General features: G+C 69.8%; 95 protein-coding genes and 6 tRNA genes (2 of these 101 only partly in view). 35 read left to right on the top strand and 66 right to left on the bottom strand.

The window, feature by feature from the left end:
• The 20 genes from rpoC to rpmE form a co-directional block, all read right to left on the bottom strand.
• Positions 1-578 carry the 5' portion of a DNA-directed RNA polymerase subunit beta' gene (gene rpoC, locus ACZ5KV_RS13430; protein WP_464239810.1) on the bottom strand. Its footprint begins 3,586 nt before the window's first position, so the window shows 578 of its 4,164 coding nt (coding positions 1-578); the start codon lies at positions 576-578; its stop codon lies beyond the left edge, outside the window.
• An 87-nt stretch (positions 579-665) separates the two neighbouring features.
• Positions 666-4,775 (bottom strand): DNA-directed RNA polymerase subunit beta, encoded by a 4,110-nt coding sequence (gene rpoB / locus ACZ5KV_RS13425; protein ID WP_464239809.1) that lies wholly within the window; start codon positions 4,773-4,775, stop codon positions 666-668.
• Positions 4,776-5,132: 357 nt separating this feature from the next.
• Entirely contained in the window at positions 5,133-5,522 is a 390-nt protein-coding gene (rplL, locus tag ACZ5KV_RS13420) for a 50S ribosomal protein L7/L12 (protein ID WP_464239808.1), read from the bottom strand.
• 70 nt (positions 5,523-5,592) lie between these two features.
• Positions 5,593-6,114: a 50S ribosomal protein L10 gene (rplJ, locus tag ACZ5KV_RS13415; RefSeq protein WP_464239807.1), complete on the bottom strand. Its 522-nt coding sequence runs from the start codon at positions 6,112-6,114 to the stop codon at positions 5,593-5,595.
• Positions 6,115-6,309: 195 nt separating this feature from the next.
• The gene (gene rplA, locus ACZ5KV_RS13410; RefSeq protein WP_464239806.1) at positions 6,310-7,017 is read right to left on the bottom strand and encodes a 50S ribosomal protein L1; all 708 of its coding nucleotides are present in this window, start codon (positions 7,015-7,017) and stop codon (positions 6,310-6,312) included.
• A gap of 12 nt (positions 7,018-7,029) precedes the next feature.
• On the bottom strand, positions 7,030-7,455 hold the full coding sequence (gene rplK / locus ACZ5KV_RS13405) for a 50S ribosomal protein L11 (RefSeq protein ID WP_464239805.1): 426 nt from the start codon (positions 7,453-7,455) through the stop codon (positions 7,030-7,032).
• A 57-nt stretch (positions 7,456-7,512) separates the two neighbouring features.
• The gene (gene nusG / locus ACZ5KV_RS13400) at positions 7,513-8,067 is read right to left on the bottom strand and encodes a transcription termination/antitermination protein NusG (RefSeq protein ID WP_464239804.1); all 555 of its coding nucleotides are present in this window, start codon (positions 8,065-8,067) and stop codon (positions 7,513-7,515) included.
• A gap of 27 nt (positions 8,068-8,094) precedes the next feature.
• Positions 8,095-8,388 (bottom strand): preprotein translocase subunit SecE, encoded by a 294-nt coding sequence (gene secE / locus ACZ5KV_RS13395; RefSeq protein WP_464239803.1) that lies wholly within the window; start codon positions 8,386-8,388, stop codon positions 8,095-8,097.
• A 27-nt stretch (positions 8,389-8,415) separates the two neighbouring features.
• A tRNA-Trp gene (locus ACZ5KV_RS13390) sits at positions 8,416-8,492 on the bottom strand.
• Between the two features lie 118 nt (positions 8,493-8,610).
• Complete coding sequence (gene rpmG, locus ACZ5KV_RS13385; protein ID WP_291498722.1) at positions 8,611-8,760, bottom strand: 50S ribosomal protein L33; 150 nt, start codon at positions 8,758-8,760, stop codon at positions 8,611-8,613.
• A 3-nt stretch (positions 8,761-8,763) separates the two neighbouring features.
• Positions 8,764-9,957: an elongation factor Tu gene (gene tuf / locus ACZ5KV_RS13380; protein WP_464239802.1), complete on the bottom strand. Its 1,194-nt coding sequence runs from the start codon at positions 9,955-9,957 to the stop codon at positions 8,764-8,766.
• Positions 9,958-10,008: 51 nt separating this feature from the next.
• Positions 10,009-10,084 (bottom strand) — tRNA-Thr (locus ACZ5KV_RS13375).
• A gap of 40 nt (positions 10,085-10,124) precedes the next feature.
• Positions 10,125-10,201 (bottom strand) — tRNA-Gly (locus ACZ5KV_RS13370).
• A 61-nt stretch (positions 10,202-10,262) separates the two neighbouring features.
• Positions 10,263-10,348 (bottom strand) — tRNA-Tyr (locus ACZ5KV_RS13365).
• Positions 10,349-10,364: 16 nt separating this feature from the next.
• A tRNA-Thr gene (locus ACZ5KV_RS13360) sits at positions 10,365-10,440 on the bottom strand.
• A 273-nt stretch (positions 10,441-10,713) separates the two neighbouring features.
• Entirely contained in the window at positions 10,714-11,637 is a 924-nt protein-coding gene (gene lpxC, locus ACZ5KV_RS13355) for a UDP-3-O-acyl-N-acetylglucosamine deacetylase (RefSeq protein ID WP_464239801.1), read from the bottom strand.
• A gap of 611 nt (positions 11,638-12,248) precedes the next feature.
• Complete coding sequence (gene prmC, locus ACZ5KV_RS13350) at positions 12,249-13,115, bottom strand: peptide chain release factor N(5)-glutamine methyltransferase (protein WP_464239800.1); 867 nt, start codon at positions 13,113-13,115, stop codon at positions 12,249-12,251.
• Between the two features lie 32 nt (positions 13,116-13,147).
• A complete protein-coding gene (gene prfA, locus ACZ5KV_RS13345; protein ID WP_464239799.1) occupies positions 13,148-14,218 on the bottom strand; it encodes a peptide chain release factor 1 in 1,071 nt (356 codons plus the stop codon).
• Between the two features lie 21 nt (positions 14,219-14,239).
• Entirely contained in the window at positions 14,240-15,220 is a 981-nt protein-coding gene (locus ACZ5KV_RS13340; RefSeq protein WP_464239798.1) for a DUF1385 domain-containing protein, read from the bottom strand.
• Positions 15,221-15,326: 106 nt separating this feature from the next.
• Positions 15,327-15,542, bottom strand: a complete 216-nt coding sequence (rpmE, locus tag ACZ5KV_RS13335) for a 50S ribosomal protein L31 (RefSeq protein ID WP_464239797.1) — start codon at positions 15,540-15,542, stop codon at positions 15,327-15,329.
• 201 nt (positions 15,543-15,743) lie between these two features.
• Between rpmE and gpmA the strand changes: the two genes are divergently transcribed.
• From gpmA to mutY, 4 genes are all read left to right on the top strand, one after another.
• On the top strand, positions 15,744-16,508 hold the full coding sequence (gene gpmA, locus ACZ5KV_RS13330; protein ID WP_464239796.1) for a 2,3-diphosphoglycerate-dependent phosphoglycerate mutase: 765 nt from the start codon (positions 15,744-15,746) through the stop codon (positions 16,506-16,508).
• Between the two features lie 93 nt (positions 16,509-16,601).
• Complete coding sequence (locus ACZ5KV_RS13325) at positions 16,602-20,627, top strand: class I adenylate cyclase (protein ID WP_464239795.1); 4,026 nt, start codon at positions 16,602-16,604, stop codon at positions 20,625-20,627.
• Positions 20,628-20,734: 107 nt separating this feature from the next.
• Complete coding sequence (locus ACZ5KV_RS13320) at positions 20,735-21,838, top strand: 6-phosphofructokinase (protein WP_464239794.1); 1,104 nt, start codon at positions 20,735-20,737, stop codon at positions 21,836-21,838.
• 195 nt (positions 21,839-22,033) lie between these two features.
• Positions 22,034-23,200: an A/G-specific adenine glycosylase gene (gene mutY / locus ACZ5KV_RS13315; protein WP_464239793.1), complete on the top strand. Its 1,167-nt coding sequence runs from the start codon at positions 22,034-22,036 to the stop codon at positions 23,198-23,200.
• A gap of 84 nt (positions 23,201-23,284) precedes the next feature.
• On the opposite strand, the gene ACZ5KV_RS13310 is transcribed toward mutY, so the two are convergent.
• From ACZ5KV_RS13310 to ACZ5KV_RS13290, 5 genes are all read right to left on the bottom strand, one after another.
• Positions 23,285-25,123 carry a bacteriohemerythrin gene (locus ACZ5KV_RS13310; RefSeq protein ID WP_464241842.1) on the bottom strand — a complete coding sequence of 613 codons (1,839 nt, stop codon included), beginning with the start codon at positions 25,121-25,123 and terminating at the stop codon, positions 23,285-23,287.
• A gap of 126 nt (positions 25,124-25,249) precedes the next feature.
• On the bottom strand, positions 25,250-25,960 hold the full coding sequence (locus tag ACZ5KV_RS13305; RefSeq protein WP_464239792.1) for an AsmA family protein: 711 nt from the start codon (positions 25,958-25,960) through the stop codon (positions 25,250-25,252).
• A 95-nt stretch (positions 25,961-26,055) separates the two neighbouring features.
• On the bottom strand, positions 26,056-26,499 hold the full coding sequence (locus tag ACZ5KV_RS13300) for a DMT family transporter (RefSeq protein ID WP_464239791.1): 444 nt from the start codon (positions 26,497-26,499) through the stop codon (positions 26,056-26,058).
• Positions 26,500-26,567: 68 nt separating this feature from the next.
• Entirely contained in the window at positions 26,568-27,479 is a 912-nt protein-coding gene (locus ACZ5KV_RS13295) for a dihydroorotate dehydrogenase (protein ID WP_464239790.1), read from the bottom strand.
• Between the two features lie 12 nt (positions 27,480-27,491).
• Positions 27,492-28,292 carry an iron-sulfur cluster-binding protein gene (locus ACZ5KV_RS13290; protein WP_464239789.1) on the bottom strand — a complete coding sequence of 267 codons (801 nt, stop codon included), beginning with the start codon at positions 28,290-28,292 and terminating at the stop codon, positions 27,492-27,494.
• A 72-nt stretch (positions 28,293-28,364) separates the two neighbouring features.
• Between ACZ5KV_RS13290 and ACZ5KV_RS13285 the strand changes: the two genes are divergently transcribed.
• Positions 28,365-30,470 carry a peptidase U32 family protein gene (locus ACZ5KV_RS13285; protein ID WP_464239788.1) on the top strand — a complete coding sequence of 702 codons (2,106 nt, stop codon included), beginning with the start codon at positions 28,365-28,367 and terminating at the stop codon, positions 30,468-30,470.
• 98 nt (positions 30,471-30,568) lie between these two features.
• On the opposite strand, the gene ACZ5KV_RS13280 is transcribed toward ACZ5KV_RS13285, so the two are convergent.
• From ACZ5KV_RS13280 to ACZ5KV_RS13235, 10 genes are all read right to left on the bottom strand, one after another.
• Positions 30,569-30,937 carry a cupin domain-containing protein gene (locus ACZ5KV_RS13280; RefSeq protein ID WP_464239787.1) on the bottom strand — a complete coding sequence of 123 codons (369 nt, stop codon included), beginning with the start codon at positions 30,935-30,937 and terminating at the stop codon, positions 30,569-30,571.
• A 257-nt stretch (positions 30,938-31,194) separates the two neighbouring features.
• A complete protein-coding gene (locus tag ACZ5KV_RS13275; RefSeq protein ID WP_464239786.1) occupies positions 31,195-32,091 on the bottom strand; it encodes a flagellin N-terminal helical domain-containing protein in 897 nt (298 codons plus the stop codon).
• Between the two features lie 481 nt (positions 32,092-32,572).
• Entirely contained in the window at positions 32,573-34,990 is a 2,418-nt protein-coding gene (locus ACZ5KV_RS13270; RefSeq protein WP_464239785.1) for a penicillin-binding protein 1A, read from the bottom strand.
• Positions 34,987-35,583, bottom strand: a complete 597-nt coding sequence (locus tag ACZ5KV_RS13265) for a zinc/iron-chelating domain-containing protein (RefSeq protein WP_464239784.1) — start codon at positions 35,581-35,583, stop codon at positions 34,987-34,989. Before ACZ5KV_RS13265 ends, ACZ5KV_RS13270 begins: the two co-directional genes overlap by 4 nt.
• Entirely contained in the window at positions 35,553-37,181 is a 1,629-nt protein-coding gene (locus ACZ5KV_RS13260) for an ArnT family glycosyltransferase (protein WP_464239783.1), read from the bottom strand. The genes ACZ5KV_RS13265 and ACZ5KV_RS13260 overlap by 31 nt, the downstream gene beginning before the upstream one ends.
• A 3-nt stretch (positions 37,182-37,184) precedes the next feature.
• The gene (locus ACZ5KV_RS13255) at positions 37,185-38,141 is read right to left on the bottom strand and encodes a KpsF/GutQ family sugar-phosphate isomerase (protein WP_464241841.1); all 957 of its coding nucleotides are present in this window, start codon (positions 38,139-38,141) and stop codon (positions 37,185-37,187) included.
• Between the two features lie 48 nt (positions 38,142-38,189).
• Entirely contained in the window at positions 38,190-39,599 is a 1,410-nt protein-coding gene (gene purF / locus ACZ5KV_RS13250; protein WP_464239782.1) for an amidophosphoribosyltransferase, read from the bottom strand.
• Between the two features lie 44 nt (positions 39,600-39,643).
• Positions 39,644-42,877 carry a carbamoyl-phosphate synthase large subunit gene (carB, locus tag ACZ5KV_RS13245; protein ID WP_464239781.1) on the bottom strand — a complete coding sequence of 1,078 codons (3,234 nt, stop codon included), beginning with the start codon at positions 42,875-42,877 and terminating at the stop codon, positions 39,644-39,646.
• A gap of 409 nt (positions 42,878-43,286) precedes the next feature.
• Positions 43,287-45,269 carry a methionine--tRNA ligase gene (gene metG / locus ACZ5KV_RS13240; protein WP_464239780.1) on the bottom strand — a complete coding sequence of 661 codons (1,983 nt, stop codon included), beginning with the start codon at positions 45,267-45,269 and terminating at the stop codon, positions 43,287-43,289.
• Positions 45,270-45,302: 33 nt separating this feature from the next.
• Positions 45,303-46,544 (bottom strand): PSP1 domain-containing protein, encoded by a 1,242-nt coding sequence (locus tag ACZ5KV_RS13235; protein WP_464239779.1) that lies wholly within the window; start codon positions 46,542-46,544, stop codon positions 45,303-45,305.
• Between the two features lie 183 nt (positions 46,545-46,727).
• Here ACZ5KV_RS13235 and ACZ5KV_RS13230 point away from each other — a divergent pair, with 183 nt between their 5' ends.
• Positions 46,728-47,435: an N-acyl homoserine lactonase family protein gene (locus tag ACZ5KV_RS13230; protein WP_464239778.1), complete on the top strand. Its 708-nt coding sequence runs from the start codon at positions 46,728-46,730 to the stop codon at positions 47,433-47,435.
• A 114-nt stretch (positions 47,436-47,549) separates the two neighbouring features.
• Here ACZ5KV_RS13230 and ACZ5KV_RS13225 read toward each other — a convergent pair whose 3' ends face one another.
• The 9 genes from ACZ5KV_RS13225 to lysS are packed head-to-tail and all read right to left on the bottom strand — an operon-like array spanning position 47,550 to position 57,526.
• Positions 47,550-48,401 (bottom strand): LpxI family protein, encoded by an 852-nt coding sequence (locus ACZ5KV_RS13225; protein WP_464239777.1) that lies wholly within the window; start codon positions 48,399-48,401, stop codon positions 47,550-47,552.
• A 27-nt stretch (positions 48,402-48,428) separates the two neighbouring features.
• Positions 48,429-49,244, bottom strand: a complete 816-nt coding sequence (lpxA, locus tag ACZ5KV_RS13220) for an acyl-ACP--UDP-N-acetylglucosamine O-acyltransferase (RefSeq protein WP_464239776.1) — start codon at positions 49,242-49,244, stop codon at positions 48,429-48,431.
• A gap of 1 nt (position 49,245) precedes the next feature.
• On the bottom strand, positions 49,246-49,710 hold the full coding sequence (gene fabZ / locus ACZ5KV_RS13215) for a 3-hydroxyacyl-ACP dehydratase FabZ (RefSeq protein WP_464239775.1): 465 nt from the start codon (positions 49,708-49,710) through the stop codon (positions 49,246-49,248).
• The gene (gene lpxD, locus ACZ5KV_RS13210; RefSeq protein ID WP_464239774.1) at positions 49,703-50,749 is read right to left on the bottom strand and encodes a UDP-3-O-(3-hydroxymyristoyl)glucosamine N-acyltransferase; all 1,047 of its coding nucleotides are present in this window, start codon (positions 50,747-50,749) and stop codon (positions 49,703-49,705) included. Before lpxD ends, fabZ begins: the two co-directional genes overlap by 8 nt.
• A 6-nt stretch (positions 50,750-50,755) precedes the next feature.
• Positions 50,756-51,277 carry an OmpH/Skp family outer membrane protein gene (locus ACZ5KV_RS13205; protein ID WP_464239773.1) on the bottom strand — a complete coding sequence of 174 codons (522 nt, stop codon included), beginning with the start codon at positions 51,275-51,277 and terminating at the stop codon, positions 50,756-50,758.
• A gap of 56 nt (positions 51,278-51,333) precedes the next feature.
• Positions 51,334-54,018, bottom strand: a complete 2,685-nt coding sequence (gene bamA, locus ACZ5KV_RS13200) for an outer membrane protein assembly factor BamA (RefSeq protein WP_464239772.1) — start codon at positions 54,016-54,018, stop codon at positions 51,334-51,336.
• Positions 54,002-54,697: an ABC transporter ATP-binding protein gene (locus ACZ5KV_RS13195; RefSeq protein ID WP_464239771.1), complete on the bottom strand. Its 696-nt coding sequence runs from the start codon at positions 54,695-54,697 to the stop codon at positions 54,002-54,004. Before ACZ5KV_RS13195 ends, bamA begins: the two co-directional genes overlap by 17 nt.
• On the bottom strand, positions 54,690-55,931 hold the full coding sequence (locus tag ACZ5KV_RS13190; protein ID WP_464239770.1) for a lipoprotein-releasing ABC transporter permease subunit: 1,242 nt from the start codon (positions 55,929-55,931) through the stop codon (positions 54,690-54,692). Before ACZ5KV_RS13190 ends, ACZ5KV_RS13195 begins: the two co-directional genes overlap by 8 nt.
• The gene (gene lysS / locus ACZ5KV_RS13185) at positions 55,928-57,526 is read right to left on the bottom strand and encodes a lysine--tRNA ligase (RefSeq protein WP_464239769.1); all 1,599 of its coding nucleotides are present in this window, start codon (positions 57,524-57,526) and stop codon (positions 55,928-55,930) included. Before lysS ends, ACZ5KV_RS13190 begins: the two co-directional genes overlap by 4 nt.
• A 206-nt stretch (positions 57,527-57,732) precedes the next feature.
• Between lysS and ACZ5KV_RS13180 the strand changes: the two genes are divergently transcribed.
• Positions 57,733-57,808 (top strand) — tRNA-Asn (locus ACZ5KV_RS13180).
• A gap of 182 nt (positions 57,809-57,990) precedes the next feature.
• Here the strand turns inward: ACZ5KV_RS13180 and ACZ5KV_RS13175 are convergent.
• Together ACZ5KV_RS13175 and ACZ5KV_RS13170 are read right to left on the bottom strand one after the other, a co-directional pair.
• Positions 57,991-58,779, bottom strand: a complete 789-nt coding sequence (locus ACZ5KV_RS13175; protein ID WP_464239768.1) for a TSUP family transporter — start codon at positions 58,777-58,779, stop codon at positions 57,991-57,993.
• A complete protein-coding gene (locus ACZ5KV_RS13170; RefSeq protein ID WP_464239767.1) occupies positions 58,776-59,306 on the bottom strand; it encodes a PadR family transcriptional regulator in 531 nt (176 codons plus the stop codon). The genes ACZ5KV_RS13175 and ACZ5KV_RS13170 overlap by 4 nt, the downstream gene beginning before the upstream one ends.
• Positions 59,307-59,735: 429 nt before the next feature.
• On the opposite strand from ACZ5KV_RS13170, the gene ACZ5KV_RS13165 reads away from it, so the two are divergent.
• The 8 genes from ACZ5KV_RS13165 to ACZ5KV_RS13130 all read left to right on the top strand — a co-directional run bounded on the left by ACZ5KV_RS13165 (position 59,736) and on the right by ACZ5KV_RS13130 (position 66,041).
• A complete protein-coding gene (locus tag ACZ5KV_RS13165) occupies positions 59,736-60,095 on the top strand; it encodes a helix-turn-helix domain-containing protein (protein ID WP_464239766.1) in 360 nt (119 codons plus the stop codon).
• A gap of 22 nt (positions 60,096-60,117) precedes the next feature.
• Positions 60,118-60,870 carry a sulfite exporter TauE/SafE family protein gene (locus tag ACZ5KV_RS13160; RefSeq protein ID WP_464239765.1) on the top strand — a complete coding sequence of 251 codons (753 nt, stop codon included), beginning with the start codon at positions 60,118-60,120 and terminating at the stop codon, positions 60,868-60,870.
• Between the two features lie 39 nt (positions 60,871-60,909).
• A complete protein-coding gene (locus ACZ5KV_RS13155; protein WP_464239764.1) occupies positions 60,910-61,899 on the top strand; it encodes an ABC transporter ATP-binding protein in 990 nt (329 codons plus the stop codon).
• A complete protein-coding gene (locus tag ACZ5KV_RS13150; RefSeq protein ID WP_464239763.1) occupies positions 61,896-62,636 on the top strand; it encodes an ABC transporter permease in 741 nt (246 codons plus the stop codon). The genes ACZ5KV_RS13155 and ACZ5KV_RS13150 overlap by 4 nt, the downstream gene beginning before the upstream one ends.
• Before the next feature lie 116 nt (positions 62,637-62,752).
• Positions 62,753-63,706, top strand: a complete 954-nt coding sequence (locus tag ACZ5KV_RS13145) for an L-lactate dehydrogenase (protein WP_464239762.1) — start codon at positions 62,753-62,755, stop codon at positions 63,704-63,706.
• 111 nt (positions 63,707-63,817) lie between these two features.
• Positions 63,818-64,414 (top strand): HD domain-containing protein, encoded by a 597-nt coding sequence (locus ACZ5KV_RS13140; protein ID WP_464239761.1) that lies wholly within the window; start codon positions 63,818-63,820, stop codon positions 64,412-64,414.
• 17 nt (positions 64,415-64,431) lie between these two features.
• Positions 64,432-65,226 carry a substrate-binding periplasmic protein gene (locus ACZ5KV_RS13135; protein ID WP_464239760.1) on the top strand — a complete coding sequence of 265 codons (795 nt, stop codon included), beginning with the start codon at positions 64,432-64,434 and terminating at the stop codon, positions 65,224-65,226.
• A gap of 80 nt (positions 65,227-65,306) precedes the next feature.
• Positions 65,307-66,041 (top strand): MBL fold metallo-hydrolase, encoded by a 735-nt coding sequence (locus tag ACZ5KV_RS13130; protein WP_464239759.1) that lies wholly within the window; start codon positions 65,307-65,309, stop codon positions 66,039-66,041.
• Between the two features lie 95 nt (positions 66,042-66,136).
• Here the strand turns inward: ACZ5KV_RS13130 and ACZ5KV_RS13125 are convergent, their stop codons facing one another.
• Positions 66,137-67,957 carry a methyl-accepting chemotaxis protein gene (locus ACZ5KV_RS13125; RefSeq protein WP_464239758.1) on the bottom strand — a complete coding sequence of 607 codons (1,821 nt, stop codon included), beginning with the start codon at positions 67,955-67,957 and terminating at the stop codon, positions 66,137-66,139.
• A 228-nt stretch (positions 67,958-68,185) separates the two neighbouring features.
• Positions 68,186-69,502: an L-cysteine desulfidase family protein gene (locus tag ACZ5KV_RS13120; protein ID WP_464239757.1), complete on the bottom strand. Its 1,317-nt coding sequence runs from the start codon at positions 69,500-69,502 to the stop codon at positions 68,186-68,188.
• Positions 69,503-69,631: 129 nt separating this feature from the next.
• Between ACZ5KV_RS13120 and ACZ5KV_RS13115 the strand changes: the two genes are divergently transcribed.
• From ACZ5KV_RS13115 to ACZ5KV_RS13085, 7 genes are all read left to right on the top strand, one after another.
• On the top strand, positions 69,632-70,951 hold the full coding sequence (locus ACZ5KV_RS13115) for an EAL and HDOD domain-containing protein (RefSeq protein WP_464239756.1): 1,320 nt from the start codon (positions 69,632-69,634) through the stop codon (positions 70,949-70,951).
• Positions 70,952-71,101: 150 nt separating this feature from the next.
• Positions 71,102-72,262, top strand: a complete 1,161-nt coding sequence (locus ACZ5KV_RS13110; protein WP_464239755.1) for a Re/Si-specific NAD(P)(+) transhydrogenase subunit alpha — start codon at positions 71,102-71,104, stop codon at positions 72,260-72,262.
• A 34-nt stretch (positions 72,263-72,296) separates the two neighbouring features.
• Positions 72,297-72,578 carry an NAD(P) transhydrogenase subunit alpha part 2 gene (locus ACZ5KV_RS13105; RefSeq protein ID WP_464239754.1) on the top strand — a complete coding sequence of 94 codons (282 nt, stop codon included), beginning with the start codon at positions 72,297-72,299 and terminating at the stop codon, positions 72,576-72,578.
• A gap of 4 nt (positions 72,579-72,582) precedes the next feature.
• Complete coding sequence (locus ACZ5KV_RS13100) at positions 72,583-73,992, top strand: NAD(P)(+) transhydrogenase (Re/Si-specific) subunit beta (RefSeq protein ID WP_464239753.1); 1,410 nt, start codon at positions 72,583-72,585, stop codon at positions 73,990-73,992.
• A 676-nt stretch (positions 73,993-74,668) separates the two neighbouring features.
• Positions 74,669-75,865 (top strand): quaternary amine ABC transporter ATP-binding protein, encoded by a 1,197-nt coding sequence (locus ACZ5KV_RS13095; RefSeq protein WP_464239752.1) that lies wholly within the window; start codon positions 74,669-74,671, stop codon positions 75,863-75,865.
• The gene (locus tag ACZ5KV_RS13090; protein ID WP_464239751.1) at positions 75,862-76,716 is read left to right on the top strand and encodes an ABC transporter permease; all 855 of its coding nucleotides are present in this window, start codon (positions 75,862-75,864) and stop codon (positions 76,714-76,716) included. The genes ACZ5KV_RS13095 and ACZ5KV_RS13090 overlap by 4 nt, the downstream gene beginning before the upstream one ends.
• A 95-nt stretch (positions 76,717-76,811) precedes the next feature.
• Entirely contained in the window at positions 76,812-77,669 is an 858-nt protein-coding gene (locus ACZ5KV_RS13085) for a glycine betaine ABC transporter substrate-binding protein (protein ID WP_464239750.1), read from the top strand.
• A gap of 151 nt (positions 77,670-77,820) precedes the next feature.
• On the opposite strand, the gene ACZ5KV_RS13080 is transcribed toward ACZ5KV_RS13085, so the two are convergent.
• Positions 77,821-78,222, bottom strand: a complete 402-nt coding sequence (locus ACZ5KV_RS13080) for a hypothetical protein (RefSeq protein WP_464239749.1) — start codon at positions 78,220-78,222, stop codon at positions 77,821-77,823.
• Positions 78,223-78,272: 50 nt separating this feature from the next.
• On the opposite strand from ACZ5KV_RS13080, the gene ACZ5KV_RS13075 reads away from it, so the two are divergent.
• Positions 78,273-78,422, top strand: coding sequence for a hypothetical protein (locus ACZ5KV_RS13075; protein WP_464239748.1), 150 nt, complete (start codon positions 78,273-78,275; stop codon positions 78,420-78,422).
• A 2-nt stretch (positions 78,423-78,424) separates the two neighbouring features.
• Positions 78,425-78,568, top strand: coding sequence for a hypothetical protein (locus ACZ5KV_RS13070; protein WP_464239747.1), 144 nt, complete (start codon positions 78,425-78,427; stop codon positions 78,566-78,568).
• Between the two features lie 56 nt (positions 78,569-78,624).
• On the opposite strand, the gene ACZ5KV_RS13065 is transcribed toward ACZ5KV_RS13070, so the two are convergent.
• The 6 genes from ACZ5KV_RS13065 to ACZ5KV_RS13040 all read right to left on the bottom strand — a co-directional run bounded on the left by ACZ5KV_RS13065 (position 78,625) and on the right by ACZ5KV_RS13040 (position 87,009).
• A complete protein-coding gene (locus ACZ5KV_RS13065; RefSeq protein ID WP_464239746.1) occupies positions 78,625-79,092 on the bottom strand; it encodes a hypothetical protein in 468 nt (155 codons plus the stop codon).
• 64 nt (positions 79,093-79,156) lie between these two features.
• The gene (locus ACZ5KV_RS13060; protein WP_464239745.1) at positions 79,157-80,968 is read right to left on the bottom strand and encodes a DAK2 domain-containing protein; all 1,812 of its coding nucleotides are present in this window, start codon (positions 80,966-80,968) and stop codon (positions 79,157-79,159) included.
• A 90-nt stretch (positions 80,969-81,058) separates the two neighbouring features.
• Complete coding sequence (locus ACZ5KV_RS13055) at positions 81,059-82,582, bottom strand: class II fumarate hydratase (protein WP_464239744.1); 1,524 nt, start codon at positions 82,580-82,582, stop codon at positions 81,059-81,061.
• Positions 82,583-82,670: 88 nt separating this feature from the next.
• Positions 82,671-84,911 carry a diguanylate cyclase domain-containing protein gene (locus tag ACZ5KV_RS13050; protein ID WP_464239743.1) on the bottom strand — a complete coding sequence of 747 codons (2,241 nt, stop codon included), beginning with the start codon at positions 84,909-84,911 and terminating at the stop codon, positions 82,671-82,673.
• Between the two features lie 169 nt (positions 84,912-85,080).
• Entirely contained in the window at positions 85,081-86,235 is a 1,155-nt protein-coding gene (locus ACZ5KV_RS13045) for a DNA polymerase IV (RefSeq protein WP_464241840.1), read from the bottom strand.
• 213 nt (positions 86,236-86,448) lie between these two features.
• Positions 86,449-87,009, bottom strand: a complete 561-nt coding sequence (locus ACZ5KV_RS13040) for an OmpH family outer membrane protein (RefSeq protein WP_464239742.1) — start codon at positions 87,007-87,009, stop codon at positions 86,449-86,451.
• A 176-nt stretch (positions 87,010-87,185) separates the two neighbouring features.
• On the opposite strand from ACZ5KV_RS13040, the gene lhgO reads away from it, so the two are divergent.
• Positions 87,186-88,391 carry an L-2-hydroxyglutarate oxidase gene (gene lhgO / locus ACZ5KV_RS13035; protein WP_464239741.1) on the top strand — a complete coding sequence of 402 codons (1,206 nt, stop codon included), beginning with the start codon at positions 87,186-87,188 and terminating at the stop codon, positions 88,389-88,391.
• A gap of 15 nt (positions 88,392-88,406) precedes the next feature.
• Here the strand turns inward: lhgO and ACZ5KV_RS13030 are convergent, their stop codons facing one another.
• The gene (locus tag ACZ5KV_RS13030; protein WP_464239740.1) at positions 88,407-89,396 is read right to left on the bottom strand and encodes a TAXI family TRAP transporter solute-binding subunit; all 990 of its coding nucleotides are present in this window, start codon (positions 89,394-89,396) and stop codon (positions 88,407-88,409) included.
• A gap of 267 nt (positions 89,397-89,663) precedes the next feature.
• Between ACZ5KV_RS13030 and ACZ5KV_RS13025 the strand changes: the two genes are divergently transcribed.
• Both ACZ5KV_RS13025 and ACZ5KV_RS13020 read left to right on the top strand, forming a co-directional pair.
• Positions 89,664-89,993, top strand: coding sequence for an STAS domain-containing protein (locus tag ACZ5KV_RS13025; protein ID WP_464239739.1), 330 nt, complete (start codon positions 89,664-89,666; stop codon positions 89,991-89,993).
• 9 nt (positions 89,994-90,002) lie between these two features.
• Entirely contained in the window at positions 90,003-90,422 is a 420-nt protein-coding gene (locus ACZ5KV_RS13020) for an ATP-binding protein (RefSeq protein ID WP_464239738.1), read from the top strand.
• Between the two features lie 383 nt (positions 90,423-90,805).
• Here ACZ5KV_RS13020 and ACZ5KV_RS13015 read toward each other — a convergent pair whose 3' ends face one another.
• From ACZ5KV_RS13015 to ACZ5KV_RS12995, 5 genes are all read right to left on the bottom strand, one after another.
• Complete coding sequence (locus ACZ5KV_RS13015; protein ID WP_464239737.1) at positions 90,806-91,138, bottom strand: TraR/DksA family transcriptional regulator; 333 nt, start codon at positions 91,136-91,138, stop codon at positions 90,806-90,808.
• Between the two features lie 154 nt (positions 91,139-91,292).
• Positions 91,293-93,137 carry a methyl-accepting chemotaxis protein gene (locus ACZ5KV_RS13010; RefSeq protein WP_464239736.1) on the bottom strand — a complete coding sequence of 615 codons (1,845 nt, stop codon included), beginning with the start codon at positions 93,135-93,137 and terminating at the stop codon, positions 91,293-91,295.
• A 142-nt stretch (positions 93,138-93,279) separates the two neighbouring features.
• The gene (gene glnD, locus ACZ5KV_RS13005) at positions 93,280-95,955 is read right to left on the bottom strand and encodes a [protein-PII] uridylyltransferase (RefSeq protein WP_464239735.1); all 2,676 of its coding nucleotides are present in this window, start codon (positions 95,953-95,955) and stop codon (positions 93,280-93,282) included.
• Positions 95,956-96,110: 155 nt separating this feature from the next.
• Complete coding sequence (locus ACZ5KV_RS13000; protein ID WP_464239734.1) at positions 96,111-96,449, bottom strand: P-II family nitrogen regulator; 339 nt, start codon at positions 96,447-96,449, stop codon at positions 96,111-96,113.
• Positions 96,450-96,518: 69 nt separating this feature from the next.
• Entirely contained in the window at positions 96,519-97,727 is a 1,209-nt protein-coding gene (locus ACZ5KV_RS12995) for an ammonium transporter (RefSeq protein ID WP_464239733.1), read from the bottom strand.
• Positions 97,728-98,037: 310 nt separating this feature from the next.
• Here ACZ5KV_RS12995 and gpt point away from each other — a divergent pair, with 310 nt between their 5' ends.
• The 8 genes from gpt to ACZ5KV_RS12955 all read left to right on the top strand — a co-directional run bounded on the left by gpt (position 98,038) and on the right by ACZ5KV_RS12955 (position 106,028).
• Complete coding sequence (gene gpt, locus ACZ5KV_RS12990; RefSeq protein WP_464239732.1) at positions 98,038-98,541, top strand: xanthine phosphoribosyltransferase; 504 nt, start codon at positions 98,038-98,040, stop codon at positions 98,539-98,541.
• A 111-nt stretch (positions 98,542-98,652) separates the two neighbouring features.
• Positions 98,653-99,816, top strand: a complete 1,164-nt coding sequence (locus tag ACZ5KV_RS12985) for a BMP family ABC transporter substrate-binding protein (protein WP_464239731.1) — start codon at positions 98,653-98,655, stop codon at positions 99,814-99,816.
• Positions 99,817-99,820: 4 nt separating this feature from the next.
• Positions 99,821-100,900 carry an ABC transporter permease gene (locus tag ACZ5KV_RS12980; protein ID WP_464239730.1) on the top strand — a complete coding sequence of 360 codons (1,080 nt, stop codon included), beginning with the start codon at positions 99,821-99,823 and terminating at the stop codon, positions 100,898-100,900.
• A gap of 1 nt (position 100,901) precedes the next feature.
• Positions 100,902-101,831 (top strand): ABC transporter permease, encoded by a 930-nt coding sequence (locus ACZ5KV_RS12975; protein WP_464239729.1) that lies wholly within the window; start codon positions 100,902-100,904, stop codon positions 101,829-101,831.
• Positions 101,832-101,835: 4 nt separating this feature from the next.
• Positions 101,836-103,365, top strand: a complete 1,530-nt coding sequence (locus ACZ5KV_RS12970) for an ABC transporter ATP-binding protein (RefSeq protein ID WP_464239728.1) — start codon at positions 101,836-101,838, stop codon at positions 103,363-103,365.
• A 195-nt stretch (positions 103,366-103,560) separates the two neighbouring features.
• A complete protein-coding gene (locus ACZ5KV_RS12965) occupies positions 103,561-104,301 on the top strand; it encodes a basic amino acid ABC transporter substrate-binding protein (protein WP_464239727.1) in 741 nt (246 codons plus the stop codon).
• A 73-nt stretch (positions 104,302-104,374) separates the two neighbouring features.
• A complete protein-coding gene (locus tag ACZ5KV_RS12960) occupies positions 104,375-105,265 on the top strand; it encodes an amino acid ABC transporter permease (protein WP_464239726.1) in 891 nt (296 codons plus the stop codon).
• A complete protein-coding gene (locus tag ACZ5KV_RS12955) occupies positions 105,249-106,028 on the top strand; it encodes an amino acid ABC transporter ATP-binding protein (RefSeq protein WP_464239725.1) in 780 nt (259 codons plus the stop codon). Before ACZ5KV_RS12960 ends, ACZ5KV_RS12955 begins: the two co-directional genes overlap by 17 nt.
• 116 nt (positions 106,029-106,144) lie before the next feature.
• Here ACZ5KV_RS12955 and ACZ5KV_RS12950 read toward each other — a convergent pair whose 3' ends face one another.
• The 5 genes in view from ACZ5KV_RS12950 to ACZ5KV_RS12930 are tightly spaced (at most 23 nt apart) and all read right to left on the bottom strand, a layout consistent with a single transcriptional unit that may run on beyond the window.
• Entirely contained in the window at positions 106,145-107,389 is a 1,245-nt protein-coding gene (locus tag ACZ5KV_RS12950) for a glycosyltransferase (RefSeq protein ID WP_464239724.1), read from the bottom strand.
• A 1-nt stretch (position 107,390) separates the two neighbouring features.
• Positions 107,391-108,710 (bottom strand): HlyD family type I secretion periplasmic adaptor subunit, encoded by a 1,320-nt coding sequence (locus ACZ5KV_RS12945; protein WP_464239723.1) that lies wholly within the window; start codon positions 108,708-108,710, stop codon positions 107,391-107,393.
• Positions 108,697-110,406 carry an ATP-binding cassette domain-containing protein gene (locus ACZ5KV_RS12940; RefSeq protein ID WP_464239722.1) on the bottom strand — a complete coding sequence of 570 codons (1,710 nt, stop codon included), beginning with the start codon at positions 110,404-110,406 and terminating at the stop codon, positions 108,697-108,699. Before ACZ5KV_RS12940 ends, ACZ5KV_RS12945 begins: the two co-directional genes overlap by 14 nt.
• A complete protein-coding gene (locus tag ACZ5KV_RS12935) occupies positions 110,403-112,280 on the bottom strand; it encodes an ATP-binding cassette domain-containing protein (protein ID WP_464239721.1) in 1,878 nt (625 codons plus the stop codon). The genes ACZ5KV_RS12940 and ACZ5KV_RS12935 overlap by 4 nt, the downstream gene beginning before the upstream one ends.
• A 23-nt stretch (positions 112,281-112,303) precedes the next feature.
• Positions 112,304-113,159 carry the 3' portion of a TolC family protein gene (locus ACZ5KV_RS12930; RefSeq protein ID WP_464239720.1) on the bottom strand. It continues 395 nt past the right edge of the window, so 856 of the gene's 1,251 nt are visible here — the last part of the coding sequence; its start codon lies off the right edge, out of view — the gene reads right to left on this strand; its stop codon occupies positions 112,304-112,306.

Here is a 113,159-nt window from a genome sequence, read left to right as displayed (position 1 = left end):
CCGCGAATGGCTTCGGCGCCCATGCCCACCTTCACGGCGTCCTCGCCGTAGTGGTCCATGACCTGATAGTACTGCTCCTCGGAGATGATCTGGTACTTGGTCAGGCTCGTGGCGCCGGGATCGAGCACGATGAAGGAGTCGAAGTACAGGACCTTCTCCAGATCGGCCATGGTCATGTCGAGCAGGGTGCCGATCTTGGAGGGCAGGGTCTTGAGGAACCAGATGTGCGCCACGGGCGCGGCCAGTTCGATGTGGCCCATGCGCTCGCGGCGGACCTTGGAGGCGATGACCTCCACGCCGCATTTTTCGCAGACGATGCCCCGGTGCTTCATGCGCTTGTACTTGCCGCAGTTGCACTCGTAGTCCTTCACGGGGCCGAAGATCTTGGCGCAGAACAGGCCGTCGCGCTCGGGCTTGAAGGTCCGGTAGTTGATGGTCTCCGGCTTCTTGACCTCGCCGAAGGACCACTCCCGGATCTTCTCGGGCGAGGCCAGGGAAATCTGGATGGAATTGAGCATCCGGCTGCCCTGTACGGCGGCCGCGCTCCCTCTCATGGCGAACAGATCATCCAAGGACATTGATCCACCTCGCGAACTTGCTGGTTTCAAATATGGCCATCGCCGGGCGGCTTCGCGAGAGAAGCCGCCCGGCGGGTCGTGACGTTGCTACTGCCGCACCCCGGCGGGTTTCTTCTTCTCGTCGTGGTGCAGGTGCACATCCAGCCCCAGGGCCATCAGTTCCTTGACCAGGACGTTGAAGGACTCGGGCAGTCCGGCTTCGAGGAAGTTCTCGCCCTTGACGATCTTCTCGTACATCTTCACGCGGCCGCCCACGTCGTCGGACTTGACGGTCAGGAACTCCTGGAGCAGGTAGGCGGCGCCGTAGGCCTCCAGGGCCCAGACCTCCATTTCGCCCAGGCGCTGGCCGCCGAACTGGGCCTTGCCGCCCAGGGGCTGCTGCGTGACCAGGGAGTAAGGGCCCGTGGACCGCGCGTGGATCTTCTCGTCGACCAGGTGGTGCAGCTTGAGCATGTACATGGTGCCCACGGTGACGCGGTTCTTGAAGGGCTCGCCGGTGCGGCCGTCGAAGAGCACGGACTTGCCGTCCTCGGGCAGGCCGGCCTTGCCGAGCAGGCCCCAGATTTCCTCTTCCGAGGCGCCGTCGAAGACCGGGGTGCGGGTGACGATGCCGCCGCGCAGGCGCTTGACGGTCTCCACCAGCTCCTCGTCGTCCATGGCGTCCACCAGGGCCGCGACCTCGGCGGAGTCGAAGACTTCCTTGACCTGACGGCGCAGCTCGGCCAGATGCGCGCCCGAGTCGTACAACTCGGCCAACTGGTAGCCCAGCTCGGCGGCGGCCCAGCCCAGGTGCGTTTCCATGATCTGGCCGATGTTCATACGCGAGGGCACGCCCAGGGGGTTGAGCACGATGTCCACGGGCCGCCCGTCGCCGAAGAACGGCATGTCTTCCAGGGGCAGGATGTTGGACACGACGCCCTTGTTGCCGTGGCGTCCGGCCATTTTGTCGCCCACGGCCAGCTTGCGCTTCACCGCGAGGTAGACCTTGACCATCTTGATGACGCCGGGGGGCAGGTCGTCGCCCTCGGTGACCTTGCCGCGCTTGGTCTCGTAGATTTCCTTCACGAACTTGAGCTGGCGGGCGTAGTCGTCCAGCGCCTCGCCGACGGCGTCGTTGACTTCCTTGGCCTTGAACAGCCCGGCCAGCTTCTTGACCGGCACCTCGGCGTAGACTTCCTCGGCGATGACCTGTCCGGCCTCGGCCAGCACCTCGCCCTTCTTTTTGCCGGGCAGGCTCGAGGCGATCTGCTTGCCGCGCACGACCTCCCACAGGCGGCCGCGGGTGGCGTCCTCCAGGGCGGCGGCGTGCTGGGCCTCCTTGCGGTCCAGGCGGGCCAGCTCCCAGTCCTCGATCTCCTTGGTGCGGTCGTCCTTCTCGCCCGAGCGGCGGTTGAAGACCTTCACGTCGATGACCGTGCCCTCGATTCCCGGCGGCACCTTGAGGGAGGTGTTCTTCACGTCGCGGGCCTTGTCGCCGAAGATGGCGCGCAGGAGCTTCTCCTCGGGGGTGAGCTGCGTCTCGCCCTTGGGCGTGATCTTGCCCACCAGGATGTCGTCGGGCTTCACGTTGGCGCCGATGCGGATGATGCCCGAGTCGTCCAGGTTGCGCAGCATCTCCTCGCCGACGTTGGGAATGTCGCGGGTGACTTCCTCGGGGCCGAGCTTGGTGTCGCGGGCGACGAGTTCGAATTCCTCGATGTGCACCGAGGTGAACACGTCTTCCTTGACCACGCGCTCGGAGATGAGGATGGAGTCCTCGAAGTTGTAGCCGCACCAGGGCATGAAGGCCACGGTGAGGTTCTTGCCCAGGGCCAGTTCGCCGTCCTGGATGCCGGGGCCGTCGGCCAGCACGTCGCCCTTCTTCACGCGCTGCCCGGGGACGACGCGGGGCTGCTGGCCGAAGCAGCTATTCTGGTTGGACTTGTGGAACTTGAGCAGGTCGTAGCTCTTGACCCCGCCCGAAGGCAGGCCCAGGCCCTGGCCGTCGTCGTACTGCACCACCACGCGCTCGGCGTCGGAGAAGTGGATCACGCCGTCGCCCTGGGCCAGCAGGCAGGCGCCGGAGTCGCGGGCCACGGTCAGCTCCATGCCGGTGCCCACGATGGGCATCTCGCTGCGCAGAAGCGGCACGGCCTGGCGCTGCATGTTCGAGCCCATGAGGGCGCGGTTGGCGTCGTCGTGCTCCAGGAAGGGGATCAACGCGGCGGAGATGGACACGATCTGGCTGGGCGAGATGTCCATGAGGGTGATTTCCTCGTTGGGCATCAGGGTCGGATCGCCGGACACGCGGGCGTTGACCAGCGGGTTGACGAAGCGGTTCTCCTCGTCCAGCAGCGCGTTGGCCTGGGCGATGACCTCCCCGGCCTCCATGGAGGCGTCGAGGTACTTGATCTCGTCGGTGACCTGCCCGCCGCGCACGATGCGGTACGGCGTCTCGATGAAGCCGAAGTCGTTGACGCGCGAGTGCGTGGTCAGGGAGACGATCAGGCCGATGTTCGGGCCTTCGGGCGTCTCAATGGGGCAGATACGCCCGTAGTGCGACACGTGCACGTCGCGGACCTCGAAACCCGCGCGCTCGCGGGTCAGGCCGCCGGGGCCCAGGGCCGACAGGCGGCGCTTGTGGGTCACTTCCGACAGCGAGTTGGTCTGGTCCATGAACTGCGAGAGCTGCGAGGTGCCGAAGAACTCCTTGAGCACGGCGGCCACGGGCTTGGGGTTCACCAGATCGTGGGGCATGAGGGTCGCCACTTCCTGGAGGCTCATGCGCTCCTTGATGGCCCGCTCCATGCGCACCAGACCGATGCGGTACTGATTCTCCACCAACTCGCCCACGGGACGCACGCGGCGGTTGCCCAGGTGGTCGATGTCGTCCGCCGGGCCGCGGGTGTCCTTGAGCTTCACGAGGTGGCGGATGGCCCGCAGGATGTCCTCGTTGGTCAGGGTCTTGTGGTCCAGGGGCAGGTCGAGGCCCAGGCGCGAGTTGAGCTTGTAGCGGCCCACGCTGGACAGGTCATAATAATCCGCGTTGCGGAACAGGTTCTCGAAGAAGGTGGCCGCGATCTCGGGAGTCGGCGGTGAACTGGGCCGCAGGCGGCGGTAGATTTCGATCTGCGCGGCGGTGGTGTCGGCGATCTTGTCCAGCATCAGCGTGTCGCGCATGGAGGACGACCGGTCCGCGCCGCGGGTGTAGAGCACGGGGATGCGGGTGATCCCGGCGGCCTCCAGGCGCTCGGCCAGCTCGGAGGACAGCGCCTCGGCAGCCGAGGCCAGCACCTCGCCGGTCTTGGGGTCGGCCAGATCCTGCGCCAGGAACAGCGTCTCCATCTGCCCGGGGTCGACTTCGTAGCACTCCACCTTGTTCTTGAGGAACAGCTTCCACACGCGCTTGTTGATGGGCTTGCCCGCGCCAACCAACAGCTCGCCGCCCGGGGCCGTCACGTCGGCGTAGGCGGTTTCCTTGCTGAAAAGCTCCTCGGTCACCTCGCGCAGCAGGCGACCCTTGTCCAGGCGGTAGTATTCCGTCTCGTAGAAGTAGGCCAGGATCTCGGCACTGGTCATGCCCATGGCCTTGAACAGGATCGTGGCGGGCATCTTGCGGCGGCGGTCGATGCGCACGTGCAGGATGTCCTTGTGGTCGAAGTCGAAGTCGAGCCACGAGCCGCGCATGGGGATGACGCGGCAGCTATAGAGCACGCGGCCGCTGGAGTGGGTCTTGCCCGAGTCGTGCTCGAAGATGATGCCCGGCGAGCGCTGGAGCTGGTTGACGATGACGCGCTCGGTGCCGTTGATGATGAAGGTGCCCTTGTCGGTCATCAGCGGCAGGGTGCCGAAATAGATGTCCTGCTCCTTGATGTCGCGGATGGTCCGGCTCTGGGTGTCCTCATCCACGTCATAGACCACCAGGCGCACGGTGATGCGCACCGGGGCCTCGAAGGTCAGGCCCTTGGAGATGCACTCCGCCTCGTCGTACTTGGGGGTGCCGATGTCGTAGCTGACATACTCCAGGCTGGCGGTCTTGTTGAAATCCTCGATGGGGAACACCGAGCGGAACACACCCTCCAGCCCCTCGTCGCGGCGTCCGGCCGGGGGCAGGTCAAGCTGCAGAAAGCGGTGGTAGGAATCCACCTGGAGGTTGAGCAGGTTGGGGACGGGATGCTTCGAGGCGATCTTGCCGAATTTCTTCGTAAGCTGGACCATCTTTCCCTCTCAGACGGAGATATTTCAACCAAGGCCCTGGAGCTGGCACGCAGTCGCCCAGGAGCGGAACTAGCGGCGAATCAACCGGTTATACGGAAAAAAGGAAAGCGCCCAAGCCCTGAGCGCCAAGCGGAGGACGCACCTGTGCCACCACAGTGCAGCCAAGAAACATGACCTTGCTGTCGTTTCATATCTTGATAGTGGAGGCCCGATGCACACGACACGAAGAGGGCAGAGATACCCCAGGGCAAGACAAAGGGCAAGAAAAAAATTTCACGGCGTGCCGATTTTAAAAAGTGACGGAGCGCAGCGCCCTGGCGAGGCGCTGCGCTCCGGGATTCCCCCAGGGGGAAACGACTACTTGACTTCGACTTCGGCGCCGGCTTCTTCGAGCTGCTTCTTGGCCTCGGCGGCCTCGTCCTTGGACACGCCTTCCTTGATGGAAGCCGGGGCGCCGTCGACCTTCTCCTTGGCCTCCTTGAGGCCCAGGCCGGTCAGGGCGCGCACGGCCTTGATGACGGCGATCTTGTTGCCGCCGGCGTTCTTCAGGATCACGTCGAACTCGGTCTTCTCTTCCTCGGCGGCAGCCTCGGCGCCACCGGCGGCGGGCATGACGGCCATGGCCATGGCCGGGGCGGCGGCGGACACGCCGAACTTCTCCTCCAGCTCGGAGATGAACTGGGAAAGCTCCAGAACGGTCATGTTGGCGATGAATTCGACAACCTGCTCTTTGGTAACGTCAGCCATTGTCTTGTCTCCTTAAAGTGCTTCGGCTCGTGATGGCTCGAAAAAATGTTGCTGGGACGGGACCGGGAACCTACGCGGCTTCCTTCTGTTCCTTGATGGCGGTAAGCGCATACAGGAACTTCCGCTGCAGGTTCGCAAACAGACACACGAAGTTCGTGGGCACGGCGTTCATGGTGCCGAGCAGCCGCGCAAGCAGTTCAGGCTTGCCGGGCAGCTTGGCCAGTTCCTTCACGCCCTCGGCGTCGAGGAACTTGCCCTCCAGGCTGGCGAAGCGGAACTCGAATTTCTTGTTCTTCTTCGCAAACTCGGAGATGGTTTTCGCCGCGGCCACCGGGTCTTCGTAGCCAAAAGCAACAGCGCAGTTCGCCTTGAGATGGTCCTTCAGCACCTCGTGCGGGCCGCCCTCCATGGCAATGCGGGCCAGGGTGTTCTTCACAACCTGGTACTTGACGCCCGCCTTGCGCAGTTCGACGCGCAACTCAGTCAGCTCTTCGACTTTGAGGCCCTGAAAGTCCGTCACGATGGCGATGCTGGCGCCGTCCGCCCTGGCTTTCAGATCGCTGATGATGTCAGCTTTCTGTGCCCTGTTCACCGCATTCTCCTTGGACTAAGGGTTCAAACCGAAGCCGAGCCAAAGCATGGTCTCGACGGGAAATTAAGGGGCAAGGCCCCACCCGTGTTCTCCGACTCGTCTTCTCCACACATCGACCCGGCACCCGTGGCGTCGGGCCATATCGTCACCGCCCGCCCCCACGAGGGGACGGGCGGTTGCGATCGTCGCTCTCCGCTAGCCCTCGAGGAACTTGCGGATGCTCAGGGGATCGACCTTGACGCCGGGGCCCATGGTGGTGGCCACGGTCAGGGTCTTCATGTAGGTGCCCTTGGCCGAGGCGGGCTTCAGGCGGTTGACCTGCTCGATGAGGGCCTTCAGGTTGTCCAGCAGCTTGGCCGGACCGAAGGACACCTTGCCCACCGGGGCGTGCAGCACACCGGCCTTGTCCACCTTGAACTCGACCTTGCCGGCCTTGAGCTCGGACACGGCCTTGCCGATCTCGAAGGTCACGGTGCCGGTCTTGGCGTTGGGCATGAGCCCGCGCGGGCCGAGCACGCGGCCGATCTGGCCGACCTTGCCCATCATGTCCGGGGTGGCGACGGCCTTGTCGAAGTCCAGCCAGCCGCCCTTGACCTTGTCGATCAGCTCGTCGCCGCCCACGAAGTCGGCTCCGGCCTCGCGGGCCTCGGCTTCCTTGTCGCCCTGGCAGAAGGCGGCGATGCGCACCGTCTTGCCCAGGCCGTGGGGCAGCGACACCGCGCCGCGCACCATCTGGTCGGAGTACTTGGGATCGACGCCGAGGTTGATGGCGACATCGACGGTCTCGTCGAACTTGGCGAAGGACGACTCCACGGCCAGCTTCATGCCGTCGGGAAGCTCATACTTGACGGCGGCGTCGATGGCCTTGGTGGCGTTCCTGAATTTCTTTCCGTGTTTGGGCATAGTACTGGTCCTCTACTCGATAACGTCGATACCCATGCTGCGGGCGGTGCCGGCGATGGAACGCGCGGCGGCGTCAATGTCCTTGGCCGTCAGGTCGGGCATTTTCAGCTCGGCGATTTCGCGGACCTGGCTCATGGTCACCTTGCCGACCTTGTTGCGGTTCGGCTCGCCGGAGCCCTTGTCCAGCTTGGCGGCCTTGAGCAGCAGCACCGGCGCCGGGGGGGTCTTGGTGATGAAGGTGAAGGAGCGGTCCGCGAAGGCGGTGATCTCCACGGGGATGATCATGCCCTTCTGCTCCTGGGTCCGGGCGTTGAACGCCTTGCAGAACTCCATGATGTTCAGACCGTGCTGACCCAGAGCGGGACCGACCGGCGGAGACGGGTTGGCCGCCCCTGCGGGAATCTGGAGCTTGATTTTCGCCAAAACTTTCTTGGCCATTGTTACACCCTCGAATCGTTTATCAGCTTAAGAAATCCCGGTTCCAGGACCGCCCGGCTAGCCCTTGCTGACCTGGACGAAATCCAGCTCAACAGGGGTCTGCCGCCCGAAGATGGACACCGAGACGCGCAGTTTGCCCTTGTCGTAGTTGACATCCTCGACAACGCCGTTGAAACCGGAGAACGGCCCGTCGATGACGCGCACCTCGTCGCCGCGCTCGAACTTGAACTTCGGCCGGGGCTGCTCCTGGCGCTGTTCCATCATGCGCAGGATCTTCTCGGCCTCGCTGTCGCGCATGGGCGCCGGGCGGGACTTGCCGCCCACGAACCCCGTGACCCGCGAGATGGACTGCACCAGGTGCCAGGATTCGTCCGTCAGAACCATCTTGAGCATCACGTAGCCCGGATAGAACTTCCGGGTCGAAGTCTTCTTCTCCCCCTTGACCAGCTCGATGACGCGCTCGGTGGGCATGACCACCTCTTCGATCTGGCCCTTGTCCTGACCGGTGCGCATCATTTCGCGGATGGTCTGCTCCACGCGCTGCTCGAAGCCCGAGTAGGTATGCACGATATACCAGCGCGCCTTGGGGGTGGATTGGATCTCTTCAGTCATGCGACGCTCGCTTGCGGCCGGGCCGCGCTAGGAAAGAATGGCCCCGATGGCCTTGGCCAGGCCGAAATCCACAAGGCCCAGGAACAGGGACATGAAGACGACCATCACCAGCACCGCGATGCCGGTGGCGACGGTCTCCTTGCGCGTGGGGAAGGTGACCTTCTTCATCTCGGCCACGGACTGGTCGAAGAACTCGCGCAGTTGCTGGATCTTCCCCGGTTCCGCCTGGGGGGCCTTGCCAGCCTTGGACCCCTTGACGGGCTTGGCGCTCTTGGCGGCGTCCTGGGCGGGCTCGGCGTTCTGTGTTTTCTGGTTCGCCATGGGTTTCCTTCCGAAAGGGAAAAAAAGTGGCAGGGCAGGAGGGATTCGAACCCCCAACATCCGGTTTTGGAGACCGGCGCTCTAGCCGTTAGAGCTACTGCCCTGCATCGTATGGAGCCTCGGGTTGGAATGCGGGGCCGAGGCGTACCCGGCCCCGCACACTATCCCTCTTGAAGTCTCCTGTCTACGAGCACGTTATGTACGTCCCCGCAGACCGGCCCCTTACTTGGACTCCTTGTGCACGGTATGCTCTTTGTCGAACGGGCAGTACTTCTTCAGTTCAATACGGCCCGTGGTATTCTTCTTGTTCTTCATCGTCGAGTAGTTGCGGCGCTTGCACTTGGTGCAGGCCAACTGGACCTTGACTCGCATGATTTACTCCACGATCTCGGAGACGACGCCCGCGCCCACGGTGCGGCCACCCTCACGGATGGCGAAGCGCAGGCCGAGCTCCATGGCGATGGGAGCGATCAGCTCGACGTTGAACGTCGCGTTGTCGCCGGGCATGACCATCTCGACGCCCTCTTCCAGGGTCACCACGCCGGTCACGTCGGTGGTGCGGAAGTAGAACTGCGGACGGTACCCGCTGAAGAACGGGGTGTGACGGCCGCCCTCGTCCTTGGAGAGCACGTACACCTCGGCCTTGAACTTCGTGTGCGGGGTGATCGACCCGGGGGCCGCAAGCACCTGCCCGCGCTCCACCTCGTCGCGCTTCACGCCGCGAAGCAGGGCGCCGATGTTGTCGCCAGCCTGGCCCTGGTCCAGCAGCTTGCGGAACATTTCCACACCCGTGCAGGTCGTCTTCACCGTCGGGTGGATGCCGATGATCGCCACTTCGTCGCCGACCTTGATGATGCCGCGCTCCACGCGACCAGTCACCACGGTGCCGCGCCCGGAGATGGAGAACACGTCCTCGATGGGCATCAGGAACGGCCTGTCGATGTCGCGCTGCGGCTCGGGAATGTAGGAATCGCAGGCGTCCAGCAGCTCCAGGATCGGCTTGACCGCGGGGTCGTCCACCGTGTCGGCCTCAAGCGCCTTCAGCGCAGAGCCCAGGACCACCGGAATCTCGTCGCCCGGGAAGTCGTACTTGGACAAAAGCTCGCGGACCTCGAGCTCCACCAGCTCCAGCAGCTCCGCGTCGTCCACCATGTCGCACTTGTTCAGGAACACGACCATGGACGGCACGCCCACCTGACGGGCGAGCAGGATGTGCTCGCGGGTCTGCGGCATCGGGCCGTCGGTGGCCGCCACGACCAGGATGGCGCCGTCCATCTGGGCCGCGCCGGTGATCATGTTCTTGATATAGTCGGCGTGACCGGGGCAGTCCACGTGCGCGTAGTGACGCTTGTCCGTCTCGTACTCCACGTGCGCCGTGGCGATGGTGATGCCGCGCTCCTTCTCCTCGGGGGCCTTGTCGATCTCGTCGAAGGCCACGAAGGCGCCGCCGCCACGCATGGCGGCGATCTTGGTGATCGCGGCGGTCAGGGTGGTCTTGCCGTGGTCGATGTGACCAATGGTGCCAACGTTGACGTGAGGCTTCTTGCGCTCGAATTTCGCCTTACCCATTTCGGTCTACCCCCGTACGGTTACGGTTCGAAATAGTTACATGTTGAAATATGGAGCCCACGAGCAGAATTGAACTGCTGACCTCGTCCTTACCAAGGACGCGCTCTACCTACTGAGCTACGTGGGCCGACTCAAAAAAACTGGAGGGGGATCTGGACGGCGGGAAATGGAGCGGGAAACGGGACTCGAACCCGCAACCCTCAGCTTGGAAGGCTGATGCTCTAGCCAATTGAGCTATTCCCGCGATGGATGCAGTCCAGCGGCGGACCCGTGGTCCGCCTCCTACAGTCTCTATTCGCGTCTCGTGGTGGTGGGGGGAGGATTTGAACCTCCGAAGGCGTTCGCCGACAGATTTACAGTCTGTTCCCTTTGGCCACTCGGGAACCCCACCAACGTTCATGTCAAATTGGAGCTGGCGATGGGACTCGAACCCGCAACCGGCTGATTACAAATCAGCTGCTCTGCCATTTGAGCTACGCCAGCCAGCTCGCTTGCGACGGCGTCGAGCGCCGCCGGGATTCGGGTAACTATACGCCCCGGACTGAAACGTCAAGCAAAAATTCCGCGGGCGTGCGTCCCTGTCCGCCCCCGGGCGGGCCCCGCCCGGGAACGAGGGGCAGGCTTACGTCATTTCCGCGCGAGGGGCAAGGACATTTCGCACCCCGCCGCCATTCGGGCGTAAAAAAGCGAGCCGCCCGCCCTCCCCTGCGGGAAAGCGGGCGGCATGGCGCGCGCGGCCAGACCCGGACCGGGCGCTCAGGCCGGGGCCACGGCCACGGCGGCGGCGTGGGCCGGGACGGCCTCGCGCACGGCGTGGGCCCCTTCGGCCAGGGTCACGGTCCGCAGGCAGGTGGCCGCATTGTCCATGAGCAGGCGCAGGAACTCGTTGTTGAAGGCATGGCCAGAGCAGCGCACCTCGAAGTGCCCCCACAGGGGCAGCGGGGCCACGGCCATGTCGCCGATGAAGTCCAGCACCTTGTGGCGCACGAATTCGTCCTTGTAGCGCAGCCCCTCCTGGTTGACCACGCCGTATTCGTCCAGGACCACGGCGTTCTCCAGGGAACCGCCCAGGGCCAGGCCGCCGCGGTGCAGGGCCTCCACCTCGGAGAGGAAGCCGAAGGTCCGGGCCTTGGCCACGCGGCGGGCGAAATTCTCGGGGGTCAGGTCCAGGCGCAGGGTCTGGCGCCCGATGAGCGGGTGGTCGAAATCGATGAGGTAGTCCACGCGGAAACCGTCGAAGGGCTCCACGCGGATGCGCTTGTCGCCGTCCTTGTGCTCGAAGGCGCGGGTCACGGCCAGCACGCGGCGCAGGCGGTTCTGTTCCTGGAGGCCGGCCGAGCGCAGCAGGTAGACGAAGGACCCCGCGCTGCCGTCCATGATCGGCACCTCGTCGCCCTCGGTTTCGACCACGATGTTGTCGATGCCCAGGCCCCGGATGGCGGCCAGCAGGTGCTCCACGGTGCGCACGCTGCCGTCGCCGTTGCCCAGGGTGGTCGCCAGCCCGGTGCCCACGACATGGTCGGGGTCGGGCACCAGGCGCTTGACGCCCTGGGAGGCGCGCAGGTGGAAGACGATACCGGTGTCGGGTCCGGCGGGATGCAGCTCGAGGCCGACCCGGCCGCCCCCGTGCAGGCCGATGCCGGAGCAGCGGACGGATTTGGCGATGGTGGTCTGGTTCATGCCCCGCCCACAGCAAGATTCATGCCGAGAGGCATAAGCACGTAACCATTTGAAAATACTTGTTGTTAAAAAATCTCTAGAGCCCTGTTTTGTTTTCTGCACACAACAACCGTTGTTTTCGGCACACGCCCCGGGCCGGGCAACGGGCCTGCGGGCCGGGGCAAAACGCGGATCGCCCCCGGCCCCACCCTGCCCCGCCCGCCGGCCCACAGCGGGGGCGAAAGGCGTCCCGCCGTGGCGGACCGGATGTTCCGGGCCCCGAGCCGGATGCGCGGGGTGCGCCTCGGGCATCGCGCTGAGCCCCCCGCCCCCCGCCACGGACAGCGGCGCGCGGCCCGGGGAAACCCGGCGGGACACACCGACGACGCGGAAACAACGACTTCGGGAAAGGCCTCGCGCACGCCTCGGCAAGGCCGGGCGCCCCCGGAGGAAGCCGGACAAGGCCGGGCGAAGAGGGGAGGCATCGCCGAAGCCGCCGCATGCGCCCCGCACGGGCGGTGCCGCAGGGCAGACGCGGGCCCGGGGCGGCCCGGACCGGTGCCCCAGGAACCGCCGCCCCCCGGCGCATCCGGCCCGGGCACTGGCGGTCCGCCCGTGCGCACCCCGGCGGTTCAGGCCCGGCGGGCGGCGACCACGCGGTCCAGTCCGGCCAGATCGGGCAGCACGCGCACGTCCGCGAAAACGCCGCAGCCGTCCACGATGGCGCGCACCGCCGCGCCCTGCTCGCAGCCGATCTCGGCCAGCAGAATCCCGCCCGGCCGCAGGGCCTCGGCGGCCCGCGGCGCCAGGGCGCGGTAGCACTCCAGGCCGTCCGCCGCGCCCCCGGCGGCGGGGACGGCGGGCACCAGGGCCGAGCGCGGCTCGAAATCGCGCACTTCGGCGGGGGTGTGCAGATAGTCGGCCTGGCTGACGTAGGGCGGGTTGGCCAGCACGAGGTCCAGGGCGCCCGGGGCGGCGAAGGGCCGCCCGAAGTCGGCGCGCAACAGGAGCAGCCGCCCGGCCACGCCGTGCCTTCGGGCGTTGCCCCCGGCCACGGCCAGGGCGGCGGCGCTGGCGTCCAGGGCCAACCCGCGCGCCGCCGGAAAACGACGGGCCAGGGTCACGGCCAGACAGCCGCTGCCCGTGCCCAGGTCGGCGAAGACCAGGGCCGCGTCGCGCGAAAAGAGGGCTTCGGCCTGTTCCAGCAGGTGTTCGGTTTCCGGGCGCGGCACGAGCACGGCGGGGCCGACCTCGAAGTCCAGCCCGTAGAACTCGCGGCAGCCGGTGATGTAGGCCACGGGCTCACCCCCGGCCCGGCGGCGCATCAGGGCCCGCGCGCGGGCGGCTTCGGCGGGGGTCAGGGCCCGGGCGCGCGACAGCAGCAGGTCGTGGCGCTCCAGGCCCAGGGCGTGGGCCGCCAGCACCTGGGCCGACAGGCGCGGACTGTCCACGCCCGCCGCCGCAAGCAGCGCCTCGGCCTCATGCAGGAGCGCGCCCACGGTGGCCCCTGCCGCGGCGGGCCCGCCCGGGCTCATGCGTCGGCCTGGTGCTTCAGGGCCTCGGCCTGGAAGTGAGTTATCAGCGCCTCCACCAACTCCTGCATGTCGCCCTGGAGGATTTCCTCCAGGCGGTACAGGGTCAGGTTGATGCGGTGGTCGGAAACGCGGCCCTGGGGGAAGTTGTAGGTCCGGATGCGTCCGGAGCGGTCGCCGCTGCCGACCTGGGCCCGGCGCGCGTCGGACATTTCCTTGTCGGCCTTGTCCTGCTCGATCTGGAACAGGCGCGAGCGCAGCACCTTGAGGGCCTTGGCCTTGTTCTTGTGCTGGGATTTCTCGTCCTGGCAGATGACCACCAGCCCCGTGGGCAGGTGGGTCACGCGGATGGCCGAGTCGGTGGTGTTCACGCTCTGGCCGCCGGGGCCCGACGAACGGAACACGTCGATGCGCAGCTCCTCGGGGCGCAGCTCCACCTCGACCTCCTCGGCCTCGGGCAGGATGGCCACGGTAACGGCGGAGGTGTGGATGCGGCCCTGGGATTCCGTGGCCGGGACGCGCTGCACGCGATGGATGCCCGACTCGTACTTGAGCTGGCTGTAGACCTTGTCGCCGGAGATGTTGGCGATGATTTCCTTGAAACCGCCGGTGCCCGTGTCGCTGGAGCTCAGAACCTCCAGGCGCCAGCCCTTGGTTTCGGCGAAGCGCGAATACATGCGGAAGAGGTCCGCCGCGAAGAGCGCGGCCTCTTCGCCGCCGGTGCCCGCGCGGATTTCGAGGATGATGTTCTTGTCGTCCAGCGGGTCCTTGGGCAGCAGCAGGATGCGCAGGCGCTCTTCCAGCCTGGGCAGGTTCTCGCGGATTTCGTCGGCTTCGGCCCGGGCCATCTGGCGGATTTCCGGGTCCGGGTCGTCGAACATCTCGCGGTTCTCGGCCAGGTTGCGGTCCAGGGTCCGGTATTCGCGGAAGGCGCGCACGATCTCGCCCAGGTCCGAGTGGGACTTGGTGAGCTTGCGGTAGCGCTCCTGGTCGTCGAACACCGAGGGGTCGGCAAGCTGCGCTTCCAACTCCTCGTATTTCTTTTCGATGCTTTCCAGCTTGGCGAACATGGGCGGCCCTCCCGGGCGGACTTATTTGTCCACCGCGCCCTTGAGGGCGGCGATGGCGACCTCAAGCTGCTCGTCGTCGGGCTCGAAGGTGGTCAGGCGCTGCAACATGAGCCCGGGCCAGCACAGGGCCCGGCACGCGGCCGTCTCGGCCCGGCGCGCGGTGAACTTGATCAGCTCGAAGGACACCGCCGCCACGGGCACGAGCATCAGGAACTTGGCCCCGATGACGTAGGCCTGCTTGAGCACGGCGCCCTGGGGCGCATACAGCGCCAGCAGCCCCGGAATGAGCACCGCGTGCAGCACGATGGACAGGGACAGGACGAAAAGCAGGAACGCCGTGCCGCAGCGCGGATGCAGGCGGCTGTAGTCCCGGGCGGTTTCGGGGGTCAGCTCGCAGCCGCTCTCGTAGGCCCAGATGACCTTGTGCTCCGCGCCGTGATACTGAAAGACGCGGCGGATGTCGGGCAAAAGCGAAATGGAACTGATGTAGGCCAGAAAAATCCCGAGCTTGAAGAAGCCGTCCCAGACGTGAAAGCTCAGGCTCTCCGTGCCGCCGCCCAGGCCGAGATAGGCCGCGCCCAGGGAGAACAGGTGCGGCACCACGACGAACAGCCCCAGGGCCAGGGCGATGGAAACGCTCACCGTGAGCGCCAGGGCCCACGGCTTGATCTCCTCCTCGCCCTCGTCCAGGCTGACCTGGGCCGACCAGTTCAGCGACTTGATGCCGTTGACCAGCGTTTCCAACAACACAGGGAAACCGCGCAGGAACGGGCGCTGCAACACCGGCGCCGAGGTCAGGGAAAACCAGGGGCGCGTCTCCAGGTGGATGGAGCCGTCGGGCTTGCGCACGGCGATGGCCAGCCGCTCGCGGTTGCGGATCATGACCCCTTCCATGACCGCCTGCCCGCCCACGGCGGGGGCGGCGGCCAGGGGCAAAGTCACGGCCCGCAGCACGGCGCGGCGCACGGCGCCGGGCGCGCTCTGGTTCAATGGCTGTTCCATGGCTGTTTTCCTGCCCGGGAGGGCGCGGGGCGGCCACGAAAAAACGCCCCCGCAGGACACGGGTCCGCAGGGGCGGAAATCGTGCGGGAAGGCCCCGCCGAGCGGGCTACTCGCCCTTTTCGAACTTGGCGTACTTCTTGCGGAACCGGTCGATGCGGCCGGCGGTGTCCACGAAGCGCTGCTTGCCCGTGAAGTAGGGGTGGCAGTTGGAGCAGATTTCGACCTCGACCAGGTCGCCCTTGGTGGACTTGGCCTGGATCTCGAAACCGCACGCGCAGCGGATGGTGGACTCGAACGTCTTGGGATGGATATCGCTTTTCATGGTCGTGCCTCCACAAAGTATCGGAAAAGGCGGGTTACATACCCCGGTCGCGGGGGCTTGGCAAGCATTTTCGCCCGGCCCCGCCCGGAGCGGCCCGGAGCGGCTTCCCTTGCCCGGGCAACTCGTGTACATAATGATTCATTCCCTCTCTGGCAAGGGGCAGGCACCCTGCCCCGGGCCGAATGAACCCGGAGGCCCCCCATGTACACCCTCGTCCTGCTGCGCCACGGCCAAAGCCGCTGGAACCTGGAAAACCGCTTCACCGGCTGGACCGACGTGGACCTGAGCCCCCAGGGCCGGGAGGAGGCCCGGGCCGCCGCGCGCCTGCTGCTGGCCGAGGGGTTGGATTTCGATCTCTGCCACGCCTCCTTCCTGCGCCGGGCCATCGACACCCTGTGGACCGTGCTGCGCGAGATGGACCGCATGTGGCTGCCAACGCAGCTTTCCTGGCGGCTGAACGAACGCCACTACGGCGCCCTGCAGGGCCTGGACAAGGCCGAAACCGCCGCGCGCTACGGCAAGGAACAGGTCTTCGCCTGGCGGCGCAGCTACGACGTGCCCCCGCCGCCCCTGGAGCCCGGCGATCCGCGCGACCCCGGGCGCGACCGGCGCTATGCGGACCTCGCCCCGGCGGAACTGCCGCGCGGCGAAAGCCTGAAGGACACGGTGGCCCGCGTGCTGCCCTATTGGGAGCGGGTCATGGCGCCGCAGGTGCGCCGGGGCGGGCGGCTGCTGGTGGCGGCCCACGGCAACAGCCTGCGCGCCCTGGTCAAGCACCTGGACGGCATGGGCGAAGAGGAGGTCGCGGCGCTGAACATCCCCACGGGCATTCCCCTGGTCTACGAACTGGACGCGAACCTGGCCTCCCTGGGGCGGCGCTACCTGGGCGACCCCGAGGCCGCCGAACGCGCGGCCCGGGCCGTGGCCGACCAGGCGGGCGGGGCCCCGGGCGCCGGGCGGGGCTGACGGCTTCCCTTTGGACTTCGGCGGGGTTTTCTGTATGCTGCCCGCGACGCGGATCGCCGCCCCGGCCCCTTCACCCCAACCACGCGCGCACGCATGACGCCCCGCCCCCCCTCCAGCACGCAAGCCCCCGGCGAGGCCGCAGCCCTGCTGCGCCGCCTGGACGACCTGACCCGGCGCGGCCCCCGCGAACGCCGCGAGCGCCGCGAACGCGAGGACACGACGCGGCTCGTCGACGCCCTGGCCGCCCTGCCCGGCCCGGAAGGCGAAGCCGCGCGCACCCGGGCGGCCCTGCTCCTGGCCGGTGCGTGCCATGCCGGAGCCGAGGCCGAAACCGCCGACTTCCACGCCGCCCTGCTGCCGCGCCTGGGGCCGACGGCCGCGCCCGCCCTGGTGGCGGTGCTGCTGCGCGCCCAGGCCGACGACCCGCGCCGCAAGCCCGACCTCGCCGAAGCCGCCGGGCCGCTGCTGCCCCACGTCCTGACCCTGCTGCTGGGCGGGGAGCACCCCCTGCTCCTCCCCCTGCGCGATCCGGCCCTGGCCGCCCTGCCCCGGCTGGCCGAACTGTCCGCCGGGCAGGCCGGAGCCTTCCTGGACGCCGTGGACGCCCAGGGCCTGGACGTGCCCTGGGCCGTGGCCGAAGCCCTGCGCACCGGGCCCTGGGGCGAGGCGGTGCGCGCCGCCCTGGCCGAGGCCGTAGAGCGCATCGGCCACGGCCAGCGCCCGGCCCGCGAGCTGGCGGGCGTCATCGCGCGCCACGCCGTGCTGGGCCTGCCCGCCTTCGCCGCCGAGTTGCTGCCCGTGCTGGAAACGCGCCACGCCCCGACCCTGCTGGCGGCCCTGCCCGCCGCGTTGCGCTGCCGCCCGGGGCGCGACGCCCGCCTGGCCGTGGCCGCCGCGCGCACGGCCCCGCATCCCGACCGGCGGGTCAAGGCCTGGGCCCTGGCCGTGCTGGCGACCTGCGCGCCCAAGGGCCAGGGCAAGGCCCTGGCCGGGCTGGCCGCCAAGGACCCGGCGGCGGCCACGGCTGCCCCCGCCCTCGCCCTTCTGCTGCCGCGCGGCGAATACCTGGCCTGGGCCAAGGCCCGGGGCGGCGCGCGACAGGCCGCACCCGCCGCTTTCGCCGCCCTGGCGGCCCTGGCGCCGCAGGCCCTGCGCGCCCTGCTGCCCGCCCTGGCCCGGGGAGCCCACGGCGCGGGCGCCGCCCGCCTGGGCGCCCGCCTGCCCGCCGTCCAGGAACCTCCGGACTGCGACGCCGATGCCGAGGCCGCCGCATGGCGCCCCACGCCCCCGGCCGCCCGCTCCGGGAACGGCTCCGGTGCCGGACAGCCCCCCAGGGCCGGGCGCGACAGGAATTCCCTGCTCGCCCGCCTGGGGGCCGACCAGGGCCTGAGCGTGCGCTTCGACGGCCAGGACGGCGACCCGGGCGACCTGCGCGGCGCAAAGGGCTCGCCGGTTTACAGCCGACGAACCCTGCGCGGCGCCGACTTTTCCGGCGCCTTCCTGGACGGCGCCCGCTTCGAGGACTGCACGCTGGACGGCGCGGCCTTCGCGGGCGCCCTGCTGCGCGGGGTGCGCTTCACGCGCTGCACCCTCACGGACTGCGACCTCTCGGGCTGCCGGATGCACGGCTGCACCCTGGAGGACCTGCGCCTGGAGCGTTGCGACCTGCGCGACGCGCTGCTGTGCGACTGCACCCTGGCCGTGGCCGACTGCGACCGCTGCGCCATGCGCGGGCTGCGCCTGCATCGCGCGGCCCTGGCCAGCGTGCGCTGCGCGGCCTGCGACATGGCGGACCTCGCGGCCCACGGCGGCGCCCTGGCGGGGGTCGAACTGGTGCTGACCCGGGCCCCGGGCGCGCGCCTGGACGGCGTGCGCCTGACGGGCCTGACCCTGGCGGGCACGGCCCTGGGCGGAGCCCGGGCCACGGCCCCCACGGCCTGCGCGGCAACGCCGGGGCTGCCGACCGACCACCCGGGCCTGCTGCGCCTGGAGGACGAACATCTGCTCGCCGGGGCCGTGGCCCTGGCCGCCCAGGGCCCGCCCCCGGCGCCGGAGCTGGACCCCGAGGAAACCGCCGCCGCCGCCACCCTGGTGGACGCGTGGCTCCAGGCGCGGGACCAGCGCGCCGCCCTCGCGGCATTCCTGACCGACAACCGGCGCCGCGAGAGCTGGTGCCGCCACAAGCTCGGGCCGCAACGCGCGCGCTTCTACCGCCTGGCGCCGCTGCTGCTCCAGGCCGGAGCCCTGCCCGCGCCCGAGACGCCCGAGGCACGCGAAGCGCCCGACGCGGACGGGCCCCCCGGGGCCCCCGCGTCTCCGGGCGGGCCCGGAGCCGCCGCCACGCCCTCGCCCGCCAAGGCCCCCGACACCTCCCGCGCCGCCCCGGCCTTCCGGCTGGCGGGCTACACGCCGGACTACACCACCCTGGCCGAGGCCCGGGAGCTGTTCCCCGGGCTGGACGCCCCGGGCGCAACGGCGCAGGACGCCCCGGCCCCCGTGTCCATCGAGGGCCTGTACACCATCGGCAGCACGGGCACCGCCGCCCAGACGCCGACCTCGGACCTGGACTACTGGGTCTGCCACGACGCCCGGGGCCTGACCCCGGCCCTGGCCGAGGCCCTGGCCGCGCGCCTGGAACGCATCGAGGTCTGGGCCGCGCGGACTTTCGGCCTGGAAGTCCATTTCTTCGCCATGGACCTGGAGCGCGTGCGCCGCAACAATTTCGGCTTCAGCGACCAGGAGAGTTCCGGTTCGGCCCAGGCCATGCTGCTCAAGGAGGAGTTCTACCGCACGGCGGTGCGCGTGGCGGGCAAGGCGCCGCTGTGGTGGCTTACGCCGCCGGGAGCCGACGACAAGGCCTACGAGGCCGCCCGGCGCCTGGCCGCGCGCGGGCCCCTGGCCGCCGGGCTGGCCGACCTGGGCAACTTGGCGGACATTCCGCCCGGCGAATTCTTCGGGGCATCCCTGTGGCAGGTCGTCAAGGCGCTGACCAGTCCGTTCAAATCCATCATGAAATTCGGGTTATTGGAAAAATATATCGCCCCGGATGCCACAGGCCGGGGCACGCTGCTGTGCGACCGGGTCAAGGCCGCCCTGCTGGCCGGGCGCACGGCCCTGGCCGACGCCGACCCCTACGTGCTGCTGCTGCGCGAGGTCAGCGACCATTACGCCCGGGCCCGGGAGAAGGACGCCCTGACCCTGGTGCGCCTGTCGTTCCTGCTCAAGAGCAAGGTGGCCGAGGTCTGCGCGCCGGGCGCCACGCTCCTGCGCGCCGAAGACGCCCAGCTCCGCGCCATGTTTCAGGACGAGCAGGCCCGCCTGGGCACGGGCGGGGCCTGGTCCTTCCGGCGCCTGGAGCACGTGGGCGGGCTGGTCAACGCCTTCATCGTGCGCACCTACACCCGCGTGCGCGAGCTGCGCCCCCGGGGCGACGACGTGTCCATCACCCCCGAGGATTTGACCAAACTCGGCCGGCGCATCTCGGCCAGCTTCTCGCGGCGCAGGCACAAGGTCGAGCACGTGCCCTTCCTGGCCATCGGCGGCAACACCTTCCGCATCCTGCACTTCCAGGCCCGCCAGCGCACGGCGGGCCGCCCGGCGGGCTGGGAGGTCCAGGGCGCCCAGGAAGTGGCGGGGCGCGACCGGCTCCAACTGGCCGACCTGCGCAAGGGCGAGGATCTGGCGGGCATCCTGGTCTGGCTGGCCTGCAACCGCCTCTTCGTGCCCGACATGGAGGTCCGCGCCGACTACTCCATCTCGCCGGTGACCGCGCGCGACCTGCACGCCCTGCTCCGGGAACTGACGGAATTCTTCCCGCCCGAGGCGACTTTCAACACCGACATCGGCGAAATGCTGCGCCCCGAACGCATCGTGCGCGCCTTTTTCATCCTGAACCTGGTCCAGCCCCGGGAGCAGGCCGCCCTGCGCGAGGTCAGCCTCGTCTACAGCACCAACTGGGGCGAACTGTTCTGCCGCACGGTGCCCGTGGAGCGGGCCGACCTGCTGCTGGCCGACCCGGGGCGCTTCCTGCTGGCCCACGCGGACCAGGGCGGCCCGGCGCCCACGGTCATCGGCAGCTTCGCGCCCGACCGCGCGAGCTGCCCGCGCCTGCGGCCCTGACGGCGGCGCCCCCGGCCCGGGCCGGGTTTTCCCGGCGTTGCGCCCGGGTGCCGTCCCGGGTATGCGAAACCATGCCCCGATCCCCCCACCCCAGCCCAGGAGGCACCATGACCCTCAAACGAGTCGGCATCCTTACCGGCGGCGGCGACTGCTCCGGCCTGAACGCCGTCATCCGCGCCGTGACCCGGGCGGCCGTCATCCAGCACGGCGCCCAGGTCGTGGGCATCCAGAACGGCTTCGACGGCCTGGTCACCGGGCGGACCATGACCCTGGACACCGCCGTGACCCGCGACATCCTGACCCTGGGCGGCACCATCCTGGGCACGACCAACAAGGGCAATCCCTTCGCCTACCGCGAGCTGAACGAGGACGGGACCATCCGCGTGAGCGACCTGTCCGACAAGGCCGTGCAGACCGTGCGCGAGCTGGGGCTGGACTGCCTGTTCGTGGTCGGCGGCGAGGGCACCCTGGAGATCGGCTACAAGCTCCAGCAAAAGGGCGTGCCCATGATCGGCATCCCCAAGACCATCGACAACGACCTGGAAGGCACGGACTACACCTTCGGCTTCCAGACCGCCGTGCAGGTCGCCTGCGACGCCCTGGACCGCCTGCACACCACCGGGCGCAGCCACCACCGGGTGATGCTCCTCGAAGTCATGGGCCGCACCGCGGGCTGGATCGCCCTGGAGGCGGGCATCGCCGGGGGCGCGCACATCATCCTCATCCCCGAGATTCCCTACGACATCCGCCACGTGGTGCGCAAAATCACCCTGCGCGCCCAGGGCGGCAGCCCGTTCACCATCGTCATGGTCGCCGAGGGCGCCGTGGCCGTGGGCGGCAGCGCCATCACCCAGGAGGCCGCCACCACGCGCCTGCAGGGCGTGCCGCAACTGGGCGGCGTGGGCAACTATCTGGCCGGGCTCATCAAGCAGGAAATCGACCTGGAGGTGCGCACCACGGTACTCGGGCACATCCAGCGCGGCGGCTCGCCCTGCGCCTTCGACCGCGTGCTGGGCACGCGCCTGGGCGCGGCGGCGGTCAAGGCGGCGGCCGAGGGCAAATTCGGGCACATGGTCGCCCTGCGCACGCCCGACATCGTGCTCGTGCCCATCGCCGAGCTGGCCGGAGTGGTCCGCACGGTGCCGCCCACCTCGCAGCTCATCGAGGCCGCCGAGGCCATCGGCATCAACATGGGCCGCGCGCGCATGTAGCCGTACCGCGCGGGGCGGCCAGGCACGACGGGCCGGGCGGATGCGGCAGACAATCGGGGCGGGGCCTGCGGGCGCCGCCCCTTGGCTGTCCCCGCCGGGCTCCCGCCCGCCCCCCGCCGCCCCCTTGCCTTCCGGGCCGCGCCGTGTTCTTCTGCCCCGGTCCGCCCACGGCCCACCACAACCCGACCCCACGCCATGCCACGCACCACAGCCTCCGCCCCGGTCCTCTCCGCTTCCGCCGCCACGACCACGGAACCCACGGCCCCCTCCGCCGCCGCCCTGGCCGCCCTGCTGCCCTGGTTCGCCGCCAACAAACGGCCCCTGCCCTGGCGGCGCGACTACCAACCCTACCACGTCTGGATTTCCGAGATCATGCTCCAGCAGACGCAGATGGACCGCGCCGTGGACTATTTCCTGCGCTGGACCGGGCGCCTGCCCGACGTGGCCGCCGTGGCCGCCGCCCGCGAGGACGAGGTGCTCAAGCTCTGGGAGGGCCTGGGCTACTACAGCCGCGCGCGCAACCTGCACGCCGCCGCCCGGGCCATGATGGAGCGCCACGACGGGCGGGTGCCCGAGGCCATGGAGGCCCTGCTGGCCCTGCCCGGGGTCGGCCGCTACACCGCCGCCGCCGTGCGCTCCATCGCCTACGGGCGGGACGAACCCCTGGTGGACGCGAACGTGGCCCGGGTCTTCTGCCGCCTGTTCGATCTCGACGCGCCCGCGGGCGAGGCCGCAACCCAGCGCGAACTGTGGCGCCTGGCCGGGGCGCTGCTGCCGCCGGGCCGCGCCCGGGAGCACAACCAGGCGCTCATGGAGCTGGGCGCCCTGGTCTGCACGCCGCGCGGGCCGCGCTGCGCGGCCTGCCCCCTGGCTCCGGCCTGCGAGGCCCGCAGGCTGGACATCGCGCCCCACCGCCCCGTGCCCGGCAAAAAGAAGGACATCGTACCCCTGGCCCTGGCCACGGGCGTGCTGGTGCACCAAGGCCGGGTGTTCGTCCAGAAACGTGCCCCCGGCGACGTATGGGGCGGATTATGGGAATTCCCGGGAGGAGGCGTGGAGCCCGGAGAGACGCCCGCCCAGGCCGTGATCCGCGAATACATGGAGGAGACGGGCTTCACCGTGCGTGTGACTGCGCCGCTGACGGTCATCCGCCACGGCTACACGCGCTTCCGCGTGACCCTGAACTGCTTCGCCCTGGCCATGGACGGCGCGCCGCCCGAGCCCGTGCTCACCGAAGCCGTGGACTGGCGCTGGGCCGCCCCGCGGGAGCTGACGGCCCTGGCCTTTCCCGCCGGGCACCGCAAGCTGCTGGACTGGCTGGCCGCCCGGCCGCCCCTGCCGGGGCTTGAGCCCTGGGCCTGAGGCCGCCCGGCCCGCGCAAAACCGAGGCGCCGCCCCCGTTTGCGGGAGCGGCGCCTTGCGTTTCGCGGGTCGTGGCGGCGCGGCCTAATGCACGCCGCGCTCGTTCATGTGCTTGGTGTAGCCCCGGTCCGTGCCCTGGATGTGCTCCACCAGCCAGTCCTTGAGGAATTGCATGATTTCCATGGTCAGGGCGGCCTTGCCGGATTTGAACTCCTTTTCGAAGTCCACCACCTGCTTCACGAACTCGCGGTGGCGGGCCTTGTGGGCCAGATAGCCCGGGAACTCGTGAGCCGTCATCAGCTTCTCCTCGTGGGCGAAGTGGAAGGCCGCGTAGTCCTTGAGGCCGCGGATCATGTCGCCCAGGGCGTCCTTGCCCCGGCCCGAGCGCATGGCCTCGTTCAGTTCGTTGATCATGGACACCAACACCTTGTGCTGCTCGTCGATCTCCGCGATGCCCACGGACATGGCCGCATCGCTCCACTGGATGGGAAAGCCGCCCCGGGTGGCGGCGGCGGGCTTGGCGGCGGGCTTGGGCCTGGGGGCGGGTTTGGCGGAGGGTTTGGCGGCGGGCCGGGCCCCGGCCCTGGGCGCGGGGTGCGCGGCCGCGGCCTTGGCCGCCGGACGCGAGGCGCCGGAACGCCGGATGGCGCCCGGAGCACCGGTCATGCCCTGCACGGTGGATTCCAGGTTGTCCAGCAGTTGCAGCAATTCGTGCAGCACGGCGCCGGACTCGTCCATGCCCCCGGCGGTGTCCTCGGCGATGCGCGACACCTCGTCCACGGCGGCGGCGATCTCCTCGCTGGCGGCGGACTGCTCCTCGCTGGCCGTGGCGATGGCCTCCACGCTGCCCGAGGTCTCCACGGCCATGGCCCGGATGCGCTCCAGGGCCTCGCGGGCCTCGCCGCTGCGGGCGTTGGCGTCGCCGACCCCCGTGATCATCTGCTCCGAAACGTCCACGCCCCGGGCCACGCCGCTCTGGATGGAGCCGATCTGGGCCTCCACCTCCTTGGTGGCCAGCATGGTCTTTTCGGCCAGCTTGCGCACCTCGTCGGCGACCACGGCGAAGCCGCGCCCGGCGTCGCCCGCGCGGGCGGCCTCGATGGCCGCGTTCAGCGCCAGCAGGTTGGTCTGGTCGGCAATGTCGTTGATGGTGCTGATGACCCCGCCGATGCTGCGGGCCTGCTCGCCCAGTTGCTGCATGGTCATCTGCAGGGCCGAGGTATGGTCGGTGACCGTGGCGATGGACGTGCGCACGCCTTCCATGACCCCGGCGCCGTCTTCGGACAGGCGCATGGTCTGGGCGGCCTTGTCCGAGGTGTCGCCCGCATTGCGGGCCACGTCCATGACCGTGGCGGTCATCTGGCCCATGGCCGTGGCCGTGTCGCGCATGCGGTCCTTCTGGGTTCCGGCCCCGGCCGTGGCCGAGGCGACGATGCCCTCCAGGCGCTCCATGGCCTGGGCCATGGTCGCGGCGAGGTCCACCGCCCGGTGGGCGGCCTCGGTAATGCCCGCGTTGCGCGCGGCGAGATCCTTTTCGCGGGCCTGGGCCTCGCGGTGGGCGGCCTCGGCCTCGCGGGCGTTGCCCAGGGCCTCGTTGTGGGCCCGCTCGGTCTCGGCGCAGCGGGCGTGGATGGCCGTGCGCAACTCCTTGAGGGCAACCTCCAGGGCCGACACCTCGTCGGCGGGAACCTGGGAGGGCAGGATGCCCTTGCCGTCCACCTCGCGGGTCAGCCGGACGGCGTCCTGCGCCAGGGCTTCCACCCGCGCGGCGGCGCGGCGCACGCCGAGCCCGGCCAGCACGGGAGAAACGGCCGCCGCCAGCAGCCCCAGGGCCACGGCGGACAACGCCAGGGCCCCGGCGTGCTCCGAAACGCCCCCGAACAGCAGGACGAGAGCCACCAGGAGCACGGCGGCCAGGCTCACAATCAAATGCAACAACGCCTTGGTTTTCACTGGAAAAGGCATCGGGTTCCCCGGTTTTGCGCGCAACATGTGCGGTCGCGGTTGGAAGATGGGCGAGAAAGGCAACTCCGGCAGAGCAAAACGGACCTAAGGCCCGGGAGCCGGGGACGGGGCCCCCGGCGTACTCGGAAAAGTCAGGGCGATCACGGCCTGATCGGCCGCCCGGGCCAGGGCGCCCAGGACGGTGGCCACGGCTTCGGCGGGCACCACCCCGCCCTCGCTCCGGCCGTGGCCGATGCCTTCCAGGCGCAGGTCGGGCAGGGGCAGCGGCGCGGCGCCCGGCCCCAGGGCCAGGGTCGCGCCACGCACGACCAGCACGTCGATGCGCAGGAACTGCCCGCCGCCGGGCTCGCCGCCCTCAAGGGCACGAACCGCGCGGGCCGCCTGCTCGGTCCGGGCGCTTTCCAGCGCGTTGGACAGCAAAACGTCGAGATTGGAGGCGCCGCTTGCGCGGCGCTCGTAGGTCAGGGCCGGGGCGTCGATTTCCAGGCTGCGCACCGCCACCACCGGCCCGGAGAACGACTCCGGGGCCAGGTCCAGACGCACGGTGCCCAGGTCCGCGGCCAGGGGGCCGACGAAGCCTTCGGGGTTGCCCACGTGCAGCCCGCGCAGCTCGCCGCTGTGGGCGAACAGGGACACGTCGGCCTCGTCCAGGGCCACGGGCGCGCCGAGCAGGCCCGAGCCGCAGATTTCCACGGAGCAGCGGATGCCCGGGTTCACGCGCACCACGGCCCAGGCGGCAACCCCGCCCAGGCCCAGGGCCACGGCCAGGGCGCAGGTCAGAAACAGGCTCTTCATCCATTCTCCGCAAACAGCAAGGCCCGGACGCGCTGCGCGCCCGGACAAAGGCATTCAATCCTATTCGCGCGGACAAGGCAAGAGCCGCCGCGAGGCTAGCCCCGGCGGATGAGCACCACCCCGGCCACCAAAAGCGCCGTGCCCAGCAGGCGCTCCCAGCTCAGGGGGCGCACCGGGTAGCCCAAGAGGCCCCAGTTGTCCAGGGCCAGGGAGGCCATGAGCTGCCCGGCGACCACCAGGGCGAACATGGCCGTGGCGCCCAGGCGCCAGGAGAGCAGCACCGTCATCGTCACGAAAAAGGCACCGAAAAGACCGCCGGTCCACTGCCACCAGGGCACGCGCACGGGCAGCCCGGGCCAGGGCGCGCGCGTGGCCAGCAGGTAGGCGCCCAGGGCCAGGGTGCCCACGATGAAGGACACCAGCGAGGCGGTCACGGCGTTGCCCGCCCAGGACTCGCGCAAGTGGGAATTGATGCCCGCCTGCACCGGGGCCGTGGCCCCGGCCAGAAGCGCCAGCACGATGTAGAGCAGATTGTCCATGACCGGATGTCTCCTGAAACGGCCGCGCGGCGGCCCGGGAAGGGGGAAAAGGAGGGATTGCGGACGGATCAGGCCTTCAGGCTGCCGCGGTAGGCGCCCCAGGACTCCACGCCCAGGGCGGCGCACAGGGCGGGCAGTTCCTCCACCAGCCGGAAGGCGAGGTCCGGACGGATGAAATTGGCCGTGCCCACCTGCACCGCCGTGGCGCCCACGAGGATGAATTCCAGCACGTCCTCGGCGCTGACGATGCCGCCGATGCCGATGACCGGAATGTTCACCGCGCGGCAGACCTGCCACACGCAGCGCAGGGCCACGGGCTTGATGGCCGGGCCGGAGAGCCCGCCGATGACGTTGGCCAGACGCGGCCTGCGGGTGCGCGCGTCCACGGCCATGCCCGAGAGGGTGTTGATGAGCGAGAGGGCGTCGGCCCCGGCGCCTTCGACGGCGCGGGCCATGGCCGCGATGTCCGTGACGTTGGGCGTCAGCTTGACGATGACCGGCTTGGCTCCGGCGCGGCGCTTGACGGCCTCGGTGACCTGCGCGGCCTGGCGCGGGTCCTGCCCGAAGAGGATGCCGCCCTCGCTGACGTTGGGGCAGGAAATGTTCACCTCCAGGGCGGCCACGCCCTCCTGCCCGGCCAGATAGGCCGCCAGATCGCCGAACTCTCCGGCCGAGCAGGCGTAGAGGTTGGCGATGACCGGGGTTTCGGCCCAGGGCAGGGAGGGCAGGCGCTTTTCCACGAACTCGCGGGCGCCGATGTTTTGCAGGCCGATGGCGTTGAGCATGCCCGCCGGGGTTTCGGCAATGCGCGGCATGGCGTTGCCCCGGCGCGGCTCCAGCGACAGGCCCTTGACCACCATGGCCCCCAGGCGCGCGAGGTCGCCGAAGCGCATGTACTCCACCCCGTAGCCGAAGGTGCCCGAGGCGGTCATGATCGGGTTGTCCAGGGTCAGCCCGGCGAAGGAAACGGTCATGTCCATGGTTGGCGGCTCCTAGAGGGTGATTTCGTCGGACCAGAACACCGGGCCGCGCGCGCACACCGACAAGGGGCCGTGCTCCTTGTGCTCGGTGACGCAGCCCAGGCAGGCGCCGATGCCGCAGGCCATGCGGTTTTCCAGGGACAGTTGGGCCCGGCCCCCGGCCTCGCCCGCCAGCCGCCCCACCGTGCGCAGGAACGGCAGCGGCCCGCAGGCCAGGATCAGCCCGTCCGGGCAGTATTGCGGGATGACCTCGCCCAGCAGGGCGATGAAGCTTTGCAAATCCTCGGGGCAGGTTTCGCGGTGGGCCTCGCAGGCGGCCCGGGCGGCCATCTCGGCGAAGGGGTAGCTGTCCAGCGGCGGGCGGTGGCCGAAGATGAGCCGCAGGTCCGCGCTGGTGGAATGGCGCTTGACGTATTCCAGGAACGGGGCGATGCCTATGCCCCCGGCGAGCAGCAGGGTCGCGGCGCCCGGGCGCGCGGCGAACGCGTTGCCCAGGGGGCCCCACAGGGCCACCCTGTCGCCGGGCTCGAGGGCGGCCAGCTTGGCCGTGCCCCGGCCCACCACCTGGAAGCACACGCACACGCCGTGCTCCTCGTCGGCCCGGGCGATGGAGAACGGGCGGCCCATGAGCGGGTCCAGCCCGAAGCTCTCGGGGCGGATCATGACGAACTGCCCCGGGCGCCAGCGGGCCCAGGCGGCATTGTCCGCGCCCGGAAAATCCAGGGCCAGTTCGAAGAAATCACCCTGCGCCCCGCCCGCGCCCAGGCGGGTCAGGCGCCGTACCGTCACGTCCTGGCAAGCGTTTGCAAACATCGGCCATATTCCTTATTGGTCGAGTAGTATGCCCTGATGCCCATTCGGGCACGATACAGACTTGGAGAAACCATGACAAGCAACGAGCCGGAAATCCTGGCTCCCGCAGGGGACCGCGCGGCCTTTCTGGCTGCCCTGGCCGCCGGGGCCGACGCCATCTACCTCGGCCTGAAGCACTTCTCGGCGCGCATGCAGGCGGGCAACTTCGGCGTCGGCGAACTGGCCGACCTCACGGCCCTGGCCCGCGAGCGCGACTGCCGTGTGTACGTGGCCTTCAACAGCCTGGTCAAGCCCGGCGACGTGCCCGCCGCCGGGCGGCTCATCGCGCGGCTGGCCGAAACCGTGCAGCCCCACGCCCTCATCGTGCAGGATCTCGCCCTGCCCGCCCTGGCGCGTCAGGCCGGATTCCAGGGCGAGCTGCACCTGTCCACCCTGGCCAACGTGAGCCATCCCCTGCCCCTGGCGACCCTGGGCGAGCGCCTGGGCGTGTCGCGGGTGGTCCTGCCGCGCGAGCTGAACGTGGACGAGATCCGCGCCTGCGCCGAGGCCTGCCCCCCGGGGCTGGACCTGGAGGTCTTCGTCCACGGCGCCCTGTGCTACAACGTCTCCGGCCGCTGCTACTGGTCGAGCTACATGGGCGGCAAGAGCGGGCTGCGCGGGCGCTGCGTGCAGCCCTGCCGCCGCGAATACGAGCAGAAAACGCGCAAGGAACGCTTCTTCTCCTGCAACGACCTGGGCCTGGACGTGCTGGTCAAGCCGCTGCTGGGCATGCCCCGGGTCCGCGCCTGGAAAATCGAGGGCCGCAAAAAGGGCCCCCACTACGTCTACTACACCGTGGCGGCCTACCGCCTGCTGCGCGGGGCCATCGACGACCCCGCCGCGCGCAAGACCGCCCAGGAACTGCTGGAGCAGGCCCTGGGCAGGCCGCGCACGCACTACGGCTTCCTGCCCCAGCGCCTGCACCACCCGGTGGAGCCCGGGGGCCAGACCGGCTCGGGCCTGCCCGTGGCCACCCTGGACCAGGCCCGGGCCCGCAGGCCGCACATCGTGCCGCGCCTGGGCCTGCTGCCCGGCGACCTGCTGCGCGTGGGCTACGAGGACGAACCCTGGCACCAGACCATCAAGATCAACCGCGCCGTGCCCAAGGGCGGGCGGCTGGACTTCGCGCCCCAGGGCCCGGCCCCGCGCCCGGGCACGACGATCTTCCTGGTGGACCGCCGCGAGCCCGAACTGACCCGGCGCATCGCCGCCCTGGAACAGGAACTGGCCCAGCGCGCCGCCGCGCCGCAGGCCCCGGGCGCCCAGGGCGCGGCCAAGGCGCCGGACTTCGCCCCGGCCATGCCCCGGCCCTTTGCCCGCTCGGGCGGGCCCAAGGCCGTGGTGGTGCAAAACGTCAACCGCCACCCCCCCAAGGCCCTGGCCCGGGGCCTGTCGTCGGCGGTGTGGCTCTCGCCCAAGGCGCAACTGGCCGGGGCCGGGCGCAACTGGTGGTGGCTGCCGCCGGTGATCTGGCCCGACGAGGAGCGCATGTGGGCCGACATTGTGGCCCAGGCCCTGCGCGCCGGGGCCACGCGCTTCGTGCTCGGCGCACCGTGGCAGGCCAGCCTGTTCCCGGGGCTGGACGCGGACGCGAGCCCCGCCCAGGCCGCCCAGGCGCGCCAGCGCGAGGGCGGGGCGCACCTGCGCCGCCCCCTGCGCGGCAAGGGCGCCAAGGGCCCCCGCCCTCCGCGCCGCCGCGAGCTGGAGCTGTGGGCCGGGCCTTTCTGCAACGTGGCCAACGCCCTGGCCGTGCAGGCCCTGGCGGACATGGGCCTGGCCGGGGCCTTCGCCAGCCCCGAGCTGGCCCGCGAGGACGCCCTGGAACTGCCGCTGAAAAGCCCCCTGCCCCTGGGTTTCCTGACCTACGGCATGTGGCCCCTGGGCGTGACGCGCATCCCCGTGGGCGCGGTGAAGCCCGAAAAGCCGCTGAAAAGCCCCAAGGGGGAAATCTGCTGGACGCGGCGCTACGGGCCCAACAACTGGATCTACCCCAACTGGGGCATCGACCTGCGCACCCGCGAGGGCGAACTGGCGGCCGCGGGCTACGTGATGTTCGCGCACCTGTTCGAGTCCGTCCCGCGCGAGGTGCCCAAGGCCACGCGCTCCTCGACCTTCAACTGGGACCTCAAGCTGCTCTAGCCCATTCCGGCACGCGGCGACGAAACGGCCCCGGCCCCGGCTCTGGACGATTCCAGGGCCGGAGCCGGGGCCGCTTGCGTTCCGCCGCGGGCCGGGCCTCAGCCCGGCAGCAGCTCGGTGTCGTCGTGGGCGTAGGCCGGGGCGCAGCAGCACAGCACGCGCAAGGGCCCGGGCCCCATGTTCGCGATGCGGTGGGCCGTGCCGGGCGGGATGCACACCGTGTCGCCGGGGGCCACGGCAAAGGTTTCCGTGCCCAGGGTCATCGCCCCCGCGCCTTCCAGCACGTGGTACAACTCCTCGGACACGGGGTGGCGGTGCAGGGCCGTGACCCCGCCGGGCTCCACCGTGGCCTCGGCCAGGCTCTGGGCGGCGTTGCCGTGTACGGCGGGGTGCATCAGCTCGCGGATGACGGAGCCGTCCTTGGTCACGTAGGGCGGAACGAGAGTGTAGCGGGTTTTCAGCGTCATGGCCGGACCATGCCCCAAAGGCCGGGGCTTGTGAAGCGGCATCACGGGGGCCCGGACGAGGGGCGGACGGCGCCCCTCCCGGCCTCCGCCACGCCCGCCGGGGGCAAGGGAAAAGCGGGGCCTTGCGGCCCCGCTCTCGTGGGCAAGGTCGGCCCGGGATGGGCCGGGGGACGGAATGCGCCGGGGCACCCACGTTCCGCCGGAAGGCGGAGCGTGCGCCCGGGGCGGGGCCGGTCAGCCGGCCCCGGACGCCTCGCCTACCCCCCCAGCAGGGACATGGCCAGTCGCGGCAGGCTGTTGGCCTGGGCCAGCATGGCCACGGCCGACTGGGACTTGATCTGGTTGCGCACGAACTCGGTCATCTCCGTGGCCACGTCCACGTCGGAAATCCGCGACTCCGAGGACTGCAGGTTCTCGGCCTGGATTTGCAGGTTCGAGATGGTGTTCTGCAGGCGGTTCTGGGTGGCGCCCAGGGAGGCGCGGATGTTGTCCTTGGAGATGATGGCCTCGTTCAGGGCCTCCAGGGCGTTCTGCGCGGCGGACTGGGTGGAGATGGTGTAGCCCGCGCCCACGCCCGAGCTGTTGCCCACGCCCAGGGCCGAGGCCGTGGAGTTGTTGATGCTGACGTAGTAGTAGTCCTCGGCGCTGTCGTTGCTCGATCCGAAGTGGACCTTCAGCGGGCCCGTGGACACCAGGCCCGAGCCGTCGTGGGTCGAGTCGGAGCCCGAGAGGTTGCCGTTCAGCAGATAGATGCCGTTGAAGTCCGTGGAGTTGGCGATTCGGGTGATTTCCGAGGCCATGGCCTGATACTCGGACTCGATGATCATGCGCTGGTCGGAGTTGTAGGTACCCGTGGCCGCCTGCTCGGCCAGCTCCTTCATGCGGATCAGCTTCTCGTCGATGACGCCCAGGGCGCCGTCGGCGGTCTGGATCAGCGAGATGGCGTCGTTGGCGTTGCGCACGCCCTGGTTCAGGGACGCGATGTCCGCGCGCATGAGCTCGCGGATGGCCAGGCCCGCCGCGTCGTCGGCGGCGTTGCCCACGCGCAGGCCCGAAGACAGGCGCCGCACCGAGGTGCCGAGGTCGCTGAACGCCGAGGCCAGGTTGCGGGCCGCGTTGCCCGCCATGAGGTTGTGGTTGATAATCAGAGACATAGCCTTTCCTCCTTGAATGTTCAGGGCTTCCTTGCCAGGGGCCGCCGGCGTCAAAGTCCCCACTTCGCGCGGCCTTTCGCCCCTACCCACTTGCATGCCTTATCGGCCTTTATCCACAAGACTTTAGGTTTTTTTTCGCCGGGCGTTGATTTTCCGGACCTGCTGGCGGCAAAGCCCCGGCTGACAGGGCAAAAAGAGCACCACCCCGCGCGCCAGGCCCGGGGCGAATCTCCCGGGCAGGCCGCGTCGGCATCCATGCCGCCGCACGGCGAAGCAACGCGGAAAGCGAAGGACAGGCGCGGGGGGCGGCCCCCCCCAGGACAGGGCCGCCCGGCGCCCGGCATGGGGCGGGGCGCGGAGCGGCCCGTTTCGCACCGCCCCGCGCACACCGCCCCGCGCGGTGGGCGCAAAAAAGGCGCCGCGCAAAGCGCGGCGCCTGGATTGCCTGCGGCCGAAGCCGGACGGGCCCGCCAGCGGGCGGCTACTGCTTGAGCAGGTCCTCGCCGCGGGTGGTGGCTGACGGGCCGGGGGCGCCGGAGTCGTCGCCCTGGGCCGTCTCCGTGGGCTGGGTGCCGTCCTTGAAGGGCAGGAAGAAGGTCTTGTCGGCATACGGCGAGGCCAGCAGGCCCGAAGCCGGATCGATGCGCGCCATGACCACGCCCTGGGGCAGGGGGAAGTCGCGCTCGGGGTAGCCCGCCTCCACGGCCATGCGGTAGTCGACCCAGATGGGCGAGGCCGCGCGGGCGCCCGTTTCGTACTTGCCCATGGGCGTGAGCTGGTCGAAGCCGACCCAGACCACCGTCAGCAGGTTCGGCGTGAAGCCCACGAACCAGGCGTCCTGCTCGTCGTTGGAGGTGCCCGTCTTGCCGGCCACGGGGCGGCCCAGCTTGCGCGCGCGCCAGCCCGTGCCGTCGTTGACGACCTCCTTCATCAGCGCGGTGATGATATAGGCCGTCTGCGGCGAGACGGCCTCGTGGACCCTGGGTTCGGAGCGGAACAGCTCCTCGCCCCAGGCGCTTTCCACGCGCAGAATGAAACGCGGTTCGATCCACGAGCCCCCGCGCGCGAAGGCCGTGTAGGCCCGGGCGAGGTTCAGCGGGCTCACCGGAGCCGAGCCCAGGCTGACCGAAAGATCCTCGGGGAACTCGGCCTCCAGGCCCAGGGCCTTGGCGCGCTCGATGATCTTGCGGATGCCGATGCGCTGGGCCACGCGGATGGTCACCAGGTTGCGCGACTTGCACAGCGCCGTGCGCAGCAGCGTGGGGCCGTAGAACACGCCCTCGAAGTTTTCGGGCTTCCAGACGCGGTCGGTGACGGTATCGGTGTAGACGATGGGCGCGTCGAGCAGCACGGTGGAGGGCGTCATGCCGCTGTCCAGGGCGGCGGAATAGACGATGGGCTTGAAGGCCGACCCCGGCTGGCGCCGGGCCTGGGTCGCGCGGTTGAACTGGCTGGCCTCGAAGGAATAGCCGCCCACCAGGGCGCGGACCTCGCCCGTCTCCGGCTCAAGGGACACCAGGGCGCCCTGAACCTCGGGCTGGCGCTCCAGGGCCAGGGGCCACACGGCGCCCTCCACGGCCACGGGCGCGGCGGCCGAAGCCTCCCGCTCCGCCGCCCCGGCGGCATCCAGGGCCTTGGCCACGGCGGCGGGCACGGCTTTCACCGAGGCCCAGATCACATCGCCGGGCCGCACCACGCCGGTGCAGTCGGCCACGGCGGGCACCTCCTCGGTGGCCCGGGAGGGATCGGGCGGGCGGGCCCAGGACATGTCCTTCAAGGCGATGACCCCATGCAGGGCGCCGAAGCGCACCCGGGCCTCGTCGTGCGTGACCGAAACCACCAGGGCCTCCACCCAGGCCCCGGGGGCCAGAGCCGCCGGGTCGTAGGGCGTGCGGGCCAGGATTTCCTCCCAGTCCTTTTCGGGCACGTTCTGGTTGGGCCCGGTCCAGCCCCGGCGGCGGGCCGAGTCGCGCAGGCCCTGGCGCAGGGCGGCCTCGGCGGCGCGCTGGTGGTCCAGGTCCACCGCCGTGTAGACGTGCATGCCCGAGTTGTAGACCTGATCCTCGCCGTAGGTCTCGATGAGGCTGCGGCGGACTTCCTCCAGATAGTAGGCGCCCTGGGTCCAGGACGGGTCCGCCATGCTGGAGAAGACCAGTTCCTCGGCCAGGGCCGCCTCGTATTGTTCAGGGGTGGCCCAGCCCAGGTCACGCATCCGGCCCAGAATCCAGACCTGGCGCTCGCGGGCGCGCTCGTCGTTGCGGTAGGGGTTGAAGCGCGAGGGCGCCTTGGGCAGGCCCGCCAGCATGGCCGCCTGGGCCAGGGTCAGATCCTTGGCGTGGACGCCGAAATACGTCCGCGCTGCGGCCTCGATGCCGTAGGCCCGGGCACCGAAGAAGATATGGTTCAGGTAGATGGTCAGGATCTCGTCCTTGGTCAGGTAGCGTTCCAGGCGGTAGGCCAGGATGGCCTCGCGGATCTTGCGCTTGTAGCTCTGCTCGGGCGTCAGCAGCAGGGACTTGATGACCTGCTGGGTGATGGTGCTGCCGCCCTGGACCACATGCCCGGCCTGGAGGTTGCGTATGTGGGCGCGCAGGATGGCCGCGAGGTCCACGCCCTCGTGCTCGAAGAAGGCGCTGTCCTCGGCGGCCAGGAACACGCGCGAAACGTGCGGCGGCAGCTCGGCCAGCGGCACCAGGAAGCGCTTCTCCTTGTAGAAATAGCCCAGCACGCGCCCGTCGCGGGCATGCACGGTGGTCACCAGCGGCGGGTTGTAGTCGGTGATGCGCTTGAAGTCGGGCAGGTCCAGGGACGCCCAATAGTACAGGCCGCCCGCGAGAGCCGCGGCGAGCACGGCGCCTGCTCCCAAAAGGGCGGCAACGATTATGGCGAATTTCTTCATGTTTTTTTCCTGGGCGGTGCGGGCGGCGCGGGCAGGCCCCGCTCGGGGGGCAGGCCCCAGGCCAGCCGCAACCGGCCGTGGAGTTCCTTGACGTTTTTTTCGGTCGTCTGCAACAGGGCCAGCATCCGGCGCAGGGAGCGCCCCTCGCGCCAGGCAAGGCAGCGCTCGGCGGCAAAGGCCATCACCGTCCGGCCCACGGGCCACAGCGGAAACAGGCGGCAATAATGGGGCCGGGCCTCGCGCGGCAGCACGCAGCCCTGGGGCCCGAGCAGGCGGCAGCGCCCGGCCGCGTCCACGGCCAACCGCAGGTGAAAGCCGCCCTCGGGGAACAGTTCGGCCACCAGTTCCTCCTCGCCGGGGAACAGGGCCTTCATGTTCTCCACGAAGGCCGGGCTGTTGGCCTCGCGCGCAAAGGCTCCCGCCGCGCCGGAGAGCACGCCGAGAATCCTGTCACGTTCGGCCGGGGCCAGGGGGAAGCAGCCCTGCTCCGCCCCGGGCTCCAGGCAGCAGCAGGTCGGCCCGCCCTGGGCGCAGCGCTGGCAAATGTCCGGATCGGCCACGGTCAATACCCCGACGAGGCCGGGCGGGGCCATGTCCCCTTGAACCCGTAACACAGGGCAATGGTGAACTGGCGCGCCGGTCGGCCCCGGTGCATCGACTGATAGTGGATTTGGACGGTTTTTTCAAAAAGTTCCTCGACCCCCGGCTCCACGCCGCCCTTGTACTTCTGGCGCACGTAGATGGCGTCCCAGCCGGTCTTGCCCTCCGGCCCGGGCCACAGGTCGTACTGGTTCAGCCTGCGGCCGACGTTGACGCAATAGGCCCGCTCGCGCCCGGGGACGACCCAGCCCAGTTCGGCGGTCACGTCGTAGTGATTGCCGAAAAGGAACACCCGCCCGGGGTCGGCAAAGCGCGTGCGGCGCAGGCGGTCCACCTCGCGGCCCATGTCCTCCCAGCCCTTGAGATGCAGGGCCGGATTCTCGATGGTCGCCACCCGGCCCGTGAACGGGTTGGGCAGTTCCATGCGGTAGGGCATGGGCAGCAGGTCGTGGGTCAGCCACAGGGCGAAAAGCAGCGCGCCCACGGCGGGCCAGGTCCAGACCTTCCAGTGCCGCCAGCCCCGGGCCAGCACGCTCTGCTCCCAGACCACGGCGGCCAGGATGAATCCCGAGGCGTAGCTCACGGCGGACCAGTTGGGGTGGACCTTGGTATGAAAGCACCACAGGGCGAAGAAGCCCCACACCGGCCAGAACCCCGCCACCAGCAGGGCGCGCTGGGCGTAGTCCAGGGACGAGACCGCGCGCACCGCCCGGCCCCGGCCGCCGCCCAGGGAGCGCAACGCGCCCCAGGCGCCCACGAGGGCCATGACGAACCACCAGGGCATGAGCAGACCGAACTGGCTGCCGTAATATTCCGCGAAGCGGTCGAAGCGGATGAAGGACTGCGCGCGATCCCCGGTCAGCCCGCCCAGGTGGGCCACATGCCTGAACCCGGCGAAGTCGTTGCCCAGGTTCCACAGCAGGATGGGCCCGAAGCCGAGCACGGTGCCGACCGCCAGGGCCAGGGCCAGCCGCCGCCAGAACAGGGACGAGTCGAGCATCCGCCGCCGCAGCAGCGCGCCGTAAAGCACGGCGGTGACGGCGAAGGCCAGCATCATGTACTTGCCCCAGGTGCCCACGGCCAGGGCCGCGGCCAGGACCACGAAGGGCCAGCGCGCCCCGGGGTCGCGCCCGGCGGCGTAGAGCGCGAACAGCGCCGCCCACCAGCAGACCAGCAACGGGTTGTCCGTGGTCATGAGCGTTCCGGCGGCCAGAAAGAGCAGCGTGGTGTTCAGCACCACGAGGCACAGCAGCCCGAGCCGGGGGCGGCCGAACAGCCGCGACAGGCCCAGGTAGACCGTGGCCTGCATCAGCGCCGTGCCCAGCACGGCCCCCAGGCGCACGGCAAAGACCGAATCGCCCAGCAGCCAGGTCCACGCCCCGATCATCCAGGCGATGAGCGGGCCCTTGGTGAAGTAGGAGAACTGGAAGGTGCGCGACCAGTCCCAGTACTGGGCTTCGTCCTGCACCAGATCGAGCTGGCCCGAGGCCGCGAAGGCCAGCCGGGCCAGGGTCGTTCCCAGAATGAGAACGCCGGCCCACAGGTCCGGCCGGCGGCTCCAGTGCGTGCGCTGCATCGGCGACCCGTCCATGGCCTACCCCGCGAACCTGAGCAGGCCCTTGCCCAGCAGGTCGTGCAGGTGGACCATGCCCACCAGCCGGTGCTCCCCGTCCACGATGGGCACCACGGTGATGGCCTTGGCCTCCATGAGGTCCAGCACCTGGGCCGCCGAGGCCTCGAGGGTCATGCTCGCCGGGTCGGGGGTCATCAGCCCGGCCACGGGTGCCTGGGGCTCGGCCCCGCCGCGCAGCAGGATACGCCGCACGTCGCCGTCGGACACGAAGCCCGTGAGCCGCCCGCCCCCGCCGGTGACGGCCAGGGCGCCCAGGCCGCCCTCGTGCAGCCGGGCCAGGGCCTGGGCCCAGGTGGCGCCCTGGTCCACGGCGGGCACGTCGCCGGTGTGCATCAGGTCGGCCACGCGCATGGCCAGCCGCTGGCCCAGGGCGCCGCCGGGATGGCAACGCCTGAAGGCCTCGGCGTCGAAGGAGTTCCATTCGATGAGGCACACGGCCAGGGCGTCGCCCAGGGCCAGGGCGGCTGTGGTGCTGGCCGTGGGCGCCAGCCCCAGGGGGCAGGCCTCGCGGGGCACCCCGGCGTCGATGACCACCTCGGCCAGGCGGCCCATGGTGGACTCGCGCCGCCCGGTCAGGGCGATGATGCGCACCCCGCTGGCCTTGAGGGTCGGCAGGATGGCGTTCAGTTCATCGGTTTCCCCGCTGTTGGAGATGGCCAGGGCCACGTCCTCGGGGCGCAGCATGCCCAGGTCGCCGTGGGCGCCCTCCACGGGGTGCAGGAAAAAGGCGGGCGTGCCCGTGCTGGACAGGGTCGCCGCGATCTTGCGGCCCACGAGGCCGGACTTGCCGATGCCCGTGACCACCACGCGGCCCCGGCATCCGGCCAGCATCTCCAGGGCGCGCACGAAGTCCGCGTCCAGCGCGTCGCGGACCCGGGCCAGCCCGCAGGCCTCGATGTCGAGCACCTCGCGGGCCATGGCCAGCCAGTCGCGTTCACAGGCCTTGGATTGCACTGCGCCTCCTCCTTACCAGCTCAGGGCCCGGTCCTTCTCCAGGCACATCTTGCCCGTGCCCGCGCAGGGCTCCACGGGATATTCGCCGTTGAAGCAGGCCAGGCAGAAGTTGCCCGGCTGCTCCACCGAGGCCAGCAGGCCTTCGATGGACAGGTAATGCAGGCTGTCCAGCCCGATGTAGCGCGCGATGTCCTCCACGGCGTTGTTGGCCGCGATGAGCTCGCCCTTGCTGGAGAAGTCGATGCCGTAGAAACACGGGGAGATGATCGCCGGGCAGGACACGCGCATGTGGATTTCGCGCGCGCCCAGCTCGCGCAGCTTCTTGACCCGCGTGCGGATGGTCGTGCCGCGCACGATGGAATCCTCGACCACCACGATGCGCTTGCCCTCGACCATGCTGCGCACGGGGTTGAGCTTCATGCGCGTGGAGAAGTCGCGCATGTCCTGCGAGGGCTGGATGAAGGTCCGGCCCACGTAGTGGTTGCGGATCATGCAGTGCTCGTAGGGCAGGCCGGACTGCTGGGCGTAGCCCACGCAGGCGTAGACCCCCGAGTCCGGAAAGGGCATGACCAGATCGGCGTCCACGGGCGCCTCGCGGGCCAGGGCCATGCCCATGGCCTTGCGGCGCTGGTAGACGTTCTGCCCGAAAACGTAGGAATCGGGCCGCGCGAAATAGATCAGCTCGAAAATGCACTGGCTGACGGCGGTGGGCTCGGCGTAGCGCGTGCTGCGCAGGGCGCCGTTCTCGATGACCAGCATCTCGCCCGGGGCCACGGGCCGCAGGTACTCGGCCTCCAGCAGGTCGAAGGCGCAGGTCTCGCTGGCCAGGACGTGGGCGTCGCCCAGGCGGCCCAGGGCCAGGGGCCGGAAGCCGTTCGGGTCCTTGAGGGCGATGAGCTTGTCGCCCGCCAGGATGAGCAGACTGAACGAGCCGCGCACCGTGCGGCAGGCCGCGCCCACGGCCGCTTCCACGTCCATGCCCTCGACCATCATGTTCCGCGCGATGAGGTGCACGATGACTTCGGAGTCCATGGTGGTCTGGAAAATGGTGCCGTGCTTTTCCAGTTCCTCGCGCAATTCCAGGGCGTTGACGAGGTTGCCGTTGTGGGCGATGGCCAGTTGCTGGTTGCCGAAGCGGACCAGCAGCGGCTGGGCGTTGCGGATAAGCGAGGCGCCGGTGGTCGAGTAGCGGATGTGGCCCACGGCCACCTCGCCCTTGAGTTCCTTGCCCAGGTGGCGCTCGCTGAAGACCTCGGCCACCAGGCCCATGCCCTTCTGCTCGCGGATGCCCGTGCCGTCCCAGGTGACGATGCCCGCGCTCTCCTGGCCGCGGTGCTGCTGGGCGAACAGGCCGAAATAGGTCATCCGGGCGGCTTCGGGGTGGTTGGCGATGCCGAACAGGCCGCAGTATTCACGTTTCATTTTTTTGCCGGTGCTGTGTGTTCTCGGGTGCGGGCGCCGGGGCCTCAGGCGTAGTATTCCTGGAGGCTCTTCACGTCCGTGCCGCTGGCGCGGCTTTCCTTGATGGCCTGGGCCATGGCCTTGGCCCCGGCCAGGGTCGTCGTATAGGGCACGTTGTAGAGCAACGTGGTCTGGCGGATGGCCGAGGAGTCATGCACCGTCTTCTTGCCCGAGGCGGTGTTGATCACCAGGTCGATCTCGCCGTTCTTGATGCGGTCCACGATGTTGGGGCGGCCTTCGTAGACCTTGAACACGAATTCGCTGGGCACGCCGTGCCCGGCCAGGAACTCGCCGGTGCCCCGCGTGGCGACCACGGTGAAGCCCAATTCGTGGAAGGTCCGCGCCGCCTCGGCCATGGCCGGTTTGTCGCGGTCGTTGACGGAGATGAACACCCGCCCGGACTGGGGCAGGCGCTGCCCGGCGCCGAGCTGGGCCTTGAGGAACGCCTTGCCGAAGCTGGCGTCCACGCCCATGACCTCGCCGGTGGACTTCATCTCCGGGCCGAGGAGCACGTCCACCCCCGGGAAGCGGTTGAAGGGGAACACCGATTCCTTGACGGACACATGCCCGCCCCGGCGCATGGACCAGGGGTCCAGGTCGCGCACGCGCGCGCCGAGCATGACCTTGGTGGCCAGCTTGGGCAGGGGCACGCCCGTGGCCTTGGAGACGAACGGCGCCGTGCGCGAGGCCCGGGGGTTGACCTCCAGGATGTAGATCTCCCCGTCCTTCACGGCGAACTGGATGTTCATCAGCCCGACCACGCCCAGCTCCAGGGCCAGGGCCACGGTCTGGCGCTCGATCTCGGCCACGGTGACCGGGCTCAGGGTGTGCGGCGGGATGACGCAGGCCGAGTCGCCGGAGTGGATGCCGGCCTCCTCGATGTGCTCCATGATCCCGGCGACGTACACATCGTGCCCGTCGGCCAGGGCGTCCACGTCCACCTCGATGGCGTTTTCCAGGAACTTGTCCACCAGGATGGGGTGCTCGGGAGCCACGGTGACCTCGTGGCGGAAGTAGGCCCGCAGGTCCTCCTCGCCGTAGACCACCTCCATGGCCCGCCCGCCCAGCACGTAGCTGGGGCGGACCACCACGGGGTAGCCGATGGTCCGCGCCACGGCCACGGCCTGCTCCACGCTCATGGCCGTGCCGTTTTCGGGCTGGCGCAGGGCGAGCTTTTGCAGCAGGGCCTGGAAGCGCTCGCGGTCCTCGGCGCGGTCGATGGAGTCCGGCGAGGTGCCCAGGATGCGCACCCCGGCGCGCAGCAGCGGCACGGCGAGGTTCAGCGGCGTCTGCCCGCCGAACTGGACCACCACGCCCTCGGGCTGCTCGAACTCGATGATGTTCAGCACGTCCTCGAGGGTCAGGGGCTCGAAATACAGGCGGTCGGAGGTGTCGTAGTCGGTGGAGACCGTCTCGGGGTTGGAGTTGACCATGATCGAGGTCACGCCCAGTTCCTTCAGGGCATAGGAGGCGTGGACGCAGCAGTAGTCGAACTCGATGCCCTGGCCGATGCGGTTGGGCCCGCCGCCGAGGATGACGACCTTGCGCCCGGGGTGGGCGGCGTTTTCGCGGCCGGTCTCGTAGGTGCTGTAGTAGTAAGGCGTGTAGGCCTCGAACTCGGCGGCGCAGGTGTCGACCAGATAGTAGGTCGGCAGGATGCCCATAGCCTGACGGATGCGCCGGATGTCCAGCTCGTCCTTCTTCCACAGGGCGGCGAGCTGACGGTCGGAGAAGCCGTGCTCCTTGGCGCGCAGCATGAGCGCCCTGCACTCGGGCGACGAGGCGCGGACCGAGCCGGACAGCGGGAAGGCCCGCAGTTCCTCCTCGACCTCCACCAGGGCGCGGATCTGGCGGATGAACCACGGGTCGATCATGGTCGCCTCGTGGATTTCGGCGTCGCTCAGGCCGCAGAGCATGGCGTAGCGCAGGTGGAAGATGCGCTTGGAGTTGGGCTTGCGCAGCCGGGCCATGATCTCGTCGCGCCCGGGGCAAGATTCACGCGCGAAGGTCCGGCCCAGGCCGGGCATGCCGATCTCCAGGGAGCGCAGGCCCTTTTGCAGCGATTCCTTGAAAGTCCGCCCGATGGACATGGCCTCGCCCACGCTCTTCATGGAGGTGGTCAGGTAGTCCTCGGTGCCGGGGAACTTCTCGAAGGTCAGGCGCGGAATCTTGGTCACCACGTAGTCGATGGTCGGCTCGAAGCTGGCCATGGTCTCGCGGGTGATGTCGTTGGGAATCTCGTCCAGGGTGTAGCCCACGGCGAGCTTGGCGGCGAGCTTGGCGATGGGGAAACCCGTGGCCTTGGAAGCCAGGGCCGAGGAGCGCGACACGCGCGGGTTCATCTCGATGACCACCATCTCGCCGTTTGCGGGGTTCACGGCGAACTGCACGTTGGACCCGCCGGTCTCCACGCCGATCTCGCGCATGATGGCCAGGGCGGCGTCGCGCATGGCCTGATATTCCACGTCGGTGAGCGTCTGGGCCGGGGCGACGGTGATGGAGTCGCCGGTGTGCACGCCCATGGGGTCCAGGTTCTCGATGGAGCAGATAATCACGCAGTTGTCGGCCCGGTCGCGCATGACCTCAAGCTCGAATTCCTTCCAGCCCAGCACCGAACGTTCGAGCATGACCTCGCTGGAGCGGCTGGCCGCAAGGCCCGTGGCCGCGATGGCTTCCAGCTCCTCCATGTTGTAGGCCACGCCGCCGCCCGTGCCGCCCATGGTGTAGGCCGGGCGGATGATGACCGGGAACGGGATGACCTCGGCGGTGGCGCGCACGTCGGCCATGGTCCGGCAGATGCGCGACTCGGGCACCTTGAGCCCGATGTTCTCCATGGCCGCGCGGAACAGCTCGCGCGACTCGGCCTTTTCGATGACCTCGCGCGAGGCGCCGATCATCTCCACGCCGTACTTTTCGAGCACGCCCATTTCGGCCACGGCCAGGGCGGTGTTCAGCGCGGTCTGCCCGCCCAGGGTGGGCAGCAGCGCGTCGGGGCGCTCCTTGGCGATGATGCGCGCCACGGTTTCGGGCTCGATGGGCTCGATGTAGGTGCGGTCGGCCAGCTCCGGGTCGGTCATGATCGTCGCCGGATTGGAGTTGACCAGGACCACCTCGTAGCCCTCTTCCTTCAGGGCCTTGAGAGCCTGGGTGCCGGAGTAGTCGAACTCGCAGGCCTGCCCGATGACGATGGGCCCGGAGCCGATGAGCATGATCTTCTTGAGGTCGGTGCGTTTGGGCATGTGGGTCGGTCGAGGGGTTCGGGTTGGTGACATGTGCCCGGAGCCGGACGCCGGGAAGGGGAACGGTGGCGCCGGCCTGGACGACGGGCCGGAGCCGGGGCGGTCGGGGGCCGGTGGCGTCCCCGGAAAAAGCACCCGGGTTTTATAGGTCAGGGCGGCGCCGGAGTAAAGGGGAAAAGGCCCGCCCCCCGGGCCCGGAAAGGCCGCGCCCGCCGGGGTTTCGCGGGCGGCCCGCACACTGCGCCGCCGGGCTCGGGAGGCCCGGGGCGCCTGGGCCACGGGAAGGGACAGGCACGGACGGCGCCCCCCTGCCAGGAGCCGCCCGCAGGCTCCGGGCAGGCAGGCGCGGCGCCCCGACGGGCCGCCCCAAAACGGTGGCCCGCAAAGTCCGCATTCCTTCAACGGCCCGCTAGGAAACCTTGCTGCCCGGGGCCACGGGTCCGCTGGCGGTGAGCAGCTCCATGCCGCCCTCGCGGCGCACGGCCAGGATCATGCCGTGGCTCGTCTTGCCGCGCAGGGGGCGCGGGGCGAGGTTGGCCACGACCACCACCTGACGGCCCGTGAGGTCCTCCCCCTGGAAGAATTCGCGCAACCCGGCCACCACCTGGCGCGGCGCCTCCTCGCCCAGGTCCACCTGAACCACGAAGAGCCGGTCGGCGTCCGGGTGCGGCTCGGCCGAGAGCACCGTGCCCACGCGCAGGTCGAGTTTCTGGAAGTCCGTAAAATCGATGACCCCGAGGGCGTCCTGTGCGACCGGAGCGGACGCCTTGGCGGCCTTGCCCTTGCCTTTGGCCTCCTTCGCCTCTTTGGCCTTGCCCTTGGCGGCGGGCTGGGGCGCGGGCTCCTCGCGGGGCAGGTCCACGCGCGGGAACAGGTTCGACCCGGCGGCCAGGGCCGTGCCGGGCTCGAGCCCGCCGAACTCCCGGACCTCGGCGTCCAGGTCCACCCGCGCGAGGTCGAAGCCGCCGCCGAGTTGGGCGGTCATGGCCTCGGCCGTGCCGGGCATCACCGGCCAGACGAACAGGGCCACCTTGCGCATGGATTCCAGCAGGGTATACATCACCCCCGCCAGTTCGTCCGTGCGCCCCTCCTTGAACAGAGCCCACGGCGCCGAGGCGTCCACGTACTTGTTCAACGCGCGCACCAGCTCCCACAGCGACTCCAGAGCCTGCCCGAACTCCAGGCGGCCGAACAGGGTCGTGTAGTTTTCCAGGGCGTTGCGCGCCAGCTCGCCCAGGGCGGGGTCCGCCGGGGCCGTGCGCGTGCCGGGGGCGGGCACCTGCCCGCCGAAGTACTTGTGGGTCATGGCCAGCACGCGCGAGAACAGGTTGCCCAGGTCGTTGGCGAGGTCCGCGTTGAGCCGCCCGACCAAAGCCTCCTCGGAGAACGAGGCGTCGCGGCCGAAGCGCATCTCGCGCAGCAGGAAATAGCGAAAGGCGTCCAGGCCGTAGCGGTCCTTGAGGGCCAGGGGTTCGACCACGTTGCCCAGGGATTTGGACATCTTGGTGTCCTTGACCAGCCAGTAGCCGTGGACATTCAGGTGCTGATACACCGGCAGCCCGGCGGCCTTGAGCATGGTCGGCCAGAACACGGCATGGGGCTTGAGGATGTCCTTGGCCACCATGTGGTCCGTGTGCTCCCAAAAGCGCGCGAACAGGTCGCCGTCCGGCCAGCCCAGGGCCGTGACGTAGTTGATGAGCGCGTCGAACCAGACGTAGGTCACGTAGTCGGAGTCGAAGGGCAACTCGATGCCCCAGGTCAGGCGCGTCTTGGGCCGCGAGATGCACAGGTCGTCCAGCACGCCCATGTCGAGCATGGACAGCACTTCGTTGCGGTAGCGCTCGGGACGGATGAAGTCCGGGTTGGCCAGGATGTGCTCCTTGAGCCAGCCCTGATACTTGGACATGCGGAAGAAATAGTTGGCCTCGCTGATCTTCGCGGGCGGCACCTTGTGGTCCGGGCAGCAGCCCTCGGCGTCCAGGTCCTTTTCGGTGAGAAACTGCTCGCAGCCGTAGCAGTACAGGCCCTCGTAGCTCTTCAGGTAGATGTCGCCCGCATCGTAGACCTGCTGCAGGATGGTCTGGACGACCTTCTTGTGGCGCGGCTCGGTGGTGCGGATGAAATCGTCGTTGGTGATGCCCAGCTCGGGCCACAGGTCGCGGAACTGCGCACTCACGGCGTCCACATACTGCTGGGGCGTGCTGCCCGCCTTTTCGGCGGCCTGCACGATCTTGTCGCCGTGCTCGTCGGTGCCGGTGAGAAAGAACGTCTCGTCGCCGCACAGGCGGTGAAACCGTGCCAGACTGTCGGCCACGATGGTCGTATAGGCATGCCCCAGGTGGGGCTTGGCGTTCACGTAATAGATGGGCGTGGTGATGAAGAAACGGCTCAAGATCGGTCCTCCTGTGGTGTCCGCTGCCGTGGTCTAATCGTTGGAATCGCCATCGGGGCGCGGCTTGCGCCGACGCCTGCGGCGCGAGGATTTGCCGCCGCCGGGGCGGGCCTCGCCGGGCGCGGCGCCCTCGGGGCGGGGCTCGCGGCGGGCCGGGGGGCCGGGCCGCTGCTGGCGCCGGGGCGCGCCGTCCGGGCCGGGGGCGGCGTCGGAGCCTTCGGGGCTGCCGGGCGCGGCGGAGGCCTCGGGGGCAACGTCGGCCCGGGCCGGGGTGGCCGGAGCAGGGGCCGCCGCATCGGGCACGGCGTCCCCGGCCGGAGTGCCGGAGCCCTCGGGGGCCGCCGGGGCCTCGTCGACGCGCGGGCCGCGCGGGCCGGGCGCCGCCCCGCGCGGGGCCGGGCGTCCGCCGCGACGCGTCGGGGCGGGCGGCGCGGGCTGGGGCTCGGGCCGGGGTATCTGCGGGTCGTAGCGCCGGGGGTTCAGAGCCTGCCATTCCTCAAGGGTCAGCTCGCGCTCCTCGCCCACCTCGGTGAACACGGTGATGCCGCCACGGAAGAAATTGGCCCGCAGCACCTTCATGAGCCCCTGGTCGGTGTCCATGCGTTTGCCGATCTTGGGGCACTGGCGGTAGAACTCGCGGTAGTTCTCCTCCTCGAAGGACAGACAGCAGAGCAGCCGCCCGCAGATGCCGGAAATCTTGGTCGGATTCAGGAACAGGTTCTGCTCCTTGGCCATCTTGATGGTCACCGGGGCGAACTTGCGCATGAAACGGCGGCAGCAGGCCACCTGCCCGCAGTTGCCCACCGCGCCGAGCATCTGCGTCTCGTGGCGCACGCCGATCTGGCGCAGCTCGATGCGCGTGCGGTAGTTGCGAACCAGGTCCTTGACCAGTTCGCGGAAGTCGATCCGCCCCGGGGCCGTGAAATAAAACACCATTTTGCTGTGGTCGAAGAAGACCTCCACGTCCACGAGCTTCATTTCCAGCTCGCGCTCGGCCACGCACTGGCGGCAGAAGCGGTATGCCTCGCGGGCCAGGGCCGTGTTCTCGGCCTCGGTGGTCAGGTCCTCCTCGGTGGCGAGGCGGAAGATGGGTTTCAGGTCCTGCGCGGGCACGTCCTCGGGCGGGGTCTCGCTCATGGTGACCACCGTGCCCAGGCCCATGCCCTGGTCGGTCTTGACGATGACCCGATCGCCGGAGGCGACCACGAAAGGACCGGAGTCGAAGTAATATATCTGACCGTAGTCGCTGAATTTCAGCCCTAGAACATGGCTCATATGGTGTCTCGCTGGAGTTCTCGGCGTCGGTGGAACGCACCTCTATAAAACAGTTCGGCCCGAACATCAAACGCCGGAGCCCGGGGCGGCCTGGGGCCCGGGCCGCCTCGGGCCGCGCGGGTTGACTTGCCGCCGCGCGGGGTTATCTTGACTGGTGCGGGCGCCGCCCGCAAAGGAGGCCCCATGTACACCGTCGTTCCCCTGCTCACCGGCGTGCGCAACCCGGACCAGGGCATCATGACCTACCAGCGCGACTACGGCAAACCCATCTGGCTGCCCATCTACGCCCTGCTCGTGCGCGGCAACGGGCACACCATCCTGGTGGACACCGGCCTGGACGAGGACGAAGTGATGGAGCCCGCCGGATTCCAGGAACAGACCGGGCTTTCGCCCCTGCCCCTGACCGAGGCCCTGGCCGAACACGGCGTGGCCCCCGAGGACGTGGACATCGTCATCAACACCCACCTGCACGACGACCACTGCGGCAACAACCGCCTGTTCCCCGGCGCGAAGCACTTCGCCCAGCGCAGGGAGCTGGAGTTCATGCACAACCCCCACCCGCTGGACCACCGCTACGACGAATACTTCACCGAGGGCATCGAATTCCAGGCGCTGGACGGCGACGCCGAACCCGTGCCGGGCATCCGCTGCCTGCTGACCCCCGGGCACACCCCGGGCTGCCAGACGGTGGTCATCCCCACCGCCTCGGGCGACGTGGCCCTGCCCGGGCAGTGCTGCAACGAAAAAAACTTCCCGGACAACGGCCCGGCCATCTGCCCCGGCGTGCACACCGACGCCCTGGCGGCCTACGACAGCATGCAGCGCATCAAGGCCCTGGACGCCGTGCTCCTGCCGACCCACGGGCTGACAGTGGCTTCCATGCGCTTCTAGCCGCCCTGCCGGTCCTGGTTCCGGGCGGCCGGACGAACGACGCCCCCGGCGCAGCGCTGCGCCGGGGGCGTCGTGCCTTTCCGCCCGGGCGGGCCGGGGCCCGGGAGGCCGCGCTCAGGCCCCGGCCTCGGGGGGCAGGCCCAGGTACTCCGCCGTCAGCCCCACCAGCCGGATGCCGCCGGCCTCGGCCAGGGCCACGCTCTCTTCCAGGTCGAAGAACACCGAGCGCCCGGCCTCGATGCCGATGCACGCGCCGCCCACGGCGGCCATGGCCCGCACCGTGCCGGGGCCCGCGGCGGGCAGGTCGATGCGCGCATCCTGCCCGGGTTTGAAGACCTTGCACAGCACGCAGCCCTTGCCCAGCAGCGACCCGGCGCGGGCGATGGCCGCGTCGGTGCCCTCGGGGCCCTCCACGGCGCCGACCACCCCCGAGCGGATGAGCAGGGATTGGCCGATGTCCATGCGGCCCAGGGTCTTGGCCATGGGCCAGGCCAGACGCAGGTCGTCCAGGTCGCTGTCGCGCGGGGGTTTGGCCGTCAGCGGCCCGACCGGGGTGGCCATGCCGGGCAGCAGATCCAGGGCGCTGGACAAAAGCAGCCCCTGGCGCTCCAGCTCCCCGGCCAGGGTGCTCAGGATGGCGTCGTCGCCCTTGCCCGCCAGACGCAGCAGCAGCTTGGCCGCCAGCCAGTCGGGGCGCAGGTCCATGGCCCGGGGTTTGTTGATGGTTCCGGCGAAGACCACGCGGGTCGCGCCCTGGTCCTTGAAGGTTCGCAGCAGGCGCGAGACCTGGCCCAGGTGCAGTTCCACGTAGGAGGCCGTTTCGGCGGCCAGGGCCGGGTCCGTATTGCCCGCAAAGCCCACGGCCACCACGCGGGCGCCCGCAGCGCGCCCGGCGCGGGCCACCAGGAAGGGGAACTGCCCGCCCCCGGCAATGAGCCCGATGACCTCCGCCACGCCCGCCGTCATGCCGCTTCCGCCGTCATGCCGGGCGGGCTATTCGCCGCGGTTCTGGCCGTTGCGCAGGCCGATGTCGCAGAGCATCCCGCGCTCGCTGGAGCGGATGAACTCCAGCAGCCGGGCCACCTCGGGGATGGCGCCCAGAGTCTCCTGGACCTCGGCCAGGGCCTCCTGGCGCTCCTTGCCCGCTCGCCAGATGAGCTTGTAGGCTTTTTTGAGGCCCGAGATGCCTTCGGAGGAAAAACCGTTCCGGCGCAGGCCGATGAGGTTCAGCCCGCGCAACTGCGCGCGCACCCCGGCGGCCATGATGAACGGCGGAACGTCCTGGCTTACGCCGGACATGCCGCCCACGAAGCCGAACTCGCCGACCCGCGCGAACTGGTGCACGCCGGACATGCCGCTGATGACCGCGTGGTGCCCCACGTCCACATGCCCGGCCAGCATCACGCCGTTGGCCATGATCACGTGGTCGCCGATGTGACAGTCGTGAGCCACGTGGGCGTAGGCCATGATCATGCAGCCCGAGCCGATGATGGTTTCGCCGCGCCCGGTCTCCGTGCCCCGGTGCAGGGTCACGAACTCGCGCACGATGTTGCCGTCGCCCATGGTCAGGCGCGTGGTGCCGCCGCGGTACTTGATGTCCTGCGGGTCGCCGCCGACGTAGGCGTAGGAATGGATCTGGTTGTTCCGGCCCATGGTGGTGTGGGCGTGGACTTGGCAGTAGGAGCCGATGGTCGTGCCCGCGCCGATGACGGTCTTGTCCTGAATCACGGAGAACGGACCGACGGTCACGTCCTCGCCGATCTCGGCCCCGGGGTGGACCACGGCGGTGCTGTGGATGGAAATGGCCACGTTATACGTCCTTGCGGTTGGCTATGGCTGCGGTCATGGTGCCCGAGGCGACGACCTTGCCGTCCACCAGGGCCTGCCCGCTCATCTTGACCACGGAGAGCTTGCGGCGCACGTCGTAGACCTGGAGGTCGAGCCGGTCGCCGGGCACCACCGGGGCGCGGAAGCGCACGTTGTCGATGCCCGCGAACAGGAAGACCCGGGTGCCGTCGCACAGGGCGGGGTCGCTCATGAGCGTCAGCAGCCCCCCGGTCTGGGCCAGGGCCTCGCAGATGAGCACCCCCGGCATCACCGGCAGGCCCGGGAAATGGCCCTGGAAGAACGGCTCGTTGAAGGTCACGTTCTTGTAGGCTTCCAGGCGCTCGCCGGGGGTGAAGGCCGTCACGCGGTCCACCATCAGGAAGGGGTAGCGGTGCGGCAGCAGGTTCAGGATCTCGCCGATCCGCACCGGGGTGGGCAGCTCACTCATGGGCGCTCTCCTTGCCCGGGGTCGGCGCCAGGGCCGCCAGGGCCTTTTCCAGTTGCCTGACCCGCTTGAACAGCTCGGGGATTTTCGGGGCCAGGGACAGGTTGCGCATGTAGGTGCCATACTCCATGGCCGGAATGCCGCCCATGCGCGCGCCCGGGGCGATGTCCGTGCGCACGCCGCAGATGGGCCCGACGACGGCGCCGTCGCCGATGCTCACATGGTCGGCGACGCCCGCCTGCCCGGCCATGAGCACGTCGCGGCCCACGGTGCAACTGCCCGCGATGCCCACCTGGGCGACGATGGTGCAGTTCTCGCCCAGCACGCAGTTGTGGGCCACCTGCACCAGGTTGTCGATCTTGGTGCCCGCGCCGATGACGGTCTTCTCGAGCATGGCGCGGTCGATGGTCGTGCAGGCGCCGATTTCCACGTCGTCCTCCACCACCACGATGCCCACCTGGGGAATCTTGTCGCGCCCGCCGCCCGCGCGCGGCACGTAGCCGAAGCCGTCGGCCCCGAGCACCGCCCCGGGGTGGACGATGACCCGGTCGCCCAGCACCGTGCGGGCCATGAGCGTCACGTTGGGGTACAGGGTGCAGTCGCGGCCGATGCGGCAGTCCTCGCCGACGTAGCAGCCGGGGAAGATGCGCGACCCGGGCCCGACCTCGGCCCCGGGGCCGACAAAGGCCAGGGGGAAGACCGTGGCCCCCTCGGCCACGCGGGCCTCGGGGTCAACGAAGGCCCGCTCGCTCACACCCGCGAAGCGCCCCTGCGGCGGGGAGAACATCTCAAGCAGCCGCGCGAAGTCCAGGGCCGGATTGGCGCTGACCAGCGCCGCGTCCACGCGGTCGGCGAACTCCTCGGTGCAGACCACGGCCCCGGCCCGGGTGGCCGCCAGCAGCGGGGCGTACTTGGCCGAGGTGATGAAGCTGACCTCGTCCGGGCCCGCCGTTTCCAGGGTGCCGACGCCCGAGACCTGCCGGTCCGATCCCCGGAGCGGCAGGCCCAGACGTTCGGCCAGAGCCGAAAGTGCAATCCTCATGAGCGCCTACTTCTTCTGGGCCTTCCAGGCCTTGTTGACCTCGGCGATGATGGCGTCGGTGATGTTGACCTTCTCGTCGGCAAAGAGCACGCCCGCGCTGTTGCCTTCGGCGATCAGGGCATAGCCGTTCTTCTGGCCGTAGGTCCGCACGGTTTCCAGGATCAGGGTGATGATCGGCGCGGAGAGCTCCTCTTCCTTGGCCCTGTACTTGCGCTGGAAGCTGGTCACCGAGGCCTGCAGCTCGCCGACGCGGCGCTTGAATTCCTCTTCCTTGTCCACCTTGGCGGACTGGGAGAGCACGAGGCTCTGGTTCTGCAGGTCGGCGCGCATTTTATCCAGCGCGGCCTTCTGGCTGTCCAGGTCCTCCTGGGTGGACTTGAAGGTCTCCTGAAGGGTGGCCCGGGCCTTCTGGCCGGGCTCGCACTCCTTGATGATCCGCGGCATGTCCACCACGGCCACGCCCCCCTGGGCGGCGGCGGTGGAAGCCAGAAGAAGCAGGCAGAAAACGGTCAGAAGCGTCTTGCGCATAGGTGTCCTCGCATTGTGTTTTCGCATTGTCGTTGTGGTTGCACGCACCATGCGGCCTAGAAGAACTGGCCGATGGTGAACTCAAGCTTGCCCTTGCTCCCCTGCTCGGGGATGGAATCCAGGGCGTAACCGTATTCCAGGCGCAGGGGCCCCAGGGCGGAGTACCAGCGGATGCCGACGCCCACGCTCTTCTTGGGGTCGAAATCCATGGCGTCCCCGTCGTCCCAGACCTGCCCGGCGTCGAAGAAGGTCACGCCCATGACGCCCATCTCCTCCAGGATCGGGAACAGATACTCAAGGTTGACGAAGGCCATCTTGTTGCCGCCGATGCGGTCGTCGGACTCGTCGTCGCGCGGGGAGATGTAGCGCTTCTTGTAGCCGCGCACGTTGTTGATGCCGCCCAGGTAGAAGCGCTCGTAGACCGGGATGTCCTTGCCGCCGAAGTTCTCCATCACATAGCCGAGCTGGCCGTGGAAATGGAAGATGTGATCGAGCCACAAGGGGCGGTAGTAGTTGTGGTCGCCGATGTATTTGATGTACTCGTCGTCGCCCAAAAGCGCGCCGCCCGCGTACTCCATGCTCAGGGAGGACTTCATGCCCCTGGAGGGGTTCAGGTAGCGGTCCAGGGTGTTGCGCACGATGTCGCCATAGACGGCGCTGACCCAGTTGCTGCCCTCGATGTCCAGAATCTCGTCGGCCGCGTCGTCCTCCACTTCGCTGATGGTGTAGCGCTCCAGGCGGTATTGGAGGTTGGTGTACGAGAAGCGGCCGATGGGGTGGCCGAAGCGCACCCGCCCGCCGGTGCTTACGCGGTCGTAGTCGTCGTAGTCGTCGTCGTAGTGGTAGAGGTCGCCGCCGACCATCCAGGGCGTGTCCTCGAAGTTCGGGTTGGTGAAGCTCAGGATGTAGCGCCGGTAGTCGCCGCCCCAGGCCCCTTCCAGGGAGCCCTGGTAGCCCTTGCCGAACAGGTTGTTCTCCTTGACCGAGGTCACGAAGTACACGCCCGAGGAGCTGGAATAGCCCGCGCCCGCGGACAACTCGCCCGTGGATTTTTCGCGGACCTTGACCTTCAGGTCCATGAGCCCGTCGTCGCCGGTGGGGATGGTCTCGATGTCGGCCTGATCGAAGTAGCCCAGGTTGTTCAGGTTACGCGTGGAATAGGCCAGATCCTCGCCGCTGAACAGGTCGCCGTCGGAGAGCAGCACCTTGCGGCGGATGACGTTGTCGCGGGTGCGGTCGTTGCCCTGGATGGTCACCCGGCGGATGTAGACCTTCTGGCCCTTGGACATCTGGAATTCGATGTCGGCGGTCAGCGTCTCGCGGTCGGGGCTCAGGGCGTAGTTGGCCTCGGCAAAGGCGTAGCCGTAGTTGGAATAATATTCGGACAGCGCCTGGGAGTCGCTGCGCAGCACCGAGCGGTCCAGGTACTCGCCCTCGGCGGCCAGGTCGTCGGTCTTGATGCGCTCGTCGAGCTTCTCGGCGGGTTCGAGCATGTCGCCCGTGTAGGTGACCTTGCCGACCTTGTAGCGGTCGCCTTCCTTCACCTCGAAGGTCACGTAGATGCCGTCGTCCTTGAACTCCACCTTGGGCTGGCCCACCTGGGCCTCGATGAAGCCGTGGTTGGCGTAGTAGGCCTCCAGGGCGGCGGCGTCGCGGGTCAGGTACTCTTCCTTGAGCACGCCCGAGCCGGTGATCCAGGAGAACATGCCCCGCTCGCCCAGGGCCAGTTCGTCGCGCAGGTCGTCGGGGTCCATCTGCTCGGCGCCGTTGATGGCGATTTCGCGGATGTAGAGCTTGTCGCCCTCCTCCACGTTGATGTTCAGCCGGGCCTGGCCCTCGTCGCTGGCGGCCACGTCGTAGGTCACCTGGGCCTTGTAGTAGCCTTCCTTGCGGTATTCTTCCTTGATCTTGCCCAGGTCGTCGGCCAGCACCTTGGGGTTCAGCACGGCGCCGGTCTTGGTGCTCATGAGCGCCAGCAGGTCGTCCTTGTCCAGGGCGTCGGTGCCCAGCACGTCGACCACGCTGATGCGCGGCTTCTCGTCCACGATGAAGGTGACCTTGACGCCCTCGGGCAGGTCGTCCACGCGCACCTGCACGTCGTCGAAGTAGCCCAGGTCGAAGACGTTCTTGAGCTCCTCGTTGACCAGCTTGGGGTCGTACAGCTCGCCCTTGCGCACGTGGCGCAGGCGCATGAGCACAACGTCCTTGTCCAGGAAGCGGTTGCCCTCCACGTCGATGGCCTCGACGCGCTCCTTGCTCATGAGCTCCAGGCGGATTTTCTCGGCCAGGTCCTCGATGGCGGGCACGGCGTTGATGAGCCCCTCCTTGACCACGAACAGCGGCTTGGGCTCCTTGACGCCCTGGGCCTCCACCAGCCGCACGTCCAGGCTGATGGTTTCGCCGAGCTGGTTGAAGCTGCCGTAAACGGCGTAGCGCGCGCCGCCCAGGCGGGCGAGGTCCTTGGCCGTGGCCAGGTCGAGATAGGCGACCTCGTTCTCGTCGAGCAGTTGATGCACGGCGTCCTGCGGCAGGATCTCGAAGCCGGCCTGGGCCAGCCGGTCGCCCAGAAGCTCCGGCAGGCTGTCCTTCAGGTAGTCCAGTTCGGGGTCGGCATTGACCTCGAAGGGCAGCACCAGGACGGTCACCTTGTCTGCCGTGCCCTGGGCGGCGGCGGGCCCGGCGGCCAGAACGACGGCCACCAGCGCCAGCAGCGCCATCAGGCGGTTAACGATCGTGCTCATACAGCTCCCCGGAACGCAGTTCCAATCTCCGGCCCATGCGGGCGGCCAGTTCGACGTTGTGGGTCACCACCACGAGGGTCATTCCCAGTTCCTTGTTCAGTTCGAAGAGCAGCGCGCCGATGCGCTCGCCGGTGGCCTCGTCGAGGTTGCCGGTGGGTTCGTCCGCCAGAAGCGCCTTGGGGCGCATCAGGATGGCCCTGGCGATGGCGGCGCGTTGGCGTTCGCCGCCGGACAGGGTGGTCACCTTGTGCGCGGCGCGTTGCCCCAGGGCCACGAGGTCCAGGGCCTCGGCCGCCCTGGCCGTGGCCTCGGCCCGGCCCAGCCCCGCGATGAGCCCGGGCATGGCGACGTTTTCAAGGGTGGAGAACTCGGGCAGCAGGTGATGAAACTGGAAGACGAAGCCCATCTCCCTGTTGCGCAGGTGGGCACGCTCGGGCTCGCCCATGCGGGCCACGTCGCGCCCCTCGAACAGCACCTTGCCGCCGGAAGGAACGTCCAGCCCGCCCAGCATGTGCAGCAGGGTGGACTTGCCCGCGCCCGAGGCTCCGAGCACGGCGACGCTCTCCCCCCGCTCCACCCGCAGGTCCAGGCCCTTCAGGATCATAAGGCTCCCTCCAGGTCCGGGGTACTCCTTACCAACACCCTGCAAATCATACAACGGGAAATTGCCGCTACTCATAGCGCAGGGCCTCGGCGGGCATCAGCCGCGCGGCCTGGCGCGCGGGGTAGATCGTGGCCAGGAAGCACAGCAGCATGGCCCCGACGCCGATGGCCGTCAGGTCCACCCAGTTGAGCAGCACGGGCAGGTAGTCCAGGGAGTAGATGCCCTTGGGCAGGCGGATGAACTGGTACTTCTTGAGCAGCAGGCACAGGGACAGGCCCAGGGTGAAGCCCAGCCCGGTGCCCATGGCGCCGATGAGCGTGCCCTGGAGCATGAAAATGCGCCGGATGCTGCGCCGCCGCGCGCCCATGGACATGAGGATGGCGATGTCGCGGGTCTTTTCCATGACCAGCATGACCAAGCTGGTGACGATGGAAAACGTGCCGACCAGGACGATCATGACCAGGATGACGGTGATGCCCGCCTTTTCCAGGGCCAGCGCCTCGTAGAGGCTGCGGTTCATCTCCTTCCAGTCGCGCACGTAGAGCGGGTAGCCGCCGATGCGCGCGGCCAGTTCGCGGCCCACGGCGTCGGCGCGGTCCACGTCGGCCACGCGCATCTCCACCCCGGTGACCAGATCGGAGGAGAAGCCCATCAGGCGCTGGGTTTCGGCCAGGGAGGCATAGGCCAGGGAGGAGTCGTACTCCCACATCCCGGTCTTGAACACACCGGCCACCCGCGCGGTGACGACCTCGGGGGTGAAGCCCGCCGCCGTGCTGCGGCCCGAGGGCGTGAGCACGTGGAGCAGGCTGCCCCGGCGCACGCCCAGGCGGTTGGCCAGCTCCAGGCCGACCAGGATGCCCGGGGGCCCTCCGGCCGGGCCGAAGCCGCCGTTCAGGTCCTCCAGCGAGCCCTCGACCATGTCGCGGCCCACGGAGAGCACGCTTCCGGCGCTGGCGGGGTCGATGCCGCGCAACACCACGCCCTTGCTGCCCTGGCGGGTGGAGACCATGACCTCGGCGTAGATGAACGGCGTTGCGCCCAGGACGCCCGGAACCTTCAGGGCCTCGTCGGCCAGGCCCTGGTAGTCCCTGATGCCCGCCTCCAGGCTGCCCACGATGAGGTGGGCGTTGACGCCCAGGATCTTGTCGCGCAGGTCCTTGCTCATGCCGTTCATGACGCCCAGAACCACGATGAGCGCGGCCACTCCGATGGCCACGCCCAGCACGGACATGAGCGAGATGACGGAGATGAAGGCCTGCTTGCGCCGCGCCAGCAGATACCGCAGGGCTATGAACGACTCGAAGCTCATGCGCTGGCGCCGCCCTCCGGTTTAAGGAGCGGAAAGAGGATGACCTCGCGGATGCTCGGCGAGTCGGTGAGCAGCATGACCAGCCGGTCGATGCCCACGCCCTGGCCCGCCGCCGGGGGCATGCCGTACTCGAGGGCGCGCACGTAGTCCTCGTCCATGGCGTGGGCCTCGGCGTCGCCCGCGGCCTTCTCGGCCACCTGGGCCTCGAAGCTCAGGCGCTGGTCCACGGGGTCGTTCAGCTCGGAGAACGCGTTGGCCATCTCGCGCCCGGCGATGAACAGCTCGTAGCGGTCGGACAGCTCGGGGTTCGCGTCGTTGCGCCGCGACAGGGGCGAGATGTCCGTGGGGTACATGTAGATGAAATGCGGCTGGATGAGCTTGGGCTCCACGAACAGGTCGAACAGCTTGGCCTGGACCTTGCCGAGCACCTCGCCCTTGAGCACCTTTTCGCCCTCGCGGCGCACCAGGGCGCAGGCCGCGTCGTAGTCGCGGTAGACCTCGGGGGCCACGCCGCCGATCTTTTCCAGGGCGTCGTGGAAGGTGATGCGCGTCCAGGCGCCGGGGGTCAGGTCGATCTCCTGCTCCTGGTAGGTCACGCGCGTGCCGCCGCACACGGCGCGGGCGATATGGGCAAACAGCTCCTCGGTGAGGTCCATCATGTCCTGGTAGGTCGCGTAGGCCCAGTAGAACTCGCACATGGTGAACTCGGGGTTGTGCCGTGTGCTGATGCCCTCGTTGCGGAAGTTGCGGTTGATCTCGTACACGCGCTCGAACCCGCCCACCAGCAGCCGCTTGAGATACAGCTCCGGGGCGATGCGCATGTAGAGCTTCATGTCCAGGGCGTTGTGGTGCGTCTCGAAGGGCCGGGCCGTGGCGCCGCCGGGGATGGGCTGCATCATGGGCGTTTCCACTTCCATGAAGCCGCGCTCGTTCAAAAAATTGCGGAACTCGCGGACCACCGTCGTGCGCTTGACGAAAATCTCCTTGGTCCGCTCGGTGACGATGAGATCCACGTAGCGCTGGCGGTAGCGGGTCTCCAGGTCCTTCAGGCCGTGATACTTCTCGGGCAGCGGACGCATGGACTTGGTGATCAGGCGCACCTCGCGCGCGGCGATGGTCAGCTCGCCGGTCTTGGTGCGGAACACGGTGCCCGCGATGCCCACGATGTCGCCCAGGTCCAGCTTCTTGAACAGGCCGTAGGCCTCGGCGCCCATGTCGTCGCGCGCCACGTAGACCTGCATCCGGCCCGAGGCGTCCTGAAGGTGGAAAAAGGCCACCTTGCCGAAGGAACGCAGCGAGACGATGCGCCCGGCCAGATGGATTTCGTCGCACGCGGCTTCCAGGCCCGCGTCGTCCAGGGGCTCGCAGCGCGCCAGCACGTCCGCCACGTGGTCGCGTTGGCGGAAGTCGTTGGGGAACAGGGGCACGCCCTCGTCGAGCAGGGTGCAGGCTTTGCCCACCCGGTTTTTGAGCACCTCGTTCAGTTCTTTCTTGTCGTCCAGCGCGCGCAGCAGGGGCTGGAAACGCTCCACGAACGGGGACTTCACCGGCAGCTTGATGGTCTTGTGCTGGGGCTGGTTGCCGTGCTTGGTCAAGGTCGATTCTCCCTGGGGAAACTGGCGGTGCCTGAGAACCCCGTAGCCTTAGTCGCATTGGGCTCAGGCGTCAAGACGCGCCTGTTCGGCCCTCCCCCCGCCCGGCATGACGGGGATTTCGCCCGGCGCAAAATTTTCCCCTTGACCTCGGGCGGCTTTGCTCCTAATAGGTGTCTCCCGCCGGGGCGCGCTTCCCGGCGCCACGTTCCCCAGTAGCTCAATCGGCAGAGCGGGTGACTGTTAATCACTAGGTTCGCGGTTCAAGTCCGTGCTGGGGAGCCACGAAAGACAAGGGCTGATGCGGCAAAACGCCACATCAGCCCTTTTTCGTGCCCTGTCGGAATCCACCGGAATCGACCAGTTCCGTGCGCAGCCTGCACACTGTTTGCGCACAGCCGGCAAAGGCGTCTCCCCCTGCTCCGCCCGCTCCTGGGCGCGGGGCCGGTCCACGCCCTTTCCCGGCGCTACACCAGCCCCGCGCCCAGGGCCAGGGCGATGACCAGCAGCAGGACGCCGGTGAGGGTCTGCACGGCGGCCATGGTCACCTTGTGCAGGAAGCGCCGGGCCAGGAGCACCCCGGCGAAGGCCGCCAGGGTTCCGGCCAGGACCAGGGGCCACTGCCCGGCGGCCAGGGCCGTGCTTCCCGGCCCGGCCAGCAGCGCGCCGTAGACCGTCAGCCGCGCCAGGTCCACCAGCAGGCCGATCACCGCGTTGGTGCCCACGAAGGCCTCGGTGGACACGCCGACCTTGACCAGGAAGGCCGAGCGCAGGGCGCCCTGGTGCCCGGAGAAGCCGCCGAAAAAACCCGACAGCAGCCCGCCGAGCACAAGCCAGCGCCGCGCAAAACGTACCCGCCGCAGGCGCGGCAGCAGTTCCAGCAGGGCAAAGACGGTCATGAGCCCGGCCATGGCCAGCTTAAGCGGCGTGACCACCGCCTCGCGGCCGAAGGCCTCGTAGCGCGCCAGCGCCCCGAAATGAGCCACCCAGCCCAGGGCCGCCGCCCCGGCAAAGGCCGCCAGCACGGCGGGCACCCCGAAGCGCAGCACCAGGTCGCGGTCGGCCAACCGGCCGACCAGGGCGGCCTTGAAGGCGTTGTTGGCGCCGTGAACCACCGCCGTGGCGGCCACGGCGGCCTCCACGGGCAAGAACAGGGTGAATACGGGCAGCAGCAGCGTGCCCAGGCCGAAGCCCGAATACAGGGTCAGCCCGGCGGCGCCCAAGGCGGCCAGACCGACGGTGAGGATGGCGGTCATGAAGGCTCCTTTCGGCCCCGGGAATCCGGGGCGGTGCGGGTTGCGGCGACGCCGGGCGCCCGGTTTCCCGGGCGGGCCGGAGCAGCCGGGGCAACCGGACATGGAGGGGCGGATGCGTCAGCCGGGGAAGCCGGGCCGCCAGATCCGGAGCTCGGGCCGGGCGCCGCGGCGCCCCGCTCCCCGTGCTCCGGCTCCGACCCGACGCCCCCGCCCGCCTCGGCCCGCAATTCGGCCACCTGGCGCAGGGCGGCGGCCAGGACCTCGCGGCCCCGGGCCGTGGCGCGCAGGGGCCGCCGGGCCTTGGGGCCCGCCCCCTGCGCGCCCTCGCAGCGCAGCCAGCCCAGGCGCTCCATGCGGTGCAACAGCGGGTAGAGCGTCCCGGGGCTGACCTCGTAGCCGTGGCGGCGCAATTCCTGGAGCATCCACCGCCCCACCACCGGCCCCTCGGCGGCGTGGTGCAGGATATGCACCTTCCAAAGCCCAAGCAGGATTTCCCGTTGCAGGGCCTTGCTGTCCGTGGCGTCCATGTCCCTTTGTTTCCTCCTCCGGCCAAGTCTTCTTATTACGATAACCGTAATACGTGACGGGATCATGTCAAATTCCGAAGCGTTCCGCCGGAATCCCGCCCACTCCCGTCTTCTTTTCCGCGCACACCGACGCCGTGTCGGCGGCCCGTTTTTTTCCGGGGGGCCGGGGCTGCCCCGCTCCCCGTGCCCCGGCTCCGACCTGTCGCGCCGCCCCGCAGCGGCCCGGTCCATCGAAGCACGGCACCGCCGCGCTGGTTCCGGCCTGCGCCGAACCTGCCCGGCTCCGCCCCCGGGGCCACGCCGCCACCCGGACCCCACGCCGTGCATCGGCTTCCCGCAGCGGCCTGCCACTCCGCGCCCGGTCCTGTCCGCAACGCCCCTTGACGCGCGCGGGGATAGCAGTTAAGTATCCGCGCGAGGACTTAATCAATGCGCCCGATCATGCTCCACGCGCCTCACGCGGCGCGGATGTTCAAGATTCTTGCGGTGGAAACGCGCCTGCGGCTGCTGGAGTTGCTGCGCGGGCGGACCCTGTGCGTCAACGCCCTGGCCGCCAACCTGGGCATCACCCCCGCCGCGGTCTCGCAGCATCTGCGCGTGTTGCGCGACGCCGACCTCGTGCGCGCCGAAAAGCGCGGCTACCACGTCCATTATCAATTGAACGAACGCACCCTGGCCGCCTGGGCCCGAACGACCGCCGCGCTGCTGGCGCCCACGCCGGAAGCGGAGCCCGCACCCGGCCCTGCCCCCGCCCCGCAGGGGCGCCCCGACCCAGGCCGCGCCTCCTAGCCCCCGCCCGCCGGACACCGCCATGCCGTACCTGAGCCTGACCCTGCTGCCCGCCGTGTTCTTCATCGCCATGGTCCTGACCATGGTCGGCCTGGGCGGCGGGCTGATCTTCTCGCCGCTGTTCGTACTCCTGGGCATGCCCCAGGCCGGGGCCGCGTCGGCGGCGCTGCTGCTGAATCTCGTCGCCGCCGGGGCCGCCGCCTGGACCTACGCCCGCCGGGGCATGGTGGACTACGCCCTGTGCCTGCCTCTGGTCGTCGCCTCCAGCCTGACCGCGCCCCTGGGCGCCGGGCTGAACCTGCGCCTGCCGCCCGGGATATTCCTGGCCGTCCTGGCGACGATCCTGATCCTGGCCGGAGCGGTGATGCTCCTGCCGCCGCGCACCGAGGAAGGGCCCGGAGCCTCGCGCCGCGCGCGCATGCTCGGCGGCGCGGCCATCGGCGCCTGCACCGGGCTGCTTGGCGGGCTGCTCGGCATCGGCGGCGGGGTGTTCATCGTGCCGCTGCTCATCTACGCTCTGGGCGTGCCCACCCGCACGGCGGCCGCGTCGTCCACGTTCGTCGTCTGCTTCTCGTCCCTCACGGGCTTCGCGGGCTACACCGCCCTGACCGGGGTGGACTGGGCCTTCGTGCTGCCCGCCGCCGGGGCCTGCGTCCTGGGCGGGCTGGCCGGGGCGCGGCTCATGGCCCACAGGCTGCGCGGACGCACCGTGCGCACGCTGTTCAGCCTGGTTCTCTTCGCCATGAGCCTGCGCCTGCTGGCCCGGCTTCTGTAACCGCAAGGGCCCCGCGCGGGGCCGGGGAGCCGCAGGACCATGACCCACGCCATCGTGGTGGACAATCTCACCAAGCGCTTCGGCCCCGTGACGGCCGTTGCGGGCATCTCCCTGGCCGTGCCCCGGGGCGCGTTGTTCGGCTTCCTGGGCCCCAACGGCGCGGGCAAGACCACGACCATCACCATGCTCACCGGCCTGGCCCGGCCCGACACCGGCACCATCCGCATCGACGGGCTGGACTGCACGGCCCGGCCCCGCGCCGCCCAAGACCGCATCGGCGTCGTGCCCGACGAAAGCAACCTCTACCCCGAGCTGACCGGCTTCGAGAACCTGTGCTTCTGCGCCGCGCTCTACGGCATGGGCCGGGCCGAGCGCCGGGCCCGGGCCCGCGAGCTGCTGGACGCCTTCGGCCTGACCGGGGCCGGGAGCCGCAAGTTCGGCGGCTATTCCAAGGGCATGAAGCGGCGCCTGACCGTGGCGGCGGGCATCATCCACCGCCCGCCCATTCTCTTTCTGGACGAACCGACCTCGGGCATCGACGTAGCCAGCGCGCGCCAGTTGCGCCAGATGATCGCCACCTTGCGCGGCAACGGCACCACCGTCTTCCTGACCACGCACCACATCGAGGAGGCCGAGCGGCTGTGCGACCGGGTGGCCTTCATCGTCGCCGGGCGCGTGGTGCGCGAGGACACGGTGGACGCCCTGCTGGAGCCCGTGCGCGACCGCCACGCCCTGCTCGTCGCCTGCGCGGGGCTGGACGCGGCCACCGCCGCCGCCCTCCCCCGGGCCTTCCCGGACCTGGAATTCCCGCTGCTGGAGCCGGACCGGGTGCGCGTGGAGGCCCACGCGCCCATCCCCGTGGCACCGCTGGTGCGCCTCCTGGACGAGCGGGGCGTCCGCGTGCTGGAGGCCCGCCGGGCGCGCCCGACCCTGGAGGACGTGTTCGTGCGCGTCACCGGGCTGGAAGCCGGAGCCCTGAGCGCGGACAAGGGCAACGGAAACAGCGGCGGCAAAGGAGGCAACGCATGAAAACCTGGATCGCCTTCTGGAACATCCTGCTCAAGGACATGCGCACCTACTACCTCAAGCCGCCCAACGTGAGCTGGGGGCTGCTCTTTCCCCTGGTCTGGACGGGCATGTTCCTGGTGCGCTCGGGCGGCGGGCTGGACGACGTGGCCGCCCTGCTGCCGGGGCTGGTGGCCGTGTCCGTGCTCTTCGGCACGACCTCCATGCTGGCCGTGACCGTGACCTTCGAAAAGAAACACCGCTCCTTCGAGCGCCTGCTCCTGGCGCCCATCCCCCTGGAGGTGCTCATGCTGGCCAAGACCGGCGGGGCCATCTTCTTCGGCGTGGTCAATGCCTTCGTGCCCCTGGGCCTGGCCGCGCTGTTCATCGCGGGCCTGCCCGCGGTCGCCTGGGGCGCCTTCACGGCCACGGTGCTCCTGGTCGCCGTGTCCTCGGCCTTCCTGGGGCTGTTCATCGCCGTGGCCGTGAGCGAGGTCTTCGAGGCCCAGACCTTCTCCAACTTCCTGCGCTTTCCCATGCTTTTCCTGTGCGGGCTGTTCTTTCCCGTCGAGCGCCTGCCCGCGCTGCTCCAGCCCCTGTCCTACGCCCTGCCGCTGACCTACGGCGCCGACGCCATCCGGGGCACCGTGCTGGGCGCCGCCACCATGCCCCTGGCCCTGGACCTGGGAGCCCTGGCCGCCTTCTGCGCCCTGCTCTTCGGCCTGAGCCTGCGCAACATCCGCCGCCGCTGGATCGCCTGACCCCGCTCGCCCTCCGGGGCCGCCCCTCCGGAAGCTCTTGCCCGTGCCCCGGGCCCATGCTAGCTTGGGAATATCGTGTCATGCCCTGTTCCGCCGACCCTTCCGGGAGGATCGCCATGAAGAGCAAGCGAGCCAAAGTCGCCATAATCGGCATGGGCCGCGTGGGCGCCACCTTCGCCTACGCCCTGTCCCTCAAACGGCTGGTCAACGAAATCGCCGTGGTGGACGTGGACGCCGACCGCGCCGAGGGCGAGGCCATGGACCTGCGCCACGGCCTGCCCCTCATCGGGCCCATGGACATCCGCTCCGGAGGCTTCGAGGTCTGCAAGGGCGCGGACATCGTGGTCATCACCGCCGGAGCCGGGCAGAAACCCGGCCAGACGCGCCTGGAACTGCTGGAAAACAACGCCCGGGTGGTCCACTCCATCGCCACGGGGCTCATGGCCCTGGGCGAGGCGCCCATCCTCATCGTGGCCACCAACCCCGTGGACGTGCTGACCCACCGCCTGCTGGCCCAGACGGGCTTCCCGGCCTCGCGGGTCATGGGCTCGGGCACGGTGCTCGACAGCTCGCGCCTGCGCCAGATGCTGGCCGGGGAGCTGCGCGTGGACGTGCGCGGCGTGCATGCGCACATCATCGGCGAGCACGGCGACTCGGAACTGGCCGTCTGGAGCCGGGCCAACATCTCGGGCATCCCCCTGGCGGATTTCTGCGCCGGGCGCGGCGTGACCTACGACGCGGCCTTCCGCGAGCGCATCCAGAGCGGCGTGCGCCGCGCGGCCTACGAAATCATCGCCCGCAAGGGCTCCACGGCCTACGCCGTGGGCGTGGCCCTGTGCCGCATCGTGGAGTCCATCGTGCGCGACGAGAAAAGCGTGCTCACGGTCTCCACCGCCGTGCGGGGACTCTACGGGCTGCCCGACGTGAGCCTGTCCCTGCCGTGCGTCATCGGCGAGGACGGCATCGAGATGATCGCCGACTCGCCCCTGGCCGGAGACGAACGCCGGGCCCTGGAGGCCAGCGCCGCCGTGCTGCTTCAGACCGACGCCAGCCTGGGCGCCCCGGCCTGAGCCCCCGACCCCCCGCGCCGCCCCGAAAAGACGGGGCGGCGCGGGAATTTCGGCCCGGGCTTGCCAAGGGCGGACGGCTGGCGTATAGGCCGGGGCCAAGAGTTCCAAATCATGCCCACCCCCCCCGCCCGCATCGAAGGCCAGATCGCCTTCATCGAGACCCTCGACGCCCTCAAGCAGGTCAGCCGCCGCAACCTGGTCATGGACGGCTCGCGCTGCGAAAACAGCGCCGAACACTCGTGGCACACGGCGCTCATGGCCGTGGTGCTGGCCGAATACGCCCCCGGACCGCTGGACCTGCCGCGCGCGGTGACCATGCTTCTGCTGCACGACGTGGTGGAGATCGACGCCGGGGACACCTTCTGCTACGACGAGGCAGCCAACGGCGACAAGGCCGAGCGCGAGCGCGCCGCCGCCGCGCGCATCTTCGGCCTGCTGCCGCCGGAGCAGGGCGACGCCCTGCGCGCCCTGTGGGAGGAGTTCGAGGCCGGGCAAAGCCCCGAGGCGCGCTTCGCCAATTCCCTGGACCGCTTCCAGGTTCTCTTCCAGAACCGCAACACCCAGGGCGGCACCTGGCGCCTGCACGACATCGCCCGGCCCCAGGTCGAGCGACGCATGGCGCCCATCCGCCAGGGCCTGCCCGCGCTGTGGCCCGTGGTCCAGTCCATCCTCGACGACGCCTGCGCCAGCGGCATCCTCAAGCCCTGAACGGGCAAGGTTCCGCAATGAAGCTTCCGCCACTGCTGGTACTCCTGGCCCTGCTCCTGGCCCTGCTCCTGGCCCCGGCCGCCCCGGCCCAGGGCCCGACCCTGGCCGCCGACCCCTGGTGCCCCTACAATTGCGCCCCCGGCGAAGACCGCTCGGGCGGCGAGGGCTTCGCCATCGAGGCCGCGCGCCTGATCTTCGCCCGGGCCGGGCTGGAGGTGGACTACCAGATCCTGCCCTGGACGCGGACCCTCCTCGAAGTCCGCGCCGGGCGCCTGGACGCCGCCGTGGGCGCCTCGCGGCCCGAGGCGCCGGATTTCGTCTTCCCCGACGAACCCATCGGCCGGTCGGACAACGGCTTCTTCGTGCGCAGCGAGGCCCCCTGGGTCTACCTGGGCCCGGAATCCCTGCGCGGGCTGCGCATTGCGCTCATCGCCGACTACGACTACGGCGAGCCCCTGGCCTCCCTGGCCGCCGAACTGGCCGGTTCGCCGGGAGTGGTCGTCACCCAGGGCAACGACGCCCTGGAACGCAATTTCCTGATGCTCGCCTGCGGGCGGGTGGATCTGGTGGTCTGCGACGTGGCCGTGGGTGAACACTTCCTCAAGAATTTCCCCGGCAGGGACGCCGTGCGCTTCGCCGGAGCCCAGGGCGAGCCGGACCCGATCTACATCGCCTTCTCCCCGGCCCGGCCCCGGGCCCGGGAATACGCGCGCATCTTCGACCAGGGCTGGCGCGAGCTGCGCGCCTCGGGCGAACTGCGCGCCATCCTCGAGCGCTACGGCCTCAAGGAGCACGCGCCCGCCGCGAACTGAACAGGCCTTCCCATCGGCGCGGCCCTGCCGTATGGGAGAGACATCACCCCCAACCCGAGCCCCCAGCAAAGGAGCCCCCCATGCGCCGCCGTTTTTCCGCCCCGATCGCCCTGGCCGCCCTGGCCCTCCTGCCGCTTCTGGCCGCCCCGGCCCTGGCCGGCGACGCCGCGCGGCTGGCCGACAGCCTGACCTGGTACGTCCAGTCGACCTTCCACACCGCGGCCTTCGGGCCCAGCCTGTACATCGACCCCATCAGCCTGCCCGACGGCGCGCCCAAGGCCGACATCATCTGCATCACCCACAGCCACCAGGACCATCTGTCCACCGACGCCCTGAAAAAAATCGCCACGGACAAGACGGTCATCGTCGCCACCCGCGACTGCAACTCCAAGCTCCGCTGGGTGGACAAGGCCGAAGTCGTCAACCTGCTGCCCGGCGAATCCGTCGAGGTGGCCGGGGTGCGCATCGAGGCCGTGCCCGCCTACAACATCACCAAGACCAAGTTCCACCCCAAGAGCAACAAGTGGGTGGGCTACGTCGTGAGCGGCGCGGGCATGACGCTCTACCACGCGGGCGACACCGAGCGCATCCCCGAGATGCGGGCCATCGACTGCGACGTGGCCCTGCTGCCCCTGGGCCAGGTCTACACCATGAACTCCGTGGCCGACGCGGCGGACAGCGCCCGCGACGTGAAGGCCGAAATCGCCATCCCCATGCACTACGGCATGGCCGAGGGCACCCGCACCGACGCCGAGAAGTTCGCCGCCCTGCTCTCGGGCGCGGTGGAAGTGCGCATCCTGGAGCCCGCGAAGTAGCGCCGCGGGCGCCGCGAACGACAAAGGCCCCCGCCCGGCGCGTACCGGGCGGGGGCCTTTTGCGTTGCCGCCGGGCCGGTGTCGGGGCCCGGGGGTCAGGCCGCCCCGCCCTCGCGCTTGAGCTCGGCCACCAGGGCCGACAAGGCCGTGGCCTGCTCGGCCAGGTCGCCCAGGGCCTGGGTGGTTTCGGACACGCCGCGCGCCGTGTCCGCCGCGATGGAGTTGATCTCCTCGATGGCCTGGTTGATCTCTTCCGAGGCGGCGGACTGCTCCTCGGCGGCGGTGGCGATGGAGCGGATCTGCTCGGCGCTCTCCTCGGTGCCGTGCACGATCTCGTCGAGCACCTCGCCCGAGCGGTTGGCCAGGTCCGCGGCCTGCTCCAGGTCGCCCACGGCGGCCTGCATGCCCGAGATGTTCCGGGCGGCCACGTTCTGGATGGCCTTGATGGAATCGCCGACCTCCTTGGTGGCGGTCATGGTCTTCTCGGCCAGCTTGCGCACCTCGTCGGCGACCACGGCGAAGCCCCGGCCCGCGTCGCCCGCCCGGGCGGCCTCGATGGCGGCGTTCAGCGCCAGCAGGTTCGTCTGGTCGGCAATGTCGGTGATGACGGTCATGATCTGGCCGATGGCCTCGGCCTGATGGCCCAGGGCGTTCATGCTCTCCTGGAGCACGTGGGCCTGCTCGCGGGTGGTGTTCATGGCCTGCATGGAGCGCTCGACCACGTCGGCGCCGTCGCGGGCCCTGGTCTGCACGTCCACCCCGCGCTCGGCGGCGGTACCCGCGTTGCGCGCCACCTCCAGCACCGTGGCGTTCATCTCCTCCATGGCCGTGGCCGTGGCCTGGATGCGGTCGCGCTGCACGTCGGTGCCGCTCCTGATCTCGTCGGCCTGGGCCGAGATTTGCTCGGTGGCGGCGGAAATGTGCTCCACCATCCGCTCCAGGCGCTGGGCGGCGTGCAGCAGGCCTTCGGCCCGGGCGCTCTCGGCCTGGGTCTTGGCCTGCTCGGCTTCGGCCTGGGCCGTGCGGGCCGCGGCGGCCTTGTCTTCCGCGTCGGCGGTCTTGGCGGTGATCTCGTCGATGTTGCGGCGCAGGGTGGCGGCCATGCTGTTCAGGGCCTGCTCCAGGCGCGCGGCCTCGTCGCGGCCCTGGGCCTCCAGTTCCACGGCGTAGTTGCCGCCCGCGATTTCCCCGGCCGCGCGGGTGGCCTGGGCGATAGGCCGGGTGATGCTGCGCACGATGAGCACCGCCAGGGGCAGCACCAGCACCAGGAACACCCCCGCCAGCACACCGACGATCCAGGTCGTGCTCGTGGCGACAACGCTGGAAATGTCCTTGGCGATGGCGGCCTTGGCGGCCTCCACGTTGTCGATGTACACGCCGGTGCCGATCCAGTACGGCGTACCGGGAATCTTGGTCGCGTAAGACAGCTTGGGCTGCTCGCCCGCGCCGGGCTTGGGCCAGTCGTACTGCACGAACCCGCCGCCCTGGGCGGCCAGCTTCGCCATCTCGCGCACGAAATGCACGCCGCTCTTGTCCTTGAGGCCGCCCAGGTCGGTGCCCTGCTTGTCCTTGGCGGTGGGCAGGGCCACGTTCACCGTGCCGTCGTAGACGAAATAGTAGCCGGACTTGTCGTCCTCGAAGCGGATGGGGTCCACGGCGGCGCGGATCATTTCCACGTGCCGCTGCGGGTCGGGCTCGTCGCGCAGCAGGGCGCCCAAGGTCTCCGCGATGGTCATGGTCGCCACCTGAAGCTTCTGCTTCTGCCCCGCGACCATCTGATCGCTGATCTCCGTGGCGCTTAAATCGCGGATTGTTCCCGCATTGGAGAGAAACGCGCCTACGACGGCGACGATAAACAATACCATTGCCAAAAGCACAAGAAAAATCCTCGTGCCGATGGAGAACTTCCTGAGCATCATTGGCCTCCTCACGCCTTCGCGCTTCCGGGATGTCCGGCCCCGTTCCCGGCGGGCACGAGCCTGACAGCCCGCGTCCGAAGCATCCTCCTGATTCGTGTTCCTGAATGTGGCGCCTTTTATACACCACCCCAAGCCCGTCCAGCTACAAGAAAAACGAAGGGGAGCCCGCGGCGGCCGTGCCGTGGCTCCCCTCCCTTGCCCGGGCGCGTGCGCCGGACACGGCGCCTAAGTGTGCGAGAAGCGCTTTTCCAACATGATGGCCAGGATGGTGCGGTCGGTCTCGATCATGCCTTCGGTGGACAGGGTTCCCACGTTGCGCATGGTCTGCTCGGGCGAGACGCCGACGATGCCGTCGGTGTGGCTGACGTTGACGCCCTGCATGGCGAACAGCGCGGCCTGCACGGCGGTGCCCGCGGCGGTGGCCAGCTTCAGGGCGCAGCCCGCCTTGGCGCCGTCGCAGATGACCCCGGCCAGGTCCTCGATGAGATTCTTGATGGCCCCGGCCACCTGGGTCGCGTCGCCGCCCAGCAGCCGCGCCACCCCGGCCGCGGCCCCGGCCCCGGCGGCCACAGAGCAGCCGCACACGGCGGACAGCCGCCCCGTATAGGCCTTCACGTAGGCCGTCACGGCGTGGGACAGGGCCACGGCCTCCAGGCGCGCGCGGTCCGTGGCCGTAACGAAGCCCGCCACGGCCTGGATGGGCAGAATGGCCGTGAGTCCATGGTTGCCGGACCCGGCGGAACTCATGGCCGGGAGCTTGGCCCCGCCCATGCGCGCGTCGGCGGCGGCGGAGGTCAGTATCCGCGCGGCGCAGAGCATGTCGCGCCCGAGCAGCCCCTGCCCGGCGAGGCGCTCCAGGGCCCGGCCCACGCCCAGGCCCACCTCGTGCTCCAGGCCGTGGGCGGCCAGGCGCAGGTTGTGCCGCACGCCCTCTTCCAGAAATTCCAGGTCCTCGGCGTCCAGCCCGGGCAGCAGGCCCAGCAGGCTTTCCAGCGACTGGGCGCGCAGCCAGGCTTCCAGCTCCTCCAGGGGGCGGCCGTCGCGCGCGCCGCCGCGCCCGAGCAGCGGGCTGTCCGTCACCGCCGCGCCGTCGCGCGTCAGCGCGGTGATGTTGTCGTGCATGCCCTCGATGACCGCCTCGGCCCAGGCTCCGCCCCGGGCCACGCGCACGCGCACGTAGAGCCCCCGGTGGTCCCCGAGCAGGTTCACGGCCACCTTGCCGCCATCCACCAGGGCCCGGGCCCGGGCCACCACGGCGTCGTCCACCGGGGCGAGCACTTCCAGGCCCAGGGCCGGGTCGCCGCCCTCGCAGCCCAGGGCGGCCGCCATGTCCAGCCCGCACAGCCCGCCGGTGCCGGGAATGGTCACCGCCAGGCCGTTCTTGTAGATGTTGGGATCGACCCACAGGGCCACGGACTCCGTCGGCGCGGCGGGCAGCAGCGACGCGGCGGCCCCCGCCGCCAGGGCGATGGCCACGGGCTCGGTACAGCCCAGGGCGGGCGCCACCTGCATGCGCAACAGTTCCTTGATGGTATAGGCCATGAAGCTCTCCTTCGGCTGGTGACGGGCGGCCCGGCACCGCCGCCCAGGGATGTACGGCCATCCGGGGCGGTTGTCAAAACATGGGGCCCGGGGTTGCCTCCCGGCGCCGCCCGGGGTATATGTCATTCGATGAGCACTCCACCCGATGCCGACGGTTTGCCGCGCGACGCAGCCGATTCCGGGAATGCGTCTTCCGATGTCCCGGGTACGGACCTGTGCACCCGGCTCTTCGCCCGCCAGCCGGTCTTCGACGAGCACCTGTACACCTGGGGCTACGCCGTGACCTTCGGGCCCGCCCCCGCCCCGCGCCCCGGCGAGGACGTGGACTGCACCCTGGACTCCCTGCCCGACCCCGTGCCCGGCATCGCCGCCGGGCTGATCTCCCTGGCCGACACCCTCTTCGGCCAGGGCTGCAAGGTGCTCATCAGTTTCGGCGAACGCACCATCCTGGACGAGACGCCCTACGCCCTGCCCAGCGAACGCACGGTCATCGAGGTGCCGGGGGCCGACGCCCTGCCCGCCTCGGCGGCCACGGCCCTGCAGGGCTTCCGCGCCGACGGCTTCGCCGTGGCCCTGGACCTGGGCGAGGCCGCGCGGGCCGAACCGGCCATCCGCGCCACGGCCGACGTGCTCCTGCTCGACATGGGCGACCCCGACCGCGCCCGGACCCTGGCCCGGGCCCAGCCCAAAGGCAACGCCCTGCTTCTGGCCCGCGGGGTGGACGACCCCATGCGCCTGACCCTGGCCCGCAGCCTGGGGGCGAACCTCGTCCAGGGCGGCTTCTTCCGCTCGCGCGAGGCCATCCGCGCCCGCAAGGCCACCTCGCACGAAACCTCGCGCTTCCGGTTGCTGGCGGCCATCGAGCAGCCCGAGCCGGACTTCGACGCCCTGAGCCAGACCATGAAGGCCGACGCGGCCCTGAGCTTCCGGCTGCTGGCCTACCTGAACTCCCCGGCCTTCGGCTTCCCCGAGCGCATCGGCTCCCTGCGTCAGGCCATGCTCCTGCTGGGCTGGAAAATCCTCAAGAACTGGCTGCGCGTGGCCGTGCTCACGGACCTGGCCCCCGACCGCAGGGTCCGCCAGTTGCTGCTGCTCTCGGCCCAGCGCGCCAAGTTCCTGGAGTTGGCCGCCACCTCCCTGGGCCCCGGGCGCGACGACCCGGACGAGCTCTTCCTCCTCGGGCTGTTTTCGCTGCTGGAGCCGCTGCTGCGGCTGCCCATGACCGAGGTGGCCGCCCACCTGCCCCTGGCCCGGCCGCTGCTGGACGCCCTGACCGGCCGGGCCGAGAACCGCCAGGCCCAATGGCTGCATCTGGTGCGGCGCTACGAAGCCGCCGACTGGGAGGCCATGGAGGCCCAGGCCGAACAGATCGGCGTCTCCTCCCTGGCCGCGGCCATCGCCCACTACAAGGCCTCGGCCTGGGCCGAGGCCGTCTTCTCCGGAACCTGACCCCGGCCCGGTCCCGTTTTGCATCGCAGGCGGGTGGCATTCGCCGCCGAAGTGGTGTAGCCTCGGGAATCTCCAGCCCGGGCGGGGCGCGGGCGGCCCCTGCGGCCCCCCCCCGCGCCGCCCCGCGAGCCACACCAAGGAGGACGCGCAATGATCCTGGCAGTGCCCAAGGAGACTTTCCCCGGCGAACGGCGGGTGGCCCTGGTGCCCGGCGTGGTGCCGCAACTGCTCAAGGCCGGTTTCGAGGTCGTGGTCCAGGCCGGGGCGGGCCTGGGCGCCGGGTTTGCCGACGCCGACTACGAGGCCAAAGGCGCCCGCATGGAGCCCGACCGCGCCGCGCTCTTCGCCGGGGCCGACGTGCTGCTCATGGTCCGCACCCCGGGGGCCAACCCCGGACCCGGGCGGGACGACATCGCCCTGCTGCGCCCCGGGCAGGTGCTCGTCGGCCTGGCCGATCCGACCACCGACCCCGCCGTGGCCCAGGCCGTCGCCGCCACGGGCGCGGCGCTCTTCGCCATGGAGCTCATCCCGCGCATCAGCCGGGCCCAGAGCATGGACGCCCTGTCGTCCATGGCCACCCTGGCGGGCTACAAGGCCGTGCTCCTGGCGGCCGACCACCTGCCCAAGATGTTCCCCATGCTCATGACGGCGGCGGGCACCGTGGCCCCAGCCAGGGTTTTCGTGGTCGGCGTGGGCGTGGCCGGGCTGATGGCCATTGCCCAGGCCCGCAGGCTGGGCGCCGTGGTCGAGGCCTACGACGTGCGCCCGGCGGTGCGCGAGCAGGTCCAGAGCCTGGGGGCCAAATTCGTGGAAATGGAGCTGGACGCCGGGGAATCCGAAGACAAGGGCGGCTACGCCAAGGCCATGGGCGAGGAGTTCTATCGCCGCCAGCGCGAGCTGATGGCCCGCGTGGTGGCGGCCAGCGACGTGGTCATCACCACCGCCGCCGTGCCCGGACGCAAGGCGCCGGTGCTGGTCACCGCCGAGATGGTCCGCGCCATGCAGCCCGGCTCGGTGGTCGTGGACCTCGCGGCGGCCACGGGCGGCAACTGCGAGCTGACCCGGCCCGACCAGACCGTGACCGACCACGGCGTGACCATCCTCGGCCCGACCAACGCGGCCTCGGACCTGGCCGTGGACGGCAGCCGCATGTACGCGAAGAACGTGACCGCCCTGCTGCTCAACATGAGCGCCGACGGGCGCGTGGACATTCACAAGGACGACGAAATCGTCGCCGGAACCTGCGTGACCCGGGACGGGGCGGTGGTGCACCCCCTGGTTCTGGAGCGTCTGGCCCCGGCCGGCGCCTGAGGCGGCCCCCGCGCCGCGCCAACGGAGGCAAAGCATGGAAACCCTCGTCATCGGCCTGACCATCTTCGTGCTCGCGGTCTTCGTGGGCTTCGAGGTCATCACCAAGGTGCCGCCCACCCTGCACACCCCGCTCATGTCCGGCACCAACGCAATCTCGGGCATCACCATCATCGGCGCCCTGCTCTCGGCGGGCAGCGGCCACACGGCCCTGACCACCGCCCTGGGTACGGCGGCGGTCATCCTGGCAACGGTCAACGTCGTGGGCGGCTTCCTGGTCACCCACCGCATGCTGGCCATGTTCCGCAAGAAGGACTGACGCCATGGGCACAGGCATCATCAACCTCGCGTATCTGGTCGCGGCGGTGCTGTTCATCCTGGGCATCAAGGGCCTGACCCACCCGCGCTCGGCAGTGCGCGGCAACGTGCTCTCGGCCCTGGGCATGCTGCTGGCCGTGGTCGTGACCCTGCTGGACAAAAACATCCTGGGCTTCGAGTACATCCTGGCCGGGGTGCTCGTGGGCGCGCTGCTGGGCGTGGCGGCCGCCGTGCGCATCGAAATGACGGCCATGCCGCAGCTCGTGGCGCTGTTCAACGGCTTCGGCGGCGCGGCCTCGGTGCTCGTGGCCGGGGCGGCCTTCGAGGAGGCCATGGGCTCACCCGGCGCGGCGGCCCTGGCGGGCGACGTGGCGACCCTGACGGCCACGGCGCTCTCGGGGCTCATCGGCAGCGTGACGCTGTTCGGCAGTCTGGTGGCTTTCGTGAAGCTCCAGCGCCTGTTCTGGGAGGGCGCGGTGAGCTTCCCCATGCAACGGCTGGCGGGGCTGGCCACGGCGGCGGCGACTCTGGGCCTGGGCGTGGCCATGGTCGCCGAGCCGCAGGCCACGGGGCTCTACTGGGCCATGGCGGCGGTGGCCGCCGTGCTCGGCGTGCTGCTCACGGTGGCCATCGGCGGGGCGGACATGCCCGTGGTCATCGCCCTGCTCAACTCGTACTCCGGGCTGGCGGCCTCGGCCACCGGTTTCGTGCTGCAAAACAACGTGCTGATCATCTCCGGCTCCCTGGTGGGCGCCTCGGGCATCATCCTCACGCGCATCATGTGCAGGGCCATGAACCGCTCCCTGGCCAACGTGCTCTTCGGCGGAGCTCTGGCCCCGGCGCAGGAGCGGACAAGGGGCGCCGAGGGCGACCTCTACGCGGGCCGCGTCAAGGCCACCTCGGGCGAGGAGGTCGCCATGCTGCTGGACGGTGCGCGGCGGGTGGTCGTCGTGCCCGGCTACGGCATGGCCGTGGCCCAGGCCCAGCACGCCGTGCGCGAGCTGATGCTGATGCTCGAGGCCCGGGGCGCGACGGTGGAATTCGCCATCCACCCCGTGGCCGGGCGCATGCCCGGGCACATGAACGTGCTCCTGGCCGAGGCCGAGGTGCCCTACGACAAACTGCGCGAAATGGACGACATCAACCCCGAGCTGGCCCAGGTGGACGTGGCCATCGTCCTGGGCGCCAACGACGTGGTCAACCCCCTGGCCAAGACCGACCCCGGCAGCCCCATCGCGGGCATGCCCATCATCGACGTGCGCGCCTGCCGCACGGTGGTGGTGGTCAAGCGCAGTCTTTCGGCGGGTTTCGCGGGCATCCCCAACCCGCTGTTTGCCGCGGACAACGCCCTCATGTACTTCGAGGACGGCAAAAAAGCCGTGCAGCAGATGGTGGCCGCGCTCAAAGAACTCTAGGCATTTCCGCCTGCTATGTGACAATATCGCGCCGACGTCGGTTTTTTCCGGCGTCGGCGCGCCGCGTTCGGGCTCCGGAACCAGGGATATGGCGCATCGGGCCGGTATCGGTCGCATGAGGAAGAATAGCCGCGCATGAGCGCCCCGCTCCTGGTTCATTCAGAATAATCCATAATAATCTGAACTCATCTCTACTCAGCAAGTCATTTGTCTTCATTTGACAAAAGCGTCCCGATTAAGTATACAATACAGTGTTGGCAGTCAGCACAATTGTGCCGCGCAGTGTATTGCGTGAAGCTGCGCGATTCCGCAAATGCAAAATATGCAACGCAATTCAAAACGATCAAGACACAAACGTTTGCGCGACGCATCGGCGCAACGAAGCGCCGATGCCAGCGAACCCATCGCTCCCGTACGCTGCATGGACACAACACGAACATACCGGATCGGCCGCGCCGCGTGCGCCACGCCGCCCCTGCCCCGGCGCGACGCCCCGGCGCTCCCCTGCGGCCTGCGCGGCCGCTATCCCCTGGCCTGAACCGCGCGCCCCGCGCCGCGCCGCCTTCGTGCGGCCCGTGCCGCCGGGCCGTGCCCGCCCCGCCGCCGCAACCCCGGCGGGGCTCTCCCGGCGTCCGCAATGCTTTCCCGGACGCGTCACCCCGACCAAGGAGACCCAATGCAAAAAATAGTCGTCGAAAACCTCTTCAAGGTCTTCGGGCCGCACCCGGAGCGCGCCCTCGCGCTGCTGGAGCGCGGCCAGGGCAAGGAAGAGATCCTCAAGAAAACCGGCCTGGGCGTCGGCGTGAACAACGCCAGCTTCGAGGTCGCCCAGGGCGAGATCGTGGTGGTCATGGGCCTGTCGGGCAGCGGCAAGTCCACCCTGGTGCGTTGCGTGAACCGCCTGCTGGAGCCCACCGCCGGGCGCGTGCTCATCGACGGCACGGACATCCGCGCCCTGGACGCCGAAGGCCTGCGCCGCCTGCGCCTGGAAAAGCTGGGCATGGTCTTCCAGAATTTCGCGCTCTTCCCCCACCGCAGCGTGGTGCAAAACACCGAATACGGCCTGGAAATCAAGGGCATGGCTCCCGACGAACGCCGCGAAAAGGCCATGCAGGCCCTGGCCCTGGTGGGCCTCTCCGGCTGGGAGGACGCCGCGCCGCGCCAACTTTCCGGCGGCATGCAGCAGCGCGTGGGCCTGGCCCGCGCCCTGGCGCTGGACCCCGACATCCTGCTCATGGACGAGGCCTTCAGCGCCCTGGACCCGCTGATCCGCCGCGACATGCAGGACGAGTTGCTGAACCTTCAGGATGAAATGCAAAAAACCATCCTGTTCATCAGCCACGACCTGGACGAGGCCCTGAAGCTCGGGCGGCGCATCGTGCTCATGAAGGACGGCGCCATCGTGCAGGTGGGCACGCCCGAGGAAATCCTGACCAACCCGGCCAACGACTACGTGGCCCGCTTCGTGGAGGACGTGGACATCACCAAGGTGCTCACCGCCGAGATGGTCATGAAGAAGTCCGAAGCCGTGGCCTACCTGGGCACCGACGGCCCGCGCGCGGCCCTGCGCAAGATGAAGAAGGCCGCCATCGGCTCGCTTTTCGTGCTCGACGAGGCCCACGCCGTGGCGGGCATCGTCACCGCCGAGGGCTGCGTGGCCCTGCGCGAGCGCGGCGGCACGGACCTCTCCGAGGCCATGACCCAACCCATCGCCTCCGTCAGCCCCGACACCCCGGCCACGGAGCTGATCCAGATCATCCACGACCTGCCCCACCCGCTGCCGGTGGTGGACGCCCGGGGCCGCCTCAAGGGCGTGGTGGTGCGCGGGTCGCTGCTCGGCGCCATCGCCGAACGCGGAGGGAGCACCCAATGAACATCCCCAAGTTGCCCCTCGGCCAGGGCCTCGAAGCGGCCATCGACTTTCTCGTGGAGCATTTCTCCTTTGCCACCAAGGCGTTCTCGGTGGTCATGGACGGCGTGCTCTCGGTGCTGGAGCGCGGGCTCATGGCCCTGCCCCCGCTGGTGCTCATCGCCATCTTCACCGCCCTGGCCTTCTGGCTGACGCGCAAAAACCGCGGCATCACGGTGTTCACCTTCCTGGGCCTGGCGCTCATCTGGAACCTGGGGCTGTGGAGCGCCACGGTCAGCACCATCGCGCTGGTGCTCATCGCCACGCTGACGGCCATCCTCATCGGCGTGCCCCTGGGCATCCTGGCGGCCATGTACCGCCCGGTGGACCGCGTGGTCATGCCCGTGCTCGACGTGATGCAGACCATGCCCGCATTCGTCTACCTCATCCCGGCCATCCCCTTTTTCGGGCTGGGCAAGGTGGCGGCAATCTTCTCCACGGTGGTCTTCGCCATGCCCCCGGCCATCCGCCTGACCTGCCTGGGCATCCGCCAGGTGCCGCGCGAGCTTGTGGAATGCGCCGAGGCCTTCGGCTCCAACCGCTGGCAGCGGCTGGTGAAACTGGAACTGCCCCTGGCCACGCCGACCCTCATGGCCGGGGTGAACCAGACGGTCATGCTGGCCCTGTCCATGGTCGTCATCGCGGCCATGATCGGCGCCAAGGGCCTGGGCGGCGAGGTCTGGAAGGCCATCCAGCGCCTGCAGATGGGCGCGGGCTTCGAGGCCGGCATCGGCATCGTCATCGTGGCCATCATCCTCGACCGCGTGCTGCAAAAGGTCGGCGGCCGCACAGACGGCCGCGCGGGCACGAATTGATCCACGCGCAGACGCGCGAACACGCCCGGGAACGCCCGAAGACGCCTGGCGCGCGCCGATTTTTGAAAACGAACGGAAAACCCAAGGAGGACCCCATGTTCAAGAAACTCATGCTGACCCTGGCCCTGGCGGCCCTGGCCGCCCTGACGACCGCCCCCGCCCAGGCGGCAAGCAAGGGCAAGGTCCGCCTGGCCTACGTGGAATGGGACTGCGCCGCCGCCAGCACCAGCGTGGTGCAGGCCGTGCTTCAGGAGAAAATGGGCTACGAGGTGGAGATCCTGCCCGTGGCCGCCGCCGCCATGTGGCAGGCCGTGGGCACCGGCGACGTGGACGGCATGGTCACCGCCTGGCTGCCCGTGACCCACGCCGACTACCTGAACAAGGTCAAGGGCAAGGTCGAGAACCTCGGGCCGATCACCGGCGGGGCCAAGCTCGGCTGGGCCGTGCCCTCCTACGTCACGGTGGACTCCATCGCCGACCTGAACGCCCACAAGGACAAGTTCGACGGCAAGATCATCGGCATCGATCCCGGCGCGGGCCTGATGCGCCTGTCCGAACAGGCCGTGAAGGACTACGGCCTGGAGCTCGAACTGATGGAAGGCTCCGGCGCGACCATGACCGCCGCCCTGGCCGACGCCATCAAGAACGACAAGTGGGTGGTCGTCACCGCCTGGTCGCCGCACTGGATGTTCGGCAAATGGGACCTCAAGTACCTGGACGACCCCAAGGGCACCCTGGGCGAGGAGGAGCACATCGACACCATCGTGCGCAAGGGCCTGAAGGACGACATGCCCGAGGTCTACGCCCTGCTGGACAACTTCGCCTGGAAGGACGCGAACCAGCTCCAGATGGTCATGGCCTGGAACCAGGAGCCCGGCGCCGACCGCTACGAGAACGCCAAGCGCTTCATCAAGGAAAACGAGGCCCAGGTGAACGCCTGGATGGGCAAGTAGCCAAAAGGCCCTGCCCGGGGTGAAGGCTCCGGGCGAAGCTGAAAACACCCCCCCGCCGCCGGGCATCCGGCGGCGGGGGGTTTTATATGTGCTGAGATGGCCTACCGGTTGGCACTCTGGAGAGAAATCAAACAGCCAAGGCCTCAAACGATCAGCTTTTCTTCAGGAGCAACTCATTGAGCTCGCTAGAAAGTTTTCTCATTGCAGCTTTAAAACCTGCGTCCTGCATTCCAGAAGCCGTCTCCCGCCTCAAAGGCATCACATCCTTTCGATACAACCGGGAAGTTTCGATGAATTCGACATATTTCTTTAATAATTCAAGCCTTTTCGCTGTTGAAGAGGACGAACTAAGATGCTTTTTGACTTTCTCTGCGTGCCGCGACTTGTCGTCTTCATCACCATAGGCCCCATCACTGTCCAATTCTTCCCAAAAATACTTGTCAGCAAAGTCCTTCACCGACCAGCCGGTTTCCTTCAACAAATTTCGAATTTTCCCCTGTAGTTTTGAAATCTCCTCTGAAATTTCCCAATTTTTCCCCATGCGCACCAGCATAACTCCATTTAAGGCAATCACGCCTAAGCACTTTAAAAAGGAGATTCAAAATGTCTGACAAAAAACGCATCGACCCGAAGGACAACCAGGCAAACCAGAAAAATGCCCACAAAGGCACGAAAGGGAGGAACCGCCAGCACGACCAAGCTCAGGGCAATCGAGGCAAGCAGATGAACCCCAACCAAAAAGCAGGGAAATAACCATGTCCAACATGACACAAGAAGAGTTGGATCTCTGGTCTGACATCAACAACCCCAACAATGATGCCACGATGGACGATTGGGCAGACGCCCATAACCCCAACAACGATTCCTACCTTGGAGACTCCGAAGAGTACGACGAGTAGGCCAATCCAGTAACACAAGAGCGGGCAACACAACAAGCGTTGCCCGCTCCCCAATTCTAGCGCTGCTGGTCTTTCGTAATGCGTATCGCATTTTCAGAAAACTTATTCATAAATTTACTTTTATCATCTTCAAAATCACTAAAACTGAAATTCTTCTGGGTTTCAACAAGCGCATCAATACAAATATCCCTCTTCATTTTTACTAATCCAGAATGAGAAGAGAGATCATTGGAATTGCCGGAGAACACACACTGCTCAATTATTAAATACTCGTCATAAACAGGATATCTATTGTCAGAAAAAAAATACCATCCCAAGCCGCCTCCGCTTGCAAGAAGCAGGACAAGACCTAGAGCAGAAGGCACCAACAGCCCGCGCAACGGCTTCTTACACTTCTCGCAGACGATTTTTCCGTATGGAATCTTATTGTCAAAGCCGCAGCCTCGACAGCGAAGGACCAACTCCTCTTGTTTGGCAGGTGTGTCCTCGGCCATCGCCCCAGAAGTCCTTTCCTGCTCGCTCATCCTCCCTCCGAACTTTGGTGCAAGGTGCCAAAGTCAAATCCATCCGACCCCAAACCGCTTCCCTTTAATCCCCCAGCACGGCGATGGCGGCGGCGCCGAGGCCGGAGTAGCAGCCGAGCACCGGGGAGGCTTCGCTGACGTAGAGGGGCTCGACGCCGAAGGTGTCCCAAAGCATCGTGCGGTAGCGCTCGGCGGTTTGCGGGGCGGCGACGTGGGCCACGGCGAAGCGCAGGTTCTTGCGACCCTCGGCGTAGGCGCGCACGTGGGCGAAGAGCTTGCGCTGGGCATGCAGCGTGCCCAGGCCCTTGGCGATGACCTGGGCCTTGCCCTGGCGGTCGAAGGTCAGAACCGGCTTGATGCGCAGCACCTTGGCCACCAGCCCCTGGCCCTTGCTCACCCGCCCGCCGCGCACGGCGAAGTCCAGCGTGTCCAGGGTCACGAAGATGCGCACCCGGTCGATGGCCTCCTGGGCCACGGCATGCACGGCGGCGGCGTCCATGCCCAGCCCGGCGGCCAGGGCGGCCTCGCGCACGGCAAGGCCCAGGGCCACGGTCAGGGTATGGCTGTCCAGCACGGCGATATGCTCGGCGTCCACCTGCCGGGCCATGTTCAGCCCGGCCTGATAGGTGCCGCTGGCCCCGCCCGTCAGGTGCACGGCCACCACGTGCCCGTACTCCTCGAGCATGGCCTCGTAGACTTCCTTGAAGCGCTGGGGCGCGGGCTGGGAGGTTTTGGCCACGCGCGCGCCGCGCAGGCGGTCGTTGAACTCCTCGGGGGAGATGTCGATCTTGTCCACGAACTCCTGGCCGTCCAGGTTCAGGGTCAGCGGCGCGAAGCGGATGCCGTGGGCCTGCATGAACTCGGCGGGCAGGTCGCAGCACGAGTCGGTGACGATGCCCACGCGCTGGCGGGCGCGGGCCACGAGGTCGCGATGCTGGCGCAGCATGTCGTCCACCTTGCGCCGGGTGACCTCGCCCACGGCCTGGGCGATCTCGAACACCGTTTCCGGCTCGTTGGTGTGCACGTGGATGCGCACCACCGTGGGCGTTCCGGCCACGATGAGGCTGTCGCCCAGGGGTTCCAGACGCGCGCGCAGGGCGTCGCGGTCGAGAGCCTTGCCGCGCACCAGGCACTCGGTGCAGTAGCGGAAATCCAGGGAATCCACGGCCACGCGCTCCTGGACCTCGCCCACGCCCGGGCGCTCGGCGGCGAGCATGGTCTTCTCGGCCCGGCGGTCCACCCGGCCGCGTTCCACGAAGTCCTGAATGCCGTCCAGCAGGTAGACGAAACCCTGGGCCCCGGCGTCCACCACCCCGGCGGCCTTGAGGCTGGCCAGCTTTTCGGTGGTTTCGCGCAGCGACTGCTTGGCGCGTTCCAGCGAATCGAGCAGCAGCTCGGGAAAATCGCGGTATTTCTCGCAGTTGCCGCGCAGGTGGTCGGCCCAGTCGGTGATGACTGTGAGGATCGTCCCCTCTTTGGGCGAGGCCATGGCCTCGCGGGCGCGGTCCGCAGCGCGGGTCACGGCCATGGCGAACTCGCGCGGGGACACGCGCACCAGGTCCTTCACGCCCTCGGAAAAGCCGCAGAAGAATTGGGCCAGGATGACCCCCGAGTTGCCCCGCGCGCCCAGCAGGGCCGCCTCGGCGATGACCTGGCTCATGGCCTCGATGGACGAGTCCAGGGCATCGGCCGAGCCGTCCACGATGGAACGCATGGTCCCGGCCATGTTGCTGCCGGTGTCGCCGTCGGGCACGGGGAAGACGTTGATGGCGTCGAGGTGTTCGGAATGGTCGATGAGCCGCTGGGCGGCGGCCATGAGGATGCGTTTGAAGCGGATGCCGTCGATGTATTGGATTCTGTTGGGCACCGGGGCCATCTGCACTCTCCGTATGGCGTTCGTCGCGCGCAGGGGCCGGGCGGGCCGGGCCTCCGGGCGCGCGCCCGCCGCTTCTATCCTATTTCGGCCTCAGGCGCAAACCCCGCCGCCGGAGTCCCCTTTTCCCCCGGGGCCGTCCGCGCCGTCCGCATCGCCCGTCCCCCCGGCACCAGCATCCCCGGCACCGGTCATGTCCGCCGGGTCCATGAGCGCGTCGAAGCGCGCCGCGTCCAGACAGCCGAGCTCCAGGCAGGCCTCGCGCAGGGTGCCGCCCCGGGCGTGGGCCAGCAGGGCCGCCCGCGCGGCCATGTCGTAGCCGATGGCCGGCACCAGTGCCGTGACCAGCATGAGCGATTTGTCCACGCTGGCCGCGATGCGCTCGCGGTCGGCCTCAAGCCCCGCCACGCACAGCCGGGTGAAGCCGTCCACCGCCCCGGCCAGGGCTTCGGTCATGGCCAGCAGGTTGTGGATGAGCAGCGGCTTGAAGACGTTCAGCTCGAAGTTGCCCTGGCTGCCCGCCACTGCCAGCCCGGCGTCCAGCCCCAGGGCGTAGGCGCAGGCCATGGTCAGGGCCTCGCACTGGGTCGGGTTGACCTTGCCGGGCATGATGCTCGACCCCGGCTCGTTGGCGGGCAGGCGCAGCTCGCCCAGGCCGCAGCGCGGGCCCGAGCCCAGCCAGCGCACGTCGTTGGCGATTTTCATCAGCGCCACCGCCGCCGTGCGCACCGCGCCCGACGCCGCCACGATCCCGTCGTGGGCCGCCATGAGGGCGAAGCGGTTGGGCGCGGGCACGAAGGGCTGGCCCGTAAGCGCGCACAACTGGCCCACGGCCAGCCCGGCGAAGTGCGGATGCGCGCCCAGGCCCGTGCCCACGGCGGTGCCGCCCAGGGGCACCTCGTAGAGCGCCTCCATGGCCGCGTGCAGGCCCAGGGCCGCGCCGACCACCTGGGCGGCATAGCCCGAAAACTCCTGGCCCAGGGTCAGGGGCACGGCGTCCTGCAGATGGGTCCGCCCGGTCTTGACGATGCCCGCGAAGGCCTCGGCCTTGGCGGCCAGGGCCTCGGCCAGGGCGTCCAGCGCGGGCAGCAGCCGCCGGTCCAGCGCCTCCACGGCGGCCATGTGCATGGCCGTGGGAAAGGCGTCGTTGGTGGACTGGCCGAGGTTCACATGGTCGTTGGGGTGCACGGGCTCCTTGCGGCCCGGCTCGGCGCCCGCGAGCTGCGCCGCGCGGTTGGCCACCACCTCGTTGACGTTCATGTTCGTCTGCGTGCCGCTGCCCGACTGCCAGATTTTCAGGGGAAAATGGTCGTCCAGAAGGCCCGCGGCGACCTCGGCGGCGGCGGCCTCGATGCCTTCGGCCAAGGCGGCGGGCAGCAGGCCCAGCTCCGCGTTGGCTCGCGCGGCGGCGATCTTCACGCGGGCCAGGGCGCGGATCACGGCGCGGGGCATGGCCTCGGTGCCGTAGGCGAAGTGCTCCAGGGCGCGCTGGGTCTGCGCGCCCCAAAGCCGGTCTGCGGGAACGGCCACGGGGCCGAGGCTGTCGCGCTCGGTGCGCGTGGGGCCGGAAAAGGCTTGCGGGGCAGGCGCCGCTGGGGGGGCAAAGTCCTCGGGCATGGAACCTCCGGATTCGGGGCGGGATTCAAGCGGGGTTCGCAGGGCTGCGGGCCGCCCCGGGCAAGGCCGGAAACGGACCGCGCGGCACTCAGCCGACGCCCTGCTCCTCCTCATAGAGCACGAAAGCCCGGCTCCTGTCACCCTTGCCGCGATACATGGCCGCGTCGGCCCGGGTCAGCACCGTGGAGGCGTCGGTGCCGTGGCGCGGGTAGAGGCTCACGCCGATGCTCACGCCCAGGCGGACCTCGATGTTGGCGATGCGCACCGGCCGGGCCACGGCCTCCTGCATCTTGACCGCCACGGTCTGCACCGTGCCGGGGTCGTCGCCGCAGAAGATCACCGCCGTGAATTCGTCGCCGCCGATGCGCGCCAGGGTGTCGGACTTGCGGATGCAACCCTTGAGGCGCGCGGCGATTTCGCGCAGCACGGCGTCGCCGAAGTCGTGGCCGTGGGTGTCGTTGATCTGCTTGAACTCGTTCAGGTCCATGTAGAACACGGCGCAGGAGCCCCCGCCGCGGTCGGCCTGGGCCATGGCCTGCTCCAGGCGGTCCTGGAAAAGGCGGCGGTTGGGCAGGTCGGTCAGCGGGTCGTGCATGGCCTGCCTGCGCTGCTCCTCCTCCACCAGCCTGCGCCGGGTGATGTCGTTGACGGTCATGGCGAAATAGCCCGGCTCCCAACTGAAGGCGCGCACCGAGAACCAGAGCTGCGTGGGCGCGAAGAACATCTCGCCCGAGCGGGTGTGCTGGGTGCGGGCCACGGTGCCCAGGAAATCGATCCAGCGGTAGAGTTTTTCGCGCTGCTCGGGGAACAGCTCCAGGGCCGAGCGGCCCAGGTAGCGTTCGCGCGGGATGCCCGTCAGCGCCTCGGCGGCGGGGTTCACGTCCAGGAACATGAAGTCCGTGGCCTTGCCGTCGGCGTCGGAGACGATGCGGCAGTAGGCCACGCCCTCCTGCATGCTCTGGAACAGGGAGCGGTACTTGCGCTCGGACTCCTCGGTGCGCCGGGTTTGGGTCTGGAGCATCTGCATGGCGACGAAAAACGCCAGCAGCAGCGCCGAGCCGAGCAGGGCCTGGCGCAGGGCCCCCAGCCGCTCGCCGGCCACCTCGCGGTTCCAGTCGCGGGCGTCGAACTCCAGGGCCAGGGCCGCCAGCACCCGCCCGCCCCCCGGAACCCGGGCCACGGCATGGTGCGCGATGGCGAAGTCGCCCCGGTCGCCGTGCAGCGGCCCGACCACCTGCCCCTGGCCCGAAACCAGAAAATAGCGCATGGCGGCCTCCTGCCCGGCGGGCCAGGGCATGTGCTCCGCCGCGCGGCCCTGGTCCTTTTCCGGGGCCTGGGCCAGGGCGACCACCGCGTCGCCACGCGGCACGTAGAGACTGACGGCCAGCAGCGTCGGGTCCGCCCCGACCACGCGCTCCAGGGCCCGGGTCAGGGCCTGGGCCTCCTGGGTGCCCGGCCCGCCCGCCCCCTGGGCCAGGGCCAGCACCAGCCGCCCGTCCAGCGACCCGGCCACGATGCGCGCGCGCACCACAAGTTCCTGGCGCATGCCCGCGTCGTATTCGCGGCCCGCGTGGTCCGCGCCCACGGCCCCGGCCGCCAGCACCAGGGCCAGCGGCGGCATGAAGCCCAGGGCCCAGTGCAGCCGGTGGCGCAAAAGCCGTTCGGACAGCGCCACCCCGTAGAACCACAAGGCCATGGCCAGCACCGTGCTGCCCGCGGCGCGCAGCACCTTCCACAGGGCGAAACCGGCCGCGCCGCCCTGGACGCGCAAGGCTTCGCTCACGGACTGCATGGCCATGCAATGGGAGGTGACGACGCCCCCCAGGGCCGCCACCAGCAGGGCCAGGGCCGCCACCAGCAGCAGCCAGCGGCCCCGGCTCTCCAGCAGCGCCGCGCGCAGCAGCGCCCAGGCCGCCGCAAGGCCCGCGAGCAGGCCGAAAAAGCTGCTGGCCGTGCGCAGGGGGTTGTCGTCGCCCAGGGCCTGGGCCATGGCAAAGGCCGCCAGCAGCGCCAGGAAGAACCAGATGCCCTGGCCGCGCCGCCCGCCCGTGCGCGCGTGCATGGCCGCCCAGAACTCCACCAGGCAGACCATGGCCCCGATGTACAGCACCGAGCGCAGGGCCACGGTCAGCACGGACTCGGCGGCGGAATAGGCCCACAATTCCAGGCAACAGGCCAGCCCGCCCAGCAGCCCGAAGCCCGTCATCCAGTGCAGCGGGAGCCGACGCAACGAGTTGCGCACGGCGCACAGGCACACCGAAGCCAGCAGGAACTGGGAAACCGCTCCGAGCAGCAGGGACGTATCGGGGGGAATGGGGAACGTGTCCACGACAGGTACCAGAGTTTAATCAAGATTTCCGGGGCGAAAATGGCGCATCTTCCCTTGCGCGTCATACGCCAAACCGAAAAAAAAACAAAGTCCTATCCCGGGGTAGTGTAAAAAAACAAGAAAACCGTGTTGAGCAGGGGCATTCCCCAGGGCGCGCGGCGCGGCGGGCCTATTTTTCCGCAGGGTCGAAGAGCAGCCCCCGGGCCACGGCACTCTTGCCGAACTTGTCGCGGATGGCGTCCAGGGCACGGTCCAGCCGGGCCAGTTCCTCGGCGCGGTCCCGGTCCGGGTCGGGCAGCAGGGAAAGCTGGCGCTGGCCGTGACCGAAATTGGAAACCCCGAGCCCGATGAGCCGCACGGGCCGCTCCAGGCGCGTTTCGCGCAACAGGGTCCGCCCGGTCTCGAAGATCAGGGCGGTCACGTCGGTGGGCTCGGCCAGGGTGCGGCTTTTGGTGTGCAGGGCGAAGTCGCTGTATTTGATCTTGAGGGTCACGGTGCGCCCGGCCAGGCCGCCCCGGCGCAGGTCGCGGCCCACGCGCTCGGCGTGGGCCAGCAGCCAGCGCCCGAGCAGGGCCTTGTCCGTGGTGTCCCGGTCCAGGGTGGTTTCCGCGCTGGACGACTTGGGCTCGTGGTAGGGCACCACCGGGGAACGGTCCTCCCCCCGGGCGCGGGCGTAAAGGCCCTCGCCGCGCTCGCCCAGGCGCCGGGCCCAGAATTCCGGCCCGCGCGCCAGCACGTCCCCGGCCGTGCGCACGCCCAGGCGGGCCAGTTCCTCGCCCGTGCGCGGCCCCACGCCGGGGATGCGCCCCACGGGCAGGTCGCGCAGGAACTCCGCCACGTCCTCCGGCTCCAGCACGAACATGCCGTCGGGCTTGTTCGCGTCCGAGGCGATCTTGGCCAGGAACTTATTGGGCGCGATGCCCACCGAGCAGGTCAGGCCCGTGACCTCGCGCACCCGCGCCCGCAACAGCTCGCCCACCTGCGGCGGCGGGCCGAACAGCCGCGCCGTGCCCGTGAGGTCCACGTAGGCCTCGTCCACGGACACCTGCTCCACCAGAGGCGACACCTCGCGCAGCAGGGCCATGACCTGGCGCGACACCTCGCCGTAGCGGCTCATGTGCCCGCGCACGACCACCAGTTGCGGGCACAGCCGCCGGGCCTGGGCCATGGGCATGGCCGAGCGCACGCCGAAGCGCCGGGCCTCGTAGGACGCGGCGCTGACCACGCCCCGGTGCTCGCCGCCCACGGCCACGGGCAGCCCGCGCAGGGCGGGGTTGTCGCGCTGCTCCACCGAGGCGAAAAAGGCGTCCATGTCCAGGTGCATGATGACCCGGGGCTGGGCGGGGCCCGCCGGAGGGGCCGGGGGCGGAGTATGGACGGGAGGGGGGGCCATGGGTTTCTGGTCCTACGAACGCGGGCCGGGGTCAAGTGCGCTTGACAGCCCGGGGCCAGTGCGCCCGGGAGTGCCCGGTCCGCAACGAACGACGGCCCGCGCGGCCATGCCGCGCGGGCCGTCCCGCAGCGCTCCGGGGAGGCGCTATTCGCTCTTCTTCCCGCCTTCGGGCTGCTCGGCCGGGGCGTCCTGGGCCGGAGCGGCGGGCTCCCCGGCCGCCGGGGCGGCGGGGATCTCCAGGTCGATGGCCGTGGCGTTCAGGGCCGCGATGACCGCCTCGGTGGCGTCCACGGTGCCGTCGAAGGACAGCACGTTCTCCTTGTTCAGGATCACGGCCACGCCGTTCTTGACGCGGTAGTCCTCCATCACCTTCTGGAAGGCCTTGTCCAGCTTCTCGGCGATGCGCGTCTGCTCGCCGATCATCTGCTGCTGGATCTCCTGGTAGCGGGCCTGGAATTTGGCCACGGCCTCCTCGCCGCCGCCGCCCTCGGCGCCCTGCAGGGCGCCCTGCATCCCGGCCAGCTCCTGCTGGAGGCTCTGGCCCAGGCCGCGCAGGTAGTCGCCGCCCTGAACGCAGGGTTCGCAGGTGGTGAAGACCTTGTTGGGGTCGAGCACGGCCACGGTGGGCGTGCCCTTCTTCTGGCAACCCGCCAGGGCCACGGCCAGCACCAGCACGGCGGCCAGGGTCACGATGACTTTCTTCATCAAATTCTCCAAAGTGTTGGATGTTGCTCCGCGCGGTCCCGTCCGGGCGGGCGCGGGCATGAGGGGGCCATGATTACCTCCCCCGGGCGCACAAGGCAAGGCCCGCTCCGGCCCGGGGAAATTGCCCGCCGCCCCGGGCCGTGTTATGGCCGGGCAGCACCACGCAGGAGCCATGCATGGAACACGCCGCAATCGTCGTCTGCGGAGCCGGGGTCCTCGGCCTGACCATCGCCCGCGAGCTGGCCGCCCGGGGGGCCGACGACATCCTGATCCTGGAAAAGGAACCCCGCCCGGGGCTGCACGCCTCGGGGCGCAACTCCGGGGTGCTGCACGCGGGCATCTACTACGCCCCCGGCTCGGCCCGGGCCCGGACCTGCCTGGAAGGCAACCGGTTGATGCGCGCCTACTGCGCCGAACGCGGCCTGCCCCTGGCCGGGTGCGGCAAGGTCATCGTGGCGCCGGACCCCGCCGAACGGCCCGCCCTGGAGGCCCTGCACCGCCGGGCCCTGGCCAACGGCAGCCCGGCCGTGCTCATCGACGAAAAGGAGCTGGCCGAGCTGGAGCCCGGCGCGGTGACCTCGGGCCGGGCCCTGCACTCGCCGCTCACGGCGGTGGTCGACCCGCGCGCCGTGCTGGCCAGCATCGCCCGGGAGCTGACCGAAGGCGGCCGCGCGCGCATCCGCTACGGCTGCCGCGTGATCGGGCCCGCCGGGGCGGCCTGCGGCACGCGGACCCTGACCACCGCCCTGGGGCCCGTGAGCTACGGGCGCCTGCTCAATTGCGCCGGGGCCCACGCCGACACCCTGGCTCACGCCTTCGGCCTGGGCAGGCGCTGGGCCATGGTGCCCTTCAAAGGGCTGTACCGCAAGCTGCGGCCCCGGCGCGCGGCTCTGGTGCGCGGCAACGTCTACCCCGTGCCCGACCCGCGCGTGCCCTTCCTGGGCGTGCACTTCACGCGCGGCGTGACCGGCGAGGTCTACATCGGCCCCACGGCCACCCCGGCCCTGGGCCGCGAGAACTACGGCCTGCTGCGCGGGTTGGACGCCGAGGCCCCGGCGGTCCTCTGGCGCTGCACGCAGATGCTGCTCGGCAACCCGCAGTTCCGGGCGCTGGCCCGCGAGGAGTTGCGCAAATACTTGCCCAGCCGCTTCTTTGCCGACTGCGCCCGGCTCATGCGCGGCCTCTCCCCCGGAGACATCGAGCCCTGCCCCAAGGTCGGCATCCGGCCCCAGCTTGTGGACACCGTCACCCGGGCCCTGGTCATGGATTTTCTGGTGGAAACCGACGGACCCACCGTGCATGTGCTGAACGCCATCTCCCCGGCCTTCACCAGTTCCATGGCCTTCGCGCGCATGGTCTGCGACACGCATTTTTCGGCCTGAAACGGCGCTCCGCCCTCAGGGAATGGCCCCGGCCTCGCGCAGGGCGCGTTCGGCCCCCGGGTGCAGGGGCACGGGCAGATCCGCGGCGGCCCGCCGCAGGTCCAGGGCCCGCAAGGCGGGATGGGCCTCGCGCAGGGCGTCCAGGTTGCCGAAGACGGCCCGGGTCACGGCGTGGGCCACGTCCTCGGGCAGGGAGGCCCGGCAGGCCAGGAACGTGGGCTGGGCCACGGTGCGCACGGGGGCGTCCTGCCCCGGGTAGGTTCCGGCGGGAATGACGTGGCGGTGCCAGACGGGCTGACGGGCGCGCAGCGCCTCAAGCTGGGCGTCGGTGAAGTCGAGGAGCCGCACGCCCTGCGGCCCGAGTTGCCCCAGAACCATGGTCACCGCCGGGACCGGGGGCGACGCGGGGATGGCGGCTCCGGCCACCCGGCCCTCCAGCATGGCCTGGACCGCCGGAACCGGGTCCAGGTTCACCGGTTCCAGACCGCGCGCGTCCAGCTTCAGGGCCTCCAGAATGGCCCGGGCCGAGCCCTCGGCGGCCGAGCCGCGCCTGCCGACGGCAAAGGCCCCGCGCAACCCGCCCAGGTCGGCCACGGTGCCCGTGGCGGCGTTGCGCCGCAGCAGGACGAAATGCTCCACATCGTCCCACAGGACGGCAACGGCCCGCAGGTCGTGGAAGGGGGCCTGCCGCGCGTACAGGGCCTCGACCAGGGCCAGGTCGGCCCGGCCCGCATGCAAAAGGCCCAGGCTCTCGGCGGCCCCGGTGGAACCCACGGTCCGGACCGTGATGCCCCGCTCCGCGCTCAGGGCGGCGCCGATGGCCGCCCCCAGGGCCACGCCCGCAGGGTGGTGGCTGCCGACGGCGCCGCCCGTGGCGATGACCAGCACCCGGGAGACCGGGGCGGCGGCCGGAGGGGCGGACGGCGAGTCGGCCCAGGCGCGCACGGCAAGAAGGCCCAGGCCGCAGGCCAAGGCCAAGGCCAAGAGCAGAAATCTCGCCGGCACGCCCATTTTCCTCCATTGTCCCGGAGCGCCCGCCCGGCCCGGCGGGCACGGCGGACGGCAGCCCGACCATAGTCCAAGCCCGGCGGCTCCGCAAAGGAAATCGGGGCGGCAAAGGCCCGGTGGACCGTCCCGCCGCCCATCCCCGGGGCGCCTGGCTTGTTGTTTTTGCACGGCGACAATGATAGGCAAGGCAAGACGCGCGGCAAGCTCGCGCGCTTCCGTCGGCGGGCCCGCCCCCGGCGGCCCTACACAGCCAAGGAGCCGACCATGGAATGCATCACCGAAAAGAAGGGCGACTTCCTCGTCGTCCAGGTCAAGGGGCGCATGGACGCCGTCACCGCTCCCGATTTCGAAAAGCGCTGCGCCGAGGCCATCGACGCGGGCCAGACCTCCCTGGTGGTGGACCTGGGCGGGCTGGAGTACATCTCCTCCGCCGGGCTGCGGGGCATCCTGGCCACGGCCAAGAAGCTCAAGGCCTGCCAGGGCCGCATCGCCTTCGCCAACCTCTCGGGCATGGTCCAGGAGGTTTTCGCCATCTCGGGCTTCACGGCCATGTTCTCGGTCTACAAGACCGTCGAGGAAGCCACGGGGGCTTAGGGAAACGCCGTGGCCCGCACCCTGCGCCTGCCCGCCGCCCTGGACCGGCTGGACCAATGCCGGGAGTTCGCCGTCGGCTGCGCCCGCGAGGCGGGCCTGCCCGAAGCCGCCCTGGGCAAGCTGGAGCTGATCCTCGAAGAACTGCTGGTCAACGTCGCCAACCATGCCTACCGGAACGGGCCGGACGGCCGGGGCGACGTGGAACTCTCGTGCCGTGCCACCGGGGGCGGAGGGTTTCTGCTGGACATCCGCGACTGGGGCGTGGCCTTCGACCCGCTGGCGGCCGGGGAACCGGACCTGGACGCCGACGTGGACGAGCGGCCCATCGGCGGGCTGGGCATCTTCTTCGTGCGCCAGATGGCCGATGAACTGGCCTACCGCCGCGAGGGCGACGCCAACGTCCTCACCGTGCGCCTGGGCCCGGCCTGAGGCGCCGGACAAACGACAAGGCCCCGGAAGCATCATGCTTCCGGGGCCTTGCCGCGTTCCGCGCCGGGCGTGAGGCTCCGGACGGGGGTCGGCGTCGGCTCCACGCCAGGGCAACGGACTGGGCGCCGAGGACCGCCCCCGCGCCAGGGACGCCGACGCGCCGCGCGGGCGCGTCCCCGCGGGGCTTTCCGCCCTGCTTTGCGCCGCCCGCCGGGGCGGCGGACCGTGGCCGACCGTCGGAACGATCACGATCCGCAGGCCGTTCCCAGATGGTGCGCCGCAAGGAAACGGGAAAAGCCGGAACGCGCGGCGCAGCGCATGCACAAGCGGTCCGGATTTTTCCGCCGCCGCGGCGGGTCGCCGTTTCGGGACGGCCCCGCTAGCTAGGCCGCGACCAGTTCGCGGGCGGTCTGGCAGTCGATGCAGAACCGGGCCTGCGGCCGGGCCTTGAGCCGGGGCAGCCCGATGTACTCGCCGCACTCCTCGCAGTAGCCGAAGCCCGGGGCCTTGAGCTTATCCAGGGCCCGCAAAATCTCCCGCAGCTCGCGGGCCTCGCGCTCGCGCAGCAGCACGTTGCAGTGGACCTCGGCCAGCATGGTGGCACAGTCGTTCTCGTCGGGGCAGTTGCGCACGGCGATGGACAGCTCGCGGCCGCCCAGAAACGCCAGCTTCTCTTCCAGGTAACTCCGGATTTCCAGCTTGTCGTCGGCAGTCATGGCAATCCTCCCGAGGTTGATTGCGCCATCAGTAGCCGCCCCGGGTTACGATCAGATGATGATGCGCCGACTTCCCCAAGACGCGCCAAAGCGAAGGGGCGGCCCTTGCGGACCGCCCCTCCCCAGCGCCTTCGCGCGTTCCGGCCGCGCCGGACTAGAGGAAATGGATCTCCGCCCGGGCGGTGTCCGCGCTCTTGGGGGTGGCCACGATGCGCACCTTGCGCCCGAAAAGCTTGGCCACGCCGTTCAGGATGCCCTCGAAATAGGTGAACAGCGCCCGCTTGGAGTGGTACTCCATGACCAGCACGTCGCCCTTGTCCTCGTAGGAGAAGCGCGGCGGGGTGATGCCCGGCTCCTCGCGGGTCAGCTCGGCGTGGGTGCGGTTCATGTTCAAATAGAATTCCTTGAGGTCCATGGTCTTGAAATAGCGGCGGTAGAGCTTCTTGAACTCCGTGGGCGTGTAGAAGCCGAACTCGTAGAGCACCTTGCCCGGCTCCAGGCCCTTGCGCGCCGCCACGATGCCCGCCATCTGCTCCAGCACCTTGTCGGGGTAGCTGCGGTTGGCCAGAAAGGTCGGGTCGCCCATTTCCCCGACCATGTGCGTGTAGACGGCCTCGCCGTACTGCCTGCGCACGAAGTCCTGCATCATCTTGGGCAGGATGCCGCGCATCTCGGTGGCCGAGGCGGCCAGCTTCGAGCGGTCCTTGCCCAGCAGGTTCTCGAACAGTTCCTGAAGCTCCGCCGCCAGCCCGGCCAATTCCTTGACCGATTTGGAGGCCGCGCCCATGCCCTCGGCGGTGTCGGTGGCCACGGTGTTGACCTCCTCGATGGCGCGGTTGATCTCCTCGGACGCGGCGGACTGCTCCTCGGACGCGGCGGCGATGCTCTGGGCCTGCCCGGCGCTGTCGTCCACAAGGCGCACGATCTCCTTGAGGGCCGAGCCGGATTCCCCGGCCAGGCCGGTGGCCTCCTGCACGGCGCCCATGGCCTCGTCCATGCTGCGCTGGTTGTCCCGCGTGGCTTGCTGGATGGCCTTGATGGACTCGCCGACCTCCTTTGTGGCGGTCATGGTCTTCTCGGCCAGCTTGCGCACCTCGTCGGCGACCACGGCGAAGCCGCGCCCGGCGTCGCCCGCGCGGGCGGCCTCGATGGCGGCGTTCAGCGCCAAAAGGTTGGTCTGGTCGGCGATGTCGCTGATGACGGTCATGACCTGGCCGATGGCCTCGGCCTGGGAGCCCAGGCGGTGCATGTTCGCCCGCAGCTCGTCGGACAGGGAACTGACCCGGCCGATGGCCGTCACGGAACGCTGGACGACATCGGCCCCGGCGTCGGCCCGGGTGCGCGCGGCGGCCGCGCCCTCGGCGGCGGCCGAGGCGTTGCGGGCCACTTCCAGCACCGTGGCGTTCATCTCCTCCATGGCCGTGGCCGTCTCGGCCACGCGCTCCTGTTGCAGGCGCGTGCCGTAGCCCGCCTCCATGACCTGGGAAGCCAGCCCCTCGGCTGAATAGGCCACGCGGGCCGAGATGCTGAAGGCGCGCCCCGCCGTGGCCTGCAACTTGTCCAGAGTCGCCCGGGAATCCTGTTCCCGCGTGCGGCACTGGCCGTTCTCGGCCTCCAGGGCGCCCAGGCGGGCGCGCAGGTCCGCAGCCTCGGCCTCGGCGGCCTGGGCGCGCGCGCCCAGGGCTCCGGCCAGGGCCGCCACGGCGTCGTGAACCTCGCCCAGGGGCCCGGCGGGCCGGGCGGGGCCCAGGGTATCGTGCCCGCCCTGGGCGGCCAGACGCGCGGCCTCGGCCAAGGCCCGGGCCGGTTCGCCCACGGCGCGGCGCGCCAGCAGGCCCAGGGGCAGCGCCGCCAGGGCCACCGCGGCCCCGGCGGCCAGGGACAGGGCCGCCAGCGTGCCCGCGCCCTGGTCCAGCCCCAGGGCGGCCAGGCCGCCGGCCGCGGCCACCAAAATTCCGGCGGCCACGCAGACAAGAAGAATGCTTCGGGAAAAGTTCATAACGTGCCTTCCTTCCATATGAAAAGGACGAGCCCGCGCCAGTTGTCCTGGCGGGACCCCGCCCTTTCATGCAAGAATAGCACCGCAAGAAACGAACCGCCAGCCCCTCGCGCCATCCGGCAAAAGCCCCCACGCCGCAGGTTCAATCGGCTCCCAGGCATTCCAGCAGGGTCGCCTCCACGGCGCGCAGGCGCTCGGGAGCCTCGACCTTGCCGCCCCCGGCCTCGCGCACGTAGAACACGTCGGCCACGCGGTCGCCGTAGGTGGCGATCTTGGCGATGCCCACCGACAGGCCCAGGCCGTGCAGGGCAGTGCCCACGTCGTAGAGCAGGCCCAGGCGGTCGGCGGCGGTGATCTCGATCACGGTGTGGAAGTCCGACGCGGCGTTGTGGATGGCCACCTCGGGCTCGATTTCCAGAGGTTTCAGGGCACTGGGGGCGTTGCGCTTTTCGCGGATGCGCCAGTCGAGGTCCAGCCGCCCGCTCATGGCCCCGCGCACCGAGGCCGCCACCCGCGCCCACAGCTCGTCCGGAGCCAGAAGTTCCGGCGGGTCGGACACGGTGAACACGTCCACCACCGTGCGGTCGCGCCAGGAAAAGCACTGGGCCGCCACGATGTTCACCCCGTGCAGCGCCAGGACCCCGGCCAGGGTGGCGAACAGGCCCGGGGTGTCCATTCCGGCGATGGCCACCTCCCAGCAGCCGTGGCCGGGCAGGGCCCCGGCCTCGACGACCACCACGCCCGTGCCGCCGCGCCCGCCGGGGCGCACGCGCTCGGCCTCGGCGACCATGGCCCGCAGGCGGCGGACCATGCCCATGTGCCGCACCACCGCCTCGGGCGAAGCCGTGAGCAGGTAGCGCTGGGGCATGAGTTCCAGCAATTCCTCCACCAGCCCGGGCGCGAAATCGGCCGCGGCGCGGCGGCGCACGGCGGCGCGCGTCCGGTCCAGGGCGCGCACGGCGTCGGCGCTGGCCAGCCGTCCGCCGCGCAGGATGTGCAGCACCTTGGCGTACAGCTCCCACAAGAGCCCGGCGGCCCACGGCTTCCAGACCCCCGGCCCCGTGGCCGAGGCGTCGGCGAAGGACAGCAGCATGAGCAGGCGCAGGCGCTGCTCGTCGCCCACCAGCCCGGCGCAGGCCGCCACCACGGCCTCGTCGCCCAGGTCGCGGCGCGTGGCCGTCTCGTAGAGGGTCAGGTGCTCGCCGACCAGGGCGGCCACGTCGGCCGTCAGCGCCGGGGCCTGCCCCCAGCGCTCCAGCAGGGCCGTGGCGATGGCCCGGCCTTTTTGGGAGTGCCCGCCGCCCAGGCCCTTGCCGATGTCGTGCAGCAGGGTGCCGAGCATGAGGGCCAGGGTCCGCCGGGGGCCGTCCAGTTCGTCGCGCAGGGCGGCGAAGGCCCGCCCCGGGCCGTCCAGGGGCCCTTCCAGCAGCTCGATGGCCCGCAGGGTGTGCTGGCCCACGGGGTAGATGTGATAGGTGTCGAACTGCACGAGGTCCTGCACGCGCCCGAAGTCGGGCAGCAGCGCGCCCAGGTAGCCGGTTTCCAGCATCTGGCCCAGGGCCGGGGCCGCGCGGCCCGAGACGAGCACGTCCAGCAGGCCCTGCACGGCGCCGGGGGCGTCGCGCAGGCGCTCGCGCACCAGATGCAGGTGCCCGGAAACGAAGCCGCGCGCCTCCCAGGACAGGGGCAGCCCCGAGCGCGCGCTGTGCACAAAAATGTCAGACAGTACCTGGGGGTCGCGCGGGTAGCCCCCGGGCACGTCGAAATACAGTTGCCCGCCGCGCTCGGCGACCCCCGGGCCCAGGGGCCGGAGCGCGGGCGCGGCCGGGGCCGGGCGGGCGAACAACCCGGAGCGGGCGACGGGCCCGGCGGCGGGCAGCCCGGCCCGGAAGGCCGCATGCAGGGCCTTGATGCCCGCCATGTCGCGGTGCAGCCGCCCGAGAAAGCGTTCCACGGCCAGGGAATCCGGCCCGTCCTCGTAGCCCAGGGCGGCGGCGACCCGGGGTTGCAGGGCCAGGTGCAGGCGGTCGTTGCGCCGCCCGGAAACGTGGTGCAGCAGGTTGCGCACGCGCAGGAGCAGGCGCTGGGCGTCGGCCAGGAAGTGGGCCTGGGCCTCGGTCAGCCGCCCGGTGCGCAGCAGGGCCTCCAGGGTGCCCGCGCCGTAGTGCACGCGGCCGAGCCAGAGAATCTGGTGGATGTCGCGCAGGCCGCCCGCGCCCTGCTTGAGGTCCGGCTCCAGCAGGGCGCTGGAATCGCCGTGGCGCGCCAGACGCTCGGCGTTGCGCCCGGCCAGCCAGTCGGTGAAGGCCCGGGCGCGCGGGCCCTCGACCTTTTCGGCCAGGGTGGCGCGCAGCCCGGCCAGCACGTCGGTGTCTCCGGCCACGGCCCGGGCGTCCAGCAGCGAGGCCATGACCTCGAAATCCTTGCGGGCCAGGGCGACGCACTCCCTGATGCCGCGGAAGCCGTGGCCCAGGTCCAGCCCCATGTCCCACAGCGGGTAGAACAGGGCCTGGGCCATGTCCAGGGCCCGGGCCGGGATGCGCCCCCGGCAGAGCACGAGGATGTCGATGTCCGAGTGCAGGCAGAGTTCCGCGCGGCCGTAGCCGCCCACGGCGGCCAGCACCAGCCCGCCGCCGGGCCCGGGGGCCGCGCCCCGGGGCCAGACCTCGGCCATGCGCGCCTGGAAATAGGTGTCCACCAGGGCCGAAAGCTCCTGGGTGAAGCGGCGGCCCGCGCCGCCGTCGGGAATCTGCGCCGCCAGGGCCTCGCGCCCGGCGCGCAGGGCCCGGGCGGCCTGGGAATCGCTGGCCTTGGGCATGGGCCTCCCGCGCGGGGGGCCGCCCGCCGCGCCATGTCGTACCGTATCGTACCGTGAAAGGCCCCCGCGCCGGGCGGGCGCGGGGGCCGGGTGGTTTCGCCTTGCCCCGGGCGGGCCCGCAGGCGGACCGTTTGCGACGGGGCGGGCCGCAGGGCCTAGACGGCCTCGTTGCCCGTTTCGCCGGTGCGGATGCGCACAACGTCGTCGACGGTGGACACGAAGATCTTGCCGTCGCCGATCTGGTTGGTGCGCGCGGCCTTCTGCACGGCCGCCAGGGCCGGGGCCAGCATGTCGTCGGCCACGACCACGTCGATCTTGACCTTGGGCACGAAGTCCACCTGGTACTCGGCGCCCCGGTAGACCTCCTTGTGCCCGCGCTGGCGGCCGAAGCCGCGCACGTCGCTGACGGTCATGCCCTGGATGCCCAGCTCCGTCAACGCGGCCTTGACCTCGTCGAGCTTGAACGGCCTGGTGATGATCTCGATCTTCTTCATATCCGTGAACTCCTTGGGTGTCCGGTATAATCCATGACGACACGCCCGGGCAAGCGGCCCGGGGCGGGTCTAGAGCTGATAGCCCGTCTCGCTGTGCTGGCTCACGTCCAGGCCGTTCATCTCGTCCTCGGCGCTCACGCGCAGGCCCATGACGGCGTCCACGACCTTGAAGAGCACGTAGGACACCGTGAAGCAGTAGGCCCAGGTGGCGACCACGGAGAGGAACTGGATCCAGAGCTGGCCGGGGTTGCCCGCCAGCAGGCCCGTGGCGCCGCCGACGGATTCCACGGCGAAGATGCCCGTGGCCAGGGCGCCCCAGGTGCCGCCCACGCCGTGGATGCCGACCACGTCCAGGGAATCGTCGTAGCCGAACCTGTTCTTGAGCATCACGCCGCCGTAGCACAGGGCGCCGCCCACGAAGCCGATGATCAGGGCGCCCATGGGCGTCACGAAACCGGCGGCGGGGGTGATGGCCACGAGGCCGGCCACGGCGCCCGAGGCCGCGCCCAGGGTGGTGGCCTTGCCGTGGTGCAGCTTCTCGACCACCAGCCAGCCGATGAGCGCGGCGGCGGTGGCCACGTGGGTGGTCACGAAGGCGTTGGCCGCGGCGCCGTTGGCGGCCAGGGCGCTGCCCGCGTTGAAGCCGAACCAGCCGAACCACAGGATGGCCGCGCCGGTCAGCGTCATGGGCAGGTTGTGCGGAATGATCGGCTCGGTGCCGAAGCCCTTGCGCTTGCCGATGACCAGGGCCGCCGCCAGGGCCGCCGCGCCGGAGCTCATGTGCACCACGGCGCCGCCCGCGAAGTCCAGCGCGCCCATGGCGCCCATCCAGCCGCCGCCCCAGACCCAGTGGCACATCGGGCTGTAGACGAAAACGAGCCACAGGATGGAGAAGACCACGAAAGGCCCGAATTTGATGCGCTCGGCGAAGGCGCCGGTAATGAGCGCGGGAGTGATGACGGCGAACATGCACTGGAAGATCATGAACAGCAGATGCGGCAGGTTCGAGGTCGGGCCGCCGGGCTCCATGCCCACGCCGGACAGGAACAGATAGTCCAGCCCGCCGATGAGCCCGCCCACGTCGGTGCCGAAGGCCAGGGAATAGCCGACCACGACCCAGACGACGGTGGCCACGCCGAGCATGGCGAAACTGTGCATGGCGGTGCCCAGCACGTTCTTGGCCCGGGCCATGCCCGCATAGAAGAGGGCCAGCCCCGGGGTCATGAACATCACCAGGGCGGCACAGATCAGAATGAAGGCGGTATCCGCAGCATTCATGCGTGTCTCCAAAAGGAAGATGGTTGACGTAAAGGGTCGGAAGTTCGCTTTTTTACGTTTTTGTAAGCTTCACACTTGTTTGTTTTTACTTTTTTGCTAAAAAACAAAATATTCCCCCCGGTCGCGTGGCACCCCCCATCCAGTTGAAATGATTTGCTTCCCCGCCCCGTCGCAGGCCGGGCCCCCTCGCCGCGTACCCTGCTTCCAGCAAAAGCGGGACCAACGCGGCGTACGGGCCGAAAAGGCTTGCCTTGGCCTCGGAATTCCATCAAAGTCCCCTCTTCCGAAACTCCAGCGACCCGGTCCTGTCATGCCCAGCACCAGTACGCGCTATGTGAAGACCTACCCCGTCTCGTGGGAGCAGTTGCACCGCGACGCCAAGGCCCTGGCCTGGCGTCTGGCGGACCTCGGCCCCTGGGCGGGCATCGTGGCCATCACCCGGGGCGGGCTCGTCCCGGCCTCGGTCATCGCCCGCGAGCTGGACCTGCGGCGCATCGATACCGTGTCCGTGTCCAGCTACGCCTGGAAGGACCAGGGCCGCCCCGAGGTGCTCAAACCCTGCACCACCACCGACGACGGCGCGGGCTGGCTGGTCATCGACGACCTGGTGGACACCGGCGGGACGCTGCGCATCCTGCGCGAGCTGCTGCCCCGGGCGCATTTCGCCACGGTCTACGCCAAGCCCCAGGGCCGCCCCCTGGTGGACACGTTCATCACCGAGGTCAGCCAGGACACCTGGATTCTCTTTCCCTGGGACGCCGAGTCCCAATTCGTGCCGCCCATAGTCAAGCTGCGGGAAAACGGGGACGCGTAGGGCCCCGTCGCCCCTGGCCCGCCTTCCGGCATTCCGGCCTTGCCCCGCAGGCGGCAGGTAGGATACGGGAGGGGGAAACATTATTTTGTTCAAATCGTCACGGAGGAAACAATGCGCGGATTCCGGCTCATCGCCCTGATGCTGTGTCTGGCCGCCCTGCCGCTGCTCGCCGGCTGCGGCGAGGACAAGGCCGAAAACAAACCCGCCGCCCAGGCTCCCGCCGCCGCGGCGCCCGCCGCCGAGCCCCAGGCCGCCGCCCCCGCCCAGGGCGCCGCCCCGGGTGAAGACGCCCGCATCGGCTTCATCTACGTTTCGCCCACGGGCGACGCGGGCTGGTCCTACTCCCACGACGTGGCCCGCAAGGCCCTGGAAGAGATGCCCGGCATCTCCACCTCCTTCGTGGAGTCCGTGCCCGAGGGCCCCGACGCCGAAGCCATCATCCGCGACATGGCCCAGAAGGGCTTCAAGGCCATCTTCGCCACCAGCTACGGCTACATGGATTCCATGGAGAAGGTCGCCAAGGACTTCCCCAACGTCGCCTTCATGCACTGCTCGGGCTACAAGACCGGCCCGAACATGACCGCCTATTTCGGGCGCATCTACGAGGCGCGCTACCTCGCCGGCATGGTCGCCGGGGCCATGAGCAAGACCGGCAAGCTCGGTTACGCCGCCGCCTTCCCCATCCCCGAGGTCATCCGCGGCATCAACGCCTTCGCCCTGGGCGCCCAGGCCGTGAACCCCGCCGCCGAGGTCCGCGTGGTCTGGACCAAGACCTGGTACGACCCGGCCAAGGAGAAGGAAGCCGCCAAGAGCCTGCTCGACGTGGGCTGCGACGTGATCGCCCAGCACCAGGACTCCCCCGGCCCGCAGGAGGCCGCCCAGGAGCGCGGCGTCTACTCCGTGGGCTACCATACCGACATGACCGCCTTCGCCCCCAAGGCCCACCTCACCGCCCCCGTCTGGAACTGGACGCCCTTCTACACCGACGCGGTGCAGAAGATCCTCGCCGGAACCTGGAAGCACGGCTCCTACTGGCCCGGTCTGGCCGAAGGCACCGTGGACCTCGCGCCCTTCGGCGACATGGTGCCGCAGGACGTGCGCGACACGGTCCTGGCCAGGAAGCAGGAAATCGTCGAGGGCAAGTACAAGGTCTTCACCGGCCCGGTCTTCGACCAGGGCGGCAAGGAAATGATCCCCGAGGGTCAGGTGCCCGCCGACGAGACGCTGCTGGGCATGACCTGGTTCGTCAAGGGTGTCGTGGGCACCACCGAATAGGGCGATGTTCGGATTCGCCGTCACAAGAAGAATGGAGCCCCCGCGCCGGGGCTCCATTTTCATTTTTCCCGCCGCCCTGGCCGTGTCGCTGGGCGTGAGCTGCCTGCTGCTCGCGGCCCAGGGCAAGGCTCCGCTCCAGGGGCTGGCCATGCTCTGGTCCGGCGCCTTCGGCGCGTGGCACGCGGTGGAAAGCACCCTGCTCAAGACCGTGCCGATCTTCCTGTGCTCCCTGGGCGTCGCGGTCACCTTCCGCATGCAGGTCTGGAACATCGGCGCCGAGGGCCAGTTCGCCTTGGGCGCCGTGGGCGCCACCTGGGCGGCGCTGACCTTCCCGGGGCTGCCCGGGATCCTGCTGCTGCCGCTCATGTTCCTGTGCGCCGCCGCGGCGGGCGGGGCCTGGGCCGCCGTGCCCGCGTGGCTCAAGCTGCGCCTGGGCATCAACGAGATCATCAGCACCCTGATGTTCAACTACATCGGCATCCTGGTTCTGGAATACCTGGTCTACGGCCCGTGGAAGGACCCGGCCAGCTTCGGCTTCCCCATGACCAGCCAGTTCGTGCCCGCCGCCGTGGTCGGCCGCTTTCCCGGCACGCGCCTGCACTGGGGTCTGGCCCTGTGCGTGGTCTGCGCCGTGGGCCTGTGGGTGCTGCTCACGCGCACGCGCATCGGCTTCGAGCTCAAGGCCAGCGGCGAAAGCCTGCGCGCCGCGCGCTACGCGCGCATGCCCTACGACACCCTGGTGCTGCTGGTCATGGCCCTGTGCGGCGCCCTGGCCGGGTGGGCCGGGTTGCTCGAGGCATCGGCGGTCACCGGGCGGCTGCAACCCAGCCTGATGGTCGGCTACGGCTTCACGGCCATCGTGGTGGCCTGGCTGGCGCGGCTGTCCCCGGCGCGCATCGCGCTGTTCTCGTTCTTCCTGGCCGCGCTGCGCGTGGGCGGCAAGAACGTGCAACTGGAACTGGGCGTTCCGGCGGCCTTCAGCGACATCATGGAAGGGCTCATCCTGCTCACCGTGCTGGCCGGGCAGTTCTTCAACGGCTACCGCCTGCGCCCCGCCGGGGCCCGGGCCGCCAAGGAGCGCTGACGTGGAACTGGCGCTGATCGTCCCCCTGCTGGCGGCGGCCGTGCAGTCCGGCACGCCGATCCTCTTCGCCACCCTGGGCGAGATGTTCACCGAGCGCGCCGGGGTGCTCAACCTCGGCGTGGAAGGCATGATGATCGTCGGCGCCCTGGCGGCATTTCTCACGGCCCGGGCCACGGGCTCGCCCTGGCTGGGGCTGCTGGCGGCGGGCTGCGCGGCGGCCCTGGTCGGCGGGCTGCACGGGGTGGTCTGCCTGCATTTCCTGGGCAACCAGACGGTTTCCGGGCTGGCGCTGACCATCTTCGGCGTGGGCCTGGCCAACTACCTGGGCACGCCCTTCATCGGCCAGCACGCCCCGGGCTTCGAGCCCTTCGCCGTGCCCGTGCTCTCGGCCATCCCCGTTCTGGGCGACGTGCTCTTCCGCCACGACGCCATGGTCTACCTGTCCTTCCTGCTGCCCCCGGCCTTCTGGCTCTTCTGGCACCGCACGCGCCCCGGCCTGGGGCTGACCGCCGCCGGGGAACACCCCCGGGCCGCCGCCGCCGCCGGGCTGAACCCGGTGGCCCTGCGCTGGGCGGGCGTGCTGGCGGGCGGCTTCCTGGTCGGCCTCGGGGGGGCCTACCTGTCCCTGGCCTACACCCACCTGTGGACCAACGGCATGACCGCCGGGCGCGGCTGGGTCGCCGTGGCCCTGGTCATCTTCGCCTTCTGGCGCCCGGGGCGGGCCATGTTCGGGGCCTATCTCTTCGGCGGGGTCATGGCCTTCCAACTGCGGCTCCAGGCCTCGGGCACCGACGTGCCCTCCTCCTTCCTGCTCATGCTGCCCTACGCGCTGACGGTGCTGGCCCTGGTCCTGTCGGCCCTGCGCGGGCGCGGCGCCAGCTCCAGCGCGGCCCCGGCGGCCCTGGGCGTAAACATCGAGCCCGAGGGGTGACGCCATGACCCGGCCTGCCGCATCCCCCTCCGCCCCCGGCGCGCCCCTGGTCCGCCTGGAAGGCATCGGCAAATCCTTCGGCCCCGTGAAGGCCAACCAGGACATCACCCTGGACATCCACGCCGGGCGCGTGCTGGCCCTGCTGGGTGAAAACGGCGCGGGCAAGTCCACGCTCATGAGCATGCTCTCGGGCGTGTTCCCGCCCGACGCGGGACGCATCCTGCTCGGCGGCGCGCCCGTGCGCTTCCACTCTCCGCGCGAGGCCATCGCCGCGGGCATCGGCATGGTCTACCAGCATTTCATGCTTGTGGACCGCATGACCGTGGCCCAGAACGTGCTCCTGGGCCAGGAGCGGGGCTTCCTGGTGCGCCCGCGCGAGATGGAACGCCGCGTGGGCGAACTGGCCGGGCGCTACGGGCTGGGCATCGACCCCGCCGCGCCCGTGGCCGGGCTGTCCATGGGCGAGCGCCAGCGCGTGGAGATCCTCAAGCTGCTCTACCGCGACAGCCGCGTGCTCATTTTCGACGAACCCACCGCCGTGCTGACCCCGACCGAGGCCGAGCAGCTTTTCGCCGCCCTGCGGCGCATGACCGGCCAGGGCAAGGCCATCGTCTTCATCAGCCACAAGCTGGAAGAGGTGCTCGACGTGGCCGACACCGTGGCCATCCTGCGCAAGGGCCGCATCGTGGACACCGTGGCCCGCGCCGCCGTGACCTCCAGGAACGACCTGGCCCGGCGCATGGTCGGGCGCGAGGTGCTGCTGGAAATCGAGCGCGCCGAGGCGCCCGTGGGCGAGCCCGTGCTGGAGCTGGAGAGCCTGTCCGGCCACGGCCTGGACGGGCTGAACCTGACCCTGCGCCGGGGCGAGATCGTGGCCGTGGTCGGCGTGGCGGGCAACGGCCAGAAGGCGCTGGTGGACGTGGTCACCGGGCAGGCGGCCCCGGGCGGGGGCACGGTGCGCCTGCAAGGGGAGCCCTGGGCCGAATTCTACCGCAACCCGCCGTGGAACGGCGCCGTGGCGCACATTCCCGAAGACCGCCTCGGCGTGGCCACCTGCCCGGAGCTGGATCTGGTGGACAACGTGCTGCTGACCACGCGCAAGGGCTTCGCGCCCGGATTGTTCCTGGACAAAAAGAGCGCCTTGGGCGCCACGCGGGCCATCATCCGCCGCTTCCACGTGGCGGCGCACGGGCCCGAGGTCCGCGCGCGCCAGCTCTCGGGGGGCAACCTGCAAAAGCTGGTGCTGGGCCGCGAGTTCTTCCGCAAGCCCCGGCTCATCGTGGCCGAGCAGCCCAGCCAGGGCCTGGACGTGGCCGCCACGGAGGAGGTCTGGCACCGGCTGCTCAACGCCCGGCTCCAGGCCGGGGTGCTGCTGGTCACCGGCGACCTGAACGAGGCCCTGCAACTGGCCGACCGCGTGGCGGTGATGTTCCGCGGGCGCTTCATGGCCGTGCTCGACGCGGACAAGGCGCACGACCTGGAAAAAATCGGCCTGCTCATGGCCGGGGTGGACGAAAGCCAGGGTCAGGCCTAAGCCCCCTGAACGAAAAAGATAATCAATCTTCTGGGTGCAGAAATCGCCCCGCGCGGGCGCACCCGGCGGGGCTTGTCAACTCCGCCCAGGTTGGAGTACTTGATTTCATTCGGGAATAAGGCCCGCCACAGCGCGGTCTCCCGGCGCCGCCCGGCGGCGCCGCAACGGTCCCAACAATCATTGGAGGAGTGCATCATGATGAAACGGATTCTCCTGGCCCTCATGGCCGTCGCCATCCTGGCCGGCGCCGCCCAGGCCAAGACCATCACCTTCGCCGCCGACTGCACCTGGCCGCCCATGGAGTTCATGAGCGAGGCCAAGCAGTGCGTGGGCTTCGCCCCCGATCTGGTCGCGGCCATGGCCAAGGCCGGCGGCTTCACCGCCGAGATCCAGAACACCGCCTGGGACGGCATCTTCGCGGGCCTGGCCGCCGGCAAGTACGACGCCATCTCCTCGTCGGTGTCCATCACCGAGGAACGCAAGCAGGCCATGGACTTCTCCGACCCGTACTTCGAGGTCAAGCAGGGCGTGGTGGTCAAGGAAGGCTCGGCCATCAAGACCGAGGCCGACCTCGCGGGCAAGGCCGTGGGCGCCCAGATCGGCACCACCGGCTTCTTCGCCGCCCAGAACATCGTGGGCGACAGCGCCAAGTCCTACGACGAAGTGGGCCTGGCCATCGCCGACCTGGCCGCCGGGCGCCTGGAAGCCGTGATCTGCGACGACGCCGTTGCCGCCGACTACGCCCTGACCAATCCCGAGTACGCCAAGTCCCTGGCCCTGGGCTTCATGATCGTGCCCAATTCTCCCGAGTACCTGGGCTTCGCCGTCCAGAAGGGCGACGCCGAGACCATGAAGACCCTCAACGCGGCCCTCAAGGCCGTGAAGGACAGCGGCGAGTACGACACCATCTTCAACAAGTGGTTCGGCAGCAACTAGCCGCGGCCACAAGGCGCCCCGGCCCCCTTGCAATGCGGGCCGGGGCGCCGAAGCTTCCTCCCGAGCGTTGCCCATGGCTGAAAAGAAACAGGCCAAGATCGATGTCACCGACGGCGCGGCCATTCCGTCCGAAAAAGACCGCGGGCTGCTCTCGGCGTGGTGGGTATCCATCATCGGCGCCGTGACCGCCATCGCCCTGCTGTCGCTGTCCGACAACCCCGCCTACTTCGCCTCGCTGAAATTCCTGTTCCCCGACGGCATCGTCGTGACCTTCAAGGTCACGGTGTTTTCCATCATGCTGGCCCTGCTGCTGGGGCTGGTCACCGGGCTGGGGCGCATTTCGCACAACCGGGCCTTCAACCTCGTGGCCTCCACCTACGTGGAGGTCATCCGGGGCATCCCGCTGCTGGTGCAGCTCTTCTACATCTACTTCGCCCTGGGCCACGTGTTCCGCAACCTGCCGCGCCTGGACGAGGGCCTGGAGATGTTCCAGCACTGGCCCGCCTTCGCGGCCTACATCATGGCCCACGTGTGCGACTTCCTGAAGAACATGCCGCCGCTGGTGGCCGCCGTGGCGGCCATGGGCTTCTGCTACGGCGCCTACATGGGCGAGGTCTTCCGCGCGGGCATCGAGTCCATCGACAAGGGCCAGACCGAGGCCGCCCGCTCCCTGGGCTTCGACCGCCGCCAGACCATGTTCCTGGTCGTGCTGCCCCAGGCGTGGCGGACCATCCTGCCCCCCGTGGGCAACGAATTCATCGCCCTGCTCAAGGACAGCTCCCTGGTCTCCATCCTCGCCGTGGCCGACATCCTGCGCCGGGGCCGGGAATACGCCAGCGTGAGCTTCAACTATTTCGAGGCCTACACCATGGTCGCCCTGGTGTACCTCGTCATCACCCTGCTGCTCTCCAAGGGCGTCAGCGCCATGGAAAACAGGCTGAACTACTATGACCACCGCAACTGACACCGGCACGAGCGCCGCCGGAGCCCCGGCGGCCGAGCCCATCATCCGCATCAAAAACGTGCACAAATACTTCGGCCAGTTCCACGCCCTGGCCGACGTGAGCCTGGACATCGCCCGTGGCGAGAAGGTCGTCATCCTCGGGCCCTCGGGCTCGGGCAAATCCACGCTGCTGCGCTCCATCAACCGCCTGGAGGACATCAACGCGGGCCAGATCGTGGTCGACGGGGTGGACGTGGGCGCGCCGGGAACGGACATCAACAAGGTCCGTCAGGAACTGGGCATGGTCTTCCAGAGCTTCAACCTCTTCCCGCACAAGACCGTGATGCAGAACCTGACCATGGCGCCCATCCGGCTGAAGAAGATTCCGCGCGCCGAGGCCGAAAAGACGGCCATGGCCCTGCTGACCAAGGTCGGCATCCCCGACAAGGCGGGCACCTACCCCAAGCTGCTCTCCGGCGGGCAGCAGCAGCGCGTGGCCATCGCCCGGGCCCTGGCCATGAACCCCAAGATCATGCTCTTCGACGAGCCCACCAGCGCCCTGGACCCGGAAATGATCGGCGAGGTGCTCGACGTGATGGTCACCCTGGCCCGCGAGGGCATGACCATGGTGGTGGTGACCCACGAGATGGGGTTCGCCCGCGAGGTGGCCGACCGCGTGGTGTTCATGGACTACGGGCGCATCGTGGAAACCGGCACGCCCGAACACTTCTTCACCAACCCGCGCCACGAGCGCACCCGGCTGTTCATGCAGCAGATCCTCTAGCCCCCGGCGGGCAGCGACCGGGGTACCGCATGCGCGAGGGCCCGGGAGCAGACGCTCCCGGGCCCTCGCGGCGTCTGCGCCGGGGCGTGGCAGTGGGGAGGAAGCCGGGGCGGGCCTCAGCCCCCGCGCGCCCGGGGCAGGCGCGCCGTGCGCCGCAACAGCTCCAGGTGCCGGGGCAGCAGCGTCCGCAGGTCGTAGCGTTCCAGCGCCGTCTGGCGGGCGGCGGCGGACAGGCGCGCGGCCAGGGCCCGGTCGTCCAGCAGGGTGCAGATGGCCTCGGCGCACTGCGCGGGGCGGAAGAAATCGCACAGCAGCGCGCTCTGCCCGTGGGCCACGGCCTCGCGCACGGGCTCGGTGTCCGAGGCCACCAGGGCGCAGCCGCAGGCCATGGCCTCGATGAACGACCACGACAGCACGAAGGGCCGCGTCAGGTAGACATGCACGCTGGATGCCCGCAGCAGGTCGCGGTACTGCCCGTAAGGCAGCGAACCCGTGAAGTGCAGGCGCTGGAGGTCCAGGTCCAGCAGGCCGAGCATGTGCTCCTTCCAGGTCTTGCCGTCCTCGCGCGGGGAGCCGTAGCACACGCGGTCCGTTCCGGCGACGACCACATGGGCCCGGGGCCGCCGGGCCAGGACCAGGGCGGCCGCCTCCATGAACTGCGGAAAGCCCCGGTAGGGCTCCATGCCCCGGCCCGCGAAGGTCACGATCTCCGTCACGCCCGTCAGGTCCGCCCCGGGCAGGTCCAGCCCGGGCAAAGGCTCGGGGGCCGGGCTGAAGAACTCCGTGTCCACCCCGTCGTGGAGCACCTCGATCCCGGGCTGGAAGACCTCGGGGAACTGCGCGCGCTGCCAGGCCGTGGGCGACAGGCCCTGGTCGCAGGCCCACAGGTCGTTGAAGATCACCGCGTTGCGCGTGCGCATGAGCTTGGGCGGCTCGTAGGCCGCCCCGGCGCCGGAACCCAGGCCGAAGCGCGCGTCGGCGCCCCGGGGGTCGTAGAACCACTCGAAGTAGCACATCAGCGGCACGTCGGGCCACACGTCCTTGAGATAGAGCGTGCTGCCCCAGCCGGAGTTGCCGTAGATCACGTCGGGCATGAAGCCGCGCGCCTTGAGATCGTGGGCCGCGCGGTGCAGGGCCTCGCCCTGGAGCACGGCGTCCTGCAGGGGCTCCAGCAGCCGGTGGGGCTTCAGGTCGTCGGCGGGCCGGGGCGTGTAGCGCAGCTTGCTGACCCCCGGAATCCGCCACTCGTTGCGCGGGGTCTTGGTGGCGAAGACGACCACGTTGTCCTTGCGCGCGCCCAGGGCCGCCGCCACGTGGCGCAACTGCCCGGGGAAATTGGGGTGCGTCAGCAGGACCTTCACCCTAGCGCTCCTGCAGGGCCTCGCCCAGAGAGCCCAGGAAGGGATCGAGCAGGTATTCCAGCACCGTGCGCCGCCCGGTGTGGATGGCCGCCACCACAAGCATGCCCGGGATGAGCCGATACTCGAAATCGCCGTGGCGGAAGCCGTCGCCCTCGGTCTCGATGCGCACGGAATAGTAGGTCGCGCCGTCGGGGGTCACGAAGGTGTCGGGGCTGACGTGGACCACATGGCCCTCCAGGCGCCCGAAGCGCGAGGCGTCGTGCGAGGCCAGGCGGACCATGGCCCGCTGCCCGGGCTGCACGTAGCCGATGTCCGAGATGGGCAGATGGGCCTCCACCACCAGACGGTCCGACGAGGGCACCACGTCCACCAGCGTTTCCCCGGCCTGAACCACGCCCCCCACGGTGACGAAATGCAGCTTCTTGACCACGCCGTCCACGGGCGAGCGGATCACCGTGCGCTCCAGGCTGTCCTCGAACTTGCGCATGCGCTGGGTGAACTCCTCCAGTTCCTGGCGTTTTTTGAGCAGCTCCTCGCGGGCGTTTTCGTGGAAGATCGCCTCGGTTTTCCTGATCTTTTCGCGGGCCTCGGCCAGCCCAGAGCGGGCGCGCGGCAGCCCGGCGCTGTCCTGCTCGATGTTCGAGACGAGTTGCGACTCCTCGCGCTTGAAGGCCAGGTGCTTGTAGAGCGTGGTCAACTGCTCGCGCAGCAGTTCGTCGCTGATGGAAATCTGTTCGCGCACCAGCCGCAGGCTCTCGCGGTTGTTGCGCAGCCGGGCCTCGATTTCGGCGATGTCCTGCCCGCGCTGGATCACGGCCTCGCGCAGGGCGGCCAGTTCGCTGTTCAGCCGGGCCATGCTGGCCTCGAAGAGCTCGCGGTTCTGAGCCACCAGGGCCGGGTGCTCGCGGGCCAGGTCCTCGGGGAATTCGGGGGCCTCGCGGCCCTCGGCCAGGGCCGTCAGCCGGGCAACCTCGGCCCGCAGGGCGGTCATGCGCACGCCCAGTTCCTCGACGCTGGCGCCCGAGAACGTCTCCTCCAGTTCCACCAGGGGCTGCCCGGCGACGACCTCGTCGCCCTCGCGCACGTTGATGGCCCGGATGATGCCGCCCTCCAGATGCTGCACGCTCTTGACCTTGGTGCTGGGGATGACCTCGCCCGCGGCGGTGCTCACGATGTCCAGCCGGCCCACGGCCGCCCAGAGCACCAGGGCGGCCATGAGGCCCACGGTGAGCCACAGCAGCATGCGCGCGGCGCGCGTGGCTTCGGGGCCCGCCGGGTCCGGGGGCTGGGGGGCGGGGGTGGGGGCGTCAGGGGCGGCCATGGCGATCCTCCGCGCCCGGGGCCGCGGGGGGCGGCGCCGGGGCGCCGGCCCGGATGGCGGGCACGGGCTTGGCGTTCAGGTCCACGAAAACATCCGCATGGGCAAAGGGCGCCGGGTCGTGGGTCAGCACCACCACGGTGGCGCCCCCGGCGCGCAGCGCGTCCAGGGCCGAGCGTACCGCCCGGGCGCCGTCGTCGTCCAGGCCCTCGAAGGGTTCGTCGAAGATGGCCAGCCGTCCGCCGGTGCCCAGGGCCCGGGCCAGGGCCAGGCGCCTGCGCACGCCTTGGGGCAGCGTGAACGCGACGGCGTCCAGGGGCGCGTCGGCCCCGCCGGGCAGCCCGCGCAGGGCCCGTTCCAGGTCCGCCCGGCGCACCAGTTCGTCGAAGTCCGGCCCCGGGGCCCCGCCCGGACCTTCGGCGGCGGGCAGCACGTTTTCGCGCACGCTGCCGCCCAGAAACTCGGGCTCCTGGGGCAGGTAGGCCAGTTGCCCGCGCCACCACGGCGGAGCCAACTGGCGCAGGGTGATGCCGTCGGCCAGGACCGCGCCGCGCAGGGGCTCCAGCAGCCCGGCCAGCAGCCGGGCCAGGGTCGTCTTGCCCGTGCCGTTGTCGCCGTGGATCACGGCCAGCCGCCCCGGCTCCAGGCGCAGGCTCAGGGACTCGAACAGCGGCCCGCTGCTGCCCGGGTGGGCAAAAGCCAGGTCGCGCAGTTCCAGGCGGCCCGAAAAACGCTTGAGGGCCGTGCCGCGGTCCGGCTCCAGGGGCAGACGCAGGAACTCGCGCATCTCGCCCAGGGCCTGGGTGGCCCGGACCAGCCGGTCGCCCGCCGCCACCAGGGCCGCCGCCTGCCGCAGCACGTGGGACACCAGGATGCTGCACACGATGAGCCGGGCCACGTCCAGCCGACCATGGACGCACTCGTAGGCACCCACGGCGAAAACCAGCACCCGGGCCAGGGTCGCCAGCAGGCCCTGGGTCGTGAGACCGCGCACGCGCCGGGCCGCCAAGGCCATGCGCCGCAAAAGCAGCGTTTCGCCCGCCCCGCGCCACAGCCCGCCCAGGTGCCCGGCGGCGCGCAGCATGCGCACGGTGTCCGCGCCGTCCACGCTTTGCAGGGCCAGGGCCCGGCAATCGGCTTCGGCGTGATCGGTCGCGCGGCCCAGGTCGCGCAGGGCGCCCTGGCCCAGCAAGCCCGCGCCCACGGTCACGGCGGCGAACAAAAGCCCCAGGAGCCCCAGGGGCAGGCTGAAGGCGAAAACAGCCACGGCGAACAGCAGGGCGAAGGGTGCGTCGAGCACGGCGCAGATCGTCGCCGGGGCGTAGGCCTCCTGCACGAGGTGGACCTGCCCGGCCAGCTCACGGCGCCGGGCCTCGGGCACATGGGTCAGGGCCTGACCCCGGGCCCGCAGGGCCGTGGTCAGGACGGCCTCGCCCAGGGCGCGGTCCGGCCCGGTGCACAACTGCTCCGCCAGGGGCGTGCGCAATTGCTGGAAAGCCGCCTGAAGCAGCAGGGCGATGCCCATGCCCGCGGCCAGGGTGTACAGCGTGCCGTCGAACCCCGATTCCACGTACTGCCCGAGGATGAGCATGACGAACAGCGGCGAGGCAAAGGCCAGCAGGTTGACCAGGGTCGTGGCGAACACGAGCCGGGCCGTGGCCAGCGGTGCCAGACGCAGGCGGCGCAGCAGTTCCCTCATGGCGCGCCCTCCCCGGCCCCGCCCGGGACGGCGGCGCGGGGTGCGTCCGGGCCCGTCGCCGGGCCCGGGACGGGCGTCGGGGCGTCCAGATCCAGCACCCGGGTGGCGCCCTTGACGATGTTCGGGTCGCCGCTGACCACCACGATGGTCCGGCCCTCGCGGACCATGGCGTTCATGGCCTCGTACACGGCCTGGGCGCCCTGGGCGTCCATGCCCGCCGTGGGCTCGTCCAGCAGGACCAGACGCCCCGGCGCGGCCAGGGCCCGGGCCAGGGCCAGCCGTTTGCGGATGCCCACGGGCAGCGTGCGCCCGGCCCCCTGCAACGGGGTTTCCACTCCATGGGCGCTGGTGTCCAGGAAGGCGCCCAGGTCCGCGCGGCGCGCGATGTCGCCCAGGGCGCCGGGCTCCAGGCCCGGTGCGGCCAGAAGGATGTTCTCGCGCACCGTGCCGGGCAGGAAGAACGGCTCCTGGGGCAGCCAGGCGATCTGCGCCCGCCACCAGTCCATGCCCCGTCCGTCCAGGAGCCGGGCCAGGGGCCGCCCGTCCGCCAGCACCTCGCCCGCCGTGGGCCGCGCCAGCCCGGCCAGCAGGCGCAGGAGCGTGGTCTTGCCCGCGCCGTTGCGCCCGCGCACCACCAGCACCCCGCCCGGGGGCAGGTCCAGTTCCAGCCCGGAGAACAGCGCCGGACCGCCGAAGGAGAAGGCCACCCCGCGCAGCCCGAGCCCCCCGGCAAAGGCTTCGAGGCTTTCGGACGCGCCGGACGCATCGGACGCATCGGGTACGTCGGGTAAGGAAATTCCGGGGCCGCCCTTCTGGCCCTCGTCGGCTCCGGCAGGCGATGCGCCACGGCCTCCGTCCTCGCGGGGCAGGGCATCCAGGGCGCCCAGCCGCTCCAGGGCCTGGGCGGCCCGGGCCCCGAGCTGGACCACGGCCACCCCGCCCGCCGCCCGCGACAGGGCGTAGGACCCCATGATGGCCGCGCCGATGAGCCCGGCCACGCTCAGGCCACCCAGAACCACCAGCTTGGCGCCCACGCCGTAAAGCGCCACACGCACCAGCACTCCCGTGCCCATGGCCAGGGCCTGGGCCAGCCCCCCGGCCTCGCGGCTCGCGCGGGTGGCGGCCAGGGCGCGCTCCTGGGCGGCGGCAAAGGCTCCGGCACAGGCCGCGCGGCCCCGGAAGACGCGCACGGTGTCGGGGTCGGCCAGCCCCCGGGCCAGCACGGCACGGGCTTCGCCCCGGGCCTGGGCCAGGGCCCGGCCCTGGGCGGCCCCCCCCCGGATGCCGACCCGCCCCGCCGCCACCGTGGCGACGATGCCCAGCAGCACCACTCCGGCCAGCGGCGGGCTCAGGAAAAAGACCGTCGCCGTGAACAACAGGGCAAAGGGCGCGTCGAGCAGCGCGCCCACGGCCTGGGCGTCGCACGCGGCGCGGACCTCGCCCAGATCCGCCGCCGCCTGAGCAACATCCTCGCGCGGCAGGGCATGCAGCGCGCGAACCTCGGCTCCGGCCAGGGCCGCGAAGACTCCGGCGGCCAGGGCCCGGTCGCGCTCGCGGCCCAGGCCCTGGGCCAGCACGCGGCGCACCGAGGTCAGCAGCCATTGCAGGGCCAGGGCCACCAGCACGCCCAGGGTCAGCAGCACCAGGGTGCCGTCGAAGCCGTGGGCGATGTAGCGCCGCAGCAGGATCATGGTGTAGACCGTGTCGGCCAGGGCCAGGAGATTCAGGCAGGCCGTGGCCACGGCCAATTCGGCGGCCAGACCGGGATTCCGGCCCAGGCGGTGCAGCGTTTCGCGCAGGGCACGGCGCCCCGAAGGAAGAAGACCGGCGGACCCGCCACGGGGTCCGCCGGTCGGAGTGGCTGTAGGCTGCACGCGAAGGGGAGCCTCCGTGGGCGCTAGAGGAACAGGTCCAGTTCCAGGCGCCCCATGGCATAGAGCAGGTTGTAGGCTTCGATCATCTGGTCGTATTCCGCGCCGACGAGCTGAATCTGCGCGTTGTAGAAATCGGTTTCGGCGGCCAGCACGTCGAGCAGCGAGCGGTTGCCCAGAGTGCGCTCCTTGCGCGCCAGCTCCAGGAAGCCCTCGAGGATGGAGGCCTGGCTGCGGAACCATTCGGCCCGGGACCGGGCGGTCAGCAGGTTCTGCCACGCCGTCTGGATGCGCTCGCGCACGGTGCGCTCCATGTCCTTCAGGCTGCTCACTCCGGCATCGCGGTCATGGGTCGCGGCCTTGACGGCCTGCATGTCGCCCCCGCCGTTCAGCAGATTGTAGCTGTATTCCACGCCGAAGCGCTGCTCAAGCTGCACGGTGTCCTTCTGGCCCTGGTCGTTTTCCTTGCGCCAGTACTCCCAGAAGGCGTTGAGCGAGGGATAGAACTGGGCGTTGGCCGTATCCAGGGCCGCCTCGGCCTGCTGCACGGCCTTCTGGACCATGAGCAACTCGGGGTTTTCGGCCAGGGCCACGGCGACGGCCTCATCCACCGAGGCGGGAATCTTCTCGTAGGGCACCAGCGGCGGCTCGAAGCCCAGCACGTCGGCGTCGGAAATCTCGAAGCCGTAGACGGCCAGGAAACGACTTCTGGCGTTGGCAAGCTGGCCCTCGACGGCCACCTGGGTGCCCAGGGCGCCGGAGAGCTTGTACTTGGCCTGGAGCACGTCGGAAGACAGGCCCGCACCCTTTTCCACCAGCACTTCCTCGATGCCCGACTGCTTCTTGAAGCTGTCCACGGACTGCCTGGCGAAGCCCAGGGTC

The organism is Desulfocurvus thunnarius (assembly GCF_055390965.1).
This window is presented reverse-complemented; position numbering and strand designations above follow the sequence as displayed.

Excerpts from the sequence above, each read along its gene's own strand:
- rpoB (WP_464239809.1), bottom strand. The coding sequence starts at position 4,775 with ATGGTCCAGCTTACGAAGAAATTCGGCAAGATCGCCTCGAAGCATCCC.
- rplL (WP_464239808.1), bottom strand. The coding sequence starts at position 5,522 with ATGGCTGACGTTACCAAAGAGCAGGTTGTCGAATTCATCGCCAACATG.
- rplA (WP_464239806.1), bottom strand. The coding sequence starts at position 7,017 with ATGCCCAAACACGGAAAGAAATTCAGGAACGCCACCAAGGCCATCGAC.
- rplK (WP_464239805.1), bottom strand. The coding sequence starts at position 7,455 with ATGGCCAAGAAAGTTTTGGCGAAAATCAAGCTCCAGATTCCCGCAGGG.
- nusG (WP_464239804.1), bottom strand. The coding sequence starts at position 8,067 with ATGACTGAAGAGATCCAATCCACCCCCAAGGCGCGCTGGTATATCGTG.
- secE (WP_464239803.1), bottom strand. The coding sequence starts at position 8,388 with ATGGCGAACCAGAAAACACAGAACGCCGAGCCCGCCCAGGACGCCGCC.
- rpmG (WP_291498722.1), bottom strand. The coding sequence starts at position 8,760 with ATGCGAGTCAAGGTCCAGTTGGCCTGCACCAAGTGCAAGCGCCGCAAC.
- tuf (WP_464239802.1), bottom strand. The coding sequence starts at position 9,957 with ATGGGTAAGGCGAAATTCGAGCGCAAGAAGCCTCACGTCAACGTTGGC.
- lpxC (WP_464239801.1), bottom strand. The coding sequence starts at position 11,637 with ATGAACCAGACCACCATCGCCAAATCCGTCCGCTGCTCCGGCATCGGC.
- prfA (WP_464239799.1), bottom strand. The coding sequence starts at position 14,218 with ATGTTCGCCAAGCTGGAAAGCATCGAAAAGAAATACGAGGAGTTGGAA.
- ACZ5KV_RS13340 (WP_464239798.1), bottom strand. The coding sequence starts at position 15,220 with ATGGAACAGCCATTGAACCAGAGCGCGCCCGGCGCCGTGCGCCGCGCC.
- rpmE (WP_464239797.1), bottom strand. The coding sequence starts at position 15,542 with ATGAAAAGCGATATCCATCCCAAGACGTTCGAGTCCACCATCCGCTGC.
- gpmA (WP_464239796.1), top strand. The coding sequence starts at position 15,744 with ATGTACACCCTCGTCCTGCTGCGCCACGGCCAAAGCCGCTGGAACCTG.
- ACZ5KV_RS13325 (WP_464239795.1), top strand. The coding sequence starts at position 16,602 with ATGACGCCCCGCCCCCCCTCCAGCACGCAAGCCCCCGGCGAGGCCGCA.
- ACZ5KV_RS13320 (WP_464239794.1), top strand. The coding sequence starts at position 20,735 with ATGACCCTCAAACGAGTCGGCATCCTTACCGGCGGCGGCGACTGCTCC.
- mutY (WP_464239793.1), top strand. The coding sequence starts at position 22,034 with ATGCCACGCACCACAGCCTCCGCCCCGGTCCTCTCCGCTTCCGCCGCC.
- ACZ5KV_RS13305 (WP_464239792.1), bottom strand. The coding sequence starts at position 25,960 with ATGAAGAGCCTGTTTCTGACCTGCGCCCTGGCCGTGGCCCTGGGCCTG.
- ACZ5KV_RS13300 (WP_464239791.1), bottom strand. The coding sequence starts at position 26,499 with ATGGACAATCTGCTCTACATCGTGCTGGCGCTTCTGGCCGGGGCCACG.
- ACZ5KV_RS13295 (WP_464239790.1), bottom strand. The coding sequence starts at position 27,479 with ATGGACATGACCGTTTCCTTCGCCGGGCTGACCCTGGACAACCCGATC.
- ACZ5KV_RS13290 (WP_464239789.1), bottom strand. The coding sequence starts at position 28,292 with ATGTTTGCAAACGCTTGCCAGGACGTGACGGTACGGCGCCTGACCCGC.
- ACZ5KV_RS13285 (WP_464239788.1), top strand. The coding sequence starts at position 28,365 with ATGACAAGCAACGAGCCGGAAATCCTGGCTCCCGCAGGGGACCGCGCG.
- ACZ5KV_RS13280 (WP_464239787.1), bottom strand. The coding sequence starts at position 30,937 with ATGACGCTGAAAACCCGCTACACTCTCGTTCCGCCCTACGTGACCAAG.
- ACZ5KV_RS13275 (WP_464239786.1), bottom strand. The coding sequence starts at position 32,091 with ATGTCTCTGATTATCAACCACAACCTCATGGCGGGCAACGCGGCCCGC.
- ACZ5KV_RS13270 (WP_464239785.1), bottom strand. The coding sequence starts at position 34,990 with ATGAAGAAATTCGCCATAATCGTTGCCGCCCTTTTGGGAGCAGGCGCC.
- ACZ5KV_RS13265 (WP_464239784.1), bottom strand. The coding sequence starts at position 35,583 with ATGGCCCCGCCCGGCCTCGTCGGGGTATTGACCGTGGCCGATCCGGAC.
- ACZ5KV_RS13260 (WP_464239783.1), bottom strand. The coding sequence starts at position 37,181 with ATGGACGGGTCGCCGATGCAGCGCACGCACTGGAGCCGCCGGCCGGAC.
- ACZ5KV_RS13255 (WP_464241841.1), bottom strand. The coding sequence starts at position 38,141 with ATGGCCCGCGAGGTGCTCGACATCGAGGCCTGCGGGCTGGCCCGGGTC.
- purF (WP_464239782.1), bottom strand. The coding sequence starts at position 39,599 with ATGAAACGTGAATACTGCGGCCTGTTCGGCATCGCCAACCACCCCGAA.
- carB (WP_464239781.1), bottom strand. The coding sequence starts at position 42,877 with ATGCCCAAACGCACCGACCTCAAGAAGATCATGCTCATCGGCTCCGGG.
- ACZ5KV_RS13235 (WP_464239779.1), bottom strand. The coding sequence starts at position 46,544 with ATGAGCCATGTTCTAGGGCTGAAATTCAGCGACTACGGTCAGATATAT.
- ACZ5KV_RS13230 (WP_464239778.1), top strand. The coding sequence starts at position 46,728 with ATGTACACCGTCGTTCCCCTGCTCACCGGCGTGCGCAACCCGGACCAG.
- ACZ5KV_RS13225 (WP_464239777.1), bottom strand. The coding sequence starts at position 48,401 with ATGACGGCGGGCGTGGCGGAGGTCATCGGGCTCATTGCCGGGGGCGGG.
- fabZ (WP_464239775.1), bottom strand. The coding sequence starts at position 49,710 with ATGAGTGAGCTGCCCACCCCGGTGCGGATCGGCGAGATCCTGAACCTG.
- lpxD (WP_464239774.1), bottom strand. The coding sequence starts at position 50,749 with ATGAGGATTGCACTTTCGGCTCTGGCCGAACGTCTGGGCCTGCCGCTC.
- ACZ5KV_RS13205 (WP_464239773.1), bottom strand. The coding sequence starts at position 51,277 with ATGCGCAAGACGCTTCTGACCGTTTTCTGCCTGCTTCTTCTGGCTTCC.
- bamA (WP_464239772.1), bottom strand. The coding sequence starts at position 54,018 with ATGAGCACGATCGTTAACCGCCTGATGGCGCTGCTGGCGCTGGTGGCC.
- ACZ5KV_RS13195 (WP_464239771.1), bottom strand. The coding sequence starts at position 54,697 with ATGAGTAGCGGCAATTTCCCGTTGTATGATTTGCAGGGTGTTGGTAAG.
- ACZ5KV_RS13190 (WP_464239770.1), bottom strand. The coding sequence starts at position 55,931 with ATGAGCTTCGAGTCGTTCATAGCCCTGCGGTATCTGCTGGCGCGGCGC.
- ACZ5KV_RS13175 (WP_464239768.1), bottom strand. The coding sequence starts at position 58,779 with ATGACCGCCATCCTCACCGTCGGTCTGGCCGCCTTGGGCGCCGCCGGG.
- ACZ5KV_RS13170 (WP_464239767.1), bottom strand. The coding sequence starts at position 59,306 with ATGGACGCCACGGACAGCAAGGCCCTGCAACGGGAAATCCTGCTTGGG.
- ACZ5KV_RS13165 (WP_464239766.1), top strand. The coding sequence starts at position 59,736 with ATGCGCCCGATCATGCTCCACGCGCCTCACGCGGCGCGGATGTTCAAG.
- ACZ5KV_RS13160 (WP_464239765.1), top strand. The coding sequence starts at position 60,118 with ATGCCGTACCTGAGCCTGACCCTGCTGCCCGCCGTGTTCTTCATCGCC.
- ACZ5KV_RS13155 (WP_464239764.1), top strand. The coding sequence starts at position 60,910 with ATGACCCACGCCATCGTGGTGGACAATCTCACCAAGCGCTTCGGCCCC.
- ACZ5KV_RS13150 (WP_464239763.1), top strand. The coding sequence starts at position 61,896 with ATGAAAACCTGGATCGCCTTCTGGAACATCCTGCTCAAGGACATGCGC.
- ACZ5KV_RS13145 (WP_464239762.1), top strand. The coding sequence starts at position 62,753 with ATGAAGAGCAAGCGAGCCAAAGTCGCCATAATCGGCATGGGCCGCGTG.
- ACZ5KV_RS13140 (WP_464239761.1), top strand. The coding sequence starts at position 63,818 with ATGCCCACCCCCCCCGCCCGCATCGAAGGCCAGATCGCCTTCATCGAG.
- ACZ5KV_RS13135 (WP_464239760.1), top strand. The coding sequence starts at position 64,432 with ATGAAGCTTCCGCCACTGCTGGTACTCCTGGCCCTGCTCCTGGCCCTG.
- ACZ5KV_RS13130 (WP_464239759.1), top strand. The coding sequence starts at position 65,307 with ATGCGCCGCCGTTTTTCCGCCCCGATCGCCCTGGCCGCCCTGGCCCTC.
- ACZ5KV_RS13125 (WP_464239758.1), bottom strand. The coding sequence starts at position 67,957 with ATGCTCAGGAAGTTCTCCATCGGCACGAGGATTTTTCTTGTGCTTTTG.
- ACZ5KV_RS13120 (WP_464239757.1), bottom strand. The coding sequence starts at position 69,502 with ATGGCCTATACCATCAAGGAACTGTTGCGCATGCAGGTGGCGCCCGCC.
- ACZ5KV_RS13115 (WP_464239756.1), top strand. The coding sequence starts at position 69,632 with ATGAGCACTCCACCCGATGCCGACGGTTTGCCGCGCGACGCAGCCGAT.
- ACZ5KV_RS13110 (WP_464239755.1), top strand. The coding sequence starts at position 71,102 with ATGATCCTGGCAGTGCCCAAGGAGACTTTCCCCGGCGAACGGCGGGTG.
- ACZ5KV_RS13105 (WP_464239754.1), top strand. The coding sequence starts at position 72,297 with ATGGAAACCCTCGTCATCGGCCTGACCATCTTCGTGCTCGCGGTCTTC.
- ACZ5KV_RS13100 (WP_464239753.1), top strand. The coding sequence starts at position 72,583 with ATGGGCACAGGCATCATCAACCTCGCGTATCTGGTCGCGGCGGTGCTG.
- ACZ5KV_RS13095 (WP_464239752.1), top strand. The coding sequence starts at position 74,669 with ATGCAAAAAATAGTCGTCGAAAACCTCTTCAAGGTCTTCGGGCCGCAC.
- ACZ5KV_RS13090 (WP_464239751.1), top strand. The coding sequence starts at position 75,862 with ATGAACATCCCCAAGTTGCCCCTCGGCCAGGGCCTCGAAGCGGCCATC.
- ACZ5KV_RS13085 (WP_464239750.1), top strand. The coding sequence starts at position 76,812 with ATGTTCAAGAAACTCATGCTGACCCTGGCCCTGGCGGCCCTGGCCGCC.
- ACZ5KV_RS13080 (WP_464239749.1), bottom strand. The coding sequence starts at position 78,222 with ATGCTGGTGCGCATGGGGAAAAATTGGGAAATTTCAGAGGAGATTTCA.
- ACZ5KV_RS13075 (WP_464239748.1), top strand. The coding sequence starts at position 78,273 with ATGTCTGACAAAAAACGCATCGACCCGAAGGACAACCAGGCAAACCAG.
- ACZ5KV_RS13070 (WP_464239747.1), top strand. The coding sequence starts at position 78,425 with ATGTCCAACATGACACAAGAAGAGTTGGATCTCTGGTCTGACATCAAC.
- ACZ5KV_RS13065 (WP_464239746.1), bottom strand. The coding sequence starts at position 79,092 with ATGAGCGAGCAGGAAAGGACTTCTGGGGCGATGGCCGAGGACACACCT.
- ACZ5KV_RS13060 (WP_464239745.1), bottom strand. The coding sequence starts at position 80,968 with ATGGCCCCGGTGCCCAACAGAATCCAATACATCGACGGCATCCGCTTC.
- ACZ5KV_RS13055 (WP_464239744.1), bottom strand. The coding sequence starts at position 82,582 with ATGCCCGAGGACTTTGCCCCCCCAGCGGCGCCTGCCCCGCAAGCCTTT.
- ACZ5KV_RS13045 (WP_464241840.1), bottom strand. The coding sequence starts at position 86,235 with ATGCACCTGGACATGGACGCCTTTTTCGCCTCGGTGGAGCAGCGCGAC.
- ACZ5KV_RS13040 (WP_464239742.1), bottom strand. The coding sequence starts at position 87,009 with ATGAAGAAAGTCATCGTGACCCTGGCCGCCGTGCTGGTGCTGGCCGTG.
- lhgO (WP_464239741.1), top strand. The coding sequence starts at position 87,186 with ATGGAACACGCCGCAATCGTCGTCTGCGGAGCCGGGGTCCTCGGCCTG.
- ACZ5KV_RS13025 (WP_464239739.1), top strand. The coding sequence starts at position 89,664 with ATGGAATGCATCACCGAAAAGAAGGGCGACTTCCTCGTCGTCCAGGTC.
- ACZ5KV_RS13015 (WP_464239737.1), bottom strand. The coding sequence starts at position 91,138 with ATGACTGCCGACGACAAGCTGGAAATCCGGAGTTACCTGGAAGAGAAG.
- ACZ5KV_RS13010 (WP_464239736.1), bottom strand. The coding sequence starts at position 93,137 with ATGAACTTTTCCCGAAGCATTCTTCTTGTCTGCGTGGCCGCCGGAATT.
- glnD (WP_464239735.1), bottom strand. The coding sequence starts at position 95,955 with ATGCCCAAGGCCAGCGATTCCCAGGCCGCCCGGGCCCTGCGCGCCGGG.
- ACZ5KV_RS13000 (WP_464239734.1), bottom strand. The coding sequence starts at position 96,449 with ATGAAGAAGATCGAGATCATCACCAGGCCGTTCAAGCTCGACGAGGTC.
- ACZ5KV_RS12995 (WP_464239733.1), bottom strand. The coding sequence starts at position 97,727 with ATGAATGCTGCGGATACCGCCTTCATTCTGATCTGTGCCGCCCTGGTG.
- gpt (WP_464239732.1), top strand. The coding sequence starts at position 98,038 with ATGCCCAGCACCAGTACGCGCTATGTGAAGACCTACCCCGTCTCGTGG.
- ACZ5KV_RS12985 (WP_464239731.1), top strand. The coding sequence starts at position 98,653 with ATGCGCGGATTCCGGCTCATCGCCCTGATGCTGTGTCTGGCCGCCCTG.
- ACZ5KV_RS12980 (WP_464239730.1), top strand. The coding sequence starts at position 99,821 with ATGTTCGGATTCGCCGTCACAAGAAGAATGGAGCCCCCGCGCCGGGGC.
- ACZ5KV_RS12970 (WP_464239728.1), top strand. The coding sequence starts at position 101,836 with ATGACCCGGCCTGCCGCATCCCCCTCCGCCCCCGGCGCGCCCCTGGTC.
- ACZ5KV_RS12965 (WP_464239727.1), top strand. The coding sequence starts at position 103,561 with ATGATGAAACGGATTCTCCTGGCCCTCATGGCCGTCGCCATCCTGGCC.
- ACZ5KV_RS12960 (WP_464239726.1), top strand. The coding sequence starts at position 104,375 with ATGGCTGAAAAGAAACAGGCCAAGATCGATGTCACCGACGGCGCGGCC.
- ACZ5KV_RS12955 (WP_464239725.1), top strand. The coding sequence starts at position 105,249 with ATGACCACCGCAACTGACACCGGCACGAGCGCCGCCGGAGCCCCGGCG.
- ACZ5KV_RS12945 (WP_464239723.1), bottom strand. The coding sequence starts at position 108,710 with ATGGCCGCCCCTGACGCCCCCACCCCCGCCCCCCAGCCCCCGGACCCG.
- ACZ5KV_RS12940 (WP_464239722.1), bottom strand. The coding sequence starts at position 110,406 with ATGAGGGAACTGCTGCGCCGCCTGCGTCTGGCACCGCTGGCCACGGCC.